Consider the following 115343-nt stretch of genomic DNA (forward strand, 5'->3'; position numbering starts at 1 on the left):
GTACGCCGTGCCACCGGACATGCCGGCACCGAGATTCCGGCCGGTCTCGCCGAGGATGAGCGCGAGCCCGCCCGTCATGTACTCGAGCGCATGGTCGCCCACGCCCTCGACGACGGCCGTGGCACCGGAGTTCCGCACCAGGAACCGCTCGCCCACGATGCCGCGGATGAACATGCTGCCCTGGGTGGCGCCGTACCCGATGACGTTGCCGGCGATGACGTTCTCGGCGGGGTCGAAGCCCGAACCGGCGTCGGGGCGGACGACTATCTGGCCGCCGGAGAGCCCCTTGCCGACGTAGTCGTTGCTGTCGCCGATCAGCCGCAGCGTGATGCCCGCCGGCAGGAACGCGCCGAGCGACTGCCCGGCGGAACCGCGCAGCGTCACGTCGATCGAACCGTTCGGCAGACCGTGCTCGCCGTGCCGCAGGGTCACCTGGTGGCCGAGCATGGTGCCGACGGCGCGCTCGGTGTTGCGGATGGGCAGGTCGAGCGCGATCGAACCGCCGTGGACGAGCACGTCCGCGGTCTGCTGGATGAGCTGCACGTCGAAGTGCTGGTCCAGCTCGTGGTCCTGCTCGCGGTGGTGGCGGCGCGGTTCGGCGTCGTCGAAGTGCGGTCCCTTGAGCACCGGCGCGAGGTCGAGCCCTGAGGCCTTCCAGTGCTCGACGGCACGGTCGACGTCGAGCGCGTCGGTCTGCCCGATGGCCTCGTCGAGGCTGCGGAAGCCGAGTTCGGCGAGGAGCTCGCGGACCTCTTGGGCGATGAACTCGAAGAAGTTCACGACGAACTCGGGCTTGCCGGAGAACCGCTTGCGGAGCTCGGGGTTCTGCGTGGCGACGCCGACCGGGCAGGTGTCCAGGTGGCAGACGCGCATCAGGATGCAGCCCTCGACCACGAGCGGTGCAGTCGCGAAGCCGTACTCCTCGGCACCGAGCAACGCGGCCACGACGACGTCGCGCCCGGTCTTCATCTGCCCGTCCACCTGCACGACGACGCGGTCGCGCATGCCGTTCAGCATGAGCGTCTGCTGGGTCTCGGCCAGGCCGATCTCCCACGGGGTGCCGGCGTGCTTGAGCGAGTTCAGCGGGCTCGCGCCGGTGCCGCCGTCGTGGCCGGACACGAGCACGACGTCGGCCAGGGCCTTCGTCACACCGGCCGCGACCGCACCGATGCCGGACTGGCTCACGAGCTTCACGTGGACGCGGGCGGCCGGGTTGGCGCGCTTGACGTCGAAGATCAGCTGCTTGAGGTCCTCGATGGAGTAGATGTCGTGGTGCGGCGGCGGCGAGATGAGGCCGACGCCCGCGGTGGCGTGCCGGGTGCGGGCCACCCACGGGTAGACCTTGGCCGGGGGCAGCTGACCGCCCTCGCCGGGCTTCGCGCCCTGCGCCATCTTGAGCTGGATGTCGGTGGCGTGCGTGAGGTACATGCTCGTCACGCCGAACCGGCCGGAGGCGACCTGCTTGATCGCGCTGCGGCGCTCGGGGTCGAGCAGGCGGTCGACGTCCTCGCCGCCCTCACCCGTGTTCGACCGGCCACCGAGTCGGTTCATCGCGATGGCGAGCGTCTCGTGGGCCTCCTTCGAGATGGACCCGTAGGACATCGCACCGGTGTTGAACCGCTTGACGATCGACTCGATCGACTCGACCTCGTCGAGCGCGATGGGCTTCCGAGCGCCCTGCTTGAACCGGAACAGCCCGCGGAGCGTCATGAGCTGTTCGGACTGGTCGTCCACGGCGCTCGAGTACTCGCGGAAGATGTCGTAGCGGCGGGCACGGGTGGCGTGCTGCAGGCGGAACACCGTGTCCGGGTTGAACAGGTGCGGCGGGCCCTGACGGCGCCACTGGTACTCGCCACCGATCTGCAGTCGCTCGTGCGAGAGCACCGCGCCGTCCTGCGGGTACGCCTGGGCGTGCCGCTCGGCGTTCTCCTTGGCGATGACGTCGATGTCGACGCCACCCAGGATCGACGAGGTGCCCGTGAAGTACTTGTCGACGAACTCCTGGCTGAGCCCGACGGCCTCGAACGCCTGCGCACCGGCGTAGCTGGACACCGTGGAGATGCCCATCTTCGACATGATCTTCAGCACGCCCTTGCCGAGCGCCTTGATGACGTTCTTGACCGCCTGCTCCGGGGTGATCCCGGGGATCATGCCGGCGCGGACCAGGTTCTCGCAGGTCTCCATCGCCAGGTACGGGTTGATCGCCGAGGCGCCGTACCCGATGAGGGTCGCCACGTGGTGGACCTCGCGCACGTCGCCGGCTTCGACGATCAGCCCGACCTTCATGCGCTGCTCGGTGCGGATCAGGTGGTGGTGGACCGCGGCGAGGAGCAGGAGGCTCGGCACCGGTGCCTGCTCGGAGTTGCCGTCGCGGTCGGACAGCACGATGAACTGCTTGCCGGACTCGATCGCGGCGTCGACCTCATCGCACACGGCGGCGATGCGCTTCTGCATCGCCTTCTTGCCGGCGTCGACGCGGTACAGGCCCTTGATCGTGACGGTCAGGTGGCGACCCGACTCGGTCTCGAAGTGCTGGACCTTGGCGAGCTGGTCGTTGTCGATCACCGGGAAGTCGAGCGTGATCTGCTTCGCGTGCTCGGGACCGGCGGAGAGCAGGTTGCGCTCCGGACCGAGTCCCATCCCCATCGAGGTGATGACCTGCTCGCGGATCGAGTCGAGCGGCGGGTTGGTCACCTGCGCGAACTGCTGCGTGAAGTAGTCGAAGAGCAGTCGCGGACGCTCCGACAGCACGGCGATCGGGGTGTCCGAGCCCATCGCGCCGAGGGGTTCGGCACCCGCTGCCGCCATCGGGCGCAGCAGGATCCGGACCTCTTCTTCGGTGTACCCGAACGCGCGCTGACGACGGGTGACCGACGCCGGGGTGTGCACGATGTGCTCGCGCTCCGGCAGGTCGTTGAGGTTGATGCGTCCGGCTTCGAGCCAGTCGCCCCACGGACCCGAGGCGGCGAGCTCGCGCTTGACCTCGTCGTCCTCGATGATGCGGCCGGCCTCGGTGTCCACCAGGAACATCCGGCCCGGACGCAGACGGCCCTTGCGCACGACCTTGGCGGCCGGCACGTCGATGACCCCGGTCTCGGAGCCCATCACGATGAGGCCGTCGTCGGTGACCAGGAAGCGTCCGGGGCGCAGGCCGTTGCGGTCGAGGGTGGCGCCGACGAGCGAGCCGTCGGTGAAGGTGATCGCGGCGGGGCCGTCCCACGGCTCCATGAGCATCGAGTGGTACTCGTAGAACGCGCGGAGGTCCGGGTCCATCCCGACCTGGTTCTCCCACGCCTCGGGCACCATCATCGACACGGCGTGCGGCAGGGTCCGGCCGGTCAGGGTCAGCAGCTCGAGGACCTCGTCGAACGAGGCCGAGTCGCTCGCCCCCGGGCTCACGATGGGCAGCAGCGGGGCCATGTCGCCGAGCAGTTCGCTCTCGAGCTGCGACTGGCGGGCGCGCATCCAGTTGCGGTTGCCGCGCACGGTGTTGATCTCACCGTTGTGGGCGATCGTCCGGAACGGCTGCGCGAGCGGCCACGACGGGAACGTGTTGGTGGAGTAGCGCGAGTGCACGATCGCGAGCTTCGACGCGAAGCGCGCGTCGCTGAGGTCCGGGTAGAACGGCTCGAGCTGCAGCGTCGTGACCATGCCCTTGTAGACCATGGTGCGGCTCGACAGCGACATGAAGTACAGGTCGTTGTCGTGCTCGGCGCGCTTGCGGAGCCGGAAGGCCTGGCGGTCGAGCGCGATGCCGCTCCACGAGGCACCGTGCACGTCGTGCCGGATGGAGGCGACGAACAGCTGCTCGAACGCCGGCATCGCGGCACGGGCGAGCGTGCCGAGGACCTCCGGACGCACCGGGACCTCGCGCCACCCGAGGACCTTCAGGCCCTCTTCGCGGGCGAGCCGCTCGACGGCGCCCTTCACCGCGTGGCGGGCGTCGTCGTCCAGGGGCAGGTAGGCGGTGCCGACGGCGTACTCCCCCGCTGCCGGCAACTCGAACGGCACGACGGCCCGCAGGAACTCGTCGGGCACCTGGCACAGGATGCCCGCGCCGTCACCGGTGCCAGCGTCGGACCCCACGGCACCGCGGTGCTCGAGATTCCGGAGCGCACCGAGGGCCGCGTCGACGATGTCGTGCCCGGGCGTGCCGCGCAGGGTCGCGACCATCGCGAGACCGCAGGCGTCCTTCTCGTTCGCCGGGTCGTACATGCCCGTCGCGTCCGGGATCGCGGAGAAGCGGCGGTGCGGCGGCACGAGGCTCGTCGGTGCCGAGGGCTGGGTTGGCTGGAGCGCCATGGGGAACCGTCCTCACGAGGAAGTGGAACAGGGACAGCGGTGGCCCGGTGGTGCGTTCCGCCCGAGCGGGCGGGACTGGTGCCCGTGCCCGCCGTCAGTGAGTTGCCCTGCCGGCCGGCGAGGTTGCTGGGCCCCGCTTGTGGCGGGGACCGTCTGGTGCTGCTGCTGCTGGTGTGCTGCACGTGACCGGTGGTCGTCGGGAGCGGGTGCTCCCACCACGGGATCAGCGAGTGGTCGTGACCGGTTCGTCGCTCGTGACGCCGTCTGCTGCGTCGTCATCGTGCTCCGAGAAGGTGTCCTCGGAGTCTACAACGGAGGTCGGACGGGGCCCGCGACCCGGCAGGTACGGGCTCGGCTCCTTGCCGGTGTGGCGACGGCTCTGCACCACGAAGATCAGGATGCCGATCACGACCGCGGCGAGGGCCACCCACACGTTGGTGCGAACGCCGAAGAAGGTCTCGCTCGTGTCGACGCGGATGGACTCGAGCACCGAGCGCCCGGCGCCGTACCAGATCAGGTACAGGCCGAGGACCTTGCCCCACTGCAGCGTGAACTTGCGCGCCAGGAAGAGGATGACGACCACACCGAGGACGTTCCAGATGATCTCGTACAGGAAGGTCGGGTGGAACAGCGTGCCCTCGGGCAGGCCCTTCGGGAACGCAGCGTTGCTCGAGTCGATCTCGAGGCCCCAGGGCAGGCTCGTCGGCATGCCGAAGAGCTCCTGGTTGAAGTAGTTGCCCAGGCGACCGAAGGCCTGTGCGAGCAGGACGCCCGGCACGACCGCGTCGATGAACGACGTGAACCGCAGGCCCACCTGACGGCAGCCGATCCACGCACCGACCGACCCGAGGATGAGCGCCCCGAAGATGGCGAGCCCGCCCTCCCAGATGTACAGGAAGGACAGCGGGTCGATGCCGGGGCCGAAGTAGTCGGACACGTGGGTGAACACGTGGAAGAGACGACCGCCGATGATGCCGGCGGGCACGGCCCAGATCGCGATGTCGATGATGATCCAGCGCTCGACGCCACGGGCGTTGAGTCGTCGGTTCGCCAGGACGACCGCGGCGACGATCCCGATCAGGATGCAGATCGCGTACGCGTGGATGCGGAAGTCGAGGGGCAGCGACCAGCCGAACGCGTCGCGCAGCCAGGCGGTCAGGTCGAAGTACTGCCAGGCGGTGCTCGGGCTCGGGATGCTCAGGAGGGGCATGGAGGTGCTGTCGCCTTTCGGAACTGACGGGGCGCGGTCGACGTGGCGTCGGCCTCGCTCACTGTAGCGCGGCTCGCGGGCCGGACAGGAACTGGACTAGCGGCGGCGGGCGCCGGTGGCAAGGTCGGCGGCACGGTCGGCCACGCCCTGCACACCGAGGTCGGCCAGCGCACGGACGAACGCGGACCCGACGATGGCACCGTCGGCGTACTCGAGCACCTCGCCGACCTGCTCGGCCGTCGAGATCCCGAGACCCACGCAGGTGCGCTCGACCCCGGCGTCGCGCAGGCGCGACACCACCGTGCGTGCGGCGACGTCGACCCCGGCCCGTGCACCGGTCACACCCATCGTGGAGACGGCGTAGACGAACCCACGGCTGGCCTCGACCGCCTGGCGCATGCGCTCGTCCGACGAGGACGGTGCGGCGAGGAAGACCCGGTCGAGCCCGGTCCGTTCCGAGGCCTCGGTCCACGCGGAGGCCTCGTCGGGGATGAGGTCGGGCGTGATGAGGCCGGCGGCTCCGGCGGCGACGAGGTCGTCTGCGAAGCGGTCCACGCCGTAGCGCAGCACCGGGTTCCAGTACGTCATGACGAGCACCGGCACGTCGGCCCGCTCGGTGATCTGCTGCACGGCGTCGAAGACCTGTGCGACCCGGAAGCCGTTCGCCAGGCTCTCCTCGGCCGCCCGCTGGATCACGGGGCCGTCCATCACGGGGTCCGAGTACGGCAGGCCGAACTCGATGACGTCCACGCCGTTCTCGGCGAGGGCGACGGCGGCGTCGACGCTGGTCTGCAGGTTCGGGTACCCGGCGGGCAGGTAGCCGACGACGGCTCCGGCGCGCTCGGCGTTGGCGGTGTCGATCGTCGTGGCGACGGTCCGGTTCGTGGTCACAGCTGCACCGCGTTCTCGTCGAGGATGCCGAAGTAGCGACTGGCGGACGCGACGTCCTTGTCGCCCCGGCCGGACAGGTTCACGAGCACGACGCCCTCGGGGCCGAGCTCCTTGCCGAGCTTCATGGCACCGGCGAGGGCGTGGGACGACTCGATCGCCGGGATGATGCCCTCGGTCTGGCTCAGCAGGCGGAACGCCTCCATCGCCTCGGTGTCGGTGATCGGCTGGTACTTCGCGCGGCCGATCGACGCCAGGTACGCGTGCTCCGGTCCGACGCTCGGGTAGTCGAGTCCGGCGGAGATGCTGTGGCTCTCGATCGTCTGGCCGTCCTCGTCCTGCATCAGGTACGACTTCGCGCCCTGCAGCACGCCCTCGCGACCGAGCGTGATGCTCGCCGCGTGCCGACCGGTCTCGACGCCGTCGCCCCCGGCCTCGAAGCCGTGCAGTGCGACGGACTCGTCGTCGAGGAACGCCTCGAAGATGCCCATCGCGTTCGAGCCGCCGCCGACGCACGCCGCGACGGCGTCCGGCAGGCGACCGACGCGGTCGAGGACCTGCTGGCGCGCTTCCTCGCCGATGACCTTGTGGAACTCGCGCACCATCTCGGGGAACGGGTGCGGACCGGCGACCGTGCCGAGCAGGTAGTGCGTCGACTCGACGTTGGCGACCCAGTCGCGCAGGGCGTCGTTGATGGCGTCCTTCAGGGTGCGCGAACCGGTCTCGACGGGGATCACCTCCGCGCCGAGCAGGCGCATCCGCGCCACGTTGAGGGCCTGTCGCTCGGTGTCCACGGCGCCCATGTAGACGACGCACTCCATGCCGAACAGGGCTGCGGCGGTCGCTGTCGCGACGCCGTGCTGGCCGGCACCGGTCTCCGCGATCAGGCGGGTCTTGCCGAGCCGACGGGCGACGAGGGCCTGGCCGAGGACGTTGTTGATCTTGTGGGACCCGGTGTGGTTCAGGTCCTCGCGCTTCAGGATGACCCGGGCACCACCGGCGTGCTTCGCGAACCGCGGCACCTCGGTGATGATCGAGGGGCGCCCGGTGTAGTCGCGCTGCAGCTCGTCGAGCTCCGCACGGAACGCCGGGTCCGCCCAGGCCTGGCGGAAGGCGGCCTCGAGCTCGTCGAGCGCGAGGACGAGGGACTCGGGGACGAAGCGTCCGCCGAAGTCACCGAAGTAGGGGCCGTGCAGGTCGCGGAGTGAGGTCACGATGTGTCTCCCGGGACGAGTCCGACGCGGCTGGTCGGCCGCGTCGGACGGGTGGAACGTGCGGCCGCGGTCGGCGGCCTCGATACGTGGGCGGAGCCGGTCAGGCCCGGTCGGCGGCGTCGACGAACGACGCCAGGGTCGCGGCGGGGTCGTCACCCGTCACGAGCGCTTCGCCGACCAGCACGACGTCGGCGCCGGCCGCCCGGTAGTGGGCGACGTCGGCCGGACCGGAGACCGCGGACTCGGCGACCCGCACGACCCCGGTGGGGATGCGGTCGGCGAGCGACCCGAACAGGTCGCGGTCGAGCGAGAAGTCGGTGAGGTCCCGCGCGTTGACGCCGAGGATGCGAGCACCGGCGTCGAGGCCACGCGTGACCTCGTCACCGGAGTGCGCCTCGACCAGCACGCGCATGCCGAGTTCTTCGGCCAGGGTGTGCAGCTCGACCAGGCGCGCCTGCTCGAGCGCCGCCACGATGAGCAGCACGACATCGGCTCCGGACGCCCGGGCCTCGATCACCTGGTACGGGTCCGCGATGAAGTCCTTGCGCAGCACGGGCACCCCGACGCGGGCCTTCACGGCCTCGAGGTCGGCGAGGCTGCCGAGGAACTTGCGGCCCTCGGTCAGGACGCTGATCGTCGAGGCCCCGCCACGCTCGTAGTCGGCGGCGAGGGCGGCCGGGTCGGCGATCGCGGCCATCGACCCGCGGGACGGGCTGGCGCGCTTGACCTCGGCGATGATCTTGACCCGGTCGCCCGGGCTGAGGAACGCGAGGGCGTCGAGCGGCGACGCCACCCGGTCGAGGTCGCGTTCGACGTCCGAGTACGGACGGTCGACACGACGGGCGGCGGCGTCCTCGAGCGCGCCCGCGACGAGGGTCTCGAGCACGTTCGGCATCGGGAGACCCCTACTCGCCGTGGTGCTTGGGGACGAACTTCGGACCGTCGACGCCGTAGCCGGCCTTCTTCATCACGCCACCGACGATGAGGCCGATGAGGACGACGCCAGCGGAGGCCCAGACGCCCCACGGCTGGTCGAACCAGAAGAACAGCGTGCCTGCCGCGAATCCGATCAGCATGATCACGACGGCGGTCCAGGCGGCCGGCGAGTGGCCTTCGCCGAGTTCTGCGGGCTCAGTGTTGCTCACGGTGCTCCTCGTTCTGCTCCGGCGTCGTCGGTCGAGCGACGCCCTGTCGATCCTACCGTGTCGTCACTCGGCGCCCCCGCGCCCGCGCCGTCGGCGGTGGTCGGGTCCACGCCCGCGCTCAGGTCGTCCCAGTCGACGACCGCGTCGCGCTGGACGGGAGCTGCTGCACGTGCTGCTGCGGCGGCTCCGGCGGTGGCGGCACCGTACTTCCGGCTCGGGCCGGGCCAGGCCCGCTGGACCACGATGACGACCACGCCGAGCAGCACGGCGAGCACGCCGCCCGCGATCCCGACGGCGGGCCACGGGCTCACGGAGACGCTCGACACGACACCGCGGACGGCACCGAGGTCACTGACCCCGGCGACCTCGCCAACGGCACCGCGTGCGGCGGCGATCGGGTCGCCGAGGGCGGTGATGCCGCTGACGACCACGCCGAGGCCGAGCAGGATCTCGACGGCGGCGAGCACGATGCGCAGCACCCGCCCCGCGATGGTCATCGCCAGGAAGAGCGCGAGGCTCGCGATCGCCAGCGCGGTGTACTGCGGCACGACCGCCGCCCCGTCGGCCGCGACCGTCGAGGTGACGGCGGCGCCGGCGTGCAGGCGGACGGTGAACCAGGTCTGGGTCCAGGCGAGCATGATGACGCCGGCGACCAGGAGCCCGGCGACGACGACGATCGGACGCGAGCGCTTCACGAGCGGACCTCGCGCATCCGGTTGGCGGTGGCGACGGCACGCAGCGGGGCGGCGGCCTTGTTGACCGCCTCGACGTGCTCGGTCTCCGGATCGGAGTCCGCGACGAGTCCGGCACCGGCCTGCACGCGGGCCACGCCGTCCTTGATCAGGGCGGTCCGGATCGCGATCGCCAGGTCGGCGTCACCCGCGAAGTCGAAGTACCCGACGACACCGGCGTACGCACCGCGCTTCGCCGGCTCGAGCTCGTCGATGATCTCGAGCGCACGCGGCTTCGGCGCGCCCGAGAGCGTGCCGGCCGGGAACGTCGCCCGGAACACGTCGATCGCCGAGGCGTCGGGGCGCACCCGCCCCTCGACGCTCGACACCAGGTGCATGATGTGACTGAACCGCTCGACGGTCATGAACTCGGTGACGCTGACGGTGCCCGGCTCGCACACCTTCTGCAGGTCGTTGCGTGCGAGGTCGACGAGCATCAGGTGCTCGGCGCGCTCCTTCGGGTCGCCGAGCAGGTCCTCGCCGAGGTGGACGTCCGCTTCCGGGGTCGCACCGCGCGGGCGGGACCCGGCGATCGGGTGCGTGATGGCGCGGTCGCCCTGCACCTTGACCAGCGCCTCTGGCGATGCGCCGACGATCCAGAACCGCTCGTCGGCGGTGTCCGCGAGGGCGAGGAAGTACATGTACGGACTGGGGTTCAGCGTCCGGAGCACCCGGTAGACGTCGAGCGGGTCGGCCGTGACCTCGTGGTCGAACCGCTGCGAGATGACGACCTGGAACACGTCACCGTCGCGGATGAAGCCCTTCGAGCGCTCGACGGCCGCCATGTAGTCGGCCGGACTCGTGCGGTGGGTGGGGGTCGGCTCGGCGATCTCGAAGGCCTCGGCCACGGTCGCGACGCTCGGCTGCACCAGGTCGCCCTGCATGCGGTCGAGGCGCTGCTGCGCGTCCGCCCAGAGCGTGTCCGCGTCGTCGGTGCCGTCGTTCAGCACGCTCGCGACGAGCAGCACGAGACCGGTGCGGTGGTCGAGCGCGGCGAGTTCGGAGACGAAGGACAGCGCCTGTCCGGGCACGTCGAAGTCGGCCGGCGGCACGTTCGGCAGGTGCTCGAGCTGGCGCACGGCCTCCCACCCGATGAAGCCAACGGTCCCGCCGACGAGCGGCGGCGATCCGGGCACGCGGGGCGTCGCCCAGCGCTCGTGCAACCGTGCCAGGACCTCGAGGGGCGCGCCGTCGAGCGACCCGACGGCGCGCTCGGCGTCGATGCCGGTGTCGATCCAGGCCGCGCGGTCGCCGTCCTGGGTCAGGACGCCGAAGCTCCGCACGCCGACGAACGACCAGCGCGACCACAGGCCGCCCTGGCCGGCGGACTCGAGCAGGAAGGACCCGGGGCGGCCGTCGGCGAGCTTGCGGTAGACGCCGACCGGCGTCTCGCTGTCGCCGTACAGCGCGCGGACGACCGGCAGGACACGGTGGTCGCCGAGCAGGCCGTCGAACTCCGGTCGGGAGGTCGTGTGCGGGGTCTCGGAGATCGTCGCGGTGGTCATCGGGTCGGCTCCACGGCCGTGTCCGCCGGGGCGGACATGGTCACGGGCGCGAGCGGGTCGACGTCGAAGCACCGGTGCGCACCGGTGTGGCACGCAGCCCCGACCTGCTGCACCGTGACGAGGAGCGTGTCGTCGTCGCAGTCCAGCGCGGCACCGCGGACGTACTGGGCGTGTCCCGACGTGTCGCCCTTCCGCCAGTACTCGTTCCGCGACCGCGACCAGAAGGTCACACGGCCTTCGGTGAGGGTGCGGCGGAGGGCTTCCCGGTCCATGTAGCCGAGCATGAGGACGTCCTTCGACGATTCCTCCTGCACGATGGCGGGGAGCAGGCCGTCCGCACCGAAGTGTGCGCGGTCGAGGACCGCCTCGGTGTCGGTGCTGGTGCTGTCGGTCATGAGGCTCCTAGCCTACGGCGGCGGATCAGCGGACGGCGTGGCCGGTCGCGCGGAGCGCGGCCTTGACGTCCCCCACGGTCATCTCGCCACGGTGGAAGACGCTGGCGGCGAGGACTGCATCCGCACCCGCGTCGACGGCCGGGGCGAAGTGCTCGACGCGACCCGCGCCTCCCGAGGCGATCACCGGGACCGACGAGACGGCGCGCACCGCGGCCACGAGTTCGAGGTCGAACCCGTTCTTCGTGCCGTCGGCGTCGATGGAGTTGACGAGCAGCTCCCCCGCGCCGCGCTCGACGGCCTCGCGTGCCCACGCGATGGCGTCGAGGTCGGACTCGGTCCGCCCGCCGTGGGTGGTGACCACGAAGCCCGAGGGCATCCGGTCGGACCGCTTGACGTCGAGCGACAGCACGACGGCCTGGGCACCGAACCGGTCGGCGATCTCGCCGATGAGCTCGTGCCGGGCGATCGCTGCGCTGTTCACGCCGATCTTGTCCGCGCCGCACTGCTGCAGCCGCGAGACGTCGTCGACGCTGCGGACTCCGCCGCCGACGGTGAGCGGGATGAAGACCTGCTCGGCCGTCCGGGTCACGGTGTCGTACATCGTCGCCCGGTTCTCGACCGTGGCGCCGACGTCCAGGAAGGTCAGCTCGTCGGCACCCTGCTCGTAGTACCGAGCCGCGAGCTCGACGGGGTCACCGGCGTCCTGCAGGTCGAGGAAGTTGACGCCCTTGACGACGCGGCCGCCCTTGACGTCGAGGCACGGGATGACCCGGACCGACACGCCTCCGGGGGTCACAGGCGTGCGGCGTGGATCGGGCTGACGAGGATCGCCCGGGCGCCGAGGTCGTAGAGCGCGTCCATGATGAGGTTCGCGTCGTCGCGCGGGATCATCACGCGGACCGCGGCCCAGTCGCGGTCGTGCAGCGGTGAGACCGTGGGCGACTCGATGCCGGACGCCACCGCGGTCGCCTGCTCGAGCAGGGCCGTGGGGACGTCGTAGTCGAGCATCACGTAGCCACGGGCGACGAGGACGCCCTGCAGCCGTCGGCGGAGCACGTCGATGCCCGGGATGGTCTCGTCGGTGGAGACGAGCACCGCGGTCGACTCGAGGATCACCGGGCCGAAGATCTCGAGGCCCGCCTGCCGGAGCGTGCTGCCCGTCGACACGACGTCGGCCACGGCGTCGGCGACCCCGAGCCGCACGGCGCTCTCGACGGCGCCGTCGAGCTTCACGAGCGTGGAGCTGACCCCGTGCTCGGCGAGGAACGCACCGACCAGTCCGGGGTAGCTCGTGGCCACACGCACGCCGTCGAGGTCCTGCAGCGAGGCGAACCGACCCGGGGTGCCGGCGAACCGGAAGGTGGAGTCGGCGAAGCCGAGCGCGTCGACCTCGTGCGCCTCGGACCCGGAGTCGAGCAGCAGGTCGCGGCCGGTGATGCCGACGTCGAGCGCGCCGGACCCCACGTACGTGGCGATGTCCCGCGGGCGGAGGAAGAAGAACTCGACGCCGTTGCGCTCGTCGAGCAGGTGCAGCGCCTTCGGGTCGCGGCGGCCGGCGTACCCGGCCTCCCGCAGCATGTCGGACGCGGTCTCGGACAGGGAGCCCTTGTTGGGCACGGCGATGCGGAGCATCAGTGGGTCTGCTTTCTGTGGGGTCGTCGGCGGTCGTCGGTGCGCCGGGCGGCGCTTCCTACAGATGTCGCCAGACGTCCGCCGGGGTGAGCCCCTTGGCGACCATGAGGACCTGGAGGTGGTAGATCAGCTGCGAGATCTCCTCCGAGGTGCGCTCGTCGCCCTCGTACTCGGCCGCCATCCAGACCTCGGCGGCTTCTTCCACGATCTTCTTGCCGATCTGGTGCACGCCGGCGTCCAGTTCGGCGACGGTGCCGGAGCCCTCGGGGCGCGTGCGCGCCTTCTCGGTGAGCTCCTGGAACAGGTCGTCGAACGTCTTCACGGGGTCCAGGCTACCGGTCTCCGCTGACGCTTCCGACGCACCGTCCGGACGGGAGGCAGTGGTCGCCTCGGTGAAGCCGGTGCGCTCCGGCGCTCCCCAGGTCACGAGCGAGCCCGAGCGGCGGCCTCGCGCAGGTCGGCGATGCGCGCAGCGGGTTCGCCGCCGTACACCGCGGAGCCCGCGACCAGCGTGTCAGCGCCGCTCCGCACGGCCTCGGGCACGGTGTCCACGGCGATCCCGCCGTCCACCTCGAGCCACACGTCGAGCCCGGAGGCGTCGACGGCGGCGCGGGCGTCGGCGAGCTTCGGCATCACGGACGGCATGAAGGACTGGCCGCCGAACCCGGGCTCGACCGTCATCAGCAGGATCATGTCGTAGGCGTCGAGGTGGTGCAGCACCTGCGTGATCGGGGTACCGGGCTTCACGGCGACGGCGGCCCGGGCACCGTTCGACCGGATCGCGGCGGCGGTCGCCACCGGGTCGTCGGCTGCCTCGAAGTGGAACGTGACGCTCGACGCACCCGTCTCGGCGTACTTCGGCGCGTTGCGGTCGGCGTCGGTGATCATCAGGTGCACGTCGAGCGGCACCGGCGACACCTGCTGCAGGCGCTGCACGATCGGCAGCCCGAGCGTCAGGTTCGGGACGAAGTGGTTGTCCATCACGTCGACGTGCACCAGGTCAGCGGTCTCGATGCGCTGGAGTTCGCGCTCGAGGTTCGCGAAGTCGGCGGACAGGATGCTCGGCGAGATGCGGATCGTCACCGGGCAAGCCTACCGGCGTGCCGTGGGCCGGGGCCTCAGTCGACGCGACGGAACAGCGCGATGAACATCGCGTCCGTCCCGATGCGGTGCGGCCACAGCTGCGCCGTGGCGCCGTCCGCGATCTCGGGGTCGCGTGCGGCGACACCCCGGACGATCGCGGCGGTGTCGAGCTGCTCGAGCCGGTCGCCGTGCCGCCCCATCAGCGCGTCAACCTGCCCGCGGGTCTCCGCCAGGTGCGGCGAGCACGTCACGTACGCCAGGGTCCCGCCCGGTGCGAGCACCCGGACGGCGGCGTCGAGCAGTTCGGTCTGCAGGGCAGCGAGCTCCTCGACGTCCTCGGGGAGCTTCCGCCAGCGGGCCTCCGGTCGGCGACGCAGCGCGCCGAGCCCGGTGCACGGGGCGTCGAGCAGGATGCGGTCGAAGGTCATCCCGGTGCCGTCGCGTCCGTACCGACGGGCGTCACCCTCGACGACCCGCACGTGGTCACCGAACACACCGAGCGCGTTCCGCACGAGTCCCGCGCGGGCGGGCACGAGTTCGTTGGCGACCAGGGTCGCCCCGCCCTGCTGCGCCTCGGCGGCGAGCAGCGCGGCCTTGCCGCCGGGCCCGGCGCACATGTCGAGCCACCGCTCGCCCGCACGCACGTCCGACGAGCGGCTCAGCGCCAGCGCGGCGAGCTGCGAACCCTCGTCCTGCACGCGCAGGCGTCCGGCGGCGACGCCCGGCACGCGCGCCGGGTCGCCGCTGATGCCGCGGATGCCGACGGGCGACACCGGCGCGGCGTCCGCCTGCACGACGGGCTCGTCGGCCCGGACGGGAGGCACGGTGCCCGTCGCGCCGTCGGCCTCCGGTTCGTCGTCGGCGGGCACCAGGGCCGCGGGCACGTCGTCCGCACCGGTCGCGTCGGCGAACGCGGCATCGGTGTCGTCGTCCGGAGCGGTGCGGGCGGTCGCGGTGGCGATGTCCTCGTCGGTGGCGAGGCCGGGCAGGGCCGCGAGCTGCACCCGGGGTGCGGCGTTGTCGGCGGCGAGCAGGGCGGCGAGCTCGTCGCGGGAACGTTCGGCGGCCAGGGCGTCGCGGAGCGCCGAGACGACCCAGACCGGGTGCGACCAACGGGTGGCGAGCAGGGCGTCCCCGGCGCGGCCCTCCGTGATCAGGGCGTCCCACTCCTGGTCGGTGCGGGCGGCGATCTTGCGCATCACGGCGTTCACGAACCCGGTCGCGCGGCGGGCACCGACCTCGCGGGCGAGCTCGACCGTGGCGTCGACGGCGGCGTGCGTCGGCGTGCGCATGGCGAGCAGCTGGTGCGCACCGAGACGCATCACGTCGAGGACGTCCGCCTCGATGTTCTCGGCCCGACGACCGGATGCCAGCGCGATGATCACGTCGTAGCGGCCGAGCATCCGGATCGACCCGTAGGTGAGCTCGGTCGCGAACCCGGCGTCGCGGGCGGTGAGCCCGGCGCGGCGGATGCGCGTCGGCAGCAGCAGGTTCGCGTAGGCGTCGTCGACCTGCACGGCGCGGAGCACGTCGAACGCCACGCGGCGGGCACTCGCCGGACGCGGGCCGCGGCGGGCACCCTGGGGCTTCGTCTGGGGGCTCATGCGAGGACCTTCCCGTCCAGTTCGCCGAGGCCACGGGCCCAGGCGGCGGCGTCCATCGCCTTCTTGCCCGCCGGCTGCACCTCGAGCAGCACGAGCGGGGTGTCGGCGGTCCCGACCAGCAGCCGGCCGCCGTGGAGTGCGAGCGCACCGGGCGCGAGCGACGGGGCGGGGTCCTGCGTGCCTCCTGGCTGGAGCGTGCTGCGGAGCAGCTTCAGGCGGGTCTCGCCCAGGTGGGCGTACGCGCCGGGCTCGGGCGTGACCCCGCGCAGCCGCGCGTGCACGGCGGCGGCGGGCGCGGCGAAGTCGATGCGGCCGTCGTCGATCGTGAGCTTCGGGGCGAGCGTGGGCTCGCCGGACTGCTCGGTCGCGACGGCGGTGCCGGCGGCGATGGCGTCCACGACGTCCGCCACCACGTCGGCGCCGACCTCGGCCATCGCCGCGAGGACCTCGCCCGAGGTCGCCTCGGGGTCGATCTCGAAGGGCAGGGCGGCGTAGACCGGGCCGGCGTCCAGCGCCTCGACCAGCTGGAAGACCGTCGCGGCGGTCCGGGTGTCGCCGGCCATCACCGCACGCTGCACGGGAGCCGCACCGCGGTACGCCGGCAGGTCGGAGAAGTGCAGGTTGATCCAGCCGTGCCGCGGGGCGTCGAGGGCCGGACGGCGGAGCAGTGCGCCGTAGGCGACGATCACGCCGAGGTCGACGTCGAGGTCCGCGATCCGGGCGGTGACGGCGTCGTCGACGCGCGAGGCCTCGATGACCGGCAGTCCGAGCTCCGCGGCGACGACGGCCACCGGGGTCGGGGTGAGGACACGCTTCCGGCCCTGCGGCGTGGCCGGCCGCGTGAGCACCGCGACGATCTCGTGGTCGGACGCCGCCAGACGGCGGAGGGTGGGGACGGCCGCAGCGGGGCTGCCGGCGACGACGAGACGCATGGGTTCGATCCTCCCACGCCGACGGGCCCACCCGACCCCGACCGCCTGTCCGGAGCACGCGGTGCTCGGCACTGCCTGTGCACCAGCAGAGCGTGGGCTGCGTAGGTTCTGGCTGCATCGACGGAAGGAGCACCATGACCGACCGAGACCTGCCCATCCCGGACTTCGACCACGTCCCGCTCGGCAACCTGACGGAGCACCTGACGGCCCTCGACCGCGAACAGCTCCAGGTGCTGCTCGACCACGAGCACGCCCACGGCGCGCGGTTGCCGGTGCTGGAGCGGATCCGTCACCGGATCGAGGCCCTGGACGGCGGTGCGGAGCCGACCGGTTCCGTTCCGGAGCACCTCCCCGAGACGTCTGCGGGGGCCTCGGCACCAGCGGACGTCACGCCGGCCACCGCCGGTCCGACGATCAACCCGCCGTCCCACGGCGTGCCCACCAACCCCGCGCAACCGCGCTGAGATCAGGAGACACCATGAGCGACGTCACCACCGCCACCAACCGCTACGCCGGTTCGTCCGTCCAGAAGGCCGCCCTCGTGGTCGGCATCGTGTTCCTGCTCGTCGGGATCGCCGGGTTCGTCCCGGGCATCACGACCGGTGACCTGGCCGGGGCCGGACACGAGTCGATGGGCATGCTGCTCGGCATCTTCCAGGTGTCCGTGCTGCACAACATCGTGCACCTGCTGTTCGGCGTCGTCGGACTGCTCGCCGCCAACCGCGCCTCCGGCTCGCGGATGTACCTGGTGATCGGCGGGATCGTCTACTTCGTGCTGTGGATCTACGGCCTGTTCACCGCCGGCCACAGCTCGGGTGCGAACTTCGTCCCGCTGAACAACGCCGACAACTGGCTGCACCTCGTGCTCGCCATCGGCATGGTCGCCCTCGGCGTCGTGCTGCCGCGCGAGCGTCGTCGGCCCGCCAACGCCTGACCCGCCAGCACCAGCCGGTCGCCGCACGGCGGCAGACCCCGAACGACACCGCCGACGTCCCACGACGTCGGCGGTGTCGTTCTGCGTCGTGCAGCGCCCGGGCCCACACGGACCCGGGCGCGGTCAGACCTCGGAGAACGGTTCCGCGTCGTCCAACCGCACCCGCAGCGTCGGAGCGGCCCGTCGGCGGTTGCCGCCCTTGAGCACCCGCCGGGTCGACGAGCGCCGGATCACCTCGGCCTTGAGCGTCGCGGCGACCTCGGCCCCGTGCGCGTACGGGAACCGCACGATGGCCCGGACCGTTCCCGGCAGGGCGTCGTCCTCGACCGGGACCGGGCCGAGCACCGGACCGACGACAGCGTCGCCGAGGGCCTCGACCGCAGCGGTGACGGCCTCGTCGGTGCCGGTCATCGTCGCCACCCGCACCGCCGGCGGGAAGTGCAGTTCGCGGCGGTCGGTGAGCTCGTCGTGCGCGGGACCGTCGAGCCGCCACAGGGCCATCGCCGACGCCAGCCGACCGCCGATCCCGACCAGGTACACCTCGGCACCGGGGGCCGACTTCGCGGCGGCGTTCGTCCAGAAGCGCAGCACGTCCTCCTGCACCCGCAGCCCTTCGCGGGCGAGCATCTTCTCGCCGTCGAGCAGCAGCACGCAGGCGTACCCGCCCGGCACCGACGGCTCGGCCCCACGGGTGGCGACGACGACCGATGGCTTGGCGGGAACCTCGTCGAGCGGGCGGGAGCCGTCCGCGACGATGATCCGGGTGCCGGGGAACGCCCGCCCGAGCTCCTCCGCGGTGCGCTGTGCCCCCTGGCCGACCGGCTTCACGGTGCCGTTGCCGCACGTCGGGCAGCGGAACCCGACGGCCAGGGCGCCGCAGAACCGGCACTGGGGCGTGGCGCCGCGATGCGGGCTGCCGAGCGGCCCGCCGCAGACCCGGCAGTGCGCGCGTTCGCCGCACTCGGCGCAGACCAGCCCCGTACCGAAGCCCGGGCTCGCGACCTGCACCAGGACGGCACCGTGCTGGCTGGCCTCGCGCGCGGCACGCCAGGCGGAACTCGGGATGCGCGCCTGTGCGGCGAACCCCTCGGCCCCGGTCTGCTGCACGGTGGGGATGACCTTCGGCGTCTTCACACGGTAGGGCACGACGTCCTGCAGCCAGTGCAGCTCCACCAGCCGTTGCACGTCGGTGCTGCGCGCGTGTGAGACGAACAGCAGCGCGGCCCCGGACTGGGCGGCCCGCACCAGGGCCACGTCACGCGTGTGCACGTAGGGGGCCCGCTGCTCGATGAACGAGGCGTCGCCGTCGTCCCACATCGCGATCAGGCCGAGCTCCGTCGCCGGCGCGTACATCGCCGTACGGTTGCCGATCGCGACCACCGGGTGCGTGCGGGCCTGCAGCAGGGCCTTCGCGCGCTGCCCGTTCGTCTGTTTGGCGTCGAACCGCACCACCCGTTCCGGCGGCAGCACGGCGAGCAGGGTGCGCTCGAGGTCGATGACGTCGCGGAAGTCCGGCACGGCGATCACCGCGGACTGCTCGGCCGCCACCGTGTGTGCGGCGGCCTGGGCGAGCGTCGCGGCCCACCCCGGGACCCAGACCGGTGCGTCCGCGTCACCCACCGCCACGGGCTGGGGCACGGCGGCGACCGCGGCGCGCCCGTGCTCCGTCACCACGGCCTCCAGGACGCCGTCGGCGTAGCCGGTGACGGGCGGGGCGGTCACCGGCGGCGGCGACCACGCGGTGTCACGGGCGAGCCAGGCCTTCTCGGCGCGCACCTGCCGCGGTGGCACGGCCAGGCGCAGGACGTCCGAGGCGACACCCGCGGCGCGGTCGGCGACGGCGCGCGCGAGGGTCCAGATCTCCGGCGCCAGCACGGGCACCGGGGACAGCACGGCCTCGATCTGGCTGAGCTCACCGGGGTACTCACCCTCGGTGACGATCTCGACCACGTAGCCGTCGGACATCCGGGCCCCGGTGCGCAGCGGCACCTTGACGCGGACCCCCGCGACGCAGTCGTCCTCGAGCTCGGCCGGCACCCGGTAGTCGAACAGACGGTCCAACTGCGGGAGCGGCGAGTCGAGGACGACGCGCGCGACGGTGGTCACGCGGTGCTTCAGACGGTCGCGGCGACGAGTCCTGCGGCGGCGCGGAGTTCCTCGACACGGTCGAGCTGCTCCCACGTGAACCCGGGGAGCTCGCGGCCGAAGTGGCCGTAGGTCGCGGTCTGCGCGTAGATCGGTCGGAGCAGGTCGAGGTCGCGGATGATCGCGGCCGGACGCAGGTCGAAGACCTGGCGGATGGCGGCCTCGATCGTGGCGTCGTCGACGTGTCCGGTGCCGAAGGTCTCGACGTACAGCCCGACGGGCTTCGCACGGCCGATCGCGTAGGCGACCTGCACCTCGAGCCGGTCGGCGAGCCCCGCGGCAACCGCGTTCTTGGCGACCCAGCGCAGCGCGTACGCCGCCGAACGGTCGACCTTCGACGGGTCCTTGCCGCTGAACGCGCCGCCACCGTGACGGGAGGCCCCGCCGTAGGTGTCGACGATCACCTTGCGGCCGGTGAGCCCGGCGTCGCCCTGGGGACCACCGATCTCGAAGCGACCGGTCGGGTTCACGATGACGTCGACGTGCGACGAGTCGAGGTCGACCAGGTCGAGGACCGGACGGATCACGTGCTCGGTGATCGCCGCGGTGAGCTCGTCGAGCGTGACGCTCGGCGAGTGCTGCGTGGAGAGCACGACGGTCTCGACGGTCTTCGGCACGACGCCGTCGTACCCGATGGTGACCTGGGTCTTGCCGTCCGGACGCAGGAACGACAGCTCGCCCGACTTCCGGACTGCGGCCAGGCGCTCGGCCAGCCGGTGCGCCAGCCAGATCGCGACCGGCATGTACTCGGGGGTCTCGTTCGTCGCGAAGCCGAACATGATGCCCTGGTCGCCGGCGCCCTGACGGTCGAGCGGGTCGACCGCACCGGTGCGGGAGTCGAGCGACTCGTCCACACCCTGCGCGATGTCGGGCGACTGCGCGCCGATCGAGACCTCGACACCGCAGGTGGCACCGTCGAACGAGACGTCCGACGAGTTGTAGCCGATGCCGGTGATGACGTCACGGACGAGCTTGGGGATCTCGACGTAGCCGGAGGTCGTGACCTCGCCGGCGACGTGCACGAGCCCGGTGGTCACCATCGTCTCGACGGCGACGCGCGCGTTCGGGTCGACCGTCAGCAGTGCGTCGAGGATGCTGTCCGAGATCTGGTCGCAGATCTTGTCGGGGTGCCCCTCGGTCACCGACTCGGACGTGAAGAGGCGGAGAGCAGCTGCAGTCACCGGGATCAGTCGGTGGGCTGCTGCTGCTTGGTGACGGTGAGCTTGTCCTCGTTGATCTCGTGGAGCGCGACGGACAGCGGCTTGTCGTCGATCGTCGAGTCGACGAGCGGTCCGACGTTGTCGAAGAGCGAGCCCTCGTGCAGGTCGGCGTAGTAGTCGTTGATCTGGCGGGCGCGCTTCGACGCGAAGATGACGAGCGCGTACTTCGACTCGACCTTGCTGAGCAGGTCGTCGATGGGCGGGTCGATGATGCCCTGGGGGTTGGCCATGGTGTCTCCTCGAAGTCAGTGCACCCGTCAGGGCGCAGAGAACAAGTCTACGACCTCACGTGCCGCGGTGCCGACATCGGAGTTCACGATCCGCACGTCGAACTCGTCCTGCGCGGCCAGCTCGACCTTCGCGGTCTCGAGGCGACGGGCCTGTTCCTCCGCGGATTCGGTCCCGCGGCCGATCAGCCGGCGCACCAGTTCCTCCCACGTCGGGGGCAGCAGGAACACGAGCACCGCCTCGGGCATGGCGTCGCGGACCTGCCGGGCGCCCTGCAGGTCGATCTCGAGCATGACCTTCTCGCCGGCGTCGAGCGCGCGGTCGATCGGCGGGCGCGGGGTGCCGTACCGGTACGAGTTGTGGACGGTCGCCCACTCGAGCAGCTCGCGGTCGCGGATCATGCGGTCGAACTCGTCGTCGTCCACGAAGTAGTAGTGCACGCCGTCGACCTCGCCGGGGCGCGGCTTCCGGGTGGTGGCGGAGACGCTGAGGTTGACGTCCGGGTAGTGCTGTCGGATGTGCGCGCTGACCGTGCCCTTGCCGACCGCGGTGGGTCCGGCGAGCACGACGAGCTTCGAGGCGCCACGCTTGCGACCGCGGGCGGCGAGCCAGTCCGCCAGGGCGGTCCGCTGCCGGGTCCCCAGGCCACCCAGGCGCTTCGAGGGGGCGATCCGCAGGGTCCCCATGATCGCCTCGGCTCGTGCGGGGCCGATCCCCGGCAGGCTGACGAGCAGGTCACGGACCCGGAGCGAGCGTTCCGCCGAGGTCGTCTCGACCAGCGAGTCGTCCCACGCGGCACGGGCGACGTCGAGTGCCGAGCGCTCCCCCGACGCGATCGCGGCCTTCACCGCGGCCCGGGCGCGTCGCGCGGCCACCGCGGCCTTCGCCGCGGCGACCCGGTCCACCTCTGGCGGGGTCCGGTGGGCGGGCAGGCCCTCGTGCTCGTCGGTCACGCTGCCGCCGCCAGTGCGGTGCGGATGCGGTGGGCGCGCTCGGTGACGAGCGCCGCGACGCCGTCCGGACCGTCGGTCAGCAGGCCGCGCGACTCGCTCACGAGCACCTGCTCGGCACGCGCGCCGTACAGCGCACGGAGGTCCTCGATGCGGGCGCCCTGGGCACCGAAGCCCGGTGCGAGGACCGGCGCGGTGCCGATCGCGTCCGCGTCGATGCCGAAGTCGTCGAGGTGAAGGGTCGCGCCGAGCACGAGCCCGACGTCGCCGAGGGCCTGATCGCCCACGGACCGGTTGTCGTCTGCCACGTCCAAGACGATACCGGCCGCGACCGTCCGGCCGGTACGCGGTCCTTCCGCGAGCACCGCGGTCTGCAGCACCCGCGCCTCGGGGTTGCTCGTCGCCGCGAGTACGAAGACCCCGGCACCGTTCCGGCGCGCGACGTCGATCGTGCCCCGGAGCGAGTCGTACCCGAGGTACGGCGACACCGTCATCGCGTCGGCCGCGAACGGCCCGGCGCGGTCGAGCCACGCCAGCGCGTAGTCGTCACCGGTGGTCCCGATGTCGCCCCGCTTCACGTCGGCGACGACCAGGAGGCCCGCGTCGCGTGCCCGACGGATCGTCGCGTCGAGCGCACGGTAGCCCGCCACCCCCGCCGCCTCGAAGAAGGCGACCTGCGGCTTCACGATCGCCGCGCGGCCGGCGGCCGCGTCGACCAGGGTCGCGCTGAATGCCGTCAGGCCCTGCTCGTCGCGGGCGAGCCCCCACGCCGCCAGGGTGGCGGCGTGGGGGTCGATGCCGACGCAGAGCGGTGAACGCTCCCCCATGGCGGACGCGAGGCGGTCGCCGAAGGAGGCCGGGCCTCCTGACCGGGTCGTTGCCACGCTGGCAGCCGTCACCAGGTCGCGCGCTCGAGCGCGTAGTCCTGCAGGCTGCGGACGTTGAGCGGCGAACCGATCGTCTCGATCGCCGCGACGGCCGCCCCGATCTGCGCGATCGTCGTGAACAGCGGCTTGTCCGCCGCGACCGTGGCCGCACGGATCTCGTACCCGTCCGCACGACCGGCGGCACCCGACGGCGTGTTGATCACGATGTCGACCTCGCCCCTGGCGAGCAGGTCGACGACGCTCTCGCCGCCCTGGCTGTACTTGCCGACGATCCCGACCTCGATGCCGTTGCGGCGGAGGATCTCCGCCGTGCCCTCGGTCGCGATGATCGTGAAGCCGAGCTGCTGCAGGCGGTGCACCGGCAGCACGATCGCGCGCTTGTCGGTGTCGGCGACGCTCACGAAGACCGTGCCGCTGGTCGGCAGGCCGCCGTACGCGGCGTCCTGCGACTTGAGGAACGCCCGCGGGAAGTCGCGGTCGATGCCCATGACCTCGCCGGTGGAGCGCATCTCGGGGCTGAGCACCGAGTCGACGACCTGGCCTTCGCGGGTGCGGAAGCGACGGAAGGGCAGCACGGCCTCCTTCACGGCGACCGGCGACTGTGCGGGGACGAACGCCCCGTCACGCTCGGGCAGCATGCCCTCGGCGACGAGCTCGGCGACCGTGGTGCCGGTCATGATGCGGGACGCGGCCTTGGCCAGCGGGATGCCGAGCGCCTTCGAGACGAAGGGCACGGTGCGGCTGGCGCGCGGGTTCGCCTCGAGGACGTAGAGCACGCCGGCGCCGATGGCGAACTGGACGTTGAGCAGGCCCTGCACGCCGATGCCGCGGGCGATCTTCTCGGTCGCGTCGACGACGCCCTGGATCTCCGCGCGGCCGAGGCCGACCGGGGGCAGGGTGCAGGCCGAGTCGCCGGAGTGGATGCCGGCCTCTTCGAGGTGCTCCATGATGCCGCCGATGTAGAGCCGCTCGCCGTCGAAGAGCGCGTCGACGTCGATCTCCACGGCGTCGTCCAGGAACCGGTCGACCAGCAGCGGGAGCTCCGGGCCGATGATCGCCTGGTCAGCCATCCGGTCGAAGTAGTCCGCGAGCGACGGGGAGTCGTAGAGGATCTCCATGCCGCGGCCGCCGAGCACGAACGACGGGCGGACGAGGACGGGGTACCCGATCTCCTCGGCCACCGTGGTCGCGCTCGCCAGGTCGTGGGCGGTGCCGTTCCGCGGTGCGAGCAGACCGGCGGCGTCGAGGATGGCGGAGAACTGCCCGCGCTCCTCGGCCGAGTCGATCGCGGTGGGGCTGGTGCCGAGGATCGGGATGCCCGCGGCCTCGAGCGGCTTCGCCAGGCCGAGGGCGGTCTGGCCACCGAGCTGCACGACGACGCCGACGAGTTCGCCGGACGCGGCCTCGGCCTCGATGACCTCGAGGACGTCCTCGGCGGTCAGCGGTTCGAAGTACAGGCGGTCGGAGGTGTCGTAGTCGGTCGACACGGTCTCGGGGTTGCAGTTGATCATGATCGTCTCGAACCCGGCGGCGCTCAGCGCGAAGGACGCGTGCACGCACGAGTAGTCGAACTCGACGCCCTGTCCGATGCGGTTCGGGCCGGAGCCGAGGATGACGACCTTCTTGCGGTCGCTCGGCGTGATCTCGGTCTCGGTGTCGTACGAGGAGTAGTGGTACGGCGTCAGGGCGGGGAACTCGCCGGCGCAGGTGTCGACGGTCTTGAAGACCGGTCGGATGCCCTGGGCGTGCCGCTCGTCACGGACCTGCTGCTCGGAGACCGGTGCCGCGTCCGTGCTGCGCAGGCTCGCGATCTGGGTGTCGCTGAAGCCGTGCTCCTTCGCCCAGCGCATCGTGTCCGCGTCGAGGGTCTCGGCGGCCCGGACCTCGTCCGCGACCTCGTTGATGAGCACGATCTGGTCGATGAACCAGGGGTCGATCTTGGTGGCCTCGAAGACCTCGTCCGCGGTGGCACCCGCGACCAGGGCCTGCTGGACCGTGACGATGCGGCCGTCGGTCGGGATCGACGACTTCGTCAGCAGGGCGTCCTTGTCGAGCTCGGCCGCCGGGGTGTCCCAGTGGAAGCTCGACCCGCGCTTCTCGAGCGAGCGCAGCGACTTCTGCAGTGCCGTCGCGTAGTTCCGGCCGATGGCCATCGCCTCGCCGACGCTCTTCATCGTCGTGGTGAGGGTGGCGTCGGCGGCCGGGAACTTCTCGAACGCGAACCGCGGGGTCTTCACGACCACGTAGTCGAGGGTCGGCTCGAAGCTCGCCGGGGTGACCTTCGTGATGTCGTTCTCGATCTCGTCGAGCCGGTAACCGATGGCGAGCTTCGCGGCGATCTTGGCGATCGGGAAGCCCGTGGCCTTCGACGCGAGGGCCGACGAGCGGGACACGCGGGGGTTCATCTCGATGACGATGACGCGGCCGTTGGACGGGTCGACGGCGAACTGGATGTTGCAGCCACCGGTGTCGACGCCGACGCGACGGATGATGTCGATGCCGATGTTCCGCATGTTCTGGTACTCGCGGTCGGTCAGGGTCAGCGCGGGGGCGACCGTGATCGAGTCACCGGTGTGGACGCCGACCGGGTCGACGTTCTCGATGGAGCAGATGACGACGGTGTTGTCGTAGTTGTCGCGCATCAGCTCGAGCTCGTACTCCTTCCAGCCGAGGATGGACTCCTCGAGCAGGACCTCGGTCGTCGGGCTGGACTGCAGCCCGTCGCCGACGAATCGGACGAGTTCGGCCTCGTTGTAGGCGAAGCCCGAGCCGAGGCCGCCCATGGTGAACGACGGGCGGACGACCAGCGGGTACCCGAGGTCCTTCGCGAACTCCTTCGCTTCCTCCAACGTGTGCGCGATGTGGCTGCGGGCGACGTCGGCACCGGACTCGAGCACGAGCTCCTTGAAGAGCTGGCGGTCCTCGCCGCGCTGGATCGCCTCGACCTTGGCGCCGATGAGCTCGACGCCGTGCTTGGCGAGGATGCCGGCCTCGTCGAGCGCGATGGCCGCGTTCAGGGCCGTCTGGCCGCCGAGGGTCGGCAGGACGGCGTCCGGCTTCTCGATGCGGATGATCTCCTCGAGCGACGCGTTCGTGATCGGCTCGATGTAGGTCGCGTCGGCGAAGTCGGGGTCGGTCATGATCGTCGCCGGGTTCGGGTTGACCAGGATGACCCGTACGCCCTCGGCCCGGAGGACGCGGCACGCCTGGGTGCCGGAGTAGTCGAACTCGGCGGCCTGACCGATGACGATCGGGCCGGAGCCGATGACGAGGACGGAGTTGATGTCTGCGCGCTTGGGCATCAGTTCGCTTCCTTGGTGATGTCTGCTGCGGGGGTCGTGGCATCGGCGGTGGCCGCGTCGAGCGGCTCCCCGTCGCGACGCTCGCGCACCATGTCCGCGAACCGGTCGAAGAGGTACATGCTGTCGTGCGGTCCGGCGGCGGCCTCGGGGTGGTACTGCACGCTGAACGCCGGCACGTCGAGCGCGCGGAGGCCCTCGACCACGTTGTCGTTCAGCGAGTAGTGCGAGACCTCGACCCGACCGAACCCGGCCGGGGACTCGAGGACCTCGCCGAGGGGCGCGTCGACCGCGAAGCCGTGGTTCTGGCTCGTGATCTCGACCTTGCCCGTGGTCGTGTCGAGCACCGGCTGGTTGATCCCGCGGTGGCCGAAGGGCAGCTTGTAGGTGCCGAAGCCGAGCGCGCGGCCGAGCAGCTGGTTGCCGAAGCAGATGCCGAAGAACGGGCGGCCGGTGCGCAGGCTGTCCTGCAACAGCTCCACCTGTGCGTCCGACGCGGCGGGGTCGCCGGGGCCGTTCGAGTAGAACAGGGCGTCCGGTGCGAGGGCTTCCAGCTCCGCAGCGGAGATGTCCTGCGGCACCACGTGCACCTCGAAGCCGCGGGCCGCGAGGTACCGGGTGGTCGAGGCCTTCACGCCGAGGTCGAGCACGGCCAGGGTGCCGATCTGCTCGCCGACGGCGGGGACGACGTAGGTCTTCGGGGTGGACACGACCGCCGAGAAGCTCGCGCCGGCCATCGTCGCCTGCGACACGACCGCGTCCAGCTGCGACTCGGCGGACAGCGCCGCGTCCGGACCGCTGAAGACGCCGCCCTTCATGGCGCCGGCGTCACGGATGCGGCGGGTGAGTGCGCGGGTGTCGATGCCGGAGATGCCGACGATGCCGTCGCGCACCAGGTGGTCGTCGAGCGTGGCGTTCGCGCGGTGGTTCGACACCACGCGGCTGGGGTCGCGCACCACGTACCCGGCGACCCAGATGCGACGGGACTCGGGGTCCTCGTCGTTCACCCCGGTGTTGCCGATGTGCGGCGCGGTCTGCACCACGATCTGTCCGGCGTAGGAGGGGTCGGTCAGCGTCTCCTGGTAGCCGGTCATGCCGGTCGCGAAGACCACCTCGCCGAGCGTGCGCCCACGGGCGCCGTAGGCCCAGCCGTCGTACCGGGTGCCGTCTTCGAGGACCAGGACGGCCCGTTCGCGTGTCATGCTTTCTTCCCTTCGCCCGCGGTTCGCGGAGCATCGGCCGCAGTCGCCTGCGGCCCGGTCTCGGTCAGTCCCTGCAGGGCGTGCAGCGCGGCTGCGTCGCCCTCCGGGAACCGGAAGTAGGTGTCCAGGTCCGTCGCACCTGCGGCGCCGGTCGCCGTCCATCGCAGACGGACCAGTCCCCCGGGTTCGACCACTCGGTCGATCGCCCACGTGGAGCGGTCGGCGCCGCGGACCGCGTCACGCGCGATCCAGCGGTCGTCGGTACCGGCGAGGCGCATCACCACGCCGGTCGCGTGGACCGTCACCCCGCCGCGGCCGCGGAACCCGAGGCCGCCTGCGGTGATGCGTTCCAACGGCTGGTCGGCGCGGGTCGTCGCGACGGTGAATCCGTCCCACGACCCGACCGCCGGTGCCAGGTCGGCCGGCACGCGGACTGGAGGCACGGCTTCCGCCTGCTTCCTGGTCCGCGTCCGCCAGGTGCGCGCCATCGCGACGAACAGGGCGGCGACCGCGAGCAGGATCACCGCGCCGAGGAGCCATCGCTGCGCGTCGCCGCTCATGCGCGCGCCCCTGTCCGGAGCGCCGCGGCGTGCGCCGCGATCGTGTCCGCGTCGACGACGCGGCCGTCGAGCACCGTCGCGTACCCCTGGTGGAAGGTCGCGACGACCCGGCCGGGCAGCGTCATGCCGAGGTACGGCGAGTTCTGCGACTGCCCGGCGAGGTCGGCGACCGCGAACTCACGGCGGGCCGACGGGTCGTAGAGCGTGATCTCGGCGGGTGCTCCCTCGGCGATGCGCTGCCCGTGCCCCTCGACCTGGCCGATCCGCGCCGGCGCCTCGGACAGCACCCGGGCGACGTCGGCCCAGTCGAGCCGGCCGTCGTCGACCACGGCGGACTGCACCACGCTCAGCGCGGATTCGAGGCCGACCATGCCGTTCGCGGCGGCGGGCCACTCGCAGCACTTCGCCTCGGCGGTGTGCGGCGCGTGGTCGGTCGCGACGATGTCGATGGTGCCGTCGGCCAGGGCCGCGCGGAGCGCCTCGACGTCCTCGCGGGCGCGGAGCGGCGGGTTCACCTTGTAGCGGGCGTCGTAGCCGGGCGCACCGTCGTGGCCGGCGATGAGGTCCTCGGTGAGCACCAGGTGGTGCGGGGTGACCTCGGCCGTGACGTCGATGCCGCGGGACTTCGCCCACCGGATCACCTCGACGCTGCCGGCCGTCGAGACGTGGCAGACGTGCAGACGTGCTCCGACGTGGTCGGCGAGCAGGACGTCGCGGGCGATGATCGCCTCTTCCGCGACGGCGGGCCATCCGGCGAGGCCGAGCTCCGAGGACAGCCGGCCCTCGTTCATCTGCGCACCGATGGTCAGCCGGGGCTCCTGGGCGTGCTGCGCGAGCACCCCGCCGAAGCCCTTGATGTACTCGAGTGCGCGGCGCATGAGCAGCGGGTCGGCCACGCAGGAGCCGTCGTCCGAGAACACCCGGACCTTCGCCCGCGAGGTCGCCATCGCGCCGATCTCGGACAGGTGCGTGCCCTGCAGCCCCTGCGACACGGCGCCGATCGGGCGGACCGTCACGTAGCCCGCGTCGTCGCCGAGTGCCTGGACCTGCTCGACGACCCCGGCGGTGTCGGCGACGGGGCTCGAGTTCGCCATGGCGTTCACGGCGGTGAAGCCACCGGCGGCCGCGGCACGCGAGCCGGTGAGGACGGTCTCGGACTCCTCGTGACCGGGCTCGCGCAGGTGCGTGTGGAGGTCCACGAGGCCGGGCAGGGCGATGAGGCCGTCCGCGTCCACGGTGGTGGCGCCAGCCGTGTCGAGACCGGACCCGACCGCGGTGATGCGCCCGGCCTCCAGGCGGATGTCGGCACGCGAGCCGTCGACCAGCTGCGCGCCACGGATCAGGTGAGCGGTCATGCGGCGGACTCCTTCGCGTCGGTGCCGGTTCCGGCACTGCCCGTCAGGGCGAGGTAGAGGACGGCCATCCGGACCGAGACGCCGTTCTCGACCTGCTCGACGACGGTCGAACGGGGGTCGTCGGCGGCGACGCCGGCGATCTCGAGCCCGCGGTTCATCGGGCCGGGGTGCATGATCAGCGTGCGCTCGGACAGCCGCCCGAAGCGCGCCGCCGTCAGGCCCCAGTGCCGCGTGTACTCGCGCGGGTTCGGGAAGAAGGCGTCGTTCATGCGCTCCTGCTGGATGCGGAGCGTCATGACGACGTCCGGGTCCTCGGCGAGGGCCGTGTCGAGGTCGTGGTGCACCGCGGCGCCGAACGGGGTCGGGGTGGCGGGCAGCAGCGTCGGCGGCGCGGCGAAGGTCACGCTCGCGCCGAGGGTGCGGAGCAGCCAGGCGTTCGACCGGGCGACCCGGCTGTGCAGCACGTCGCCGATGATCAGGACGCGCACGCCGTCGAGGCCCTGACCGCGCGAGCCGGCGCCGTGCAGGCGGCGGCGCATGGTGAAGGCGTCGAGCAGCGCCTGCGTCGGGTGTTCGTGGGTGCCGTCACCGGCGTTGACCACCGGCACGTCGATCCAGTCGGCGTCGGCGAGCACCCGCGGGGCGCCCGATGCACCGTGGCGCATGACGATGCCGTCGATGCCCATCGCACCAAGGGTCTGCACGGTGTCCTTCAGGGATTCGCCCTTCGAGACGCTCGAGCCCTTCGCGGCGAAGTTCAGGACGTCGGCGGACAGGCGTTTCGCGGCGGCCTCGAACGAGATGCGCGTGCGCGTGGAGTCCTCGAAGAACAGGTTCACCACGGTCTTGCCGCGCAGGGCCGGGAGCTTCCGGACCTCGCGCGTGTTGACCTCGGCCATCTCCTCGGCGACGTCGAGGATGTGGACGGCCTGGTCGCGGGACAGGTCGGCGGTGGAGAGCAGGTGCCGCATCACGCCACCCCCTGCTCGATGAACACGGTGTCGTCGCCGTCGGTCTCGGCCAGGTGCAGCGTGACCCGCTCGTCGGACGCGGTCGGCAGGTTCTTGCCCACGTGGTCCGCGCGGATCGGCAGCTCGCGGTGGCCGCGGTCGACGAGCACGGCGAGCCGGACGGCACGCGGCCGGCCGATGCCCTGCAGCGCGTCGAGCGCGGCTCGGACGGTGCGACCGGAGTACAGCACGTCGTCGACGAGCACGACGACCTTGCCGTCGATGCCGCCGGCGGGGATGACCGTCCGGTGCGGCGCGCGGCCGATGCCGTGGCCGAGGTCATCGCGGTGCATGGTGACGTCGAGCGTGCCGACACGCTCCGTCCCGATGCCACCGGCGGCCGAGGACCACTCCGGCTCGATGCCGGCCAGGATCCGGCCGAGGCGTTCCGCCAGGACGGCGCCGCGGGTCGGGATGCCGAGGAGCACGAGGTCCGAGCCCCCGTGGTTGGCTTCGAGGATCTCGTGCGCGATGCGTGTCAGGGCACGCGTGATGTCGGGCTGTTGCAGGACCGTTCTGGTTCCCACGTCGACCCCCTTCCCCGCCTCACTGGACGGCATTAAAGGATGCTGACGTGGTCAACCCTACCGGGACTCCTGGTCTCCTGCGACCGTCCGACCGGACGGTGCACGACCGCCGGCGACGGCCCCGAGCACGCCGTTGACGAAGCCGGCGGAGTCCTCGGTGGACAGCGACTGCGCGAGCTCCACCGCCTCGGCGATGGCGACGGCGTCGGGCACCTCCGGGTTGAACCGGAGCTCCCAGACGGCCATCCGCAGGATGCAGCGGTCGAGGACCGGCATCCGGGCGATCGACCAGCCCTGGGCGTGGTCGACGATGACGGAGTCGATCTCGTGACGGGCGTCGTCGACACCGGTGACGATCTGGCGGGCGTAGTCCCAGCTGGAGGCACGCTCCGGCTGGTCCAGGTGCCGGACCGTCTCGGTGGCGAGCACGTCCGCGATCGGCAGCTCGCGCACCTCGGCGACGTACAGCATGTCGAGGGCGCGCTTGCGGGCCTTCGAACGAGCACTCATACGGTCAGCGCCTAGGAGTTGACGCGGCCGAGGAAGCTGCCGTCGCGCGTGTCGATCTTCACCAGGGTGCCGCTCTCCAGGTACAGCGGGACCTGGATGCGGTGGCCGGTCGCGATGATGGTCGCGTCCTTGGTGCCGCCGGAGGAACGGTCACCCTGCAGGCCCGGCTCGGTCTCGACCTCGGTGACGATCGACGTCGGGAGCTCGACGTACAGCGGGTTGCCCTCGTTCATCGCGATGGTGACCATCGCGGACTCGAGCAGGTAGTTCTTGGCGTCGCCGACCACGGTCGCGGAGACCGGGATCTGGTCGTACGTGTCGGTGTCCATGAACACGTAGGAGTCGCCGTCCTCGTAGAGGAACTGGTAGTCACGACGGTCGACGACGGCGGTGTCGATCTTCGCGCCGGCGTTGAACGTGCGGTCGACGACCTTGCCGGAGACGACGTTCTTGAGCTTCGTGCGGACGAACGCGCCGCCCTTGCCCGGCTTGACGTGCTGGAACTCGACGACCGACCACAGCTGGCCGTCGATGATGAGAACGGCGCCGTTCTTGATGTCTGTGGTACTGGCCATGAGTCGTCGGTGTCCCGTTCGGTCGTGTTGTGAAGTGTCCTCGGGCCGCGGACGGCCCCGGACGAGTGTAGCGGACGCCCGCCCGGCGGCCGGAGCGGTGCGCGTGCGTGCCGGACGCGCCGGTCCGGGCGGGCGCCGGGCCCGCGGTCAGCGCCGCCGTCGGGCGAGCCAGGCGTCGATCGCCGCCCAGCCGAGCAGCACCACCGCCGCTCCCCCGAGCAACCCGCCCGCGACCCCCGTGGACAGGGCCGCCGTCGGTCGTGCCGGCAACGACAGGTAGACGATCGCCAGGATCCCCGCCCCCGCACCGAGCAGCACGAGCAGGATGCGCCGGATCATCCCGGACACGAGCTGCCGGTCGCGGCTGTCCGCGAAGAGCCGGATGTTCACCGTGAACCGGCCGGTCTCGATCGCCTCGCCGATGCGGTCCACCCGGCGGGGCAGGCGACGAGCGGCCGACACGACGCCGAGCAGCTCCTTCGCCGCCAGGTCGCGGAGCTTGCCCGGCCGGAGCTGGTCGGTGATCTGCTCCCGGGCGAGTCCGCGGGACTCCTCGAGCAGGTCGAACGACGGTGCGAGCGTGCGGAGCGTGCCCTCGAAGATGGCCAGCGCGCGGGCCGCGGCGACGAAGTCCGGCGGTGGCTTCAGCCGGTACCGCCCGAAGACCTCGACCGCGTCGTCCACGGTGTCGACGCCGATGCGCGCACCCGGGCCGAGCTCGTCCGCGACGAAGCGGGCGATGTCCCGACGGAAGTCGGGCTCGTCGTGCGCATCGCGCACGGGTGCCATCCGCAGGACCGCATCGGCGATCCGCGACGTGTCGTCCTGCAGGTACGCGGCCAACAGGTCCTGGACCGTGTCCCGGAGACCCGGGTCGAGCCTCCCGACCGATCCGAAGTCGATCAACGCGGGCCGCCCGTCGGGCAGCACCAGGACGTTCCCCGGGTGCAGGTCTGCGTGGTACAGGCCGTCGAAGACGACCTGGCGCAGGAAGGCGCGGAGGATGGCGCGCATCGGCGCGTCGAGGTCGCGCTCGGAACGCTCGGCGCGGATCGCGCTGAGCGTGTCGCCCTCCAGGAACTCCATCACGAGCACACGCCGGCCGGACAGGTCCGGGTAGGGGTCCGGGAACCGGACCTCGTCCGGACGCGCGCTGCGGGCATGGGCCGCACGCAGCGCGGTGAGGTTCCGGAGCTCGGAGACGAAGTCGACCTGCCGGATCAGGTCGTCCGCGTACTGGCCGGCGATGTCCTGCACGCCGACCTGCCGCGCCTCGGTCGACCACCGGGCCATGAACCGGACGACCCGCAGCGCGATGTCGACGTCGCGGCGCACCGCGGCGTCGATCCCCGGCCGCTGCACCTTCACGGCGACCGCGGTGCCGTCGGGCAGCCGGGCGCGGTGCACCTGCGCGATGGACGCCGCTGCGACGGGCACCGGGTCGAAGGTCGCGAAGACCTGGTCGACCGGGGCACCGAGCTCCTGCTCGAGGAGCGCACGGACCTCGTCCGCCGGTGCCGCCGTGACGTTCCGCTGCAGGTGGGCGAGTCCCTCGGTCCACTCCTCGGGCAGCAGGTCGTCACGGGTGGACAGCAGCTGGCCCATCTTCACGAATCCACCACCGGCTTCCTCGAGCGCCCGGCGTAGGTGCTCGGCCTGGTCGCGACGCAGGTCCGACGTTGCCGGGTCGTGCGAGAAGTCGAGACGACGGAACGGCACCAGGTGGTGGCGGCGGGCGATCGAGAGGAGTTCGGTGAAGCGGCGACCACGGGAGCGCAGGGTGCCGGTGTCGGCATCGCGCGGTCCGGAGAGGTCGCTCAGTCGGGGTGGGGTGGGCACGCCCGCCAGTTTGCTCCCCGGTGCTGGGTCCGCAGCGTGCGGGTCGCCCGGTCCGTCGCGTCGCCCCGTCCTCCTCCACAGCCTGGAGGCCCGGTGCGGCTTCCACAGGTCGGCGCGGGCCCGGCGCGGGGCTCGGTCCTGGAGCGAGACACTCGTGCCGTGGAGACAGCACTGATCGCGGCGTGCATCGCCGCCGGAGCGGCGATCGTCGCGGCCGTCGTCAGCTGGTTCGGGGCGTTCCAGAGTCGACGGACGTCCGATCGTGACCACGCCTGGCATCGGTTCACCTGGGCCGTCACGCAGCGGCCGGACATGAACAGATACGACATTTCGACAACGGTGCTCCGAGACTTGGAGACCGTACCGTGGTGGTCGAAGGCCGATCGCCGACTCGCGAGCCGAGCGCTCCGCAGGCGAGCCAGCGCCGACCAGGCACATGACGACGACGAACGAAGGGACCCCGACTGATGTCGATCCTGCGACCGCTCCCCGACGCGCCCGACCTCGACGAGGACGACGACGTCCTCTTCGCCTGGGACCACGGCGCCACCGTCGACGAATGGCGGGAATCCCAGCGCACGGGCGTGGTCACCGTCTCGACGCGTGTCACCTGGTGGTGGCGCAGGATGCGACGGGTCCTGCGCTGACCGGCGCGGCTAGACGCCGACCTCCTGGTAGGCGGTGAAGAGCAGATGGTCCTCGGGGCCCTCGAGCACGACGGGCTTGCCGACGCCGTCCAGGATGATGAACCGCAGCATGCCGGCACGGGCCTTCTTGTCGCGACGCATGGTGGCGAGCAGCCCCTGCCAGCGCCCGACGCCGTACGAGGTCGGCAGTTCGAGCGACTCGAGGATCGCCCGGTGCCGATCGACCGTGGCGTCGTCCAGGTGGCCGGTCAGTCGGGCGAGCTCGGCGGCGAACACCATGCCGACCGACACCGCTGCCCCGTGGCGCCACTGGTACCGCTCGGCGTGCTCGATCGCGTGCCCGAGGGTGTGCCCGTAGTTCAGGATCTCGCGTCGGCCCTGCTCCGTGAAGTCGTCCGAGACGACCTCGGCCTTGAGCGCGATGGCGAGCTCGACGACCCGGCGGAACTCCGGGGTCGTCGGGTCGGTGACCCGGTCGACGTCGGCCTCGACGATGTCCAGGATCTCGGGAACGGCGATGAACCCGGCCTTCACGATCTCGGCGAACCCGGTCAGGATCTCGTTGCGCGGCAGCGTGCGGGCGAGGTCGAGGTCCACGACGACGGCACGGGGCGCGGAGAAGGCGCCCACCAGGTTCTTGCCCTCGTTCGTGTTGATGCCCGTCTTGCCGCCGACGCTGGCGTCCACCATGCCGAGCACGCTGGTCGGGACGGCCACGTACGGCACACCGCGCAGCCAGGTCGCGGCGACGAAGCCGGCCAGGTCGGTGACGGCGCCGCCACCGAGGCCGATCACCGCGTCGGTGCGGGTGAAGTCGGCCTGCCCCATGATCTGCCAGCAGAACGCGGCGACCTCGACGCGCTTGGCGCCCTCGGCGTCGGGGACCTCGGCGATCAGGGCTTCGAGCCCGGCCTCGACCAGGAGCGCGCGGAGCTCGTTCGCCCGGGCACCGAGCGTCGGCGAGTGCACGATGAGGACCTTGGCGACACGCGGGCCCAGGATCGCGGGCAGGGCACCGAGCAGGTCCGTGCCGACGGCCACCGTGTAGCCGTCGTCACCGCCGACCCGGATCTCGGTGGTCCCGGCGGGCAGGGTCGACTCGGTCACGGTGCTCCTTCGGTGCTGGTGGTACTGCTGGTCGTGCTGCCGGGCGCGGCGGTGGTGCCGGCGTCGCTGCGCAGCCACGTGACGACCTCGTCGACCACGCGGGACATCGGCCGGCGCGACGTGTCGACCACGACGTGCGCGAGTTCGGCGTAGGTCGCCGCCCGCTCGTCCATGATCGTCTGCCAGGCGTCGATCCCGCCGTTCGCCAGCAATGGCCGGTCGGACCCGGCGATGCGGTCGGCGACGGCCTCGGGCGACACGGTGAGCAGGACGATGCGCGCCCCGCGCAGGGCCTGCCGGGTGTCCGCGTGGGTGATGGCTCCCCCGCCCACGGCGATCACGCCGCCGGTGGCCAGCGCTGCTCGGACCGCCTCGGCCTCGAGCGCGCGGAACGCCGGCTCGCCGCGGTCGGCGAAGATCCCGGGGATCGGCCCGTGCTCGCGCACGATGACCCGGTCGGTGTCCGTGAACGGGACGCCGAGGGCCTTCGCCACCCGCTTGCCGACGCTCGACTTGCCGGCACCCATCGGGCCGATGACGACCACGGGCGCGTCGGCGCGTCGGACGTCGGTGCTCACAGGTCGGTGGACGTCGCCGACGGCTCGGTCCGGCGTGTGCGCAGGGTCTCCGGGATCGCCGCGAGGTAGGCGTCGAGGTTGCGCTTCGTCTCGACGACGTTGTCGCCGCCGAACTTCTCGAGCACCGCGTCGGCGAGCACCAGGGCCACCATCGCCTCGGCGACGACACCCGCAGCCGGCACGGCGCAGACGTCCGAGCGCTGGTGGTGCGCCGAAGCGTCCTCACCGGAGACGACGTCCACCGTGTGCAGGGCGTGCGGGATGGTCGCGATCGGCTTCATCCCGGCGCGGACGCGCAGCACGGTGCCCGTGGACATCCCGCCCTCGGTCCCACCGGCGCGGTCGCTCGTGCGGTAGATCTCGCCGTCCTCGCGGTACAGCTCGTCGTGCGCGGCGGAGCCCCGGCGGCCGGCGGTCGCGAAGCCGTCACCGACCTCGACCCCCTTGATGGCCTGGATCCCCATGATCGCCGCTGCGAGGCGGGCATCGAGCCGGCGGTCCCAGTGCACGTGCGAGCCGAGGCCCGGCGGGACGCCGTAGAACAGCACCTCGACGACGCCGCCCAGGGTGTCGCCGTCCTTCTTCGCGGCCTCGACCTCGGTGACCATGCGGGCGGAGGTCTCGGCGTCGAAGCAGCGCAGCTGGTCCTCGTCGAGGCGGTCCACGTCGTCGGGCAGCGGCAGGTCCGTGCCGTCGGGGACCCGGACGGTCCCGACCTGCAGGGTGTGTGCCACCGAGCGGATGCCGAGTTCGGCCAGGAACGACTTGGCGACGGCACCGAGCGCCACGCGCGCGGCGGTCTCGCGGGCGCTCGCACGCTCCAGGATCGGGCGCGCTTCGTCGAAGCCGTACTTCTGCATGCCGACCAGGTCAGCGTGGCCCGGTCGCGGTCGGGTGAGCGGCGCGCTCCGCCCGCGGGACATCTCGGTGGACTCGATCGGCTCGGGGTTCATGACCTCGACCCACTTCGGCCACTCGGTGTTGCCGATGCGGATCGCGATGGGGCTGCCGAGCGAGTAGCCGTGCCGGACGCCGCCGGACACGTGCAGCTCGTCCTGCTCGAACTTCATCCGCGAGCCACGGCCGTAGCCGAGCTTGCGGCGCGCGAGATCGGCACGGATGGACTCGAACGACACCGGGACACCCGCGGGCAGGCCCTCGAGCATGGCGATCAGTTCGGGTCCGTGGGACTCACCAGCAGTCAACCAACGAAGCATGCCGCAATCCTCCCACAGCGATCGTCCGTGCGACGTCGTCGCCTACTGGTAGTCGGGGTGCGCCCGCAGCCACGCCTGGAACTGCTCGACCGCCACCAGGTGCTGGTCGTAGGTGTCCGAGAAGACGGTCTTGCCCGACTCCAGGTCGACCGTCACGAAGTACAGCCACTTGCCCGGGGCCTCGTTCGTCACGGCCTTGATCGCGATGTCACCCGGGTTGGAGATCGGTGCGGGCGGGAGCCCCTCGTGCACGTAGGTGTTGTACTCGTTCGAGGCGTCCGCACGCTCGGCGTCCGTGGTCGTCACGGTGTGCGTGTTGCCCGTGCCGTACGCGACCGTGGCGTCGGACTGCAGCTTCATCCCCTGGTCGAGGCGGTTCTGGAACACCCGGGCGACCTTGGGGTAGTCGGCCGCGAGGCCGGCTTCCTTCTGCACCAGCGACGCGAAGACGATGGTGCGCTCCTGGTCGGCCTCCTTGACGCCGGCGGCGGACAGGTGCTCCTTCATGGTGTCGACCATCGACTTGAAGTACTGCTCGGCGGTCCAGCCCGGGTTGATCGGGTAGGTCGCGGGGAAGAGCCAGCCCTCGAGCGTCGTGACGCCGGACGGCAGGTCGTAGGCCGACAGGTCCTTCGCGGCCGCGTCGACCTGCTTCTCGGTCAGGCCGGCCTTCGAGACCATCCCGGCCTTGATGTCGGCGAGTGCCGTGCCCTCCGGGATGATGATCGACGCCTGGACGCGGTTGTCCGTGTCCTGCAGGGCCGCCAGCGCCGACTTCGAGCTCATCCGCTTCTTCAGCGCGTACGAACCGGGCTGGAACTGCACGTCCGGCGATGCCAGCAGGAGCTTGTAGAACACCTTCGAGTCCTTGACGACGCCGCTGCGCTGCAGCGTCGCGGCGACGTTCTCGCCGATGTCGCCCTGCTTGATCGTGATGGTCACCTTCGAGGTGCCGTTGCCCGTGTAGTCGTCTGGCTCCTGCGCGCCGCTGATCGCCGCGATGAGCTGCTGGATCTTGGGTGCGGCGAACGTGTACGCCCCGACGCCGGCCGCGAGCACGACCGCGACGATGACGAGCCCCGCGACGAGCGGTCCGCGCCGGCGCTTCGGCCGTGGCTCGCGGGGCGGCCTGGAGGCGCGTCCTCCGCCGCCTCGTACCCCGCGTCCGCCGCCTCCCGCGGCACCACCGCCGCCGGTCGCGTCACCGTCGTCCGTCCCGTCGGCGCCGGACCCGCCGGCCGCGGCGGTCACCGCGGGCTCGGTCGGCAGCTCGCCGGTCAGCAGTGCGGCGACCTCGGGGTGCAGGTCTTCGGGGCGGGTGGCGATCGGTGCGTCGGCGGGGGACGCCGGGCGTTCGTCGCGTGCGGCTCGCGGGGCCTCGGTGGTCCGTTCGGCGGCCGAAGGCTCGTCGGTCGCTGCCACGCGGGCCCGCTCGGCCTCGAGGGCGCGGGCTTCACGTCGGGACATCGGAGGCGCCGGCGGTGGGGTCACCTGACCAGCGTCGTCGCGGTCATCGGTGCCTGTCGTGCGGTCGGAAGTCGCCTTCCGCCGCTCGGCGTCGTTGCCGGGCGCGATGATCGCGTTCCAGTCCAGATCGTCTGCCAACGTCCTCGGTCTCTCGGTCGGGAACTCCACCTGGGCACCGTCGTCTTCACAGCTGACGACGAGAGCACCCATGTGCGGTACCGGGCAGCCCTGTCAGGGAAGCGTGGTGCCCGGAGGGGCACCGGCACTGCGCTCGTGGTCGAGCGCGTGTTGCAGAATGATAACAGCGGCTGCTTGGTCGATCACGGCCCGGGACTTCTTCGTGTTCTTGCCGGCCTGGTGCAGCCCTCGCTGGGCGGTCACGGTCGACAGTCGTTCGTCGACCAGGCGCACCGGCCGACGCGCCGCGATCCGGGCCGCGAACACGCGGGCGTCCTCGGTCGAGGCCGTGTCCCCACCCGACATCGACAGCGGCAGTCCGACGACGACCTCGAGCACGTCGTACTCGTCCGCGAGCTCCAGGATGCGCCGGAGGTCCTTCGAGTCGTCGCGACGGACGGTCTCGACCGGCGTCGCCAGCAGGCCGTCGCGGTCGCACACGGCGACCCCGATCCGGGCGCGTCCGACGTCCACGCCGAGCCGCCGCCCGGACCGGATGCCCACGGTCAGCCCGCGAGCCGTGCGGTCACGGCACGCAGCGCCGCGGGGAGCGCTGCTGCGTCGGTCCCGCCGCCCTGCGCCAGGTCCGGCTTGCCGCCGCCACCGCCACCGAGCACGCCGGCGGCCTCCTTCGCGAGGGGGCCCGCCTGCACGCCCGCAGCACGGGCGGCGTCGTTGGTCGCGACGATCACGATCGGCTTTCCACCGACGACCGCCCCGAGCACGACGACCGCCGCGCCGTCACCGAGCTGGCCCCGCACGCCGGTGGCGAGCGAACGCAGGTCGTCGCCCGACTGCAGGCCGTCGACCGTCTCGGCGACCACGGTGGTGGCACCGACGGTGGTGGCGTTCCGGGCGATGGCGGGCACGCGCTGCTGCAGGTTCGCCGACTCGTACTCGGCGAGCTTCTTCTGGGCGGACCGGAGATCGTCCATCAGGTTCTGCACGCGGGCCGGCAGGTCGGCACGGGGAGCCTTGAGCGCGCTGGAGAGCTGCGACACGATCGTGCGCTCGACGGCGAGGTCGCGGAACCCCTCGAGCCCGACCAGCGCCTCGACGCGGCGGTTCGTCGAACCGACGCTCGACTCCCCCACCAGGTTGACGAGTCCGATCTGCGCGCTCGAGGCGACGTGCGTGCCACCGCAGAGCTCGCGGGACCACGGGCCGCCGATGTCGACCACGCGGACCTCTGCGCCGTACTTCTCACCGAACAGGGCCTGCGCCCCGAGGGCCTTCGCCTCGTCGATGGGCAGGATGCGCGTGGAGACCTCGAGGTCGGTGCGGATCGCGGTGTTCACGACCTCCTCGATCTCGGAGCGCGTCTCGAGCGAGACCGGCTGCGACCACGAGAAGTCGAGGCGCATGTAGCCGGACTTGTTGTACGAACCGGCCTGCAGCGCCTCCGGCCCGAGGATGTCGCGGAGCGCCGCGTTCACCAGGTGCGTCGCGGAGTGTGCCTGGGTCGCGCCGCGGCGGTACTCCGCGTCGACGACGGTGCTCGCGGCGTCACCGACGCCGACCTCGCCGGAGCGGACCTGCACGGTGTGGCTCCACAGCCCGGAGACCGGTCGCTGGACGTCGAGGACCTCGAGGTCGAACCCGTTGCCGACGATCGAGCCCTGGTCGGCGTCCTGGCCGCCCGACTCGGCGTACAGCGAGGTCTCGCCGAGGATGACCTCGGCGATGTCACCCGCGACCGCACGGTCGACGCTCACACCGCCGACGATGATGCCGAGCACACGCGTCTCGGCCTCGAGCGCGTCGTAGCCGAGGAACGTCGTCTCACCCTTGGCCCGGAACGCGCTGTACACGCTCAGGTCGGCGATCGCGGTCTTCTTGCTCTTCGCGTCGGCCTTCGCCCGGGCACGCTGCTCGGACATCAGGGTCTCGAACGCCGTGCGGTCGACGTGGACCCCGGCTTCCTCGGCCATCTCCATCGTCAGGTCGATGGGGAACCCGAAGGTGTCGTGCAGCAGGAACGCCGTGTCACCGCCGATCGACGGGGCGCCGTCCTGCTTCGCACGCTCGACGGCCACGTCGAGGATGGTCGTGCCCTGCGCCAGGGTGCGGAGGAAGGTCTCTTCTTCCGCGTAGGCGATGCGGGAGATCCGGTCGTAGTCGGACGCCACCTCGGGGTAGGCGTCGCGCATCGCGTCGCGGGACGCCGGGAAGAGCTCGGGGAACGTGGGCGCCTCGACACCGAGCAGGCGCATCGCGCGGACGGTGCGACGGAGCAGCCGACGGAGGATGTACCCGCGGCCCTCGTTCGACGGGCTCACGCCGTCGGCGATGAGCATCAGCGAGGAACGGACGTGGTCGGCGATGACGCGCATCCGCACGTCGTCCTCGTGCACCGCGCCGTAGCGTCGGCCGGAGATCTCGGCTGCGCGGTCGAGCACCGGCCGCACCTGGTCGATCTCGTACATGTTGTCGACGCCCTGCTTGATGAAGGCGACGCGCTCGAGCCCCATGCCGGTGTCGATGTTCTTGTTCGGCAGCTCGCCGGTGATCTCGAAGTCGTACTTCGACCGCACGTCGGCGATCTGGTACTGCATGAAGACGAGGTTCCAGATCTCCACGTAGCGGTCGTCGTCCGTCGCCGGGCCGCCGTCGATGCCGTACTCGGGGCCACGGTCGAAGAAGATCTCCGAGCAGGGACCCGCGGGTCCGGGCTGTCCGGTCGACCAGTAGTTGGTGTCCTTGCCGAGGCGCTGGATCCGCTCGTCGGGCAGCGACGAGTGCTGCTTCCAGAAGCCGATCGCCTCGTCGTCCTCTTCGTAGACGGTGACCCAGAGGTCGTCGGGCGAGAAGCCGAGCCCGCCGTCGGTCTCCGGCTTGGTCAGGAACTCCCAGGCGAACTGGATCGCCTGCTCCTTGAAGTAGTCGCCGAACGAGAAGTTGCCGTTCATCTGGAAGAACGTGCCGTGGCGAGGGGTCTTGCCGACCTCTTCGATGTCGTTCGTGCGGATGCACTTCTGCACGCTCGTCGCCCGCGGGAACGGCGCCGGGATGAGACCGGTCAGGTACGGGATGAACGGCACCATGCCGGCGACCGTGAAGAGGAGCGACGGGTCGTCGGAGACGAGGGACGCGGACGGGACGACGGTGTGGCCGCGGTCACCGAAGTACTGGAGCCAACGGCGGCGGATCTCTGCGGTCTGCATGGTGCTTCCTGGGTTCAGGTCGTGGGTGGAGGAGGGTCGAGGCTGCTCGGTCAGAGCGCTCAGACGTCGGTACGGAGCTCGGCCTCGCGCGACCGGTAGCCGTCCGCGACGGCACCCGTGAAGGCCTTCGTCTTGGCGTTCACCTCGGCGAAGAGCCGGGCGCCACCGGAGGTCTGGGCGACCCGGTGTGCGACGGCGAACCCGATGACGATGCCGACGGCGACGAAGAACAGCTGCTTCACGGTGCCTCTCCCTCTGTGCACCCGGGCGGTGCATGCCCGGACAAGCTTAGTCGCCGGGCACTTCCGCGCGTCCCCGTCCGCAAGACGCCGTCGTGTCGGCAGGTCGCCGCCGAAACCGGAGGCGTCTCGCGCACCCGGAGGCGCGTCGCCGAGACGACGGCGTGTTGCGAAGCGGAGGGCGGTGCCGGAACGCCGAACGGCGGGTCGCCCTCGAGAGGACGACCCGCCGTTCGGGTGTGATCAGTGGATCAGCGAGCTGCGTAGTACTCGACGACGAGCTGCACTTCACAGGTCACGGGGACCTCGGCGCGCTTCGGGCGACGCACGAGGCGGGCCTGGAGCTTCTCGATCTCGACCTCGAGGTAGCCCGGGACCTTCGGGAGGACTTCCTGGTGGCCACCGGCAGCGGCGACCTGGAAGGGCTCCATCGACTCGGACTTCGCCTTGACGTGGATCAGCTGGCCCTCCTTGACGCGGAAGGAGGGGCGGTCGACGAGCTTGCCGTCGACCAGGATGTGGCGGTGCACGATCAGCTGACGGGCCTGCGCGGTGGTGCGGGCGAAGCCGGCACGGACCACGAGGGCGTCGAGGCGCTGCTCGAGGAGCTCGACCAGGTTCTCACCGGTCAGGCCCTTCGTCTTGCGGGCCTCTTCGAAGACGATGCGGAGCTGCTTCTCGCGGATGCCGTACTGGGCGCGCAGACGCTGCTTCTCACGGAGGCGGACGGCGTAGTCGCTGTCCGCACGACGGCGCGTACGGCCGTGCTCACCGGGCCCGTAGGGGCGCTTCTCGAGGTAACGGGCGGCCTTCGGCGTCAGCGGGATGCCGAGTGCGCGCGACAGGCGGGTCTTGCTGCGGGTACGTGACTTGGTAGACACAGGGTCCTTTTCTCTGTTCGAACTGAATACTCACCGGAGGCCGGGCACGCGAGTGCCGGTGGCCCCGACGACGGGATCCAGAGGGATGAGCCTGTGGGATCGGACGGCTACAGTCCGAACCTCTGCCCCCGTACCACCGGAGTGGCACTCTGTCCTCGACGCAGCCGTGCTCGAGGACCAGGACGTAGGCCCGGCAATGTTAGCAGCATCGGGGCGAGCGCAGAAGCACCGCCACTAGTGCCCGCGTGTGATCTTCCGGAGTCGTTCGAGCCGCGGCCCGACCTCGCGCTCGTAGCCGTTGGCCGTCGGCGTGTAGTACTCGGTGCCCTCGAGTGCGTCCGGCAGGTACTGCTGCTCGGCGACCCCGTGCTCGGCGTCGTGGGAGTAGACGTAGCCCTTGCCGTGCCCGAGGCGCTTCGCCCCGGCGTAGTGCGCGTCGCGCAGGTGCATCGGGACCGTGCCCATGCGCCCCGCCTTGACGTCGGCCATCGCCTGGTTGATGCCGTTGTAGGCGGCGTTCGACTTCGGCGCCGTCGCCAGGTACACGACGGCCTCGGCCAGCGGGATCCGCCCCTCGGGCATCCCGATGAGCTGGACGGCCTGGGCCGCGGCGACCGCGATGGGGAGCGCCTGGGGATCGGCCATGCCGATGTCCTCGGACGCGGAGATGATGATCCGGCGCGCGATGAACCGGGAGTCCTCGCCGGCCTCGATCATCCGGGCGAGGTAGTGCAGGGCCGCGTCGACGTCGCTCCCCCGCACCGACTTGATGAACGCGCTGATGACGTCGTAGTGCTCGTCGCCCTGTCGGTCGTAACGCAGCAGGGCCCGGTCGACCGCGGCCGCGACGGTGTCGGCGTCGACGACGGGCACGGTGTCGTCGTCCTCGTCCTGCGCGGCGGTGGCCGACGCCGCCGCGGCCTCGAGCGCGGTCAGGGCACGTCGGGCGTCGCCGGACGCGAGGCGGATGATCGCACTGCGGGCTTCGTCACCGAGGACGACGGCACCGCCGAGCCCGCGGGGGTCCTCCACCGCGCGGTCGACGAGCATGCCGAGGTCGGGATCGGTGAGCGGTTTGAGCGTCAGGAGCAGCGAGCGGGACAACAGGGGCGAGATGACCGAGAACGACGGGTTCTCGGTGGTGGCGGCGATCAGGATGACCCACCCGTTCTCGACGCCGGGCAGCAGGGCGTCCTGCTGGGCCTTGCTGAACCGGTGGATCTCGTCGAGGAACAGCACCGTGGTCGACCCGTACAGGTCGCGGTGGGTCAGGGCCTTCTCCATGACTTCGCGCACGTCCTTCACGCCGGCGGTCACGGCGGAGAGCTCGACGAACTCGCGACCGGACTGCCGTGCGATGGCCTGCGCCAGCGTGGTCTTGCCGGTACCGGGCGGTCCCCACAGGATGACGGAGACCCCGCCGGGGTTCTCACGCGTGCCGGTGGCGAGCTGCACCAGGGGCGAACCCCGGCCGAGCAGGTGCTGCTGACCGGCGACCTCGTCGAGGCTGGTGGGGCGCATCCGGACGGCGAGCGGGACGGAACCCTGCGCGAGACCGGCGCGACCACCCGTGGTGGGCGCGTGCATTCCCGAACGATCCGCTGCCATCCTGCAATCGTAGGCCGGTCCACCGACGCAGGCCGCGCCTCCCGCCAGGTGGTGGTGGTGACCGTTCGGCTACGCTCGTTGCACACTGCGACGAGAGGGCAGACCAGCACCGTGGCACCGAAGAACCCAGCGCGTGACAACCGAGAGGCGCGCGAGCGCCTCCGCCTCTACCAGGCCCGCCAGGGCCTCCACGAGCGGCAGCGACGCCGCCGCGTGCGGGACAACCTGATCGGTGCCGGTGCCCTCGTCCTCGTCGCGGCCCTCGCCACCGGGTCGCAGCTCGCCTTCGCCGGATCGCGGGGGTCGGACGCCCCGGCCCCGAGCGCCTCCGCGTCGTCGACGGCCACGCCGTCGGCCAGCGCCACGGCCGCCAACACCGGCGACGTGCCGAGCAAGTCGATCGCGAAGGGCGCGACCTGGACCGGCACGCTCACGCTCAACAAGAGCATCGACCTCGGCATCGAGCTGGACGGTGCCAAGGCGCCGCAGGCCACGAGTGCCGAGATCTCGCTGATCCGGGAGCAGTTCTACAACGGCACCACCTGCCACCGGCTCGCCGACAGCGACGGCCTGAAGTTCCTGCAGTGCGGCTCCGCGAACGGCGACGGCACCGGCGACGCCGGCTTCGAGTACGGCCCGCTCGAGAACGTGCCGGAGGACGGCGTCTACGAGAAGGGCACCATCGCGATCGCGCGGTCGGACTCCCCGTACTCGCAGTCGACGCAGTTCTTCATCGTCTACGGGGACACCACGCTCGACGGCTCCACGGGCGGCTACACGGTCGTCGGCAAGGTCACGAGCGGTCTGTCCGAGCTCGAGTCGGAGATCGCCGCGAAGGGCATCGCGTCCCCCGGCAGCGACGGCACCGGTGAGCCGAAGGTGGCGACGAAGATCACCGACGCGACCATCGCGGAGCAGAAGTAGTCCACAACCCGTCGCACCGGCCGGGCGGCGGAGCCCGTCCGTGCAATAGGCTGACGACCTGACCGTGCCGACGGTGACGTCGGCGATGCACGACCACGATCGAGGCGAGACCTGTGGGATCTGACGAAGCAACGACCTGGGGGCGGGTCGACGAGAACGGGACCGTGTACGTCCGGTACGAAGAGACCGAACGTGCTGTCGGTGAGTACCCGGACGCCACCCCCGAAGAAGCCCTCGCCTACTTCGCGCGGAAGTACGCCGACCTCGAGGGGCAGGTGAAGATCGCCGAGCAGCGCGTCCAGCGCGGTGCGTCGGCGAACGACGTCGCCCGGACGGTCGAGCACCTGACGGCCCTGGTCGCCGACGCGCGGGTGGTGGGTGACATCAAGTCACTCGAGACCCGCGTCGGCGTCCTCGCCGAGCAGCTCGGCTCGCTCACCAAGGAGCAGGCGGAGCAGGCGCAGCAGGCCCTGCAGGACGCCCTGGCGCACCGCACCGCCCTGGTCGAGGAAGCCGAGGCACTCGCCGCGGTGGACCCCGCACGCGCGCAGTGGAAGCAGATCACGGCGCAGCTCGACGACGTGTTCGCGCGCTGGCAGCAGCACCAGCACGACGGGCCGCGGATCCCCAAGAACGAGGCCAACGACCTGTGGAAGCGGTTCCGCGCAGCGCGGTCCACCGTCGACCAGCACCGTCGTGCCTTCTACTCCGAGCTGGACGCACAGCACCGTGACGCCCGGACCCGCAAGCAGGAGCTCGTGGCGCAGGCCGAAGCCCTCGCGCCCCGCGGTTCCGACGCGATCCCGGACTACCGCCAGCTCCTCGACGACTGGAAGAACGCCGGACGTGCCGGCAAGCGCCACGACGACGCACTCTGGGCACGCTTCAAGGCCGCCGGAGACGTGCTGTTCGAGCAGCGCCACGCCGAGAGCGCAGCCGAGAACGAAGAGTTCTCCGCCAACCTCGAGGCGAAGCAGGCCCTGCTGACCGAGGCCGAGCCGCTCCTGCAGGCGACCGACCGGGTCGCCGCGCGCAAGACCCTCACCGGCATCCAGCGGCGCTGGGACGAGATCGGCAAGGTCCCCCGCGGTGACGTCCGTCGGGTCGAGGACCGCCTGCGTGCCATCGAGGACCACGTCCGTGGGCTCGAGGACGCGCACTGGAAGGAATCGAACCCGGAGCGCAAGGCCCGTCAGAACGGCCTCGCGAGCCAGCTGGAAGACGCGATCGGCAAGCTCCAGTCCGAGCTCGCCGCGGCGCAGGCCACCGGTGACGCCCGGAAGATCAAGGACGCGCAGGAAGCCCTCGATGCCCGCAAGATCTGGCTCGACGCCCTGGGCGGCTGAGCTTCCGAACCACGAACGACGCCCCCGTGACCGATCGGTCACGGGGGCGTCGTCGTGCGGGGGGAACCAGTGTGCTCGGCAGGTCAGACCGGCGCGGGCAGTCCGAGCAGCAGCCGGATGTCCAGGTCGTCCTGCCGCATCTGCGCGGCGAGCTCGTCCATCGACGAGAACTTCACCATGCCGCGCACGTACGACACGAAGAGCACCGAGATCCGATCGCCGTACAGGTCGATGTCGACGTCGAGCAGGTGCGCCTCGATCTGCTTCGCCGGCACACCCTCGAACGTCGGGTTGTTGCCGACCGACACCGCTGCCGGGTAGACGATGCCCTCGTGCAACACCCGGGCGGCGTAGACGCCGTCGGCGGGGACGAAGCCCTCGCACGCCGGGTCGAGGTTCGCGGTGGGGTACCCCATCGCCCGGCCGCGCTGGTTGCCGTGCACCACGACGCTCCGCACGGCGTGTTCCCGCCCGAGGAGTCGTGCGGCTTCGGCCACGCGGCCCTGGCCCAGGAGCTCCCGGATCCAGGTGGAGGACACCCGGCGCTCACCGTCGGGTCGGACGTCGTCGATCAGGTCCACGTCGTCGATGAGCTCGACGGTGAAGCCGTGCTGCTCCCCCAGGGTCCGCAGCAGCGCGACGTCACCGGCGCCCTTCGCACCGAAGCGGAAGTCGCTGCCGACGAAGACGAGCCGGGCGTGCAGGGTGTCGACGAGGATCTCGGACACGAACGCCTCGGGCGACTTCGACTGCAGTTCCTGGTCGAACCGGAGCAGCAGGGTGGCGTCGACCCCGGCGTCCTCGAGCAGTTCGCGGCGCTGCGCGGTGCTCGTCAGGGCCGGCGGGACGTGCGGCGGGTCGATGACGTTGAGCGGGTGGCGGTCGAACGTGACCACGGTGGCCACGAGGTCGTGCTCGCGGGCGGCACGCTCGAGGTGTGCGATGACGGCTCGGTGCCCGACGTGCACGCCGTCGAACTTGCCGATGGTGACGGCGCTCGGGCCGAACCCGTCCGCCACGTCGGCGGTGTCCTCGTAGAACTGCACGGTGGCTCCTACTCGCTCGCCGGGGCGGTGGACGAGGACGCAGCCGGTGCCGACGGCTCGGTGACCGCGGTGCGGTGGTGCTTGCGGAGCCACCAGAGCCCGGCGATCGGCAGCACGAGCGGCGCGAAGGCGTAGCCCAAGCCGTAGTACGACCAGATGGTGTCGTCGGGGAACAGCTGGCGGTCGAACAGCGACAGGGTGCCGATGACGAGCACGCCGGTCATCTCGAACACGATCGTGACGCAGGCGACCCGGTACCAGAACCGGCCGGGCACGATGAGGGCGATCATCGCGACGATGTAGACGACCGCAGCGACGGCACTGAGTGTGTACGCGAACGGTGCGAACGAGAACTTCTCGATGATCTGCACGACGCTGCGTCCGGTCGCCGCCAGCGCGAGGATGCCGTACACGGCGATGAGGACGCGGCCGATGCCGGTCGCGAGTGAGGATCTGGTCGCCATTGCACCGATTCTACCGACGCGCGGCTGCGCGCATGACCTCCGGCGTCAGTTCAGCGCGAACCAGATCTGGTACATCCGGTAGACCATCACCGCGACGGTGAAGGCCCCCGCGCCGAGCACCACGGTGCTCCACTTCGTGCGGTCGATCAGTGCCCACACGACCGCGGCCGGTGGGACGAGCAGCACCGACACGGCGTACACGCCGAACTCGAGCGCGTTGCCGTCGGGCGGGCTGCCCGTCGCCGGCAGCACGATCGAGATGACGCCCTGCGCAAGGAGCAGCAACTCGATGAGCACGAGGGCGCCGACGGTGTAGTCGTTCGGCTTCCAGCCGATGAACCCCACGACGACCGCGAAGAGCCCCACCACGACGGCGAGCACCAGCTGCACCCACATGTACCACTCGATCACGCGCGGGCTCCGGTCTGCGAGGAGGACGACGCTCCGGGCGTCGGGAAGTTCGTGATGACCCGGAGCAGCCCCCGGCGGACGGAGACGAGGCCGACCAGCCGGTCGTCGGGCCCGGTGACCGCTGCCACCGGTCCGTCCGAGTCGGGGTGCTCGGCCGCGACACGCTTGCCGTCGGTGAGGTCCTTCGCCGAGGCTGCGTCGAGCGTCACCGACGAGAAGAGTCGCCGGGCGATGTCCGCCGGACGTGCGAGCGCGGCGCGGACGTCGACGGCGTCGTCCTCGAGGTCGATGGCGTCCTGCACGTCGAACGGTCCGACGCGGGTCCGACGGAGGGCGACGAGGTGCGCCCCGGTGCCGAGGGCAGCGCCGACGTCACGGGCGAGCGCGCGGACGTAGGTGCCCGACGAGCAGGTCACGACGACGTCGAGGTCCACCACGGCGACGTCGGTGCCGTCGACGGCGACGGTCCGCTCGTTCCGCGTGGTGACGTCGAACTGCGAGACGGTCACCGTGCGGGACTTGAGCTCCACCGCCTCGCCCTTGCGCGCCAGGTCGTAGGCGCGGCGCCCGTCGACCTTGATCGCGCTGACCGTGGAAGGGACCTGGTCGATCACGCCCCGCTGTGCTGCGACGGCGGTCTCGACGGCGTCGTCCGAGACGTCGGCAGTTCCCACACCGACAGCAGCGGTCGGGGTGCCGTCGGCGTCGTCGGAGTCCGTGGAGACACCGAGCCGGATGGTCGCCGTGTAGGTCTTGTCAAGGCCCACCAGGTGCGTCAGCAACCGGGTGGACGGCCCGATGCCGAGCAGCAGCAGCCCCGTCGCCATGGGGTCGAGGGTGCCGGCGTGGCCGACCTTCTTCAGGCCGAGGCGCCGACGGGCGATGGAGACCACCCGGTGGCTGGAGATCCCCTGCGGTTTGTCGACGAGGAGGATGCCGTCCGGCGCGGTTTCGAGCACCAGGCGAGATTACCAGCGCCGGTCAGCAGGCGTCGTTCCACTCGCGGCGGGGGTGCTCGGGATCGGTGACGTCGAGCACGGCGGAGGCCGCGATCTTCACGTCGGCGCGGCGCTCGAGTCGGCCGGACTCCTGCTCGACCCACAGCGACCAGCGCCACAGGGTACGGACCCCGGGGGCCAGGATGCCCCGCCCGTGCACGATCAGGACACCGTCACCGGCTCCGGTCGTGCGGAAGGGCGTCACCAGGTCGGACCGGAGCGTGTCCTGGTCGGCGGACGGCGCGGCGGCGGCCATCGCGGAGACACCGTGCCGCTCGAAACCGGTGACGAGCGCGGCCGCGACCCGTTCGAGGTCGGTGCCGTCCTGCCCGTCGACGCCGATGACCGTGCGGTTCGTGCCGACCTGCGCGATCGCCTCTGCGGCGATCGCAGCCATCGTGTCGGTCTCTTCGGGTGCCCAGCGTGCCATGCGTCCACCGTAGGCTGTCGAGGTGAACGCGAGTCGGGCCTCCAGACCGGATGTGGACAAACCGACCGCGCGAGGCGGTGTGCAGGAGTCGACCACGCCGGAACGGCCCGACATCGCGACCCCGCTGATCGCGTGGTTCCGGCAGCAGGCTCGGGACCTGCCGTGGCGCCGCCCCGGCTTCCCCGCGTGGGGGACGCTCGTCAGCGAGATCATGCTGCAGCAGACGCAGGTCGCGCGCGTGGTCCCCCGACTGGAGGCGTGGCTCACCCGGTGGCCGACGCCTCGCGACCTCGCGGACTCGCCCCCGTCCGAGGCGGTGCGTGCCTGGGACCGGCTCGGCTACCCGAGACGCTCGCTCGCGCTGCACGCGGCGGCGACCGCCATCGCGACCCACCACGGCAACGTCGTGCCCCGCGACGTCGACGCCCTGCTCGCCCTGCCGGGCATCGGCGACTACACCGCCCGCGCCGTCGCGGTCTTCGCGTACGGCGACCGGCACCCGGTCGTGGACGTCAACGTGCGCCGCGTGCTCGCACGTGCGGTCCTCGGCCAGGGCGAACCCGGGCCGGCGAAGGCGAAGCAGGACCTCCCGCTGATGGAGTCCGTGCTGCCGGCGGACCGCGACGACGCAGCTGTCACGAACGCCGCCGTGATGGAGCTCGGCGCGCTCGTGTGCGTGTCCCGCTCCCCCGCGTGCGATGCGTGCCCGATCGCGGACCGCTGCGCGTGGCGTGCGGCCGGGTACCCGGAGCACGACGGGCCGAGGGCTCCGCGGCAGGCGAAGTTCGCCGGCAGTGACCGCCAGGTGCGCGGCCTGATCATGGCCGAGCTGCGCGCCAGCGACGTGCCGGTCACCCGGTCCGAGATCGAACCGGTGTGGCCGGACGCCGACCAACGGGACCGGGCGCTCGCGTCGCTCCTGCGTGACGGACTAGCCGTCGGGGACGACGCGAGCGGCTACCAGCTGCCCGGGGTCTAGGAACGCGGCTCGGCGGAGCCGTCGGTCTCGGCCGCGTCGTCGTCGGCGTCGTCCTCGTCGCGCTTGTACGGGTCGGCGTCCCCGGCGTACGTCGCACCGACCGAGGCTGCGCGGACCTGCTCGTCGCGCACCTGGGCCTGCACGAGCAGGTCCTCCATGTGCGCCGAGGTCTCGGGCAGGGCGTCGGCGATGAACTCGAGCGACGGCGTGAGCCGGGCGGTGATGTTCTTGCCGACCTCGGACCGGAGCATGCCGGTCGCGGCCTTGAGCGCCGCGGCGGAGTCCGCACGCTCCTCGTCGGTGCCGTAGACGGTGTAGAAGATCGACGCGTGCTGCAGGTCACCGGTCACACGGACGTCGGTGATCGTGACGAACCCGAGTCGCGGGTCCCGCAGACCCTTGTCGAGTCGACGTGCGACGACTTCCTTGATGCGGTCCGCCATCTTGCGTGCGCGCTGCGGATCGGCCATTGGGTGCCTCCTGAGGCAGTGGCGGGACGCTTCCCGCCGGTGGTCCTGCGTGGGAAAGGGGTCGGGCCCCGGCCTCCCGCGTGGGGAGGCCGGGGCCCAGAGGAGTCACGCGATCAGTCGCGCGGCTTCTCGACGAGTTCGGTCGTCTCGACCTCGTCGCCGATCTGGATGTCGTTGAACTTGCCCAGACCGATACCGGCTTCGAAGTCCGTGCGGACCTCGGTCACGTCGTCCTTGAAGCGACGCAGTGACTCGATGGCCAGGCCATCGGCGACCACCACACCCTCGCGGATGACGCGCGCCTTGGCGTTGCGCGTGATCGTGCCGGAGCGGACGATGACACCCGCGATGTTGCCAAACTTCGAGGAACGGAACACCTCGCGGATCTCGGCGACGCCCGACTGGACCTCTTCGTACTCGGGCTTGAGCATGCCCTTGAGGGACTGCTCGATGTCGTCGAGTGCGTTGTAGATGACCGAGTAGAAGCGCACGTCGATGCCTTCGCGCGCCGCACGCTCACGGGCCTTGACGTCCGGACGGACGTTGAAGCCGATGACGATGGCGTTGTCGATCGTGGCGAGGTCGATGTCCGACTCCGTGATCGCACCGACACCGCGGTGCAGGATGCGGAGCTGGACGCTGTCGTCGACCTCGATGTCCAGGAGCGACTGCTCGAGTGCCTCGACGGCACCGGAGACGTCACCCTTGATGATGAGGTTGAGCGACTCGACCTTGCCCTCTTCGAGCGCACGGGTGAAGTCCTCGAGCGAGATGCGCTTGCGCGACTTCGCCAGCAGGGCGTTGCGCTCGGCGGCTTCACGCTTCTCAGCGATCTGACGCGCCGTGCGGTCCTCTTCCGTGACGAGGAAGGTGTCACCGGCGCGGGGCACCGAGGACAGACCCTGCACCTGGACCGGACGGCTCGGCGTCGCGGCCTTGACCGCGACCCCGTTCTCGTCCGTCATCGCACGGACTCGACCGTAGGCCGTGCCCGCCACGATGGCGTCACCGACGTGGAGCGTGCCGGACTGGATGAGGACCGTGGCGACTGCACCGCGACCCTTGTCGAGCCGGGCCTCGATCGCGACACCACGGGCGTCCTTGTCGGGGTTCGCACGCAGGTCGAGACCGGCGTCCGCGGTGAGCAGCACGGCGTCCAGGAGCTCCTGGATGCCGATGTTCTGCCGCGCCGACACGTCGACGAACATGACGTCGCCGCCGTACTCCTCGGCCACCAGGTTGTACTCGGTGAGCTGCTGGCGGACCTTGGCGGGGTTCGCGCCTTCCTTGTCGATCTTGTTGACCGCGACGACGATCGGCACACCGGCCGACTGCGCGTGGTTCAACGCCTCGATGGTCTGCGGCATGATGCCGTCGTCCGCCGCGACCACGAGGATCGCGATGTCCGTCACCTGGGCACCACGGGCACGCATGGCCGTGAAGGCCTCGTGACCCGGGGTGTCGATGAAGGTGATCGGGCGGTCGATGCCCTCGTGCTGCGCGACGATCTGGTAGGCACCGATGTGCTGGGTGATGCCACCGGCCTCGCCCTCGACGACCTTCGAGTTGCGGATCGCGTCGAGGAGGCGGGTCTTGCCGTGGTCGACGTGACCCATGACGGTGACCACCGGCGGCCGCTGCTGCAGCACGTCGTCGTCTTCGTCCTCGAGTTCTGCGTCGAGGTCGATGTCGAAGCCCTCGAGGAGCTCCTTGTCCTCGTCCTCGGGCGAGACGATCTGGATCTTGTAGCCCAGCTCGTCACCGAGGACCTCGAACGTGGCCTCGTCCAGCGACTCGGTCGCGGTCGCCATCTCACCGAGGTGGAACAGCACCGTCACGAGGTTGCCGGGCATGGCGTCGATCTTGTCCGCGAAGTCCGAGATGCTCGCACCACGACGGAGTCGGACGACCGTGTTGCCGTCGCCACGAGGGACCTGCACACCGCCGAGCGACGGGGCCTGACGCATCTCGTACTCGGCGCGCTTCGTCCGCTTCGACTTGCGGGCACGGCTCTTGCCGCCACCGCGACCGAACGCACCGGCGGTACCACCACCGGGGCCACGACCACGGCCACCGCCACCGGCGGGACGCGGGCCGCTGAAGGCCGGACGCGGGAAGCCGCCACCGGCACCGCCACCGGCACCCGGACGGGCACCGGGGCCGCCACGGCCACCACCCTGGCCCGGGCGCTGCCCGAAGCCGTTGGGACGGTTGCCCTGACCGGGACCACCCGGACGCGGAGCACCCGGACGGGGCGTGCCCGGACGCGGGGGCTGCGGACGCGGGATGCCACCGCCACCGGCTGCGCCGGCGGCCGGGCGCTGGCCCATGCCCTGGTTGGACGAGTACGGGTTGTTGCCGGGGCGCGGCGGGCGCGAGCCCATGCCCTGGTTCGACGAGTACGGGTTGTTGCCCGGACGTGCACCGGGCTTGGGGCCACCCGGCTTCGGACCGGCTGCCGCGGGAGCCTTCGGGCTGGTGCCCGGCTTCACGGCGTCGGACTTCGGAGCAGCGTCGGTCGACCCGCCTGCCTGCTCGGCGGCCTGCTTCTCAGCGGCCTGCTTCTCGGCACGGGCCTTCTGCGCGGCCTCGGCCTCGGCCTGTCGCTGGGCGACGGACTTCGGTGCGGCCGGTGCGGGGACGTCGGCAGCGGGTGCTGCCGGGGCCTCGGGCTCGGGAGCCGGTGCCGGACGAGCCGGACCCGGACGGGGACCGCCGGGCTTGGGTGCACTCGACTTCGGCGCGCTGGCCTTGGCGGGTGCGCTCGGCGCGGAGGCCGCGGCGGCGGGCTTCGCCGCGGGGGCGCCGTCTGCCTGGAGGGCGGCACGGAGCTTCCGTGCCACGGGGGGCTCGATGCTCGAGCTGGCACCCCGGACGAACTCGCCGAGCTCCTTGAGCTTCTCGAGTGCGGTCTTGCTGTCGACGCCGAGTTCGCTTGCGATCTCGTGTACGCGTGGTTTAGCCACTGTTCTCCTTCACGGGTCCCACCCCGTGAAGGGGCAGGACTCAATGGATGACGGGTCTCATTTCGAGCCGCTCATCAGTTGTCCATAAGCCGTTCAGCCTGTTCTGTCATGTCCGGGCGCTCGGCCGGTTCCTGTGGGAGACCGACGATGTGGTCGAGCACCGCGGACGTGTCGGGATCGCGATCCAACCGGAGCGCACGGCGGAAAGCCCTGCGCTTGACGGCCAGATCGTAGGCATCGACGGTCGGTGTGAGCCACGCTCCCCGGCCCGGCATGACTGCCTTCGGATCCGCCACGACACGGCCATCGCTCAGGGCGACGACTCGGAGGAGGGAGGATCGGGAAGCGCGACGACGACTGCCGATGCACGTTCTGACGGGAACCACTCTACTCCTTGCCTCGGACGTGCGCGATCCGGCGCGCCCTCGCAGGGCGCGCCGGGAGCGAAATCGTCCTAGTCCTCGCCGTCCAGGATGGAGTCCGGCTGGATGTCGATGCGGGCGCCGGTGAGCTTCGCGGCGAGGCGGGCGTTCTGCCCTTCCTTGCCGATCGCGAGCGACAGCTGGTAGTCCGGCACGAGCGCGCGGACGGCCTTCGTCGAGGCGTCGAGCACGAACGCGCTCGTCACCTTGGCCGGCGACAGGGCGCTCGCGACGAACGATGCGAGGTCGGACGAGTAGTCGACGATGTCGATCTTCTCGGCACCGAGCTCGTTCGTGACCGCACGGACACGTGCGCCGAGCTCGCCGATGCAGGCACCCTTCGCGTTCACGCCGGGCTCGTTCGCCTTGACGGCGATCTTCGTGCGGTGGCCGGCCTCGCGGGCGAGCGAGGTGATCTCGACGACGCCGGACGCGATCTCCGGGACCTCGAGTGCGAAGAGCTTCCGGACGAGGCCCGGGTGGGTGCGCGACACGATGATCTGCGGGCCCTTGTTGCCACGGGCGACGCTCGTCACGTAGACGCGGATGCGGGAGCCGTGCTTGTACGACTCCCCCGGCACCTGCTCTTCGGGCGGCAGGATCGCCTCGATCGTGCCGAGGTCGACGTGCACCATCTTCGGGTTCGGGCCCTGCTGGACCACGCCCGCGACGATGTCGCCTTCCTTGCCGCGGAACTCGCCGAGGATCTTGTCGTCGCCGATGTCGCGCAGGCGCTGGTTGATGACCTGCTTCGCCGCGAAGGCCGCGATGCGTCCGAAGTCGCTCGGCTGGTCGACGGCTTCACCGATGACGGTGCCCTCGTCGTCGAGCTCGGGGACGTAGACGCTGACCTCGCCGGACTTGCGGTCGAGCTCCACACGCGACTGCGCGTGGGCCGGCTCGCCGTTCTCGTCGGCGTGCTTCTGGTAGGCGGTCAGGATGGCAGATTCGATGATCTGGACGAGCTCGTCGAACGGGATCTCCCGCTCGCGCTCCATGAGTCGCAGGACTGCGAGATCGATCTTCACCGAGATGCCTCCGTATTCAGATGAGTCGCTCCTGCGGGGTGGAACTGCGCAGAAGTCGGCCACAAGCGTACCCCAGAACCAGGAGACGGACAGGAGGCCCGTGGCGACGTCGCACCCCTCCCTCGCAGGCTCGGTCGGCGCGCCCCGCGTGACGCTGGCGCGTCACCGCTGAGCGGGGCACGCCCGTCCGTCAGGGGTCGCGTCTAGATCACGCGGACCGCGTCGAGCAGCTCGGCCACCGGCACGTCGCGGCGGTCGCCGGTCGCGCGGTCCCACAGCTCGACGACGCCCTCGGCGGCGCCGCGACCGGCGACGACGACGATCGGCATGCCGAGCAGTTCGGCGTCACGGAGCTTCACGCCGGGCGAGACCTTGGGGCGGTCGTCGTACAGCACGTCGAACCGCTCGCCCTCGAGCTCGGCGACGACGGACGCCGCCAGCTCGTAGGCGACCTGGTCACGGCCGGTGGCGACGATGTGCACGTCGAACGGCGCGACGTTCTTCGGCCAGACCAGGCCCTTCTCGTCGTTGTGGGACTCGGCCAGGATCGCGAGGATGCGGGTCACGCCGATGCCGTACGAGCCCATCGTGACCGTCGCGAGCTTGCCGTTCTCGTCCTGCACCTTGAGACCGAGCGCCTCGGCGTACTTCCGGCCGAGCTGGAAGACGTGCCCGATCTCCATGCCGCGCGCGGTCTCGAGCGGGCCGGAGCCGTCCGGGGACGGGTCACCGGCACGGACGTCGGAGACCTCGACGACACCGTCGGCCACGAAGTCACGGCCGGCGACGAGGCCGGAGACGTGCACGCCGCGCTCGTTGGCGCCGGTGATCCAGCTCGTGCCGTCGACCACACGGGGGTCGACGAAGTAGCGCAGGCCGGTGGCGCTGTCGGCGCCGAGGACCTGCGGGCCGATGTAGCCCTTCACCAGGCCCCGGTGCTTCTTGAAGTCGTCGTCGCCGGCGGCCTCGACCTCGGCCGGGGCGAACGACACCTCGGCGCGCTTCAGGTCGACGTCACGGTCACCGGGCAGGCCGACGACCACGACCTCGCGCGTGCCGTCGAGGTGGGTGAGCGCGAGGACGACGTTCTTCAGCGTGTCCGCCGCGGTCCACGGCGCACCCTCGCGCGGCGCGACCTGGTTCGCGTGGGCGACGAGCGTGTCGATCGTCGGGGTGTCCGACGCCGGCAGCAGCACGGGCTCCGGCTGGCCCTCGATCGGCAGCGACTCGGGGACGGGGGTGACGTACGCCTCGACGTTGGCCGCGTAGCCGCCGGCGCTGCGGACGAAGGTGTCCTCGCCGACGCCGATCGGGTGCAGGAACTCCTCGGACTTGGAGCCGCCCATCGCGCCGGCGTCGGCCTTGACGATGACGTAGTCGAGGCCGAGGCGGGCGAAGATCTTCTCGTACGCGTCCCGCATGACCTGGTAGCTGCGCTCGAGGCCCTCGTCGGTGAGGTCGAACGAGTACGCGTCCTTCATGGTGAACTCGCGGCCGCGCAGGAGTCCGGCGCGGGGCCGGGCCTCGTCGCGGTACTTGTCCTGGATCTGGAACAGCGTGACCGGCAGGTCCTTGTAGGACGAGTACAGGTCCTTCACCAGGAGCGCGAACATCTCCTCGTGCGTGGGGGCGAGCAGGTAGTCGGACCCCTTGCGGTCCTGCAGGCGGAACATGCCGTCGCCGTACTCGGTCCAGCGGTTCGTCGCCTCGTACGGCTCACGGGGCAGGAGCGCGGGCAGCAGGACCTCCTGCGCACCGGCTGCGACCATCTCGTCGCGGATGATCGCCTCGATCTTGGCGCGCACCCGGAGGCCGAGCGGCAGCCAGGCGAAGATCCCCGGGGACTGGCGACGGACGTACCCGGCGCGGACGAGCAGCTTGTGGCTCGTCACCTCGGCGTCGGAGGGGTCGTCGCGGAGCGTACGGAGGAACAGATGCGAAAGCCGTGTGACCACGGGGCAAGCCTAGTGGCGACGGGCCGACGGCGCGGGTTCGCTGCGGTGTCCCCGCCGCTGGGCGCGAGCGGCGCGGTTCGGCACGGTGCGCGGTTCGCTGGCCGGTGCGCCACCAGCCGCTGCGTGCGCGCCTGCAGGCTCGCACGGGGCGATCAACGCGGCGGCCGCTCGCGAAGTCCGCACTGTGCGGAGGGGACGCGCGTCGAGCAGCCGCAGCGGGCCTCCGAGCCGGTCCGCGGTGCGTCGCCCGCGTCGGCCGCGCCGCGGGCGCCGTCGGCGACGCGGAGCAGAGCCGCACGGTGCGAGGTTCGTCGGCCGGTGCGGCGGCAGCCGCTGCGTGCGCGCCTGCAGCCTCGCACGGGGCGGTCAATCCGGCGGCCGCTCGCGAAGTCCGCACCGTGCGGAGGGGACGCGCGTCGAGCAGCCGCAGCGAGCCTCCGCGGCGTTCCCCGGTCCGGCACGCGCGTCGCGGGCGCCGCCGGCGACGCGGAGCGGAGCCGCACCGTGCGAGGTTCATCGGCCGGTGCGGCGGCGGCCGCTGCGTGCGCGCCGGCAGGCTCGCACGGGGCGATCAACGCGGCACGGAAGCGCGAAGCGCGCACCGTACCGACCGGCGATGGCACCAGTGCCGGTACCGCACGACGACGGACCGGAGGCCCGGTGCCAGCTGGCACCGGGCCTCCGGTCGGAGGGTGGTCGCGCCTACGGCGCCATGATCACCTGGGGCGTGCCGGTGGCGGCGGCCGGACCCATCTCGTCCGCGATGCGGTTCGCCTCGTCGATGAGCGTCTGGACGATCTCGGCCTCGGGCACGGTCTTGACGACCTGGCCCTTGACGAAGATCTGCCCCTTGCCGTTGCCCGAAGCGACGCCGAGGTCGGCCTCGCGCGCCTCGCCCGGGCCGTTCACGACGCAGCCCATGACGGCGACGCGGAGCGGGACGGTCATGCCCTCGAGCCCCTTGGTGACGTCGTTCGCGAGCTGGTAGACGTCGACCTGCGCGCGACCGCAGCTCGGGCAGGAGACGATCTCGAGCTTGCGCTCGCGCAGGTTGAGCGACTGCAGGATCTGCAGGCCGACCTTGACCTCTTGCGCGGGCGGGGCGGAGAGCGACACGCGGATGGTGTCGCCGATGCCCTCGGCCAGCAGGATGCCGAACGCGGTGGCGCTCTTGATCGTGCCCTGGAACTCCGGGCCGGCCTCGGTCACGCCGAGGTGCAGCGGCCAGTCACCGGCGGCGGCGAGCTGCCGGTAGGCCTTGACCATCACGATCGGGTCGTTGTGCTTGACCGAGATCTTGAAGTCGTGGAAGTCGTGCTCCTCGAACAGGGAGGCTTCCCACACCGCGGACTCGACGAGCGCCTCGGGGGTGGCCTTGCCGTACTTCTGCAGCAGGCTCGGCTCGAGCGACCCCGCGTTCACGCCGATGCGGAGCGAGACGCCTGCGTCCTTGGCGGCCTTGGCGATCGCGCCGACCTGGTCGTCGAACTTGCGGATGTTGCCCGGGTTGACGCGGACGGCGGCACAGCCGGCGTCGATCGCCTGGAAGACGTACTTCGGCTGGAAGTGGATGTCGGCGATCACGGGGATCTGCGACTTCTTCGCGATGATCGCCAGCGCGTCGGCGTCGTCCTGCGTGGGCACGGCGACCCGGACGATGTCGCAGCCCGAGGCCGTGAGTTCAGCGATCTGCTGCAGCGTCGCGTTGATGTTGGTGGTCTGCGTCGTGGTCATCGACTGAACGGACACCGGGGCGTCGCCGCCCACGAGCACCTTGCCGACCCGGATCTGCCGCGACTTGCGACGCGGAGCGAGGGTTTCGGGGGACTTGGGCATACCGAGGTTGACTGCGGGCACGTGAGCACTCTACGCGCTCGGTCTGACCGTGCCGGGTCCGGTCCCCGTGCGTCTGTTCAGAGCTCCCGGACCGAGTCGACGACCGTGATCAGCGGGGCGTAGAGCCGCATCACCGCGAGCGCTCGGTCGTGGTCCTCGTCGCTGGCGCCGGCACAGGCGTCCGCCACGACGGTCACCGACGCACCGGCGTCGGCCGCGGCCAGCGCGGTCGACAGCACGCAACAGTCGGTCGACACTCCCGTGAGCACCAGGTGCGGGTGGTCGCCGACGACGGACTGGAGGCTCGTCCCCCACTTGCCGAAGGTCGGTTCCGTCACGACGGGGTCGTTCCGGTCCGCGGCGGCCGACGCGAAGGGCTCGGTGAGCGCGTACAGGGGGTCGGCCTCCGGCACCAGTGCGAAGGGCCAGTCGCGGTAGTACGGCACCCACGCACCCTCGGGCTCCGCCGGAGCCACGAAGCGGGTGAAGACCGTGCGGCCCGTGAACCGCGGGAGGAGCCGCTCGATGCCGGCGCCGGCGTGGTCGTAGCGCGGGGCGGCCCACGGGTTCTCGCCCGTGAAGACCTGCTGCATGTCGATGACCACGAGCCAGGCGTCGTCGGGGATCTCCGCGCTCATCGCAGGTCGTCCGGGGTGGCGAGTGCTTCCTGGCGGCGGATCGAGCCGCGAGCGAACAGCAGCGTGCCGAGGAACCCGACGACCAAGGCGACGAGGACGCCGAGGTTCGCGTAGGCCCACGGCCCCTCGCGGCCACCGAGGCCGAACGGGCCGAGCAGGTAGCCCTGCCAGTTGAGCCAGGCCGGGACGCCGTAGGTGTTCGTCACCAGGCCCCACCCGAGCACGGTACCGAGCACGACGAGCGCGATGGGCAGCCACCGGACGTCGCCGTAGCGCCCGCGGCGGTCGTCGAGCTCGGCTTCCGCGTAGGCGCGTCGACGGAGCAGGACGTCGGCGACGAAGATCCCGGCCCACGCCGCGATCGGGACGCCGAGGGTCACGAGGAAGGCCTGGAACGGCGAGATGAAGTCCTGCGCGAAGAAGGCGACGTAGACCGCACCGGCGACCATGATCACACCGTCGACGCCCGCGGCCGCCGGACGCGAGATCTTCACGCCGACGCTCAGCAGTGCGAGGCCCGACGAGTAGATGTCGAGGACGGCTCCCCCGACGAGCCCGAGGATCGCCACGATCGCGAACGGGATGAGGAACCAGACCGGGAGCAGCGTCGTGAGCGCGCCGATCGGGTCGGCTCCGATCGCGTCGTTCAGGTCCGGTGACGACCCTGCAAGCATCACGCCGATCACCACGAGGACCGCCGGTGCGAGGGCACCGCCGAACGTCGTCCAGCCGACGACCCCGCCCGTCGAGGCATTCCGTGGCAGGTACCGCGAGTAGTCAGCGGCGGCGTTCACCCAGCCGAGTCCGAACCCGGTCATCACGAGGACGAGCGCCCCGATGACGTTCTGCCCGCTGCCGGACGGCAGGGCACCGAGCGCTGCGAAGTCGATGGTCGGCGCGGCGAGCACGATGTAGACGACGGTCAACACGGCGGTGACGACGGTGATCACGGTCTGCAGGCGCATGATGACGTCGAACCCGGCGATGCCGGCTCCGACGATCAGTGCGGCGACCACGATGAGCGCGACGATCTTCGTCAGCACCCCGCCGTCCCAGCCGAGCTCGGTGAACACCGTCGAGGTCGCCAGGACCGCCAGGGCGGCGAGCGACGTCTCCCACCCGACGGTGAGGACCCAGCTGAGGAACGACGGCACCCGGTTGCCGCGGACCCCGAAGGCCGCGCGGCTCAGCACCATCGTCGGCGCGGACCCGCGTTTGCCGGCGATCGCGACGACGCCGCACAGCAGGAACGAGAACACCACCCCGATCACCGAGACGATCGTCGCCTGGGCCAGCGAGATGCCGAAACCGAGGACGAAGGAGCCGTAGCTCAGGCCGAGCACGGAGATGTTGGCGGCGAACCACGGCCAGAACAGTCCACGTGGGGTGCCCTTCCGATCGGACTCGGCGATGACGTCGAGGCCCTGGCGCTCGACGGTGCGAACCTCGGGAGGGTTCGGGGCGGCTGTGGTCATCCGCTGAGCGTAGCGCCGGAGCGACTACCCGAACAGGTTCACCGGCCGCACGATGTCGGCGTAGATGAGCAGCGCGCTCATGCCCGCCAACAGCACCACGACGACCATCGTCAGCGGCATCGTCTTCGCCAGGTCGATGGGCCCCGGGTCCGCCTTGCCGACGAGCTTGAACGACCGTCGCTTGATCGCTTCCCAGAGCGCACCCGCGATGTGTCCGCCGTCGAGCGGCAGCAGCGGCACCATGTTCAGCACGAACAGGCCGATGTTGAGCGAGGCCAGCAGCCCGAGGATCGTGTACGCCTTGTCGACGACGGGGACGCCGCTCATCGACGAGACCTCGCCGATCGCGCGGCCCACGCCCACCACCGACACGGGGCTGTCCTGCGACCGCTCCTGGGCACCGAACGCGGCGTTCCACACGGCGACCAGACGCTGCGGCAGGTCGATGATCAGGTGCGCCGACGCCGCGATCTGGGCGCCGGTCGCGGGCAACACCTCGGCCGGGGACTGCCGCACCAGGGACTGCCCGATGCTGACGCCGACCACGCCGACGCGCTGGGTCTTCGTGGTGCCGTCGTCGTTCTTAACGACCTTGCCCTCGGCGTCGTAGACGTCGCGGGTGGCGGTCGTCGGGGTGATCTCGAGGGTCTTCCGGGCACCGTCGCGCTCGACGACCACGGTGACCTGCTCACCGGCGGACTCCTGGAAGACCTCGGAGACGCGGGTGATCGTGGGGTCCTGCTCGCCGTTCACCGAGAGCACGACGTCGCCGGACTCGATGCCGGCCTGCTTCGCCGGGGACACCGCGTCGCCGGGCGAGCACTCGGTCGTCTGGCTGTTCGGCAGCACGCACCCGACGCTCGACGTGAAGGTCGTCGTCGGCGCCCCGAACCCGCACAGCAGCACACCGAACAGCACGATGCCGATGACCAGGTTCATCGCCGGGCCCGCGACCATCACGATGATCCGCTTCCACGGCGTCAGGCGGTAGAAGGCACGGGAGTCGTCACCGCCGGAGTCCGCGATCTGCTCGGCGCTGGCCTGGCGGGCGTCCTGCACGAACGCGCCGTACATGCCGGTGTTCGTGATGGCGTTCGCCCGGCCCGAGGCGCGCGGCTTGAGCATGCCGACCATCGAGATGTACCCACCGAGCAGGATCGGGCGGATCCCATACTCGGTCTCACCCCGCTTGAACGACCACATCGCCTTGCCGAAGCCCAGTGAGTACTGCGTCACCTTGACGTTGAAGAGCTTCGCGAAGGACAGGTGCCCCAGCTCGTGGAGTCCGATCGAGACCAGCAGGCCGATGATGAAGACGACCACGCCGAGGACGAAGAGCAGGACGGATTCGACGGTCACCGGGAAAGAGTACGGGACTGATTCCATGACGGAGCCGAGCGCCGTCTGAGAGGTGATCTGGGCCTCCAGGCCGGTGCGTCACGTCCGCGGTCTGCCGCCTCCGCGTCGGACGGGAGGCGCGACTCGCGTCAGCGGGTCAGCGCGCGGTCCGCAGCGGTGCGGGCCCACTGCTCCGCCGCGAGCACGCCGTCGAGGGACGGCTCCCCCGCGGTGTGCTCCTCGACGACGCGCTCGACCGTGTCGACGATGTCCAGGAAACCGATCGCGCCAGCGTGGAACGCGGCGACGGCCTGCTCGTTCGCGGCGTTGAACACGGCCGGGAACGTCCCGCCCAGCTCGCCCACCCGCTTGGCGAGGGCGACGGCGCCGAAGGCGTCCTGGTCGAGCGGCTCGAACGTCCACGTGCTCGCGGCCGTCCAGTCGAGCGGCACGCCGACGCCGGGCACCCGGTCCGGCCAGGCCAGGCCGAGCGCGATCGGCAGACGCATGTCCGGCGGCGACGCCTGGGCGATGGTGGAGCCGTCGACGAACTCGACCATGGAGTGCACGATCGACTGCGCGTGCACGGTGACGTCGATGCGGTCGTACGGCACGTCGAAGAGCAGGTGGGCCTCGATGACCTCGAGCCCCTTGTTGACCAGGGTCGCGGAGTTCGTCGTGACGACGAGACCCATGTCCCAGGTCGGGTGCGCCAGTGCCTGGGTGGGGGTGACGTCACGGAGCTGCTCGCGGGTGCGCCCACGGAACGGACCGCCACTCGCCGTCAGGACGAGCCGCTGCACCTCGGCGTCGGCGCCGGAGCGCAGCGCCTGCGCGATCGCGGAGTGCTCGCTGTCCACGGGCACGATCTGCCCGGGCGCCGCGGCCTGCTGCACGAGGGAGCCGCCGACGATCAGGCTCTCCTTGTTCGCGAGGGCGAGCACGGCACCGCTCTCGAGCGCCGCGAGCGTCGGGCCGAGGCCGACCGAGCCGGTGATGCCGTTCAGGACGACGTCGGCCTCGACGCTCCGGACGAGCTGCTCCGAGTCGGCCGCGCCAAACGCCGTGTCGTGGACGCCGAACCGGGCGGCCTGTTCCGCGACCAGGTCGCGGTTGCTGCCGGCGGTGAGCCCGACGACCTCGAACCGGTCGGGGTTGCGGGCGACGACGTCGAGCGCCTGGGTGCCGATCGAGCCGGTGCTGCCGAGGACGACGATCCGCCGACGGTCCGGACCGGTGGTGCCGAGGCGGCCGTCCGTCACGGTCAGCCCTTGGCGAGGATGTCGACCACGAAGACGAGCGTGGCGTTCTTCGGGATGCCCGAGCCCTCCTGCGGGTTCGCGCCGTAGGCGTCCTCCGGCGTGGCGACGATCAGGACCTGCGAGCCGACCTTCTGCCCGACGAGCCCGGTGACGAAGCCCTTGATGAGCGCGCTCTCCGACACGGTGAAGGTGGTGGGGACACCCTTCGACCACGAGGAGTCGAACTCCTTGCCGGTGTCGTAGACGACGCCCTTGTACTGCACGAGTGCGGTGTCGCCGTCGGCGATCTCGGTGCCGTCGCCCTGCTTGAGCACCTCGACCGTGGTCTTCGTGGGCGCCTTGACGCCGTCGGGGACCGTGATCTCCGGCTCGCCCGAGGCCTTGTCCTTGACCGTGGGCAGGCCCGGGTCCTGGTCCTGCGGGGTACCGGTCGCCTTGGTCGGGGTCTGCGCGACGACGTCGGCGACCACGACGATCTCACCGCCGGTGTTGAAGCCGAGTGCCGAGGACTGTCCGACCGCGGCAACCCGGTCGCCCACCTTCGAGCAGGCGAGGAGCGCGCCGAAGCCCGATCCGCCGACGGAGAGCACCTGCGGGTTGCCCTCGTCGAAGCCGACGGTGCCGAGCTTCTTGGCGTCCGATGCCTCGTACACGCTGTAGGAGACCTGCGCGTAGTCGCCCTCGTCGAGCGCCGCGCCCTTGCCCTTCACGAGGCGGGTGGCCTGCGGCGTCTTCGCGGACAGGCCGGACGAGAACTTCACGGTCGGGGCCTTCGGACCACCGAACGACCCGGTCGCCTTGATGGCGTCTGACGACTTGCCCGGGTCGGGGCAGGAGGTGATCGCCGAGGCCGTGGCACTGGCCGACGGGGTCGGCGAGGCCGAGGACCCGTTCGAACCGGAGCCGGAGCAGGCGGCGAGTCCCAGCACGACGGCGGGGACGATGGCGATCGGGAGCAGGCGGAGACGCTTCACGAGGACCTAGTCTGCCCCACCTGTCGAAGAGTCCCCTGCCAATGACGCAGGTCGGACGACCAGCTGCGGCTCGTGGTGCACCGGGAACGCCACGGACCGCGCGATGAAGCAGAGCTCGTTCGCGGTGACGTGTGCGGCTTCGGCGTCCGCGGCCCGGTCGGCTTCGAGGATGGTGACGACCGGGTGCAGGGTCGCCTCGGTCAGTTCACCCGAACCGTCGCGGTTCAGGCGGAGCGACGCGGTCGCGGTGTCCTGGTAGTCGACGACGGTGAAGCCCTTCGTCACCGCGACGTGCAGGTAGCTGAGCATGTGGCACTGGGCCAGCGCCGCGACCACCATCTCCTCGGGGTTCCAGCGGTCACGGTCCCCGCGGAACGTCGGGTCGGCGGAGCCGGGGACGTCGGGCTTGCCGGTCGCCGAGACCACGTGTTCGCGTCCGTAGTCGCGGTACCCGGAGGTGCCGGTCCCGCGGTCGCCGGTCCAGCTGACGGAGACCTCGTAGGAGTGGTCGTGCACGGGTGCGCCCCTTCGCCTTGGCTAGCATGGCGGCATGACGGAGAGCCCCGAAGTCCGCAGTGATCGCCATCCTCTCACCGCCGACGGTTCCGTCGAGCTGGCGGTGCTCGAACGCTCAGGGTTCGACGAGAGCCGGCACGTCGGCGCCGGAGTCGTCGTCGACGCGAGCGGCACCGTGATCGACTCCGTCGGCGACGTGACCGCGAGCATCTACCCGCGTTCCACCATGAAGCCGTTCCAGGCCCTGGCCGTCCGACGTGCCGGTGCGCTGTTCTCCGACGAGGAACTCGTCCTCACCACCGCGAGTCACGCCGGCACCGCGGCGCACCAGGCGCTCGCCCTGCACATGCTCGAGTCCTTCGACCACGTCGAATCCGACCTCGGCTGCCCGCCCGACATGCCCTTCGACCGCGGGACCGCCCGGACGATGGACGGCCCCCGCCGCCTGGCGATGAACTGCTCCGGCAAGCACGCCGGCATGCTCGCGGCCTGCCGGGTGAACGGGTGGGACGAAGCCACGTACCTCGACATCGAGCACCCGCTGCAGCAGCGGGTGCGTTCCGTCGTCGAGGAGTACACGCACGAGACCGTCGACCTGGTCGGCACGGACGGCTGCGGTGCCCCCGTGTTCCCGCTCACCCTGACGGGGTTGGCACGCGGGTTCGCCGGTGTGGTGGCACGGGCCGACGACGACTCCGCCGCGCTGACCGACGCGGTCCTGGCGCACCCGTGGGCGATCGACGGCGTCGGACGCGCGAACACGGTCACCATCGAGCGATTGCAGGTGCTGGCGAAGCTCGGTGCCGAGGGCGTGATGGTCATGGGGTTGCCCGGAGGCGCGGCCGTGGCCGTGAAGGTGCTCGACGGCTCGCAGCGGGCCGGCACCCTGGCGGCCCTGGCGCTGCTCGAGCGGAACGGGCTCGTGGCGCCGGACGGGGTGGCCGAGGTGCTCGAGGCGACGGGTGAGCGGGTGCTCGGTGGTGGCGTGCCCGTCGGCGCGGTGCGGGTCGGCGCCGGGTTGCGCTGATCGTTGGTCGGCGCTGGTCAAGGGTCAGCGCTGGTCAAGAGTCGGCGGTGGTCATCGATCGGCGCTCACGGGGTCGGGGACGAGGACCGGCAGCGCCGGGGACACCCGGACGACCGCGTGGTCGTCGGGTCGACGAACGGAGCAGCCGTACCGCGAGACCTCGACGGTGACGTCCCGCTGACGAGGCGCCGATCCGAGTCCGGCCACGAGCACCACGGACCCGTGCGGTCGGCCGTCGGCCCCCATCCGCACCACGACCGAGGTCCCCCATGGCAGGGCGTGCACTGACAGGCTGCTCGCTGCCCGGATGCTCGCTGACCGGGCGCTCGGGGCTGGATCGGCGCTGCTGGTCCCCACGGCGTCGAGGACCTCGGGAGCAGCGGCCCAGCGCAGGTCCTCGTCGGTGTGGACGGCAGCGGCTCGGAGCTGCTCGGCGAGCCCGCGGAACACCGCGACGGCGAGTGCTCCGGCACCGACGACCACGACGTGGGACACGGCGTCGACCCGGAGCACACGGTCGCCCGGACCGTGCCCGAGGACGAGTGCCGGCGTGCCGTCGCCGTCCCCGGGAACGGTGCCCGTCAGCGTTTCCGGCGCACCGAGCGGTCCGGGCTCGGCGGGCTGGTCAGGTCCGCGCGGAGCGACGACCGCGACCGGGTCTGGCGAGGCCGAACGGTGCAGCACCACGTCGACCAGCGCGCAGCACGCACCCGCGCCGAGCAGGACGCCCTGCCCCGCGCCGCTGATCGGCGCGAGGACCCCGGCCACGACGAGCGCGACCGCGGCCCCCACGATCACGCAACGTGCGGTGAACCGGGACATGACCCCATCGCACCAGGAACGAGCAGCTCAGCGCTGGCCCGGGACCCGATCTGTGGAGAAGTCGCCTACTGCACCAGGAAGAACTGCTCACCGATGTCGACGCGGGCACCACGCTCGACGCGGTACCGACGACCGGGCTCGCAGCGGCGGATCGATCCGTCGATGTGCCGGACGACCGTGCCGTTGCCGGAGAACCGGTCGGAGACCCACAGGTCGTCGCCGTCGCGGCCGAGCTCGAGGTGCGTCTTCGACACGGACTTGCCCGGGTCGTGCACGGTCAGCAGGTCGTCGTAGCGCTCCCCCGGCTGCGGTCGCGGCAGTCGGCCGAGCAGGCCCGTGCCGTGGACGCCGAGCCGCTCACCCGTGCTGAAGTGCAGCACGAACGGTGCCCGCGTCGGGGTCTTCGCGACGATGCGGGTCTCGTCGACGTCCTCGTCGAGGTCGTCGAGCGCGTCGGCCGCTGCGGGCGACTCCGACCGGTCGACGGGCGGGAGCGGCAGCGCGGGTCCGGTCGCTCCCGGGATCGGGGGCAGCGGTGCAGCGGAAGGCACGCCCGCGGTGTCGGCGGACGGTACCGAGGAGGGGACGGTGGCGGAACCGGGCACCGGCGGGATCGGCGTGCGCGGCACGGCGGACGCCTCGGTCGGCGGATCAGGCTCGGTCACCGGGACAGCGTGCGCCCCGCGGGGACGTCGGCCGGCATCGGACTGCTCGACCTCGGCGCGGAGGGACTCGTCGTCCACCGGGATCTCGTCGTCCGGATCGTCGCCTGCAGCGCGCTCGTCGGACCCGTTCGGACCCGCGGGCACGGCCGGATCCGCGTCGGGCTCGTCCAGCACGTCCGGCTCGTCCGCAGCATTGCCCGCGTCGGCGGCCTGCGGCCCGTCGGACTCCTCGGCTGCCCAGTCGGGTCGGGTCATCGGCAGCGGCATGACCGGGCCGGTGAAGGCCGCGGTGACCGCCGGACGGACGGCTCCGCACTCGCCGCAGAAGATGTCGTCGGGTTCGAGCCGGTTGCCGCAGACGTGGCAGATGGTCGTCTCGTGCATGCCCGGGGTGACGAGCGGGGCCGGACGGGGCGGTCGACGGTCGATCAGTGGCTCGACCACGGCCGTGTCCCCGGGCTGCGGGGGCGACACGACGGCCGGCTGGTCGTCGGTGGCGCTGGTCTCCGACGCCGCCACGATCGTTTCGTCGGGCTCCGGCTCGGAGGCGTCCCGGGCACCCTGTGCGTCCCGGGGTTCCTGGGCATCCTGTGCGTTCTGGGGTTCCTGTGCGCCGTGTTCGTCGGGCGCAGGAGCCGCAGCGTCATGCTCGCCAGCAGGTTCGGCGGGTGCTCCCGGCATCGGCGGGACGACCGGATCGGCCGGCGCCTCGGCAGCCGGGGTACCGCGACCGACCCACCAGGACGGACCGGCGGGTGCCGCCGGGGGTGCGGTGGCAGCGGGCGGCGCCCACACCGGAACGGAGGGCTCGACAGCGGGCGGCGGCTCGACGGGCTGGGGCTCGACGGGCTGGGACTCGACGGGCTGTCGCACCGCCTGGTCCGACACCGACGACGGAGCATCGCGGATCGGGTCCTCGGGTGTCTCGGGGCGACCGGGAGCCGGGGCGATCCGCGTGCGTTCGGGGTCGTCCGCATCGAGGGGTTCGGACGGGTATGCGTCGGGGTCGAGGGGAGGCTCGGACTCGCCCGGCGCACCCGACCAGTCCTCGAGCCCGGAGCCGGCACCGTGCACATGGGAGGGGGCCTGGCGCGGCGCGAAGTCGTCAGGACGCTGCACCGGCACGGGTGCCGGCGGTTCGGTCCCGCGACGGTCGGCACCGGTGAGCCAGGCACGGGTGGCGGGATCGAGCGTGGCTTCGGGCAACCAGGCGTCGGAAGCCGGGTCGGACCGTCGGCCGTGTGCGTCGGGCTGCTGCAACGGTGGCGGCGGCGCCTGTTCGACGGGGGTCGGCGCGACCGGGCGACGGCTCGCGGCGGCGGTGACCGCGCGACCGCACTCACCGCAGAAGATCGCTCCGTCCGGGAGCATCGATCCGCAGTGTTCGCATCTGATCACGTGGTGCCTCTGTCCTCACTCGGCCGTCCACGACGCTCGTCCGGCCTCTGGACATCGTAGTCGCCGCGCCCCGACGCAGCCTGGCCGCCGGTCCGCCGACGGGACCGTGCCGTCGGACGGCGTCCCGTTCCCCGCAGGGACCGGAGCGAGACGGCGGTGCGGAACCGCTCCCGCCTGGTCCGCCCTGTCCGGAGCGAACCGATCGCGTCGTCGGTCGCCGCCCACATGCGGTCGGCGGTGGTCTGGTCGGCGTCACTCGGACCGAACACCGCACGGTCGGCCAGCGCGGCGAGTCCGGTGCCACCGTCGCCCGGTGCACCGACCACGGCTTCGCGTCGGGTTGCTGCCTGCCGCACGTCGTGCCCGCGGTCGAGCAGTGCGTCGCGGTACTCGTCCCAGGCGCCGACGATGCGGCCGCGCGGCGTGGTGGCGTTCCGTCGTCGGCGGCGCCGCAGTCGCTTCAGCAGCACGATGACGGCGAACGGCAGCAGGACGAGCGCGACCACGCCGAGGGTCCCGAGGGCCCAGGGCAGCACCGCGAGCAGGATCTGGAGCCAGAGCGGCTGCACCGGCGGCGTGTTCCGGTCGCTCTCGGGGGGCGTCTGCTGGTCCTGGTCCTGCCGGTCGACCGGGGGCGGCGGCACCACCGTCTCGGGTCGGGTGACCGGCTGCGGGGTCTGCTGCTGCTCGTTCGGGATCTCGCGCACCTCGGGGTTGGGGTTGAGCATCACCCATCCCCACTGCGCGGTGTCCACCTCGATGCGGGCCGTGACGTCGGACCCACGGAAGGTCGTCGTCCCGCCACGCGCTGCGGTGCCGTCGCGGCCCGAGTCTCCCCCGGCCGTGAAGCCCATCACGACCCGTGCCGGGAACCCGATCTCGTCCGCCATCAGTGCGGCCGCCGCGGCGTACTGCTCCTGGTCCCCGATCATCAGGGGTGCGGTGAGGAGCTCCTGGACACGGTCGGCACCGTGACCGGACCGACTCATCCGGTCGTCGCCGACACCGTGGCTGACGTACCCGTTCCGCTGCAGCGACTGCACCGCGGCGAGGAGCTTCGCACCGGGTGCCGACACGTCCTTCGTCGCGGACTCCACGGTGTCGCGCACGGCGTCGGGGACGTCCCGTGCGGTGGGCACGGCGGCGCTCCCCGGGCGCGCGGTGGCCAGCTGCCGTTCCGTCGGCTGGTCGGGCAGCACCGCCGTCAGGTCGTAGGACGTGCCGTCTCCCACTCCGCCGACCACGGCGCCGGTGCCGGTCGACCCGTTGTAGAAGAAGGCGCCGCGCTCGTCGTCGGCGTCCTGCCCGGTGAACTCCACGCGCTCCAGGTCACCGACCGTCGGCAGCCACACACCGCGGTACCCGTCGACCGTCACGCCGACGTCGACCGTGGTGCCCCGGACTCCACGGACGTCGACCGCGGTCGGTACCCGTTCGAAGGTGCCCGAGCCGGCGGAGCCATCGGTCCCGCCGACGCGGTAGACGACGCCGTCGTAAGTGTCGAGCGTCGCGATGCGGACGAACCCGCCCTCGGGCAGACCGGTCACCCGGAACTGGGTCGCGTCCGAGGCGGTGGACTCCTCGTAGGCGCGGAACCCGCTGAGCGGACTGACGTAGTCGCGTGGGTCGAAGGGCTTCACGACGTCGGTGCGTGCGACGGTGCGCTCACCCGACGGAGGTGCCACCAGGCCGAGTCCGGTCGCGACGACCGCCGCGGCCACGATGGTGCCGGTTCCCACGAGGGCGGGGCGGACGATCGACCGCGCGACCGGCACGCGTGCACCGATGGTGGTCGCCACCGCGACGGCGCGACGCGCGTGCCGCACGGTCAGCGCCCAGACGAGGGCGAGGCCCACCAGGACGACCGCCGTCACGATCGACGTGTCGAGCCGGCTCGGCCCGACGACCACCCCCACCGCGAAGAGCACCAGTGCCGGGATGCTCGCGAGTTCCTGCCTGGAGGCGCGGGTCGCCACGCTCACGGCGGTCACCGTGGCCACGAGCAACGTCACGAAGTACGGCACGAGGAGCGCCTCGTAGGAGCCCACCGGCAGGCTGATGGTCACCAGCTGCTTCCAACCGAGGGCGACGCCGGCGAAGAGGTCGAGGAGGCCGCGTCCGGTGGGCAGCAGGCCGTTCGCTTGGCTCGGCACGGCGGCGGGGACGCCCGTGAGCGTGAAGGCGGCGACGGTCGCGACCGCCACGACGGCCATCGGGAGCCGGAACAGGGTGCCGAGGAGCGCGACGACCGTCCCGATGACGATCGCCGTGACGGCGGCGGTGATCATCGCGCCGTCCCGGTACACCGGCCACCAGGACGTGCTCGCGACGGCCAGCAACAGCCAGACCGCCAGCGTGCCGCCGGCGAGCCGGAACGGCACGAGCCGCCGTGCGTCGCGACGGTCGGACCGCCGGGTCGAGCGCCTCGCCCGGTCCGGTGCCCCGGCCGGGGTGGTCACGGGTGCGGCGCTCATGCTGCCGAGGCCGATCGGTGCAGAGCGTGCCGGAGGTCGTCCAGGTAGCCGATGGTCATCACCGTCAGACCCGCGACGCGCAGGAACCGCGGCTGGGCCTCGGGCTCGCAGATCACCGCGACGACCTCTACCCCGACGGGGAACCGCGTGGCGGCGAGTCGGAGCGCGGGTAGGCCGACGGTCGACCCCACCACGAGGAACGCGACGGAGATGCCCTCGGTGTCGCTGCCGACGATCCGGGAGACCTCGGCGATCGGCAGGCACGCGTCAGCGAGGCCGACCGAGGCGAAGTCGTCGAGCAGGCGCGTCGGCGTGACGGTGGGGAGCGTCCGCACGGCGTACACGGCACGCTTCGCGAACTCGGGCGTGCGCTGCGACACCACGACCGAGACCTCACGGCCGTCGCGGATCGCCCGCGCGCCGAGGGACGCGGCCGCGCTGACCGCGAGCTCGAACTCCTCGTCGTCGGCGAACTCACCGCGGGCGATGCCGAGCGCGACGACGAGGTGCGAGCGACGGGTGTCCTCGAACTGCCGGACCATGAGCGCGCCGGACTTGGCGGTCGACTTCCAGTGGATGGTGCGCGGGTCGTCGCCGGGCATGTACTCGCGGATGGCGTGGAAGGCGATGTCCGCGGGTGACAGGTCCGTCGTCGCCTGCCCCTCGAGGTCGCGCACCAGGCCGGTGCTCGTCGACGGGATCGCGATGGTGCGCGGGTGCACGATGACCTGCTCACGGGCGGTCCAGACGAGCTCGCGGCGCACGAGTCCCACCGGGTCGGCGCGGACGCCCGTCACGGGACCGACGTCGAGCACCCCGCGGCGGAGCGTCGAGACGGGGACCTCCCGCTCGAAGGTGCCGTGCGGCCCGATGGCCGGGATGGCGACGTCGACGAGGCCGGATCCGACCGGGACCTCGACGGTGGTCGGCACCGACGGCAGACGCGTGGGATTCTCGGCCGTGATGATCACGCCGGCGTCGTCGCCGACCGCCACACGGTGCTGCGGCAGCCGCATCCGGATCGCCAGCCGCGACCGGCCGATCAACGCCACCGCGGCGACCACCGCGAGCACGGCGCCGGCGAACCCGACGACGACGATCTCCCGCAGGCCGAACCGGTAGCCGGTCACGAACGCGACGAGCGTCAGGGCGGCGACCGTCCACCCGAGCCCCGTGACGACGGAGGAAACCTCGCCCCAGAGACGCAGGACGAGCCTCCAGGCCGTTGCCCAGAGCCGGACGATCCCGATGACCGCATCCGCTGCGACGCCCTCGCGGTCACCGACGATGCGCGTCCGCACGTTGGTCATGCCGGTGACCGTCCCCGTGCGCTCGTACGCCGTCGTGCCACGACGCGACCGCGTCGAGGACGGACGGCGCGAGCGCGTGGAGACGGGCCGGCGGTCCGTCACGTCGTGACTCGGTCGGCAGGCGGCGGGGTCTCCACCAGGAGCTGCGCGATGACGCTCGGCGCGCTGACGCCGTCGAACTCGGCCTCGGCGTCGAGCACCAGGCGGTGCGCGAGGACCGGGACGGCCAGTGCCTTCACGTCGTCCGGCGTGACGTAGTGGCGACCGCTCAGCGCCGCGAGGACACGGGAGGCACGGATCAGGCCCATCGCCCCACGGACACTGACGCCGAGCCGGACCTCGCTCGCCGAGCGGGTCGCGTCCACCAGACGGGCGACGTAGTCGGCGATCACGGCGTCGACGTGCACGGTGCGCGCCAGGGCGGCCATCTCGGTGATGGTCGCGGCGGGCACGACGCTCGCCAGCGGGACCGACGCCGACGGAGCCGACGAGGTCTCGAGGATCTTCACCGTCGCGGCGTGGTCGGGGTAGCCGATGGACGTCTTCATGAGGAAGCGGTCGAGCTGCGCCTCGGGCAGACGGTAGGTGCCGGCCTGCTCGATCGGGTTCTGGGTCGCGATGACCATGAACGGCGCGGCGAGACGGTGGTTGACGCCGTCGACCGTGATCGCGGACTCCTCCATCGCTTCGAGCAGCGCGGACTGCGTCTTCGGGCTCGCACGGTTGATCTCGTCGGCGAGCACGATGTTCGCGAAGACCGGCCCGCGGTGGAAGTCGAACTCCTGCGTCCGCTGGTCGTAGACGCTGATGCCGGTGATGTCGCCCGGCAGCAGGTCGGGGGTGAACTGGATGCGGTTCGTGGTGCCCTGCACGCTCTGCGCCATTGCCCGGGCGAGGCTCGTCTTGCCCGTTCCGGGGACGTCCTCGAGGAGCAGGTGCCCCTCGCTGAGCATCGCCGTGACCGCGAGGCGGATCACGAACGTCTTCCCGAGGAGCACCTGCTCGACGTTGGTCACGATGCGGCCTGCGACGTCGGCGAACCAGGTGGCCTGCTCCGGGGTCATGCTCATGCGGGGTGGTCCTTCGGTCGTGGCGGGAGGTGTGCGGCGGCGGGAGGGTCGGGGCAGGTCCGGCGGGCGTCAGCCGCCTGGAGCGGGTTCCGGGGCGGGCTGCTCGGGGGCGGGCTGCTCGGATTCGGGTGCCGCATCGATCGACGCGCTCGGCGGGTTCGGGTCCTCGTGGCCGTCGACGATCGCCGCGACGTACACGTACCGCGAGAGCGGTGTGTCCTCGACCGTCGGCAGGGCGTCCGGCGCGTAGACCGTGCCCTCTCCGCAGAGCTGGTAGTACCGCGAGGCGCAGAAGACGACCCGGTATCCGGTCGGCTGGAGCCCGGCGTTCTGCGGAGGCGCAGTCACCGTCAGTTGTGTCCCGGCCGTCACGGAGTCCGGCAGCGTGGCACGGGTCTGCACCGGGCGCAGCCCGCCCACCGTGGAGCCGTCCCCGCAGAAGTTGGACGTGCTGTCCGCGCAGGCCACCACGGTCACGCTCACCGTCGAGCCGAACGCGGCACCGGTGACCCAGGAGCCGTTCCCGCCGAAGGACACGAGGCCGCCGCCGTTGACCGAGTAGGCGTAGTGGTCGATCGATCCGTTGGGGCTCGGCTGGGCGCGCGGGTTCCGGATGCGGATCGCGTACGTGCCGTCGTCCTCGCTGAACCGCTCGACGCCGATGTCGGCCGACGCGGTCCCCGGAGCGGAGTACCCCTGCACGGACGCCGCACGGCTCGGCGTGCAGAACAGACCGTTGTCGGCAAGCGCGACGTACTGGAAGTTGCCGTTCGAGTTCAGCGTGTCGTTGGCGCTCCCGCCGTCCCAGCGCTTGTCCGAGCCGGTGGTCGAGCAACCGCTCGGAATGTTCACCCCGGGCGGGTACCGCACGATCGTGAGCGTTCGACCGCCCCCGGCCCAGTCGTTCTCGGCCGCACTGAGCGACACGTTGGTCCGCCCGGGCGACACGTCGCGCGACGCGTTCAGCGTCGGGACGCCCGGTGTCCCGACGGCACTGCCGGTGGCGGACGCGGAGTTCCACTGCACGACGGTGCCGTTGCGGTCGGCGTCGTTGCGAGCGGACACGGTGACCTTGTACTGGGCAGCGCTCTGGGCGCCGGTGAACGAGGTGTTCGTGGCGGTGCCGGTGTGCCGCGTGGTCGACAGGCCGGGGCCCTCGATCGTGACGATGTAGTCGTCGACCGCGCTGCCGTTGTTCGGCGCGGACACCTTGCCCCACTTGACGTCGAGCTGGTTCGGTGTCGCCTTGCTCGGCGTGACCGTGATGCCCTTCGGGGGCGCCGGCACGAAGTCCGCACTCATCGGACCCGAACGGGACGAAGGCTTCGAGTCACCGATCGCGTTGGTCGCCACGACCTGGAACCGGTACGACGCCTTCGGGTCGAGTCCGGTCAGCGTGCACACCGTCGCGGTCCCGCAGTTCTTCGAGACGCCGTTTGTCCCGACGACCCGGTAGCCCGTGATGGGCGAGTTGTTGCCCTGCGGGGTCGACCACGTCAGCGTGACCTGACCGCCGTCGTAGGAGCCGGTGCGGGTGGGTGCACCCGGAGCGTCCGGGACGTCCTGCACCGAGATCGTGACGTCGCCCCAGACGTACCGGTCGGGGTCGTTCGTCGCATCCGCCACCTGGTACTGCAGGTGGGCGTCGCCGGGCTTCGCAGTGTCGGCGACCGAGACCTGCAGGCGCGTGCGGTCACCGCTCGGCGTGACGGTGACACCGCTCGGCAGCCCGCCGGACAGCCCGCGGATGTTCACGACGCGCAACCGCTCACCCGGGAACGGGTTGGTCGGCTGGTCGTTCGTGAGCACGTCGATGGTGGTGGTCGCCCCGCGCTTCGTCACCGACCGGTCCGCACCGGGCTGGACCACCGGACGGGTGGAGGCGACGACGCCGACGGTGACGGTGCCGGCGCGACCGGTGTTGGCGTCGTCCGCGACACCGATCCCGATCGACGCGGTGGTGTTCTTCTTCGCGGTGTCGGCGACCGAGATCGTGAGCTGCTGCTTCGCGATCGAGGCGGTCGTCCCCGCGGCGGGCCGGCCGACGATCGAGTACCGGAGCTCGGGCAGGTCCCGGGGGTACGGGTAGTCGGTCAGCTTCGTCAGGTCGATCTTGCGCGTCTCGCCCGGCTGCATCTCGACCGAGGAGCCCGTGAACGCCGGCGGCTGGTTCGACCGGGGCGTGACCGTGATCGGGAGCACGAGCGTGGCGACGCGCCCCTTGCCGCCGTTCGCCGACGAGCCGTCGGTCACCTCGAACGAGATCGACGCCTTGCCGTAGTAGAGCTTCGACGACGTGAACTGCAGCGTCGACGAGTCCACCACCAGACTCTGCCCGTTGGCGTGGGTGGCCTTGACCGTGCCTCGGTCGGTGATCTTCGCGGTCTCGCCGTTCGCCGTCACGACGAAGTCCTGCAGCGGGATGCGGACGGTGGCCTCGCTCTTCACCGTGACCGCACCGGCGCTGCGGTTGATCTGGGGCAGGGCGTCGTCGAAGCCCGGCACGTTGATGAAGCCGTAGGAGACGATGTCCGGGTGGTCGGCCCGGGCGACCGAGAACGGGATCACCTGCGAGTCGTCGGTCAACCGGACGGTGATGCGGCCGTCGTCGGTGGGCGTCGCGGTGTCGCCGTAGCCGGGGACGACCCCGACCCGGAGGTCGGCCGCGGTGCCCTCGGCGAAGAAGACGTTGTCGAGCACGTCGACGGTCACGCTCTGCCGGTGCAGGATGTCCTGCAGGTCGAGGGTCGTGTCGTCGACCTCGGGCCGGAGCGGCTGGGCGTCGGGGTCGACGGTCACCGTGAGGAAGGCCGTGCTCGACCCCCCGCTGCTGTTCGCGACGGTGTAGAGCACCGCGAAGTCACCGCTCTTCGCCGACTCCGGAGGCGTGACGCGGATCTGCTGCTTCCGGAGGACCTTGGCGGTGACGTCCTCTGCCGTCGGCTCGGCCTGCGCGACGGTCAGCTGCCCGCCTTCGGGGTCGGAGTCGTTCTGCAGGACGCGCACCGTCACCGACCCACCGGGGCGGATCGTGACGTGGTCGGCCTCGGCCACGGGGTTCGAGGCCTGCTCGGCGCGGGGAGCGATGCCGACCCGCACGGTGCCGGTGGCGCGGGCCCCGAGGGCGTCGACGACGGTGTAGGTGAACTCGTCGGTGCCGGCCGAGTAGTCGCCCGCCTCGTAGGTCAGGGCGTCCGAGGCGACGTCCGAGACGGACCCCTTGTCGGGGTTGGAGCCCACGCCGACCAGCTGGACGGAGTCGCCGTCCGGGTCGATCCCGTTCAACGGCACGCTGACACGCACCGATGACCCGGCGACGACACGCGCGGTGACGGTCTGCGGGACGGGCGGGTTGTTCGTGGCGGCGTCGCGTTCGCGCACCGAGATCGACACCGCGGCGTCGGCGTACTGGCCGTCCGGGCCGGCGACCCGGTAGACGGCGGTGTAGTTGCCCGGCGTCTTCGGGGCGAGGTACCGCAGGTGGTCGCCGGAGACGAACAGCAGACCGCCGTCGCCGGGGACGTTCTGCACCAGTTCGGGCTGCAGCGTCAACGGCTCGCCCTCGGGCTGGGTGTCGTTGTCGAGCACGTCGACGTTCGCGACGTCGCCGACACGCACGGTGGCGCTGTCCGGCTGGGCGACCGGTGGCTGGATGCGGTCGGGCTTCGGGATCTCGACGACCGTGATCGTGCCGGGTGACGACGCCAGGCCGTTCGTCTCCGTGTACCCGAACGAGACCGGGCCGTCGAGGGGCGCCGTGAGCGTGACACGGACCGTGTGCTGGTCGAGGATGCTCGCCTGCACACCGCTGCCCCGTGGAGGTCCGTCGAGCCCCGTCACGAGCAGCACGCCGCCCGCCGGGTCGATGTCGGTCGCGGTGACGTCCGTGTCCTTGGTGGACAGGGTGTTCACGAACACCGTCTTCGGCGTGGTGATCGGCGCCGTCGAGGCGTCCGGTGGCGCGAGGACGGTCACCCGGACGATGCCGCTCGAGGTCTTCACGCCGTCGGTCACCGTGTACTCGAGCTGGTGGTCGCCCGCCCGCTCCCCCTGCACCCGGAATGTCCCGGCGTCGTAGCTCGGGGTGACGGTGAGCCCGGACGCCGACGACACGCTCGTCAGCGTCACGGTGCCGTTGCCACCGCGCACGTGGTCGAGCGGCTCGACCGTGAAGGCCTTGCCGGCGTACCCGGACACCGGGAACGGATCGGCGCGCAGCGGGACGGTGCCCTGCTTGGCGACCCGGACCGTCACGGCACCCCGACCGTCGGCGCGACCGTCGCTCACGACCAGCTGCACGGAGCGCTCACCGGTCCGGCCGCTGTCGTTCCGGAAGTCGAGCAGGCCGTCCGGTGTGGTGGACACCCGGTCACCGTTCGACGCGGTCGCCGACTCCAGGTACACCGGGTCGCCGTCCGGGTCGACCCAGTCGCCGAGGACGTTCGAGACGACGTGCCCGTTCTGGACGACGTCGGCCGAGGTGTCACGGACCTGCCGCGGCGCCTCGTTCTGACTGTCGGGGCGCACGCTGATCCGGACGGTCGCGGTGTCCGATCCGCCGTTGCCGTCGGTGATCGTGTACGGGAACGTCACGGTCCCGGTGGCGCGCGACGACAGCGTGACCTGCAGGCGTTGACCGTCGCCGACGATCGCGACGCGGCCGGCGGACTTCGAGATGGTGCCGACCTCGCTCACGATGATCGGGTCACCGTTCGGGTCGTAGTCGTTCAGCAGGACCGGGAGGCTCGTGGTGCGTCCCGGACGAGCGCCCAGTTCGTCGTCCACCGCCACCGGCGGCTTCTGGTCCTTGTCGACCTCGGGGTCGTCGTCGGAGACCTGCTCCTGCTGCTGCTCGTCGTCCTGCTTGATCAGGTCGGCCCAGTTGTCGATGAGCTGCCCGCTCCGGTCGATCGCCCAGGAACGGCCGCTCGTCGGGTCGTTGGCGACGACGGTGTCTCCGTTGTGCAGGATCTGCAGTTCGCTCGTGCCGCCGGTGCTCGCCAGCCGCTGCAGCGCGTTGCCGTCACACGTGTCGATCGCCTGCCCGCCCGCCCACGCCGCGTACGTGCAGGAGCCGTCGACGTAGGGCCGCGCGGCTCGTCCGGCCACCTGGAGCGCGGTGGCGTCCACGGTGCCGGAGGCGCTGACACGGACCAGGCCCGCCGTGCCCGCGACCGTGACCTGGGCCGTGCTGTCGGAGGACCGCTGGAGGGCCGGCGACGACCCGACCCGGTCGCCGAGTTCGACGGTGCGGCCGTCGACCGACAGGGCACCGCTCGTGCGGTCGAGCACGGCGAGGTGCCCGTCGAACGTGGCGACCTGGAAGTCGTCGCCCCGGTCCATGTCGACCTTCCACCGTTCGGCGACGGTGAGTGTCGTGCCGACGTCGACCAGCGACGCCGTCCCGGTCTTCGCGGAGTAGACCGCGACGTGGCCGTCGGAGGCGTCGAAGACGGTGTCGGCGCCCAGGGTCAGGTCTGCCTTGGCCGACGCGTCGAACTCGGCGAGGTCGTTCGCGGGGGTCGCCCAGAGCTCGCCCGTGTCGGCGTTGCCGATGACCGCGGTGTCGCCCGCGAAGAAGACCTGCGGCGTCCCCGCCGGCAGCGTGATCGCATCACCCACGGTGGCGTCGGCGACGTCGACCCGGGCGACCGTGCCCTTCGTCTCGTCCACGCTGTAGACGGTGTAGCCGCGCTGCAGCACGGACAGGTCGTCACTGGCCGTCTCGACGGCGGTGTTGAGTTGCAGGATGCCGGTGTTCGCCCGGCCGACCGCGCCGTACTCGGCCGAGGGCACCCAGACCGTGCCGTCGCCGAGGTCGACGCGTTGCGTGTGGTACCCGGTGGAGACGATGGCGGTGGTCGCGACGACGGCGGCGACGAGCACCGAGGCACCGGTCGTCACGGCGGCGGAGCGGTGCTTCGCGAGGAGGGCGCGGATCACCCGGCACTCCCGATCGTCGCGCACTTCTGCGCGCTCGCGGCACCCGTCTTGCCGTCGCGGTTCACGGCGACGGCGATGCACTCCTCGTCGCCGCGCTCGCCCGAGACGACGAACGTCGTGCCGGTCTGCTGGCTCGACGACCCGTTGGACGAGATGACGTAGGTGTCGCCGCTGCGCAACCCGGGGTCGGTCCAGCTGAAGGACACGGACTGCGGCGACGGCTCGGCTCGGACCTCGGCCACGACCGGGATCGCCCCGGCGCCGAGCCGACCGACGACGACGACCGTGGCGATCGCGAGGGCGGCGACCACGACGACGGCGAGGGACGTCGCCCAGACCAGGGTCGAACGGGTTCGGCGCCGGGCACGGGTCACGGACCCGGTGCGGTGCACGGTGCCGACGCTGTGCGAACCCCCGGCCACGACCCCACCCTGCACCGCACGGCGGGTCCGACGACGCCCGCCGACCCGGGTGGGTGGCTGCAGCTCACGGATCACGGTGCGCTCACCGTGCGGGGTCGGCGTCGAGATCGCCCAGGCCTCGACCGCGACGTCGGCGGACGTCTGCGGGATGCCGAGCTCGGCCTCGACCTGCTGGAACCCGCGGACGAGTTCGATCACCGTCGCGGGGCGTCCCTGCGGCTTGCGGGACAGCGCCGAGGCGAGCAGGCGCTCCAGCGAGGGCGGCACGTCGGTGCGACCGGTGGGCTTCACGCCGCCCTTGTCGATCCGGTGCATCAGGTCGTTCGCACCGTTCTTGCCGCCGCGGATCTCGAACGGGCTGCGCCCGGCGAGGAGCGAGTACACGGTCGCCGCGAGGGAGTACACCTCGGACTGGATCGTGCCGCGCGACTCGTCGATCAGGACCTCGGGCGCGGACCACGGGATCGACATGCCGATCGGCTCGTCGGGGTCGGTACCCCCGATCGTCGCGGCGATGCCGAAGTCGGAGAGCACGGGGTTGCCGTAGGCCGTCAGCAGGATGTTCGACGGCTTGATGTCGCGGTGCAGCACGCCCTCGCGGTGTGCGGTCTCGAGCGCCGACCCGATGCGGATGCCGATCGACAGCACCTCGGACACCGGGATCGGTTCGCGGCGGTAGCGCTCACTGAGGGACGAGGAGCAGAGCTCCATGACCAGGTAGGGCCGGCCGTCGGCGGCGACGCTGGCCTGGAGGACGGTGAGGATCGACGGGTGCGTGCTGAGCCGGGCCATCAGGTTGGCCTCGGCCTGGAACATCTGCCGGACGCGGTCGTCGACGACCTCGTCCAGCAGCACCTTCACCGCGACCTGTCGTCGGGGCATGTCCTGCTCGTAGAGGAAGACGTCGGCGAAGCCACCGGACCCGAGGACGTGCACGGGACTGAAACCGCCGATCACGGGCGGGTTGGACGGCAGGCGTCTCGCCATGGTCCTCTCCTCCCCCGGCCGAGCGGCCAGCTCTCTCGACGTGGCCATGTCATTGTACGAAGCGTGGGTGACCGACATTCCGCACGCCGATCCCCCACAGCTCGACGTGTTCCCCCAGTTCGGGGGCCAGCTAGTGGCGCGGCAGCGTGTCCTCGAGGTCGCCGTCGTCCGGTGCGGCATCGACCTGCAGCACCACCACGGTCACGTTGTCACGACCGCCGGCCACGACGGCGTCGCCGACGAGGCGCTCTGCCAGGTCCTGCGCGCCCGGCTCACGTGCCGCGATGCGCGCGATCCCGGCGTCGCCGAGCTCCTTGGTGAGCCCGTCGGAACAGACGATGTAGCGGTCGCCGGCCCGCAGGGGCAGGGTCCACCAGTCCGGCGCCGGCGGTTCGCCGAAGCCGACCGCACGCGTGATGACGTTGCTGTCCGGGTGCTGCTCGGCGTCCTCGGCACGAAGCAGGCCGGCGTCCACCATCTCCTGCACCACCGAGTGGTCGACGGTGACCCGGCGGAGCACACCGTCCTCGATGCGGTAGGTGCGGGAGTCGCCGACGTTGAACACGAGCGCCGCGGGCTGTCCGAGCGACGCCACGAGCGCGATCCCGGTGACGGTGGTGCCCGCGCCGATGGCGTTGCCGCCGGCTGCACGCTCGATGTCCGCGGTCGCGAGGAGCAGTGCACGCTGGATGCCCTGACGCGTGGTGAACGGTTCGGCCGTCACCTGCTCGAGCCGACGCACGACCGCGTCGCTGGCACGGTCGCCCGCGAGGTGCCCGCCCATGCCGTCGGCGACGACGAAGAACGGCGCGCCCACGATGTAGCTGTCCTCGTTGTGGTCACGCCGCCGACCGACGTCGGTCGCGGCTCCCCACGAGAGTGTCAGGGTGGCGCCGTCGGCACCGGGGACATCGATGGCGTGCGCAGTGGCTGCTCGGCCGAGTTCGGTCACGTGTCAGGATCGCTCTCTGGTGGGTCGGGGCGTGCCGTGTGCTGTCTGATCGGAGGGCCACGGGGGAACCGGAGGCAGCCCCTCTGCCGTCGGTGCGACCCGGAGGTACGGCGAGAGGACCTCGATGGCGTTGCCGTCACCGATCTCGACTACCGTACCCGTCAGCGCGACGATCGACGCACCCGACGCCATGCGGTAGGCGGGTGCCCCGGCCGGGCGGACGACGGTCCCGTTGGTGGACCGGAGGTCCTGCACGACGACGGCTTCGCCCTCGGCGTGCATCCGGACGTGGGACGACGACACCTGCCCGTACGTCGACCGCACGGTCACGAGTTCGGGCTGCGGGCCACGGGTGACCCGCGGCAGCGACGGCCGTCGCCCGATGACCACCGGGTGGTCGAGCCGGAAGGTGCGGTCGCCGATGCGGATCGAGGGCACGCGTGCCGTGGGGGCGGCGGGCACCGCCGGGACGGCCGGGAGGCCCGGGGCGGCACCCAGGAACGGGCTCGGCCCGGCACCGGGTTGCGCCGGCACCCGGACGACGGTGTCCTCCGGATCGACGTCATCCACCGCTGCGGGTGGCTGGTCGGTTGCCCCGGCCGCGGGCCGGATGACCGTGTCACCGAGGACCCCGTCGTCGGAACCGGGGTCGGAGTCGGAGTCGGGACCGGCTCCCGGGACGACGGGACCTGCGCGCCGGATGACGGTGTCGTCGACGGCGTCCGCCGTTCGGTCGCCCAGCGATCGTCGGGGTCGCCGGATGACGGTGTCCTCGATGTCGTCGTCGTACAACCGGAGCCCTCCCAGTGTGGTCTCCCCCACCGTAGACGATCCGGTCGAGCCCACGTCATCGACGCTCCCACGACGGCCCGCTGCCCGCGACGACCGAGCGCAGGACGAGCCCCGCGAGCGGGTCGTCCGCGCGGGTCTCGAGGGCGTACCGGGCACGCGTCTCCGCCCGGGCCCACGACCCGAGCGCCCACGCACACCAGGCGCCGAGCGACAGGGCGCCGGCAGCGCCCGACGATCCGTCGAACGGGCCGTCCTGCGCCCGCCACACGCGCCACGCATCGGCACACCGGTCACCGGCGAGCCGCACGCGGGCCCGATCGGGAGCCGGGCCGAAACCGTGGAGCGCCGGCGGTGTCGGGTCCGCGAAGGGGTCGAACACCCGGATCGACCGGGGATCGGGCGTGCCCTGCGCCGCGATGAACGGCACCAGGGCCATCCGGGGCGCGAGTGCGCCGCACGCGGTCACCACGGCCGTCGCAGCGGCCGTCGACAGGTCGGCGCGACCGGGCGCGACCAGCGCGGCCGCCGCAGCGGGGAGGGTGACCGCCGCGGCGATCTCGCGAGGGAAACGGACTGCGGAGCCGGGGCCGGACTGTGCCATGAGAGGGATCATGCACGCCATCGAAACGTGCTGGGAGCCTCCAGGCAGGGTCGCCCCGACCATCTGTGGACCGGAGCGAGCCCGCTCACGCCTGTGGAGGACGAGCCGACCCGGCACCCGCTCAGGCGACGACGGGCTCCAGGCTCTCGGCGACCAGGTCCCAGCCACCCTCGTTGCGCTCGACGACCACGCCGTTCGCGGCCGCCCAACCGACCAGGTCGTCCATGCTGCCGATGCTCGCGCCGGTGCGGGCGAGCAGCGCCACCAGGCGACCCTTCGCGGTCTTGTTCCAGTGGTTCAGCGCACGACGACGACCGGAGCCGTCGACGCTCACCACCCGTGGTGCCACTGCTCCGGACACGGGACCGAGCTGCCGGTACCCCTCGGACCGCAGGTCGAGCACCAGGCCGTCCGCACGGGACAGCAGGGAACGGGTCGACACCGCGGGCCAGTGCGCGGCCAACCGGATCGAGCCGAGCCGGGAGTCGTGTGAGAGCCGGTACGCCGGGATCGGGTCACCGGCACCGATCGGACCGAACATCGCGGACTGCACGATCACGTGTTCCGCCCACCACGCACGGGTCGCCGCATCCGCGTCCTGCGCGCCCAACGGGTCGTAGAGGACCCCGGTGTACCGCTCGATCGCGGGCATGGTGCCCGAGGTGTCGAGCTCGAGGTTCCGGAGCCGCTCGGCGATCGACTTCGGACCGAGCTTGAGCGCCGTCCTGGCCGAGGACTCCTCGGAACTGACGAAGCGGGCCGCGGTGATCACCGCGGCCCGCTCATCGGCCAGTTCCGGGAACGAGAGTGCACGCAGATCGAGCGTGCGGCTCGTGTCCCCACCCTCCCGCTTCGTCTCCGAAGGCGGGAGCAGGACGGTCAGTCCGGTCAGGACGCCAGCGCGGCCTGCCGCGCGACGATCGTCACCGTGTCGTGCTCGACCGACAGGAAGCCGTCCTCGGCGTCGACCGCGACGGTCGACCCATCGGCCCGCGTGATGCGGACCTGACCCTGCGCCAGGATCGCGAGCATCGGCTCGTGTCCGGCGAGGATGCCGATCTGGCCCTCTGTCGTCCGTGCGACGACCATGGTGGTGTCGCCCGACCAGACCTCACGGTCGGCCGAGACGACGCTCACGCTGAGACCCGCCATGTCAGCGGTTCTCCTTCTGGATCTGAGCCCACTTCTCTTCCACGTCGTTGATGCCACCGACGTTGAAGAACGCCTGGGTCGCAACGTGGTCGAACTCGCCGTCGGCGATGGCGCGGAAGGACTCGATGGTGTCCTTGAGCGGCACCGTGGAGCCCTCGACACCCGTGAACTTCTTCGCCATGTAGGTGTTCTGCGAGAGGAACTGCTGGATACGACGAGCGCGCTCGACCGTGATCTTGTCCTCTTCGGAGAGCTCGTCGACACCGAGGATGGCGATGATCTCCTGCAGTTCCTTGTTCTTCTGGAGGATCTGCTTGACGCGCGTGGCCGTCTCGTAGTGGTCGGCACCCAGGTAGCGCGGGTCCATGATGCGCGACGTCGAGGCCAGCGGGTCGATCGCGGGGTACAGACCCTGCGATGCGATCTCACGGGAGAGCTCGGTCGTCGCGTCGAGGTGCGCGAACGTGGTGGCCGGAGCCGGGTCGGTGTAGTCGTCAGCCGGCACGTAGATCGCCTGCAGCGAGGTGATCGAGTGACCACGCGTCGAGGTGATGCGCTCCTGGAGCACACCCATCTCGTCGGCGAGGTTGGGCTGGTAACCCACGGCGGACGGCATGCGGCCGAGCAGCGTCGAGACCTCGGAGCCGGCCTGCGTGAAGCGGAAGATGTTGTCGATGAAGAGGAGCACGTCCTGCTTCTGGACATCGCGGAAGTACTCCGCCATCGTCAGCGCCGACAGGGCCACGCGGAGACGCGTTCCCGGCGGCTCGTCCATCTGGCCGAACACGAGGGCCGTCTTGTCGAAGACACCCGCCTCTTCCATCTCACCGATGAGGTCGTTGCCCTCACGGGTGCGCTCCCCGACACCGGCGAACACCGAGACACCACCGTGGTCCTGCGCGACGCGCTGGATCATCTCCTGGATGAGGACGGTCTTGCCGACGCCCGCACCACCGAAGAGGCCGATCTTGCCACCCTGCACGTACGGGGTGAGGAGGTCGATGGACTTGATGCCGGTCTCGAACATCGAGGTCTTGGACTCGAGCTGGTCGAAGGCCGGGGCCTTGCGGTGGATCGGCCAGCGCTCGGTGATCTCGAGCTTCTCGTCCGTGTTGAGCACGTTCCCGAGGACGTCGAAGACCTTGCCCTTGGTGACGTCGCCGACGGGGACCGAGATCGGAGCGCCCGAGTCACGGACCTCCTGGCCACGGACCAGGCCGTCGGTCGGCTTCAGGGAGATGGCACGGACGAGGTCGTCGCCGAGGTGCTGCGCGACCTCGAGGCCGATCTCCTGCGACGAGTCACCGATGGTGATGGTCGTGAACAGGAGGTTGTACATCTCCGGGATTGCGTCGTGGGGGAACTCGATGTCGACGACGGGGCCCGTGACACGGGCGATCCGGCCGACACCGGGCGCCGACGACGTCTCGACCGCGGTGGTTGCGGTGTCGGTCATGGCTGGTGCCTTCCTGAGGGTGGGTATCTGTCCGCGAACGACGCGGACTACTTCTTCTTCGACGAGAGGGCGTCGGCGCCGCCGACGATCTCGGAGATCTGCTGGGTGATCTCCGCCTGACGCGCGTTGTTCGCGAGTCGGGTGAAGTCACGGATCAGCGAGTCGGCGTTGTCGCTGGCCGCCTTCATCGCCTTCTGACGCGCGGCGTGCTCGGAAGCAGCCGACTGCAGCATGGCGTTGAAGATGCGGCTCTCGATGTAGACCGGGAGCAGCGAGTCGAGCACCGCATCGGCGTCCGGCTCGAACTCGTAGAGCGGCAGGGGCTCGTTGCCCTCGGGCTCGTCGATGCCCTCGACGACCTCGAGGGGCAGCAGGCGAACGACCTGCGGCTCCTGGGTCGCCAGGCTGATGAACCGGTTGAACACGATGTGGATCTCGTCCACGCCGCCGTCAGCGGTGTCCTGGAGGAACTTCGCCACGACGGCGTCGCCGATCTCCTTGGCCGTCGAGAACTCCGGCTGGTCGGTGTTGCCGACCCACTGCTGCTCGGACGGACGCTCACGGAACGCGAAGTACCCGACGGACTTGCGGCCGACCAGGTAGTAGACGACGTCCTTGCCCTCGCTGCGGAGCAGGGAGGCGAGCTCCTCGCCCTGCTTGAGGACGTTCGTGCTGAACGCGCCGTTCAGGCCGCGGTCCGAGGTGAAGAGCACGACGGCTGCACGGGTCGACGACTCCGGCTCTGTGGTCAGCACGTGGTCGACGTTCGAGAACGTCGCCACGGCCGACACCGCACGCGTGACGGCCCGCGAGTACGGACCGGACGCAGCCATGCGGGCCTGCGCCTTCTGGATCCGCGACGCCGAGATCAACTCCATGGCGCGGGTGACCTTCTTCGTGGTCTTCGCCGACTTGATCCGCTGGCGGTAGACCCGGACCTGCGCTGCCATCTAGCGACGACCCTTGACGATCTGCTCCTGGTCGACGTCCTCGGCGTCAGCCGCGTCGAACTGCTCGGAGCCGAGGGTCTTGCCGTCGCTCGTCTGGAAGCTCTTCGTGAACTCGTCGATCTGCTTGTCCATCTCGGCGACGGTCTCGTCGCTGAGCTGGTTCGTCTCGCGCAGCGTCGTGAGGACGTCGGAGTTGCGACGCAGGTGGTCGAGCAGTTCGGACTCGAAGCGGAGCACGTCCGGCACCGGGACGGTGTCGAGCTTGCCGTTCGTGCCGGCCCAGATCGAGACGACCTGCTCCTCGACCGGGTACGGCGAGTACTGCGGCTGCTTGAGGAGCTCGGTCAGACGCGCACCGCGCTCCAGCTGACGACGCGAAGCCTGGTCGAGGTCGGACGCGAACATCGCGAACGCCTCGAGCGAGCGGTACTGCGCCAGCTCGAGCTTCAGCGTGCCGGAGACCTTCTTGATCGACTTCACCTGGGCGTCACCACCGACGCGGGACACCGAGATGCCCACGTCGACGGCCGGACGCTGGTTCGCGTTGAAGAGGTCCGACTGCAGGAAGATCTGGCCGTCGGTGATGGAGATGACGTTGGTCGGGATGTACGCCGAGACGTCGTTCGCCTTGGTCTCGATGATCGGGAGACCCGTCATCGAACCGGCGCCGAGCTCGTCGGACAGCTTCGCGCAACGCTCCAGCAGACGGGAGTGCAGGTAGAAGACGTCACCCGGGTAGGCCTCGCGGCCCGGCGGACGACGCAGGAGGAGCGACACCGCACGGTAGGCCTCGGCCTGCTTCGACAGGTCATCGAAGATGATGAGGACGTGCTTGCCCTGGTACATCCAGTGCTGGCCGATGGCCGAGCCGGTGTACGGGGCGAGGTACTTGAAGCCGGCCGGGTCGGAGGCCGGAGCGGCGACGATGGTGGTGTACTCCATCGCACCGGCGTCCTCGAGCGCACCCTTGACGGAGGCGATCGTGGAGCCCTTCTGACCGATGGCGACGTAGATGCAGCGAACCTGCTTCTCCTCGTCGCCGGACTCCCAGTTGGCCTTCTGGTTGATGATCGTGTCGATCGCGATGGCCGTCTTGCCGGTCTGGCGGTCGCCGATGATCAGCTGACGCTGACCACGGCCGACGGGGATCATCGCGTCGATGGCCTTGATGCCGGTCTGCAGCGGCTGGTGGACCGACTTGCGAGCCATGACGCCGGGAGCCTGGAGCTCGAGGGCACGACGGCCCTCGGCGGCGATCTCGCCGAGGCCGTCGATCGGGGCGCCGAGCGGGTCGACGACGCGACCGAGGAAGGCGTCGCCGACGGGGGCGGAGAGGACCTCACCCGTGCGGGTGACCTCCATGCCCTCCTCGATGCCGCCGAACTCGCCGAGCACGATGGCGCCGATCTCGTCTTCATCGAGGTTCTGCGCCAGGCCGAGCGTGCCGTCCGCGAAGCGGATGAGCTCGTTCGCCATGACGCCGGGGAGACCCTCGACGTGGGCGATGCCGTCACCGGCGTCGGTGACGTGCCCGACCTCGGCCGTGGAGGCCTTCGTCGGCTCGTAGTTCGAGACGAAGTCCTTCAGGGCATCACGGATCTCATCGGGGCTGATGGTGATGTCTGCCATGGGATTTTCCTTGTGGTTTTCCGGGGCCCTTCGGCTCCGAGAGGGTGACGCTGCCGGACTCGGCAGTTCCCGTTGTGGACTTGGGGAGGAGCGGCTTCGACCGTACGCCTAGCCGGCGAGCTGGAGCCGGAGCTCCGAGAGTCGCGTGGACACGGTGCCGTCGATGACGTCGCCGCCGATCTGCACCCGGACCCCGCCGACGACCGTGGGGTCGACGACCTGGTTGATGCTGATGTCCTTGCCGTACCGCTCGGACAGACCGCGCGTGACGCGGGCCGACTGGGCGGGGGTCAGTGGCGTCGCCGTGACGACGGTCGCGACGAGCTTGCCGGCCTGCTCGGCCACGATGCGCGAGGCATCACGGACGATCTCACCGATGCGGCGGCCGCGGGGCTGCTGCACCAGGGCCGACACGATCGTGATCGTCTGCTCCGAGGCCTTGGCACCGAGGAGCCGCTCGACGAGCGCGCCCTTCTGCTCGGGGCTGCCGAGCTTGGTGCCGAGCGCCAGCTCGAGGCCGGCGTCCGAGCGGACGGCGGTCTCGAAGGCGAACAGCTCCGACTCGATCGACGAGTCCGGACCCGCGGTGGCGGCGACGGCGCGGATGCCCGCGTCCTCGATGCCCGCGAGCAGGTCCTGCTGCGAGGACCAGCGCGAGCCGGCCACCGCGGTCAGGACCGCACGCGTCGCGTCCGACTGTCCGGCGAAGACACGGTCGATGAGGACCTTCTTGCCGGCCGCGTCGGCCGTGGGGTCGGACAGCAGCCCGAGCAGCTGCGGCGCACCGGCGATCGCACGCCCGGAGGCGAGGATCTCGGCACCCGCGGCCAGGCCGGCGCTCGGACCGAGGTCCGACAGCACCGCCCTGGTGGACGCGAGTGCTTCTCTGGTAGCGCTGCGCATGCTCAGTGCTCCCCCGTCTTCGTGGCCTGCGAGGCCTCGAGGTCGGCGAGGAAGCGGTCGACCACTGCGGTCGACTTGGCGTCGTCCTTGAGGGATTCACCGATCACACCGGACGCGAGGTCCAGCGCGAGGGTGCCCACTTCGGACCGGAGTGCCTGGACGGCGCTCTGGCGCTCGGCCTCGATCTGCGCCTGGGCGTTGGCCGTGATGCGTGCTGCATCGGCGGCCGCCTGCTCGCGGACCTCGTTGCCGATCGCCGTGGCGTCGGCGCGGGCCTGCTCACGGATGCGCGAAGCCTCGGCACGTGCGTCAGCGAGCTGCTTGTTGTACTCGTCGAGCGCAGCAGCGGCCTGCTCCTGAGCGGCCTCGGCCTTCTTGATGCCGCCCTCGATGGCCTCGGTGCGCTCATCGAGCATCTTCGTGATGCGCGGCGTGACGACACGCCACATCACCAGGAAGATGATGACGAAGGCAAGCGCCGACCAGACGACGTCGTACAACGGCGGGATCAGCGGGTTGTGCGTCTCCTCCGCCGCGATGATGAGTGCGTTGTGCATCGAGGAGCCTTAGTTGGTGCCGGTGAAGATGAAGTACGTGGCGATACCGATGAAGGCCAGGGCCTCGGTGAAGGCGATACCGATGTACATGAGGGTCGTCAGGCGGCCCTGGAGCTCGGGCTGGCGAGCGACGGACTCGATCGTCTTACCGACGACGATGCCGACACCGATGGCCGGGCCGATCGCTGCGAGGCCGTAGCCAACCGTCGCGATGTTGCCGTTGATCTCCGCGAGAACGGTCGTTGCGTCCACGTGTTTTCCTTTCGAGGTGCGGGTCCGACGGTCGCCGGTCCCGTAGGGGGTCAGTGAGGAATCAGTGCTCGTCAGCCAGCGCCAGCTGGATGTAGACGGCGGTGAGGAGCATGAAGACGTAGGCCTGCAGCAGCGCGACGAGGACCTCGAAGAAGCTGAACGCGATGCCGAACGCGATGGTCCCGACGCCGAAGGCCTTGAAGCCGAGCGAAGCGTCGAAGAAGAAGAACTGCGTGGCCGAGAAGAACAGCACGAGGAGCAGGTGCCCCACGACCATGTTCATCAGGAGTCGCAGCGTCAGGGTGACGGGACGGAGCACGAAGGTGGAGACGAGCTCGATCGGCGTCACGATGATGTACAGCGGCCACGGCACCCCGGGCGGGAAGAGCGAGTTCTTGAGGAACGTGCCCGGGTGCTTGCGGAGGCCGGCGTAGATGAAGGCGAGGTACGCGACGATCGCCAGGATCATCGGCATCGCGATGCGGCTGGTGCCGGCGAGGTTCATGAACGGGACCAGACCGGTCAGGTTCATGAAGAGCACGCCGAAGAAGATCGTCGCCAGGAGCGGCAGGAAGCGCTTGCCGTCCTTCTCTCCGAGGTTGTCGAAGGTGTTGCGACGGACGACGTCGAACGCGTACTCGATGAACGCCTGACCGCGGTTCGGCACGAGCTTCAGTGCACGGGTGCCCACGAACGCGAACACCAGGAGCACGGCGACGGCGAAGAAACGGATGAGGACGAGCCGATCGATCTCGAACGGCGTCCCGGCGAAGAAGATCGCATCCGGGAAGAACTCGTTGATCGACGGACCATGGAACTCGGCGGCCTTGCTGCTCCCCGCCGCGACGGTGTCAACCGCAGCGGAGAGGGACAGGGGAAGAGCGTGGGATAGCAGCGCTGTCTCCTGTGTCGGCGCGCGCACATCATGGCACGCGATGGTGGACGTTGTGGAGGCTCGTCCGCCCCGAGCGAAAGGCTCCGGTAGCGGACTTGAAGAAGCCTATCAGGTGCGAGAGGCTTCCCGGCTTCTCAGACGCGGGGGGTCGGGTTCCCAGCGTCCGCGGAGTCGTCGAGGCCGTCGCCCGGCAGCCGGACGCCGATCGGGGTGCGGGCCTTCGCGACGGCGACGACGTCGATCACCAGGGAGCCGATGACCCCTGCGATGATCACGATCGCCAGCACCGGGAAGTCGACCCAGTCGCGGTCCTTGAGCAGGACCAGCAGCACGATGAATACGATGAACTTGAGCAGCCAGGTGCCCATCACGATGCCGAAGAAGGCGCCGGAGATCATCTGGCCCTTCGAGACGCGCAGCGCGACGAGGACACTGACCGCGGTGAGCCCGAGGAACACGACGCTCAGCACGGCGCCGAGCAGTCCCCCGACCAGCCCGGGGCCGTCCGCGACGAGGAACCCGATGAGCCCGCCGACCACCGCCAGGGCGACGGCGAGGACCGCGCCCCAGGTGATGATGCGGCGGAACACCGGCCGGACGTGGTCGAGCGCGTTCGGTGCGGTCACGTGATGTCTCCAGGGATCGTGCGGTCGTTGGCGGCCCGGTCGAGCGGGTCGAGGCTGGCGTCCACCACGGCGGCGGAGCGGTTGGCGGTCTGGGCGGCGATCTCGGTGCGTTTCCGGCCGAGCGGCGCGAAGGTCGCGACGGCGCAGACGGTGAAGCCGACGGACACGAAGACGACGACCCAGTACCAGTCCACGAAGAGGAACAGCAGGCACCCGAAGGCGACGGTCGCGGTCCACGCGTAGAAGATCAGCACCGCGTGGAAGTGCGAGTGCCCCATGTCGAGCAGGCGGTGGTGCAGGTGCTTCCGGTCGGCCGAGAACGGCGACTTGCCCGCGCTGAGCCGTCGGGTAACCGCGAGACCGAAGTCCAGGATCGGGACGATCAGGATCGCGAACGGCAGCAGGATCGGGATGAACGCCGGCAGCAGCGCCTGGCGTGTCTGCACCGCCGCCGGGTCGATGTTGCCCGTGACCGAGACCGCGCTCGTGGCCATCAGGAACCCGACGAGCAGCGCACCGGCGTCGCCCATGAAGAGCTTGGCGGGGTGCCAGTTCAGGATGAGGAAGCCGAAGCAGGCCCCGACGAGGACCGCGGTGAGCAGCGAGGGCAGGTTGAAGAAGAACTCGGTCTGGACGACCACGCGGTTGATGAAGAACGTGTAGAGGAAGAAGACCCCGCCGGCGATGATCGCGACGCCGGCCACCAGGCCGTCGAGCCCGTCGATGAAGTTCACCGCGTTCATCACGAGCACCACCGCCAGCACGGTGAAGATCAGGCTCATGTACGACGAGCCGACGCCCAGCGTGTTGCCGATGGGCAGCGAGACGATCGCGACGCCCTGCCAGGCGAGGATGCCCGCCGCGATGATCTGCCCGGCGAGCTTCGTCATCCAGTCGAGGTCCCAGATGTCGTCCGCGACACCGAGGACCACGATGATGGTCGCTCCCCCGAGCACCGCGAGGACGCGGCCGGGTTCGGAGAACACGAGCCGGAAGTAGTCGGTCCCCGCGATCGACGGGAACAGGAACCAGGCCGCGAGCAGCGAGACGATGACGCCGATGTACATCGCGATGCCACCGAGCCGCGGCGTCGGGGTGCGGTGCACGTCCCGCTCGCGGACCTGCGGGTACCACTTGTACTTCAGCCCGAGCTTCCAGACGATCAGGCTCATCACGAAGCTCACGACCGCGGCGATGGCCCCGGCGAGCAGGTAGTACTTCATGTGACGAGGTCGGCTCCGACGACCCGGATGATCTCCTCGTCGGGGATCACCCCGTGCCGGACGATGCGGAGCTTCCCGCCGTCCGACAGCCCGGTGGCGTCGACGATCGTCGAGCCGGTGCTGGCCTCGAAGCCGTCGTGCACCTCGACGGGTCCGCCGTCCAGGTAGATCGCGACGCTGTCACCGAGCATCCGCTCGGCGGCGTCGACGTCCATCGCGGCCGGGTCACCCGTGGAGTTCGCGGACGAGACCGCGAGGGGCCCGACCTCCTGCAGGAGCTCGAGGGCGATCCGCGAGTCCGGCATCCGGAGCGCGACCGTGCCGCGCGTCTCGCCGAGGTCCCAGTCGAGCGACGGCTGTGCGTGCAGGATGACGGTCAGCCCGCCCGGCCAGAACTCGGCAACCAGGTCGCGAACCGGCTGCGGGACCTCGCTGGCGAGGGCGTCGAGCGTGGGCGGACCGGGGATGAGCACGGGCGGCGGCGACTGCCGCGTGCGGCCCTTCGCGTCGAGCAGCCGCTGCACGGCCGTCGCGCTGAAGGCGTCCGCGGCCAGGCCGTAGACGGTGTCGGTGGGGACCACGACGAGCTCTCCGCGTCCGAGGGCGGCACGTGCGAGCCGCATCCCGGTCAGGAGCCCGTCGGAGTCGGTGCAGTCGTATCGGGATGCCATGACTCGACGATGATAGTGCGACACAATGGTGGACATCGTGAACGAGACGCCCGCACCCCCGCTCCTGTTCCTCTTCGACATGGACGACGTCCTGGTCCGGTACGACTGGCAGGTGCGCATGGCCGCACTCTCCGAGTTCACCGGACACGAGTTCCAGGAGCTCCGCCGTCGCTGGTGGGACTGCGGTCACGAGATGCGTGCCGAGGCCGGTGGGTTCGCCGACGGCGACGAGTACCTCGCCGCGTTCGAGCGCGCCATGGAGTGCGACGTCCCCGAGGCCGACTGGGCCCGGATCCGCGGATCCGCCATGACCGAGCTGCCGGAACGCATCGAGGCGGTCCGGATCGCGAGCGAGCACGGGCGTGTCGGACTGCTCACGAACAACGGTCCGCTCGCCGGCCGCTGGATCCCCGAGTGGGCGCCGTCCCTGCCCGAGGTCTTCGGCGAACACCTGGACACGTCGAGCAACTTCGGTGCGCGGAAGCCCGAGCCCGAGGTCTTCCAGCGCGCGGTCGCGCACCACGGCGTCCCCGCGGAGCGCACGTTCTTCGCCGATGACATGCCCGAGAACGTCGCGGGTGCGCGGAGCGTCGGCATCCACGCGGTCCTGGTCGAGCACGACACCGACCTGCGGGAGCATGTCCGCGCCTTCGTCGCGGCGCAGCAGCGCGAGGCCTCCCCCGTCGCGTAGCCCGCCACGCCCGTTCCTTCCCATCGCGGTCGCGCTGGAAAGCAAGAACGGGCACACCTGGTCATCCCGAACGACCCGGTACGCCCGATCCCACCCGGTACGCCCGTATTCTCCCGGCACACGCAGCACGGCCGAGCGACGGGAGGCCCGCCCCGCGCCCGCAACGCCCGTTCCTTCCCATCGCGGTTGCGCTGGAAAGCAAGAACGGGCACACCTGGTCATTTCGAACGACCCGGTACGCCCGATCTCACCAGGTACGCCCGGATTCTCCCGGCACCGCAGCACGGCCGAGCGACGGGAGGCGCGGCTCGGCTCCGGCTAGCGCGTCGCGGTGGTCGTGCGGTCGCGCCCCGTCAGGTCGACGTGCGTCTCCGGGGTGCGGAACCCCCGGCGCGCCAGGACCTCCCGGACTCCGGCGCCCTGCGGCTCGGCGTGCTCGATGACCAGGACTCCCCCGGGCACCAGTAACCGCCAGGCCGTCTCGGCGAGAGCCCGGACGGCGTCGAGGCCGTCCGGCCCGCCGTAGAGGGCCATCGCCGGGTCGTGGTCACGGACCTCGGGGTCGATCGGGATCGCGTCGTCCGGCACGTACGGCGGGTTCGACACGACGACGGACACGGTGCCGTCGAGTTCCGGCAGCGCGTCGGCGAGGTCGCCCTCGACGAGCCGGACGGTCCCACCGTGGGCGTCGACGTTCCGCCGGGTCCAGGGCAGGGCCTCGGCCGACCGCTCGACGGCGTAGACCACGGCGTTCGGCACCTCGGTGTCCATCGCGATCGCGATCGCACCGCTGCCGGAGCCCAGGTCCACGGCGATCGGCTCGGGGACCGCGGTCGCCCGCAGCGCGTCGATGCCGAACTGCACGACGCCCTCGGTCTCCGGACGAGGCACGAACACGCCCGGTCCGACGGCCAGGGTGAGCGCGCGGAAGTACGCCTGCCCGGTGATGTGCTGCAGCGGCTCACGGGTGGCCCGACGGGCGACGGCGTGCCGGAAGCGCTCGACGTGCTCCGGGGCGATGCCGCCGCCGATCAGCGCACGGGCTTGGACAGCTCCGCGCGAGGTGTCGGTCGCCCACGCGAGCAGCAGCTCCGCGTCGACCCGGGGCGTCGGCACGCCGACGGCGACGAGCGCCGCGCTCGCCTGCTCGAGCAGGCGATCCGCGGCGTACGTGAGGGGCGTGTCGGCGGTGATCCGGGCCTCCAGGCTGGGTGTGCGCTTACGCGTCCTGGTCGCCGATGGCGGCCAGACGTGCCTCTTCGTCCGCCTGGATGGCGGACTGGATGACGGGCTCGAGGGCACCGTTCATCACGCGGTCGAGGTCGTACGCCTTGTAGCCGGTGCGGTGGTCCGCGATCCGGTTCTCCGGGAAGTTGTACGTGCGGATGCGCTCCGAACGGTCCATCCCGCGGATCTGCGACTTGCGCGCGTCCGAGGCGATCGCGTCGAGCTCCTCCTGCTGGCGCGCGAGGATGCGTGCGCGGAGCACGCGCATGCCGGCCTCGCGGTTCTGCAGCTGCGACTTCTCGTTCTGCATCGCCACCGTGATGCCCGTGGGCAGGTGGGTGATGCGGACCGCGGAGTCCGTCGTGTTGACGGACTGCCCGCCGGGGCCGGAGGACCGGTAGACGTCGATCTTGAGGTCGTTCTGGTTGATCTGGACCTCTTCGGGCTCGTCCACCTCGGGGAACACCAGCACGCCGGTGGTCGAGGTGTGGATGCGCCCCTGCGACTCGGTCTGCGGCACACGCTGGACGCGGTGCACACCGCCCTCGTACTTCAGGTGCGCCCAGACGCCCTGGGACGGATCGGTCGTGTTCGACTTGATCGCGACCTGGACGTCCTTGTAGCCACCCAGGTCGGACTCGGTGCGCTCGAGGAGCTCGACCTTCCAGCCCTTGGTCTCGGCGTAGTGCGAGTACATGCGCAGGAGGTCGGCCGCGAACAGCGCCGATTCCTCGCCGCCCTCGCCGCCCTTGATCTCCATGATGACGTCACGGCCGTCGTCGGGGTCGCGCGGGATGAGCAGCCGGCGGAGACGCTCCTGGCGCTCCGACAGCTGCTCCTCGAGCCCGGGGACCTCGTCCGCGAACGCCGCGTCTTCACGCGCGAGTTCCTGGGCGGCGGCGAGGTCGTCCCCCGCCGCCTGCCAGGCCTCGTACGCGGACTTGATCTGGTTGAGCTCGGCGTACCGCCGGTTCACCTTCTTCGCCCGGGCCGCATCGGCGTGGAGCGCGGGGTCCGACAGCTGCTGTGTCAGGTCCTCGTGTTCCGCCAGCAGCCCCGCTACCGACTCGAACACGCGTTACTCCTGGTGGCCGTTGTGGTGGGCGCCGGTCGAGGGGACCGACTTCTGCACCTGCACCAGGAACTCGACGTTCGACTGCGTCTCCTTGAGGTTCCGCAGCACGATCTCGAGGGCCTGCTGCGGGTCGAGCCCGGCGAGGGCCCGGCGCAGACGCCAGGTGATCTTGACCTCGTCGGCGGAGAGCAGCTGCTCCTCGCGACGGGTACCAGAGGCGTTCACGTCGACGGCGGGGAAGATCCGCTTGTCGGCGAGGTGACGGTTCAGGCGGAGCTCCATGTTGCCGGTGCCCTTGAACTCCTCGAAGATGACCTCGTCCATCTTGGAGCCGGTCTCGACGAGCGCGGTCGCGAGGATGGTCAGCGAGCCGCCGTCCTCGATGTTGCGCGCGGCACCGAAGAAGCGCTTCGGCGGGTAGAGCGCCGCCGAGTCGACGCCACCGGAGAGCACGCGGCCCGACGGCGGGGTCGACAGGTTGTACGCACGGCCCAGGCGGGTGATCGAGTCGAGCAGCAGCACGACGTCGTGGCCCAGCTCCACCAGGCGCTTCGCACGCTCGATGGCGAGCTCCGCGACGGTGGTGTGGTCCTCGGCGGGACGGTCGAAGGTCGAGGCGATGACCTCACCCTTCACCGTGCGCTGCATGTCGGTGACCTCTTCGGGCCGCTCGTCGACGAGGACGACCATCAGGTGCGCCTCGGGGTTGTTCTTGGCGACGGCGTTCGCGATGGCCTGCAGCACGACGGTCTTGCCGGCCTTCGGCGGGGACACGATGAGACCGCGCTGGCCCTTGCCGATCGGCGACACGAGGTCGATGATGCGGGTCGACAGCTTGCCCGGCTCCGTCTCGAGGCGCAGGCGCTCGTTCGGGTACAGCGGGGTGAGGTCGTTGAAGTCGACGCGGGCCGCGGCCTCGTCGGCGGACTGGCCGTTGATCGACTCGACGGCCACGAGCGCGTTGTACTTCTGACGGCTCTGCTGCTCGCCGTCACGCGGCTGCTTGATCGAACCGACGACGGCGTCGCCCTTGCGCAGGTGGTACTTCTTCACCTGGCCGAGGGAGACGTAGACGTCGCTCGGGCCCGGCAGGTACCCGGTGGTGCGGACGAAGGCGTAGTTGTCGAGGACGTCGAGGATGCCCGCGATCGGGATCAGGACGTCGTCCTCGGTGACCTCGGGCTCGAAGTCGTCGTTCTGGCCGCCGCGGCCGCGCTTGCGGTCGCGCTGGCGACGGCTGCGGCCACTCTCGGCCTCGTCGGCGTGCTGTTGCTGCTGCTGCTTCTGCTGACCGCTGGTCTGCTGCTTCTGCTGACCGGCGTTCTGCTGCTGCTTCTGGTCGGCCTTGTCGTCCTGCTTGGCCTCGGCCTGCTTCGGCTGGTCGTTCTGCTTCTGGCCGCCGTTCTGCTGGCCGTTCTGCTGCTCGGCGCCGTTCTGCTTCTGCTGGCCGCCGTTCTGCTGGCCGCCGTTCTGCTGGTCGGCACCGTTCTGCTTCTGCTGGCCGGCGTTCTGGCCGCCGTTCTGCTGCTCGGCGCCGTTCTGCGGCTCGCCGTTCTCGGCGTTCTGGCCACGGCCACGACCGCGACCACGGCTGCGACGACCGCGACGCGAGCCGCCCTCGCCCTGCTCGGAGTTCTGGTCGCCCTGGTCGTTCTGGTCGCCGGACTCGTTCTGGTCCTGGTCGGCCTGCACGGCGGACGTCGGAGCCTGCTGGCCCTGCTGGCCCGCCTGGCTCGGCTGCTCGGCCTCGGCGGGTGCGGACGCCTGCTGGCCCTGGTCGGCGGCGCGCTGCTCGCCGCCACGCTGCTCGGTGCCACGCTGGTCGGTGCCACGCTGCTCGGCGTTCCGCTGGCCACGGCCGCGACGCTGCGAGCCGGACTGCGCGGCTTCCTGGGCGTCCTTCTCGGCGCGGACCTGGTCGAGCCCGGCGAGGAGGTCCTCGGTGCCGGTCTGGCCGTGGTTGGTGTGCTCGGCCGCCGAGGTCGGCGCGGCGTTCACGGTGCCGCCGGACGATGCGCGGCGCGAACGACGGGCACGGCTCGGGGCTGCCGACTCGGCGGGTGCCTCGGAGTCGGCGACGGGTGCCTCGGCAGCGGGCTGCGCGGGGGTCTCGGCGGGCTCCGGCAGGGTCGGCTGCTCGGTGGCGGTCGGCTCGGCGGGGGTCTCGGCGACGACGGCGGCGGCCGGGGCGGCCGGCGTCTCGTCGACGGGACGCTTGTCCTCGATGGAGGCGATCAGGTCGCCCTTGCGGAGCTTGGAGAGCCCGGTGATGCCGAGCGAAGAGGCGATGCGCTGGAGCTCCGGGAGACGGAGGGCACGCAGATCGCTGGGGATCTCCACCTGGGCGGAGTTGTTGTCGGTCAAGGTCGGTGTTTCCTTTCGAACCGCAGAACGCGGAGAGTTTCCACCGTCCCGGATGCAGGGTGAGCATCGACCGCCGTTCAGACGACGGATCGGGATTCGGTGATCAGAAAGAGATGCACACTCGCGCACCGGACCCTGCGACGTCGCAGGAGCTGTCCTGAGGACGAGCGATCCGTACGGTTACGCGGGTTCGGCTTCGAGCGCCGAGTGCGCTGCCACTGTAGCACCACCGAGATCGACGGCCAGCATGAGCGGCCGCCAGTCGGATTCGGCGTGTCGCTGCACCAGTTCGGCGGCGGTCAGGCGCTGTGCCGGGTCGCTGCCGAGGACGAGCAGGCTCGGCCCGGCACCGGAGACCACCGCGGCGAGGCCGTGCTGCCGGAGCAACCGGATCAGGGCGTCGGTCTCGGGCATGGCGCTGGCGCGGTACGCCTGGTGCAGCCGGTCCTCGGTCGCGGCGAGCAGCAGCTCGGGGCTCTGGATGAGTGCCGCCACGAGCAGCGCCGAACGGGAGACGTTGAACGCGGCGTCGGCGTGCGGGACCTGCTCGGGCTGCAGGGAGCGCGCGAGCTTGGTCGAGAGCGTCGAGGTCGGCACGAACACCACCGGGGCGACACCGCGGTGCACCAGGAGCCGCTTGTAGGCCGGGCCCTCGGCGGTCATCCACGCGATCGTGAGCCCGCCGAAGAGCGCTGGCGCGACGTTGTCCGGGTGGCCCTCCATCTCGGTGGCCAGGGTCAGGAGCGTCGAGGCGTCCAGGTCCACGATGCCCTCGAGCAGACCACGGGCAGCCATCAGCCCGGCGACGATCGCCGCGGCGGAGGAACCGAGACCGCGGCCGTGCGGGATCGCGTTCGTGGCGTGCAGCTCGAGACCGGGCTGGTCGACACCGGCGTGCTCCAGGCCACGGCGGACCGCACGGACGACGAGGTTCGTGTCGTCCGTGGCGACCTCACCGGCACCGACGCCCTCGACCGTGACGGTCGCACCGGGTTGGGAGCGCACGCGCACCACGACCTCGTCGTAGAGCGAGAGCGCGAGGCCGAGCGAGTCGAAGCCGGGGCCGAGGTTCGCCGACGTGGCCGGCACCCGGACGCGGACCGCCGATCCGGTCGGCAGCGCACGGACCGCCCGTCCGGCCGGTACAGCACTGCGGGCGGTCATGCCCTCTCCCGGTCCGGACGAGCGGTCGGAGATCACTGCTCGCTGACCAGACCGAGCACGTCGGCGATCGACTTCGTGTCGACCGGCACGCTCGTCGGGGTGACCTCGCCGCCGTCGGGCGTGCGGAGCGCCCACTGCGGGTCCTTCAGGCCGTGGCCCGTGACCGTGATGACGACCTTCGCGCCCTTCGGCACGACACCGGCGTCGGCACGCTCGAGGAGCCCGGCGACACCGATGGCCGATGCGGGCTCGACGAAGACGCCGACCTCGGCAGACAGGATGCGGTGTGCGGCGAGGATGGCCTCGTCGGTGATGGCACCGAAGTAGCCGTCGGTCTCCTCCCGCGCCTCGAGCGCGAACTGCCACGAGGCCGGGTTGCCGATGCGGATCGCCGACGCGATGGTGTCCGGGTGCCGGACGACCTCGCCGTGCACGATCGGGGCGGAACCGGCGGCCTGGAACCCGAACATGCGGGGCAGCTTGGTGCTGCGGCCGGCGGCGACGTCCTCGCGGTAGCCGCGCGAGTACGCGGTGTAGTTGCCCGCGTTGCCGACGGGCAGGAAGTGGAAGTCCGGTGCGTCACCGAGGACGTCGACGACCTCGAACGCGGCGGTCTTCTGCCCCTCGATGCGGTCGTTGTTGACGGAGTTGACGAGGTGCACCGGGTAGTTCGCCGCCAGGTCGCGGGCGATGTCGAGGCAGTCGTCGAAGTTGCCCTGCACCTGCAGCAGCTGGGCGTCGTGGGCGACGGCCTGGCTGAGCTTGCCCATGGCGATCTTGCCCTCGGGCACGAGCACCGCAGCGGTGATGCCGGCATGCGTCGCGTACGCGGCGGCCGAGGCGCTGGTGTTGCCGGTCGAGGCGCAGATGACGGCCTTCGCGCCGTGCTCGACGGCCTTCGAGATCGCCATCGTCATGCCGCGGTCCTTGAACGAACCCGTCGGGTTCATGCCCTCGAACTTCACGTAGACCTCGGCGCCGGTGCGCTCGGAGAGCCGACGAGCCGGGATGAGCGGCGTGCCGCCCTCACCGAGCGTGACGATGGGCGTCGCCTCGGTCACGTCGAGTCGGTCGGCGTACTCGCGCAGGACTCCCTGCCACTGGTGGGCCATCAGGCTTCTCTCTCTGTCCGGTGGGGTGGATCTGGTGGTGGTGCGGCTCGGTGGGCCTGCAGGTCGGCCTGGAGGCCCGTGGTCGCGTCAGCGACCGACGACGCGCAGGACGCTGGTGACGTCCAGGACGACGTCCTCGCCACGGAGGGCGACGACGGTGTCCGCCAGGTCGGCCTCGCGCGCCAGGTGGGTGCCGATGACGAGCGTCGCGGTCCCCTCGGCTGCGCCGGTGGTGGTCTGTTCGACCGTCTCGACGCTGACGCCGTGCTTCGCCAACACGCCGGCGACCGTCGACAGCACGCCGGGGGCGTCCGTGACGTGCAGGGTGATCTGGTAGCTCGTGCGGACGGTGCCGATCGGGAACACCGGCAGCTCGGACTGCGTCGACTCGGCGACACCCGGGCCGCCGATGACGTGCCGGCGGGCCGCGGAGACCAGGTCGCCGAGGACCGCCGAGGCCGTCTCGACGCCACCGGCACCCGCGCCGTAGAACATCAGGTCGCCGGCGGCCTCGGCCTCGACGAACACGGCGTTCTTCGCACCGTGCACGCTCGCGAGCGGGTGCGACTCGGGCACGAGGGCCGGGTAGACGCGGGCGCTGACGCCCTCGCGGCCGTCCTCGTCGGTGAGTCGCTCGGCGGTCGCCAGGATCTTCACGACGTAGCCGGCCTTGCGGGCGGCGCGGACCTGGTCGATCGTGACGTGGGTGATGCCCTCGCGGTGCACGGCGGCGAGCGGCACCGAGGTGTGGAACGCCAGCGAGGCCAGGATCGCGGCCTTCTGCGCGGCGTCGTAGCCCTCGACGTCGGCGGTCGGGTCGGCCTCGGCGTACCCGAGCTCCGTCGCGGTGGCCAGGGCATCCTCGAACGTGGAACCCTTGCGGTCCATCAGGTCGAGGATGAAGTTCGTGGTGCCGTTGACGATGCCCATGATCCGGACGATGCGGTCACCGGCGAGCGAGTCGTGCAGCGGACGGATGATCGGGATCGCCCCGGCCACGGCGGCCTCGTAGTAGAGCTGCGCGCCGACCTGCTCGGCCGCGGCGAAGAGTTCCGGGCCGTGGGTCGCGAGCAGCGCCTTGTTGCCGGTGACGACGTCCGCGCCCGACTGCAGGGCCTGGAGCACGAGGGTGCGCGCCGGCTCGATGCCGCCGATGAGCTCGACGACGATGTCCGCGCCGAGGATGAGCGATGCCGCGTCCGTGGTGAAGAGCTCCGCCGGCAGGTCGACGTCGCGCTGCGCGTCCACGTCGCGCACGGCGATCCCGACCAGCTCCAGCCCGGCACCGGCGCGCGAGGCCAGCTCGTCGCCGTGCTCGAGGAGCAGTCGCGCGACCTGGGAACCGACCGAGCCGGCCCCGAGCAGCGCGACACGGACGTTGCGGTATTCGATCATCTGGTAGCGGTTCCTGTCGGTGGGGGTGCGCCCTGCGGGGTGGGCGGACCCGGTCGGGTCGGGGGTCAGCGGCCGGTGCCCTCGGCGGGCACGGCGGCGACCCCGGTGTCACGGGCGAGGAGGTCGTCGATCGTCTCGCCCCGCACGAGGATACGGGCTGTGCCGTCCGCGACGGCGACGACCGGCGGGCGGCCCACGTGGTTGTAGTTGCTCGACAGCGCCCAGCAGTAGGCACCGGTGGCCGCGACGGCCAGCAGGTCACCGCGCTGCACGTCGCCGGGCAGGTACTCGTCGTTCACCACGACGTCGCCGCTCTCGCAGTGCTTGCCGACGACGCGGCTCAGCACCGCGGGGGCGTCCGAGGTGCGGGCGAGCCGGGCCGTGTAGTCGGCGCCGTACAGGGCGGGACGGATGTTGTCGCTCATCCCGCCGTCGACCGAGACGTACGTGCGGGTCGCGCTGCCGCCGTCCTCGGTCTCGAGCGTGACGGGCTTGATCGTGCCGACGCGGTAGAGCGTCACCCCGGGCGGGCCGATGATGTAGCGGCCCGGCTCGACGGCGATGTCCGGCACCGGGATGCCGCGCTCGGCGCAGGCCTCGCCGATGATCGTGGCCAGTGCCTCGGCGACGTCCTCGGGGGCGAAGGCCGAATCGGCCTCGGTGTAGTCGATGCCCCAGCCGCCGCCGAGGTTCAGCTCGGGCACCGGCCCGGAGGCCACGAGCGTCGCGTGCACGTCCATGAGTCGACGTGCGGCCTCGCGGAAGCCGGCGTCGTCGAAGATCTGCGAGCCGATGTGCGAGTGCAGCCCGACGAAGGCGAGCGAGGGCTCGGCGCGGGCGGCTGCTGCGGCCTCGACGGCCTCGGACAGCGGGATGCCGAACTTCTGGTCCTCGCGGGCGGTCGCCAGGTACTCGTGGGTGGACGCGTGCACACCGGTGTTGATCCGGATGCGCACGCGCTGCACGACCCCGGCGTCGGCGGCGGCACGGGCGACGCGCTGCACCTCTTCGTGGCTGTCGAGCACGATCGTGCCGATGCCGACCTCGACCGCGCGGGCGATCTCGGCGTCGGACTTGTCGTTGCCGTGGAAGCCGAGCCGGCCGGGGTCGATGCCGCCGGCCAGGGCGACCGCGAGCTCACCGGCGGTGCAGACGTCCACGCGCAGGTCGGCCTCGGCCATCCACGCGACGACCTGCGTCGTCAGGAAGGCCTTGCCGGCGTAGTAGACGTGCGCGTGGCTGCCGATGCGCTCGAACGCCTCGGCGAACGCGTTCCGCACGCGGACGGCGCGGGACTGGACGTCACGCTCGTCGACGACGTACAGGGGCGTGCCGAACTGCGCGACCAGGTCCGTCGCGCTGATGCCGCCGATCGCCAGGGTGCCGTCGTCGGTCCGCGTCGCGGACGCGGGCCAGATGCGGTCCACCAGTTCGGAGGCGTCCGTCGGGAACCGCAGCCGCGGCGGTGCAAGGGGGTTCTCGCTCACGGGACCCGATCCTACCGACGCGAGCCGTTCCTCCAGGCCGCGTTACGCACCCGTCCGCTCAGCCGCAGCTGCCGACCGTCCGCAGGCCGTCCTCGTTGAGCGGCAGCGCATCCGCGGTGATGCGGACCGTCGCGTCCGACTTCGACACGTCGAGCGAGCGCACGCGCAGCGCCTCGGGTAGGAACTGCGCGGTGCAGACCTGCACCGGGACACCGGTGACGCCCGGGATCGAGTCGACCTTCAGGCCGAGGTCGGAGTTCGTGATCCTGACGCTCTCCGGGGTGATCGAGATGCCGCGGCCGTCGTCCTGCGCGACGACGGCACCCTTGGCCGCGTAGGTGATGTCGTAGCCGAGCACCGACGACGACCCCGTCAGTTCGACGCCGCCGTCGACCAGGTTCAGCCGGTCGAACAGCGGGCTGTACTTCGCCAGGTCCTTGACGCTCGACGACGCCAGGGTGACCGTGCCGTCGACGTCGCGCACGTCGCCCTCGCCGTCCACCGGGACGTCCTGCGCGGTGACGTCGGCGGCGAGCGGGATGCCGTCGACCGTGAGCTTCGCCGAGGAGATCTCGACGCGGTCGAGCGTGCCGCTGATGAGCTGCGGGATGACGATGCCCTCGGCGTGGGCGTCGACCTCGCCGGTCGTGCCGTCGGGCAGCGACTGCTCGACCTGCTGGGCGATGATCCGGTCGACGACGCCGCGCAGCACGAACTCGGCGATCACGACGAGGGCGGCGAGCACGACGACGACCACGAGCAGGACGACGGGCCAGCGGCGGCGCGTGGTGGGGCGTTCGGTGGCTGCGGGCATGCGTCCTACCCTGCCAGCCCGTCCCGGCAGCCTGCCTGGAGGCCCGGTGCGCGTCCGGCGCAGCGGCTTGCTGTGACACCGTGGAACGGACACAGCACCGCGGATCTCCGCGGTGCTGTGTCCGGAACCTGGTTCCGGGGCGACGGGGCGACCGCTACATGCGGGACGGCGCCGACACGCCGAGCAGGCCGAGGCCGTTGCGGACGACCTGGCCGGTGGCGTCGTTCAGCCACAGGCGCGTGCGGTGCAGGTCGGTCACGGGTTCGTCGCCGAGGGGCGTGACACGGCAGGAGTCGTACCAGCGGTGGTAGAGGCCGGCGAGCTGCTCGATGTACCGCGCGATGCGGTGCGGCTCGCGCAGTTCGGCGGCGTGCCGGACCACCCGCGGGTACTCGGCGAGGGCTCCGAGGAGCGCGCTCTCCGACTCGTGGGTCAGCAGCGAGGCGTCGAACACCGACCGGTCGACCCCGGCCGCCGCGGCGTTCCGGGCCACCGACTGCGTGCGGGCGTGGGCGTACTGCACGTAGAAGACGGGGTTGTCGTTCGTGCGCTTCGTGAGCAGGTCGAGGTCGATGTCGATCGCGGTGTCGCTGGCGAACCGGACCAGGGCGTACCGGCCGGCGTCGACACCGACGGCGTCGACGAGGTCCTCCATCGTGACGATGGTGCCGTTGCGCTTCGACATGCGCATCGGTTCGCCGTGCTTGAGCAGGTTGACCATCTGCCCGATCAGGATCTCGAGGTTCTTGCCCGGCTCGTCCCCGAACGCGGCGCACATCGCCATCATCCGGCCGACGTAGCCGTGGTGGTCGGCGCCGAGCATGATCAGGTTCCGCTCGAACCCGCGCTCGCGCTTGTCGAGGTAGTACGCCAGGTCGCCGGCGATGTACGCGGGCTCGCCGTCCGACTTGATGACGACGCGGTCGCGGTCGTCGCCGAAGTCGGTCGTGCGGAGCCACTCGGCGCCCTCGGCCTCGTACATCACGCCGGCCGACCGCAGTCGGGCGATGGCACGCTCGACGGCCTTCGACTCGTGCAGGGCGTTCTCGTGGAAGTAGACGTCGAAGTCGACGCCGAAGTCGTGCAGTGACGACTTGATGTCGGCGAACATGAAGTCGACGCCCTCGCGACGGAAGAGCTCCTGCGCCTCGTCGCGCGGCAGGTCGCGGACATCGATGCCCGGCTCGAGGGTCGCGATGACCCGTGCCGCGATCTCGGCGATGTAGGCGCCGCCGTAGCCGTCCTCGGGCGTGGGCTCACCGAGCGCGCTGGCGACGAGGGAGCGGGCGAACCGGTCGATCTGCGCGCCGTGGTCGTTGAAGTAGTACTCGCGGGTGACGAGCCCGCCCTGCGCCTGGAACACGCGGGCCAGGCTGTCGCCGACCGCGGCCCAGCGGACGCCGCCCATGTGGATCGGGCCGGTGGGGTTGGCGGAGACGAACTCCAGGTTGATCCGGACGCCGTCGTACAGGTCGCCGGTGCCGAAGGACTCGCCGCCGTCCACGATGGTGCGCGCGATCTCACCCGCGGCGGCGGCCTCGAGCGTGATGTTGATGAAGCCGGGGCCGGCGACGTCGACCGAGTCCACGCCGTCGAGCTCGGTCAGCTCGCCGGCGATCTCGGTCGCGAGCTCGCGCGGGTTCGTGCCGAGCCGCTTCGCGAGCTGCATGGCGGCGTTCGAGGCCCAGTCGCCGTGGGCGCGGTTCTTCGGACGCTCGAGCACCACGTGGGACTCCTCGATCGTCACGGTCTCGGACGCGCCTCGGCGCTCGACGATCCCGGTCAGGATCGACAGGTACGCGGCGGAGAGTTCGGCAGGAGTCACGAGGATCGATCCTACCGGGACGCCCAGGTCCGCACCGGTCGATGCAGCATCATGTCGGGATGACCCCCCGCAGCCGTGCCCGGGCGCTCACCGTCGCCACCCTCACCACCGCAGCAGCCGTCGTGCTCGCCGGGTGCTCGGGCGGCGGGGACAACACCCCGTCGGCCAGCGCGACCCCGGCGGGCAAGCCGGTGTCGCAGACCTGCGCGGAGCTCCTGCCGACCAGCGCACTGTCGGTGTACGGGCAGACCTTCGAGCTCGACGACTCCTTCACCCCGGCGAAGGGCTCCCCCGCCGCGACCATCGCGAAGCAGCAGGGTCGCGTGTGCCGTTTCGTCAGCACCGACGCGGACGCCACGGCGATCACGCTCGCGGTCGCCGACCTGCCTGAGAAGTCGCTCACCAACCTGAAGGACGCCCTGTACGAACGGGGCGGGTCCGTCCCCACCTACCGCGTGGAGGGCTACTTCGCCCTGAGCGGCGACGTCGGCCGCGCCGACGCCTTCGCCGACCCGTACTGGATCACCGCGCAGTCGACGCTGTTCACCGAGCCGGGTGGGGCGCAGCCCGTCGTGGACGCGGTGCGGGCCGCGCTGCAGCCGTCTGCGTCGGCGACGGCGACGCCCGCGGGCTGACGGGCGCGGCCCCGCGCACCGTGCGAGGCCGCCGCCGTCTGGTGCGAGGTTGCGCACGTGGTGCGCTGCTCGCAGCGCTGCACGGAACGCGGAACCTCGCACCGGATCGCAACGGACGCACGGTGCGGACGGGAGGGCCGTGGCGGGCCCGCACCGCGCCTCCCGGCCGGCGGCGGCCACGCACGGTGCCGGGTCCGCCGTCTGGTGCGAGGTTGCGCACGTGGTGCGCTGCTCGCAGCGCTGCACGGAACGCGGAACCTCGCACCGGATCGCAACGGACGCACGGTGCGGACGGGAGGGTCGTGGCGGGCCCGCACCGCGCCTCCCGGCCGGCGGCGGCCACGCACGGTGCCGGGTCCGCCGTCTGGTGCGAGGTTGCGCACGTGGTGCGCGCTTGCAGCGCTGCACGGAACGCGGAACCTCGCACGGGATCGCGACGGACACACCGTGCGGACGTGAGGCCCGTGGCGGGCCCGCACCGCGCCTCCCGGCCGGCGGCGACCACGCACGGTGCCGGGTCCGCCATCTGGTGCGAGGTTCCGTGCGTGGTGCGCGCCTGCTGCGCCGCACGGAACACGGGACGTCGCACGGGATCGCGACGGACGCACGGTGCGGACGGGAGGCCTGGGGCGGGCCCGCACCGCGCCTCCAGGTCGACGGCGGCCACGCACGGTGCCGGGTCCGCCATCCGGTGCGAGGTTCCGTGCGTGGTGCGCGCTTGCAGCGCTGCACGGGACACGGAACCTCGCACGGGAACGCGACGAACGCATCGTGCGGACGGGAGGCCCGTGGCGGGCCCGCACCGGGCCTCCCGGCCGTCCGACGGCACGTCCACAGCGCGACACGCGCTGTCCAGGACCACCCGCCGGACCTGCTACGGTTGTTGACACCCCTTGGCCCCCATAGCTCAGGGGATAGAGCACTGCCCTCCGGAGGCAGGGGCGGAGGTTCGAATCCTCCTGGGGGCACTGGAAAGTACGCCGAAGAGGTTCCCGAAGGGATCGAGCAGCTGGCAGAGCCGCTCTCCCGTGAACACCGTCTTCGGGCCCCGGTGCGCAACGGCGCCGTTGGCGACCCAGTCCTCGACGACGGCATCCACGTCGGCCACCGTCCAGTACGGGACCGTGCCGGACGGCCCTGGCGTGTTGAGTTCGTCGGTCCGGTGCAGCGTGAGACGGACGCCCTCGATGTCGAACGCGACGAGCGCGCCACCACGCACGACCGGTTCGCGGCGGAGCCTGGCCGCGTACCAGGCGACCGCGGCCTCGAGGTCGTCGACGAACAGGAAGACGTTGCCGACCGGGCCGATCGGGAGCGGAGCTGTGGAGTCGTCGGGCACGGGGGTCCTCCTTCGTCGCGCGCCGCTCAGCGGTGCTCGACCCCGAGCGTCTGCGCGAGGAACGCGAGCGATCCGGGCAGCGCGTGGTCGGTGTAGCCCTCGGCGTGCCGGAGACCGGGGATCAGCTGCAGCGTGTTCGGGACGCCGACCGCGGCGAGCGCCGCCTGCAGCGCGATCGGGTCCGACCGCGGGACCCACTCGTCCAGCGAGTTGGCGAGGTAGACGGGGCCCGTCGACGCCGTCACGTGCTCGATCGTGGACGCCGCGGCGAGCGCCGACCGGTCGCCGCCGACCTCCTGCAGGATCACCCAGCGGAGGAACGGGTCGTCCCGCCCGGTCTGGTCGATGTCGGCGCTCCGCATCGCGTCGAGGTCCTGCGTCGTCGGCGCCGCGGAGACCGTGCCGTCCGTCGCCCGGATGATCTCGGCGAGGCCGAAGATCCCGGACCAGCTCACGGAGGGACGGCCGGTCGCGATGCCACCCTCGACGGCGAGGTTCCCCCCGGCTGACCCGCCGAAGAAGGCGACCTTGCTCCGGTCGAAGGGGACGTCGGACTGCAGCGCCCACTCGTAGGCGGTGAGCACGTCGTCCCTGCTCGCGGGGAACACGTCCGTCGGTGCCAGGCGGTAGTTCGGGACGAAGACCGTGTACCCGGCGTCGACGAGTCGGGCGGACAGGCCGTCCTCCTTGGACTTGTCCCCGCGGAACCAGCCGCCACCGTGCACGAGCACGACGGCGCCGGTGCTCGGGGGCGATCCGGGGGCCGGACGGTGGACGTCGAGGACCAGGGCGTCGTGCTGGTCCGAGTACCGCACGTCGCGGTCGATGTGGGGAGGTGGCTGGGCGGGCATCGGTGACGACCTTCCTCGGGTTCCCGACGCCGCGACCGGCGGCGGTTCGTGGAATCCGATTCTCATCGACCGTGTCACGGGGCGATTGGGTCGGATGACTCGATGCGGTTCGGTTCCGGGGCGAGGAGCGGCACAACCGGGTCCGGAGCATCCCGGTAGCGTTCCGGCATGACGATGACGTTCCCGGTGCCCGGAGTCCACGCACTGCGGGGCGGCCCCGTGCTCCGGTGGGGTGTGATCGGCCCCGGGGAGATCGCGAACGACTTCACCGCGACGCTGCACGCGAACTCCGACCAGCGCGTGGTCGCCGTGGGGTCCCGCTCCCCCGAGCGTGCCGCGGCCTTCGCCACCCGCCACGGCGTGTCCGGTGTGCACGGGTCGTACGAGGCCCTCGTGGCGGACCCGTCCGTCGACGTGGTCTACGTCGCCTCGCCGCACCCGCAGCACCTCGGGCATGCACTGCTCGCTATCGCCGCCGGCAAGCACGTGCTCGTCGAGAAGCCGATGACGACCTCGGCGGCGGACACGCGCACCCTCGCCGACGCCGCCCGGGCCGCGGGCGTCCTCGCGATGGAGGCGATGTGGACCCGGTACCTGCCGGGCACCACGGTCATCGCCCGTCTGCTCGCGGACGGGGTCCTCGGCGACGTCCGCCTCGCGACGGTCGACGTCGGGTGGCCGCACGACCCGGACCCGGCGGACCGGATGTTCAACCCCGCCGCAGGTGGGGGTGCCCTCCTCGACGCCGGCGTCTACGGGCACTGGTTCGCACGGTTCGCCACCGGCGCCCCGGTGACCAGCAGCACGACGGGGGCGGTCTCGGACCGCGGGGTGGACCTCCAGTCCGTCACCGTGTCGACGGCAGAGGGTGGCGCGCAGGCGGTGGTGACCACGTCGATGACGGCGTGGACGCCGGGGCTGGCGGTGATCGCCGGGAGCCGGGCCACGGTCCGGTACACCGACCACTTCGTGTTCCCCGCGTCGTTCGCGGTGCACCACCGGGGTGGGGAGGACCACTGGGCGGAGCCGACGGAGCTGCGGGGCCGTCAGGGACTCGTGTGGCAGGCGGCGGCGCTCGCGCAGTACGTGGCGGAGGGTCGCACGGAGTCCCCGGTGCACTCGCTGGACGACTCGATCGGGATCGCCACGGCGCTCGACGCGGCACGCGCGGCGCTCGAGGCGAGCGCTGCGGCAGTCGAGCCGACCGGTGCGGCACCGTCCGTTCCCGGGCAGGACACCTCGACCCTCTAGGATCACGGGCCGGTCGTCCCGCACGCGACCGGGAAGAGGCCTCGATGACCATCGGCACCGGGAACGCGCAGCTCGAACTCGCCCGCGGCGGCGACGCACCCGCCCCACGGACCCTGTTCGACGTCCTGGCGGCGACCGCGGCGACCCACCCGGACGCGACGGCGCTCGAGGACCCCGCCGGCAGCGTCGACTACACCGCCCTGCTCGACCTCGTGCGCGCGCAGGCCGACGACCTGGCCCGCCGCGGTGTCCGACGGGGCGACCGGGTCGGGGTGCGGATCCCCTCCGGCGGGCGTGACCTGTACCTGTCGATCCTCGCCGTGCTCGCCGCCGGGGCGGCCTACGTGCCGGTCGACGCGGACGACCCCGAGGAGCGCGCCACCCTGGTGTTCGGCGAGGCCGGTGTCGTCGGGGTGATCGGCGCGGGCGGTGTCCTGCGCGACCGCGACGGCACGGAGCTGCCGGTGACGGACCCTACGGCGAGCGCCGAACTCCCCCGTGAGACCGACGACGCGTGGATCATCTTCACGTCCGGGTCGACCGGGGTGCCGAAGGGTGTGGCGGTCACCCACCGCAGTGCTGCGGCGTTCGTGGACGCCGAGGCGCGGATGTTCCTGCAGGCGGCGCCGATCGGTCCGGGTGACCGGGTGCTGGCGGGGCTGAGCGTGGCGTTCGACGCGTCGTGCGAGGAGATGTGGTTGGCGTGGGGGCACGGTGCCGCGCTGGTGCCGGCGCCCCGGTCGTTGGTGCGGACGGGGGTGGACCTGGGGCCGTGGCTCATCGCGCACACGATCACGGTGGTGTCGACGGTGCCGACGCTGGCGGCGTTGTGGCCCGACGATGCGCTGGAGCAGGTGCGGCTGGTGATCTTCGGTGGTGAGGCGTGCCCGCCGGAGCTGGCGGCGCGCATCGCGAGTCGTGACCGTGAGGTGTGGAACACCTACGGGCCGACCGAGGCGACGGTGGTGGCGTGCGGGTCCCTGCTCGACGGGAGCCAGCCCATCCGGATCGGGTTGCCGCTGGACGGGTGGGACCTGGCGGTGGTGGACGGTGCCGGGCAGCGGGTGGAGCCGGGCGGTGTCGGTGAGCTCGTGATCGGCGGGGTCGGGCTGGGGCGGTACCTGGACCCGACGAAGGACGCGGAGAAGTACGCGCCGTTCCCGGAGCTCGGGTGGGAGCGGGCGTACCGGAGCGGGGACCTGGTGCGGTACGAGCCCGAGGGGCTGGTGTTCCAGGGGCGTGCGGACGACCAGGTGAAGCTCGGCGGCCGGCGGATCGAGCTCGGGGAGATCGATGCGGCGCTGCAGGCCCTGGACGACGTGGCGGGTGGGGCCGCGGTGGTGCAGCGGACCCCGGCGGGCAACCAGGTGCTGGTCGGGTACGTGGCCCCGGTAGCGGGGGCGACGGTGGACGTGGCCGCGGCGAACGCCCGGTTGCGGCAGGAGCTGCCGGCGGCGCTGGTGCCGTTGGTGGCCGTGGTGGAGTCGCTGCCGACGCGGACGTCGGGCAAGGTCGACCGCGCGGCGCTGCCGTGGCCGTTGCCCGGTGCCTCGGACGCAGCGATGCTGCCGGACACGGTGGCGTGGATCGCCGAGCGGTGGTCGGCGATCCTCGGGGTGCCGGTGGCGAGCGTCGACGACGACTTCTTCGCCCACGGCGGTGGGTCGTTGACGGCGGCGCAGCTGGTGTCGGCCATCCGGGAGCGGTTCCCGACGACGACGGTGGCGGACGTGTACGACCACCCGCGGATCGGGGCGTTGGCGGCGGCGCTGGACGAGTCCGGCCCGGTCGAGGCGTCGTCGCGTGACGTCACGCCGGTGCCTCCGACGACGGGGTTGCTGATGACGCTGCTCGGGCTGCCGGTGCAGGTGCTCCGGGGGTTGCGGGTGCTGACGTGGACGGCCCTGGTGGCCGCGGTGCTGCACGCGACGACGCTGCCGTTCCTGCCGGTGCTGCCCTGGCCGGTGCTGGTGCTGGCGCTCCTGGTGTTCGTGACGCCGATCGGCAAGATGGCGCTGACGGTGGTGCTGGCGCGGCTGCTGCTCGCCGGGGTCCGGCCGGGGTCGTACCCCCGTGGCGGTTCGGTGCACCTGCGGGTCTGGCTGGCCGAGCGCATCGCCGAGGCGGTCGACGGCCCCTCGACGGCGGGGGCCCCGTGGATCAGCTACTACGCCCGGGCGCTCGGTGCGCGGATCGGCAGGGACGTCGACCTGCACACGCTGCCGCCGGTGACCGGGATGCTCACGATCGGCAAGCGTGCCTCGATCGAGCCCGAGGTCGACCTGGCCGGGCACTGGCTCGACGGCGACGTGTTCCACCTGGGGCACGTCCGCGTCGACGAGGACGCCGTGGTGCGCAGCCGGACGACGCTGCTGCCGGGGGCGCACGTCGGTGCGGGTGCCGAGATCACGGCGGGTTCCGCCGTCGGCGGCCCGGTGCCCGCGGGCGAACGCTGGGCAGGGGCACCTGCGGAGCGCACCGGGTCGGCTCGTGACGACCGGGAGGCCCGCCCCGCGACCCGACGACGCTGGCTGCTCGCGTACGGGGCCGGGTCCCTGGCCGTGGCCGGGTTGCCGGTGGTCGGTGTCGCGGTCGGACTGCTGGTCGCCCTCGCCCTGGTCGGGCGGGCGTCGACCCTGGGCGACGCGGTGCTCCGTGCGCTGCTGACGGTCCCCCTGGCGACGGTCGTCGCCGGTGCGGTGTACGCGCTGCTGGTGGTGGTCGCGGTGCGGCTGCTCGGCATCGGCCTGCACGAGGGCCGGCACCCGGTGCGCTCCAGGATCGGCTGGCAGGTGTGGTCGACCGAGCGGGTGCTCGACGCGGCGCGCACCCTGCTGTTCCCGCTGTACGCCTCGCTCGTGACGCCGGTGTGGCTGCGGCTGCTCGGCGCC

The 115343-nt window shown here is 71.4% G+C and carries 99 protein-coding genes, 1 tRNA gene and 1 pseudogene (2 of these 101 only partly in view); 13 read left to right on the forward strand and 88 right to left on the reverse strand.

What is annotated here, in order from left to right; all coding sequences use genetic code 11:
* The 15 genes from gltB to fmt form a co-directional block, all read right to left on the reverse strand.
* On the reverse strand, positions 1 to 4302 hold the 5' portion of the coding sequence (gene gltB / locus DEJ19_RS10285) for a glutamate synthase large subunit (RefSeq protein WP_502869776.1). It extends 303 nt beyond the left edge of the window; only the first 4302 of its 4605 coding nucleotides appear in the window; its start codon is at positions 4300 to 4302; the stop codon falls past the left edge of the window.
* A 223-nt stretch (positions 4303 to 4525) separates the two neighbouring features.
* Positions 4526 to 5512: a prolipoprotein diacylglyceryl transferase gene (gene lgt / locus DEJ19_RS10290; protein ID WP_071244753.1), complete on the reverse strand. Its 987-nt coding sequence runs from the start codon at positions 5510 to 5512 to the stop codon at positions 4526 to 4528.
* 96 nt (positions 5513 to 5608) lie between these two features.
* The gene (gene trpA, locus DEJ19_RS10295) at positions 5609 to 6403 is read right to left on the reverse strand and encodes a tryptophan synthase subunit alpha (RefSeq protein ID WP_027465720.1); all 795 of its coding nucleotides are present in this window, start codon (positions 6401 to 6403) and stop codon (positions 5609 to 5611) included.
* On the reverse strand, positions 6400 to 7614 hold the full coding sequence (gene trpB / locus DEJ19_RS10300) for a tryptophan synthase subunit beta (RefSeq protein ID WP_071244754.1): 1215 nt from the start codon (positions 7612 to 7614) through the stop codon (positions 6400 to 6402). Before trpB ends, trpA begins: the two co-directional genes overlap by 4 nt.
* A gap of 100 nt (positions 7615 to 7714) precedes the next feature.
* Positions 7715 to 8500, reverse strand: a complete 786-nt coding sequence (gene trpC, locus DEJ19_RS10305; protein ID WP_071403979.1) for an indole-3-glycerol phosphate synthase TrpC — start codon at positions 8498 to 8500, stop codon at positions 7715 to 7717.
* Between the two features lie 19 nt (positions 8501 to 8519).
* Positions 8520 to 8759: an HGxxPAAW family protein gene (locus DEJ19_RS10310; RefSeq protein ID WP_017887200.1), complete on the reverse strand. Its 240-nt coding sequence runs from the start codon at positions 8757 to 8759 to the stop codon at positions 8520 to 8522.
* Entirely contained in the window at positions 8756 to 9454 is a 699-nt protein-coding gene (locus tag DEJ19_RS10315) for a Trp biosynthesis-associated membrane protein (protein WP_111232990.1), read from the reverse strand. Before DEJ19_RS10315 ends, DEJ19_RS10310 begins: the two co-directional genes overlap by 4 nt.
* Positions 9451 to 10995: an anthranilate synthase component I gene (locus tag DEJ19_RS10320; RefSeq protein ID WP_071403728.1), complete on the reverse strand. Its 1545-nt coding sequence runs from the start codon at positions 10993 to 10995 to the stop codon at positions 9451 to 9453. Before DEJ19_RS10320 ends, DEJ19_RS10315 begins: the two co-directional genes overlap by 4 nt.
* A complete protein-coding gene (gene hisI / locus DEJ19_RS10325) occupies positions 10992 to 11390 on the reverse strand; it encodes a phosphoribosyl-AMP cyclohydrolase (protein WP_110864563.1) in 399 nt (132 codons plus the stop codon). The genes DEJ19_RS10320 and hisI overlap by 4 nt, the downstream gene beginning before the upstream one ends.
* Before the next feature lie 25 nt (positions 11391 to 11415).
* Complete coding sequence (gene hisF, locus DEJ19_RS10330) at positions 11416 to 12171, reverse strand: imidazole glycerol phosphate synthase subunit HisF (protein WP_232536485.1); 756 nt, start codon at positions 12169 to 12171, stop codon at positions 11416 to 11418.
* Positions 12172 to 12182: 11 nt separating this feature from the next.
* On the reverse strand, positions 12183 to 13022 hold the full coding sequence (hisG, locus tag DEJ19_RS10335; protein WP_027465727.1) for an ATP phosphoribosyltransferase: 840 nt from the start codon (positions 13020 to 13022) through the stop codon (positions 12183 to 12185).
* Between the two features lie 58 nt (positions 13023 to 13080).
* Positions 13081 to 13344, reverse strand: a complete 264-nt coding sequence (locus tag DEJ19_RS10340; protein WP_027465728.1) for a phosphoribosyl-ATP diphosphatase — start codon at positions 13342 to 13344, stop codon at positions 13081 to 13083.
* Between the two features lie 101 nt (positions 13345 to 13445).
* Positions 13446 to 14105: a ribulose-phosphate 3-epimerase gene (rpe, locus tag DEJ19_RS10345; protein ID WP_110864565.1), complete on the reverse strand. Its 660-nt coding sequence runs from the start codon at positions 14103 to 14105 to the stop codon at positions 13446 to 13448.
* Between the two features lie 35 nt (positions 14106 to 14140).
* Positions 14141 to 15709, reverse strand: a complete 1569-nt coding sequence (locus tag DEJ19_RS10350; protein ID WP_258370742.1) for an RsmB/NOP family class I SAM-dependent RNA methyltransferase — start codon at positions 15707 to 15709, stop codon at positions 14141 to 14143.
* Positions 15706 to 16641, reverse strand: a complete 936-nt coding sequence (fmt, locus tag DEJ19_RS10355; RefSeq protein WP_111232991.1) for a methionyl-tRNA formyltransferase — start codon at positions 16639 to 16641, stop codon at positions 15706 to 15708. Before fmt ends, DEJ19_RS10350 begins: the two co-directional genes overlap by 4 nt.
* A 134-nt stretch (positions 16642 to 16775) precedes the next feature.
* Here fmt and DEJ19_RS10360 point away from each other — a divergent pair, with 134 nt between their 5' ends.
* Positions 16776 to 17105 (forward strand): DUF8129 domain-containing protein, encoded by a 330-nt coding sequence (locus tag DEJ19_RS10360; RefSeq protein WP_111029259.1) that lies wholly within the window; start codon positions 16776 to 16778, stop codon positions 17103 to 17105.
* A 14-nt stretch (positions 17106 to 17119) separates the two neighbouring features.
* On the forward strand, positions 17120 to 17575 hold the full coding sequence (locus DEJ19_RS10365; RefSeq protein ID WP_071403720.1) for a DUF4383 domain-containing protein: 456 nt from the start codon (positions 17120 to 17122) through the stop codon (positions 17573 to 17575).
* A 123-nt stretch (positions 17576 to 17698) separates the two neighbouring features.
* Here DEJ19_RS10365 and DEJ19_RS10370 read toward each other — a convergent pair whose 3' ends face one another.
* The 14 genes from DEJ19_RS10370 to DEJ19_RS10435 form a co-directional block, all read right to left on the reverse strand.
* Positions 17699 to 19681 (reverse strand): primosomal protein N' family DNA-binding protein, encoded by a 1983-nt coding sequence (locus DEJ19_RS10370; RefSeq protein ID WP_111232992.1) that lies wholly within the window; start codon positions 19679 to 19681, stop codon positions 17699 to 17701.
* Between the two features lie 8 nt (positions 19682 to 19689).
* Positions 19690 to 20901: a methionine adenosyltransferase gene (gene metK / locus DEJ19_RS10375; RefSeq protein WP_110858970.1), complete on the reverse strand. Its 1212-nt coding sequence runs from the start codon at positions 20899 to 20901 to the stop codon at positions 19690 to 19692.
* A gap of 5 nt (positions 20902 to 20906) precedes the next feature.
* Positions 20907 to 21170, reverse strand: coding sequence for a DNA-directed RNA polymerase subunit omega (gene rpoZ, locus DEJ19_RS10380; RefSeq protein WP_017887186.1), 264 nt, complete (start codon positions 21168 to 21170; stop codon positions 20907 to 20909).
* 27 nt (positions 21171 to 21197) lie between these two features.
* On the reverse strand, positions 21198 to 22121 hold the full coding sequence (gene gmk / locus DEJ19_RS10385; protein WP_239001435.1) for a guanylate kinase: 924 nt from the start codon (positions 22119 to 22121) through the stop codon (positions 21198 to 21200).
* A complete protein-coding gene (pyrF, locus tag DEJ19_RS10390) occupies positions 22118 to 23002 on the reverse strand; it encodes an orotidine-5'-phosphate decarboxylase (protein ID WP_258377378.1) in 885 nt (294 codons plus the stop codon). Before pyrF ends, gmk begins: the two co-directional genes overlap by 4 nt.
* 11 nt (positions 23003 to 23013) lie before the next feature.
* Positions 23014 to 26307, reverse strand: coding sequence for a carbamoyl-phosphate synthase large subunit (gene carB, locus DEJ19_RS10395; RefSeq protein WP_111232994.1), 3294 nt, complete (start codon positions 26305 to 26307; stop codon positions 23014 to 23016).
* Complete coding sequence (gene carA, locus DEJ19_RS10400) at positions 26307 to 27506, reverse strand: glutamine-hydrolyzing carbamoyl-phosphate synthase small subunit (RefSeq protein WP_111232995.1); 1200 nt, start codon at positions 27504 to 27506, stop codon at positions 26307 to 26309. The genes carB and carA overlap by 1 nt, the downstream gene beginning before the upstream one ends.
* Positions 27503 to 28066: a PH-like domain-containing protein gene (locus tag DEJ19_RS10405; RefSeq protein ID WP_051596738.1), complete on the reverse strand. Its 564-nt coding sequence runs from the start codon at positions 28064 to 28066 to the stop codon at positions 27503 to 27505. Before DEJ19_RS10405 ends, carA begins: the two co-directional genes overlap by 4 nt.
* Positions 28063 to 29421 (reverse strand): dihydroorotase, encoded by a 1359-nt coding sequence (locus DEJ19_RS10410; protein WP_111232996.1) that lies wholly within the window; start codon positions 29419 to 29421, stop codon positions 28063 to 28065. The genes DEJ19_RS10405 and DEJ19_RS10410 overlap by 4 nt, the downstream gene beginning before the upstream one ends.
* Complete coding sequence (locus DEJ19_RS10415) at positions 29418 to 30392, reverse strand: aspartate carbamoyltransferase catalytic subunit (RefSeq protein ID WP_110864574.1); 975 nt, start codon at positions 30390 to 30392, stop codon at positions 29418 to 29420. Before DEJ19_RS10415 ends, DEJ19_RS10410 begins: the two co-directional genes overlap by 4 nt.
* Entirely contained in the window at positions 30392 to 30991 is a 600-nt protein-coding gene (gene pyrR / locus DEJ19_RS10420; protein ID WP_017887177.1) for a bifunctional pyr operon transcriptional regulator/uracil phosphoribosyltransferase PyrR, read from the reverse strand. The genes DEJ19_RS10415 and pyrR overlap by 1 nt, the downstream gene beginning before the upstream one ends.
* A 24-nt stretch (positions 30992 to 31015) precedes the next feature.
* Complete coding sequence (nusB, locus tag DEJ19_RS10425) at positions 31016 to 31468, reverse strand: transcription antitermination factor NusB (protein WP_027465744.1); 453 nt, start codon at positions 31466 to 31468, stop codon at positions 31016 to 31018.
* A gap of 11 nt (positions 31469 to 31479) precedes the next feature.
* The gene (gene efp, locus DEJ19_RS10430) at positions 31480 to 32043 is read right to left on the reverse strand and encodes an elongation factor P (protein WP_017887175.1); all 564 of its coding nucleotides are present in this window, start codon (positions 32041 to 32043) and stop codon (positions 31480 to 31482) included.
* A 147-nt stretch (positions 32044 to 32190) separates the two neighbouring features.
* Positions 32191 to 33882, reverse strand: a complete 1692-nt coding sequence (locus DEJ19_RS10435) for an ABC1 kinase family protein (protein WP_181441503.1) — start codon at positions 33880 to 33882, stop codon at positions 32191 to 32193.
* A gap of 159 nt (positions 33883 to 34041) precedes the next feature.
* Between DEJ19_RS10435 and DEJ19_RS10440 the strand changes: the two genes are divergently transcribed.
* Entirely contained in the window at positions 34042 to 34350 is a 309-nt protein-coding gene (locus tag DEJ19_RS10440; RefSeq protein ID WP_284176446.1) for a hypothetical protein, read from the forward strand.
* Complete coding sequence (locus DEJ19_RS10445) at positions 34350 to 34529, forward strand: hypothetical protein (RefSeq protein WP_110864577.1); 180 nt, start codon at positions 34350 to 34352, stop codon at positions 34527 to 34529. The genes DEJ19_RS10440 and DEJ19_RS10445 overlap by 1 nt, the downstream gene beginning before the upstream one ends.
* 9 nt (positions 34530 to 34538) lie before the next feature.
* On the opposite strand, the gene aroB is transcribed toward DEJ19_RS10445, so the two are convergent.
* From aroB to DEJ19_RS10490, 9 genes are all read right to left on the reverse strand, one after another.
* Positions 34539 to 35636 (reverse strand): 3-dehydroquinate synthase, encoded by a 1098-nt coding sequence (gene aroB / locus DEJ19_RS10450; protein WP_111232998.1) that lies wholly within the window; start codon positions 35634 to 35636, stop codon positions 34539 to 34541.
* Positions 35633 to 36214: a shikimate kinase gene (locus DEJ19_RS10455; RefSeq protein ID WP_111232999.1), complete on the reverse strand. Its 582-nt coding sequence runs from the start codon at positions 36212 to 36214 to the stop codon at positions 35633 to 35635. Before DEJ19_RS10455 ends, aroB begins: the two co-directional genes overlap by 4 nt.
* On the reverse strand, positions 36211 to 37431 hold the full coding sequence (gene aroC, locus DEJ19_RS10460) for a chorismate synthase (protein ID WP_110858979.1): 1221 nt from the start codon (positions 37429 to 37431) through the stop codon (positions 36211 to 36213). Before aroC ends, DEJ19_RS10455 begins: the two co-directional genes overlap by 4 nt.
* Before the next feature lie 42 nt (positions 37432 to 37473).
* Positions 37474 to 39036: an endolytic transglycosylase MltG gene (gene mltG, locus DEJ19_RS10465; RefSeq protein ID WP_146250641.1), complete on the reverse strand. Its 1563-nt coding sequence runs from the start codon at positions 39034 to 39036 to the stop codon at positions 37474 to 37476.
* A gap of 93 nt (positions 39037 to 39129) precedes the next feature.
* Positions 39130 to 39573, reverse strand: a complete 444-nt coding sequence (ruvX, locus tag DEJ19_RS10470) for a Holliday junction resolvase RuvX (protein ID WP_171907752.1) — start codon at positions 39571 to 39573, stop codon at positions 39130 to 39132.
* An 8-nt stretch (positions 39574 to 39581) separates the two neighbouring features.
* Positions 39582 to 42239 carry an alanine--tRNA ligase gene (gene alaS / locus DEJ19_RS10475; protein WP_111233001.1) on the reverse strand — a complete coding sequence of 886 codons (2658 nt, stop codon included), beginning with the start codon at positions 42237 to 42239 and terminating at the stop codon, positions 39582 to 39584.
* 59 nt (positions 42240 to 42298) lie between these two features.
* A complete protein-coding gene (locus DEJ19_RS10480) occupies positions 42299 to 42481 on the reverse strand; it encodes a hypothetical protein (RefSeq protein WP_027465751.1) in 183 nt (60 codons plus the stop codon).
* 248 nt (positions 42482 to 42729) lie between these two features.
* A complete protein-coding gene (rpsD, locus tag DEJ19_RS10485) occupies positions 42730 to 43359 on the reverse strand; it encodes a 30S ribosomal protein S4 (RefSeq protein WP_017887166.1) in 630 nt (209 codons plus the stop codon).
* 234 nt (positions 43360 to 43593) lie between these two features.
* Positions 43594 to 44946 carry a replication-associated recombination protein A gene (locus tag DEJ19_RS10490; protein ID WP_084740335.1) on the reverse strand — a complete coding sequence of 451 codons (1353 nt, stop codon included), beginning with the start codon at positions 44944 to 44946 and terminating at the stop codon, positions 43594 to 43596.
* Positions 44947 to 45078: 132 nt separating this feature from the next.
* Between DEJ19_RS10490 and DEJ19_RS10495 the strand changes: the two genes are divergently transcribed.
* Together DEJ19_RS10495 and DEJ19_RS10500 are read left to right on the forward strand one after the other, a co-directional pair.
* Complete coding sequence (locus DEJ19_RS10495; protein WP_111100521.1) at positions 45079 to 45891, forward strand: peptidylprolyl isomerase; 813 nt, start codon at positions 45079 to 45081, stop codon at positions 45889 to 45891.
* A 113-nt stretch (positions 45892 to 46004) separates the two neighbouring features.
* Complete coding sequence (locus DEJ19_RS10500; protein ID WP_110864584.1) at positions 46005 to 47237, forward strand: DUF349 domain-containing protein; 1233 nt, start codon at positions 46005 to 46007, stop codon at positions 47235 to 47237.
* Between the two features lie 83 nt (positions 47238 to 47320).
* On the opposite strand, the gene DEJ19_RS10505 is transcribed toward DEJ19_RS10500, so the two are convergent.
* Genes DEJ19_RS10505 through DEJ19_RS10525 form a run of 5 tightly spaced genes read right to left on the reverse strand, consistent with a single transcriptional unit; the run spans position 47321 to position 50586 of the window.
* Complete coding sequence (locus tag DEJ19_RS10505) at positions 47321 to 48283, reverse strand: bifunctional riboflavin kinase/FAD synthetase (protein ID WP_111100522.1); 963 nt, start codon at positions 48281 to 48283, stop codon at positions 47321 to 47323.
* Positions 48284 to 48291: 8 nt separating this feature from the next.
* Positions 48292 to 48747 (reverse strand): hypothetical protein, encoded by a 456-nt coding sequence (locus DEJ19_RS10510; protein WP_110891558.1) that lies wholly within the window; start codon positions 48745 to 48747, stop codon positions 48292 to 48294.
* A 45-nt stretch (positions 48748 to 48792) separates the two neighbouring features.
* Entirely contained in the window at positions 48793 to 49158 is a 366-nt protein-coding gene (locus DEJ19_RS10515) for a hypothetical protein (RefSeq protein WP_071403707.1), read from the reverse strand.
* A complete protein-coding gene (gene truB, locus DEJ19_RS10520; RefSeq protein WP_111100524.1) occupies positions 49155 to 50117 on the reverse strand; it encodes a tRNA pseudouridine(55) synthase TruB in 963 nt (320 codons plus the stop codon). Before truB ends, DEJ19_RS10515 begins: the two co-directional genes overlap by 4 nt.
* Before the next feature lie 22 nt (positions 50118 to 50139).
* Complete coding sequence (locus DEJ19_RS10525; protein WP_111100525.1) at positions 50140 to 50586, reverse strand: hypothetical protein; 447 nt, start codon at positions 50584 to 50586, stop codon at positions 50140 to 50142.
* A gap of 52 nt (positions 50587 to 50638) precedes the next feature.
* Here DEJ19_RS10525 and DEJ19_RS10530 point away from each other — a divergent pair, with 52 nt between their 5' ends.
* Positions 50639 to 51565, forward strand: coding sequence for an iron-sulfur binding domain-containing protein (locus DEJ19_RS10530; protein WP_502869777.1), 927 nt, complete (start codon positions 50639 to 50641; stop codon positions 51563 to 51565).
* On the opposite strand, the gene rbfA is transcribed toward DEJ19_RS10530, so the two are convergent.
* From rbfA to DEJ19_RS10590, 12 genes are all read right to left on the reverse strand, one after another.
* Positions 51562 to 52035: a 30S ribosome-binding factor RbfA gene (gene rbfA / locus DEJ19_RS10535; RefSeq protein WP_111233002.1), complete on the reverse strand. Its 474-nt coding sequence runs from the start codon at positions 52033 to 52035 to the stop codon at positions 51562 to 51564. The genes DEJ19_RS10530 and rbfA overlap by 4 nt on opposite strands.
* 113 nt (positions 52036 to 52148) lie before the next feature.
* Positions 52149 to 55001, reverse strand: coding sequence for a translation initiation factor IF-2 (gene infB, locus DEJ19_RS10540; RefSeq protein WP_111233003.1), 2853 nt, complete (start codon positions 54999 to 55001; stop codon positions 52149 to 52151).
* Positions 55002 to 55075: 74 nt separating this feature from the next.
* Complete coding sequence (locus DEJ19_RS10545) at positions 55076 to 55387, reverse strand: YlxR family protein (RefSeq protein ID WP_031259737.1); 312 nt, start codon at positions 55385 to 55387, stop codon at positions 55076 to 55078.
* 68 nt (positions 55388 to 55455) lie between these two features.
* Complete coding sequence (nusA, locus tag DEJ19_RS10550) at positions 55456 to 56451, reverse strand: transcription termination factor NusA (protein ID WP_071414715.1); 996 nt, start codon at positions 56449 to 56451, stop codon at positions 55456 to 55458.
* Between the two features lie 203 nt (positions 56452 to 56654).
* Positions 56655 to 58406, reverse strand: coding sequence for a proline--tRNA ligase (locus DEJ19_RS10555; RefSeq protein ID WP_111233004.1), 1752 nt, complete (start codon positions 58404 to 58406; stop codon positions 56655 to 56657).
* 702 nt (positions 58407 to 59108) lie between these two features.
* Complete coding sequence (gene ispG / locus DEJ19_RS10560) at positions 59109 to 60263, reverse strand: flavodoxin-dependent (E)-4-hydroxy-3-methylbut-2-enyl-diphosphate synthase (protein WP_173034028.1); 1155 nt, start codon at positions 60261 to 60263, stop codon at positions 59109 to 59111.
* Between the two features lie 56 nt (positions 60264 to 60319).
* Positions 60320 to 60880, reverse strand: coding sequence for a cysteine hydrolase family protein (locus DEJ19_RS10565; protein WP_110864592.1), 561 nt, complete (start codon positions 60878 to 60880; stop codon positions 60320 to 60322).
* Positions 60877 to 62355: a purine-cytosine permease family protein gene (locus DEJ19_RS10570; RefSeq protein ID WP_111094227.1), complete on the reverse strand. Its 1479-nt coding sequence runs from the start codon at positions 62353 to 62355 to the stop codon at positions 60877 to 60879. Before DEJ19_RS10570 ends, DEJ19_RS10565 begins: the two co-directional genes overlap by 4 nt.
* 24 nt (positions 62356 to 62379) lie before the next feature.
* Positions 62380 to 63714, reverse strand: coding sequence for a M50 family metallopeptidase (locus DEJ19_RS10575; RefSeq protein WP_173034034.1), 1335 nt, complete (start codon positions 63712 to 63714; stop codon positions 62380 to 62382).
* A gap of 128 nt (positions 63715 to 63842) precedes the next feature.
* A complete protein-coding gene (dxr, locus tag DEJ19_RS10580; RefSeq protein WP_111233005.1) occupies positions 63843 to 64955 on the reverse strand; it encodes a 1-deoxy-D-xylulose-5-phosphate reductoisomerase in 1113 nt (370 codons plus the stop codon).
* A 2-nt stretch (positions 64956 to 64957) separates the two neighbouring features.
* Positions 64958 to 65929, reverse strand: coding sequence for an FKBP-type peptidyl-prolyl cis-trans isomerase (locus DEJ19_RS10585; RefSeq protein WP_071404621.1), 972 nt, complete (start codon positions 65927 to 65929; stop codon positions 64958 to 64960).
* 6 nt (positions 65930 to 65935) lie between these two features.
* The gene (locus DEJ19_RS10590) at positions 65936 to 66445 is read right to left on the reverse strand and encodes an OsmC family protein (protein ID WP_111053976.1); all 510 of its coding nucleotides are present in this window, start codon (positions 66443 to 66445) and stop codon (positions 65936 to 65938) included.
* Positions 66446 to 66479: 34 nt separating this feature from the next.
* Between DEJ19_RS10590 and DEJ19_RS10595 the strand changes: the two genes are divergently transcribed.
* The gene (locus DEJ19_RS10595; protein WP_111233006.1) at positions 66480 to 67472 is read left to right on the forward strand and encodes an asparaginase; all 993 of its coding nucleotides are present in this window, start codon (positions 66480 to 66482) and stop codon (positions 67470 to 67472) included.
* 51 nt (positions 67473 to 67523) lie between these two features.
* On the opposite strand, the gene DEJ19_RS10600 is transcribed toward DEJ19_RS10595, so the two are convergent.
* From DEJ19_RS10600 to DEJ19_RS10705, 22 genes are all read right to left on the reverse strand, one after another.
* Positions 67524 to 68294, reverse strand: coding sequence for a hypothetical protein (locus DEJ19_RS10600; RefSeq protein ID WP_111233007.1), 771 nt, complete (start codon positions 68292 to 68294; stop codon positions 67524 to 67526).
* Positions 68295 to 68359: 65 nt separating this feature from the next.
* Positions 68360 to 70357 (reverse strand): zinc-ribbon domain-containing protein, encoded by a 1998-nt coding sequence (locus DEJ19_RS10605; protein ID WP_111233008.1) that lies wholly within the window; start codon positions 70355 to 70357, stop codon positions 68360 to 68362.
* Positions 70354 to 72831, reverse strand: a complete 2478-nt coding sequence (locus DEJ19_RS10610) for a TgpA N-terminal domain-containing protein (protein ID WP_111233009.1) — start codon at positions 72829 to 72831, stop codon at positions 70354 to 70356. Before DEJ19_RS10610 ends, DEJ19_RS10605 begins: the two co-directional genes overlap by 4 nt.
* Entirely contained in the window at positions 72828 to 74141 is a 1314-nt protein-coding gene (locus DEJ19_RS10615; protein ID WP_258377379.1) for a DUF58 domain-containing protein, read from the reverse strand. Before DEJ19_RS10615 ends, DEJ19_RS10610 begins: the two co-directional genes overlap by 4 nt.
* Positions 74142 to 74239: 98 nt before the next feature.
* Positions 74240 to 75211: an AAA family ATPase gene (locus tag DEJ19_RS10620; protein ID WP_027465773.1), complete on the reverse strand. Its 972-nt coding sequence runs from the start codon at positions 75209 to 75211 to the stop codon at positions 74240 to 74242.
* Positions 75212 to 75280: 69 nt separating this feature from the next.
* The gene (locus tag DEJ19_RS10625) at positions 75281 to 81154 is read right to left on the reverse strand and encodes an Ig-like domain-containing protein (protein ID WP_111234087.1); all 5874 of its coding nucleotides are present in this window, start codon (positions 81152 to 81154) and stop codon (positions 75281 to 75283) included.
* The gene (locus tag DEJ19_RS10630; protein ID WP_111029234.1) at positions 81151 to 82563 is read right to left on the reverse strand and encodes a serine/threonine-protein kinase; all 1413 of its coding nucleotides are present in this window, start codon (positions 82561 to 82563) and stop codon (positions 81151 to 81153) included. The genes DEJ19_RS10625 and DEJ19_RS10630 overlap by 4 nt, the downstream gene beginning before the upstream one ends.
* A 130-nt stretch (positions 82564 to 82693) precedes the next feature.
* Entirely contained in the window at positions 82694 to 83515 is an 822-nt protein-coding gene (locus DEJ19_RS10635) for a PP2C family protein-serine/threonine phosphatase (RefSeq protein WP_017885739.1), read from the reverse strand.
* 3 nt (positions 83516 to 83518) lie between these two features.
* Complete coding sequence (locus DEJ19_RS10640; RefSeq protein ID WP_181441624.1) at positions 83519 to 84337, reverse strand: FHA domain-containing protein; 819 nt, start codon at positions 84335 to 84337, stop codon at positions 83519 to 83521.
* 25 nt (positions 84338 to 84362) lie between these two features.
* The gene (locus DEJ19_RS10645) at positions 84363 to 84908 is read right to left on the reverse strand and encodes a hypothetical protein (protein WP_111234088.1); all 546 of its coding nucleotides are present in this window, start codon (positions 84906 to 84908) and stop codon (positions 84363 to 84365) included.
* Between the two features lie 121 nt (positions 84909 to 85029).
* Complete coding sequence (locus DEJ19_RS10650) at positions 85030 to 85800, reverse strand: YaaA family protein (RefSeq protein ID WP_349775282.1); 771 nt, start codon at positions 85798 to 85800, stop codon at positions 85030 to 85032.
* On the reverse strand, positions 85797 to 86060 hold the full coding sequence (locus DEJ19_RS10655; protein WP_027465776.1) for a F0F1 ATP synthase subunit epsilon: 264 nt from the start codon (positions 86058 to 86060) through the stop codon (positions 85797 to 85799). Before DEJ19_RS10655 ends, DEJ19_RS10650 begins: the two co-directional genes overlap by 4 nt.
* A 1-nt stretch (position 86061) precedes the next feature.
* Complete coding sequence (atpD, locus tag DEJ19_RS10660) at positions 86062 to 87516, reverse strand: F0F1 ATP synthase subunit beta (protein WP_017885744.1); 1455 nt, start codon at positions 87514 to 87516, stop codon at positions 86062 to 86064.
* Positions 87517 to 87563: 47 nt separating this feature from the next.
* Complete coding sequence (locus DEJ19_RS10665) at positions 87564 to 88466, reverse strand: F0F1 ATP synthase subunit gamma (protein ID WP_027465777.1); 903 nt, start codon at positions 88464 to 88466, stop codon at positions 87564 to 87566.
* Positions 88467 to 90095, reverse strand: a complete 1629-nt coding sequence (gene atpA / locus DEJ19_RS10670) for a F0F1 ATP synthase subunit alpha (protein WP_027465778.1) — start codon at positions 90093 to 90095, stop codon at positions 88467 to 88469.
* Between the two features lie 108 nt (positions 90096 to 90203).
* A complete protein-coding gene (locus DEJ19_RS10675; protein WP_027465779.1) occupies positions 90204 to 90998 on the reverse strand; it encodes a F0F1 ATP synthase subunit delta in 795 nt (264 codons plus the stop codon).
* Between the two features lie 2 nt (positions 90999 to 91000).
* Positions 91001 to 91555: a F0F1 ATP synthase subunit B gene (locus DEJ19_RS10680; RefSeq protein WP_071404610.1), complete on the reverse strand. Its 555-nt coding sequence runs from the start codon at positions 91553 to 91555 to the stop codon at positions 91001 to 91003.
* 9 nt (positions 91556 to 91564) lie between these two features.
* Positions 91565 to 91807, reverse strand: a complete 243-nt coding sequence (gene atpE / locus DEJ19_RS10685; protein WP_017885749.1) for an ATP synthase F0 subunit C — start codon at positions 91805 to 91807, stop codon at positions 91565 to 91567.
* Between the two features lie 61 nt (positions 91808 to 91868).
* Entirely contained in the window at positions 91869 to 92729 is an 861-nt protein-coding gene (atpB, locus tag DEJ19_RS10690) for a F0F1 ATP synthase subunit A (RefSeq protein WP_241660362.1), read from the reverse strand.
* Between the two features lie 107 nt (positions 92730 to 92836).
* Positions 92837 to 93328, reverse strand: a complete 492-nt coding sequence (locus tag DEJ19_RS10695; protein ID WP_258377473.1) for a Cg1360 family ATP-synthase-associated protein — start codon at positions 93326 to 93328, stop codon at positions 92837 to 92839.
* Positions 93325 to 94551 carry an MraY family glycosyltransferase gene (locus DEJ19_RS10700; RefSeq protein ID WP_027465783.1) on the reverse strand — a complete coding sequence of 409 codons (1227 nt, stop codon included), beginning with the start codon at positions 94549 to 94551 and terminating at the stop codon, positions 93325 to 93327. The genes DEJ19_RS10695 and DEJ19_RS10700 overlap by 4 nt, the downstream gene beginning before the upstream one ends.
* The gene (locus DEJ19_RS10705; RefSeq protein ID WP_027465784.1) at positions 94548 to 95222 is read right to left on the reverse strand and encodes an L-threonylcarbamoyladenylate synthase; all 675 of its coding nucleotides are present in this window, start codon (positions 95220 to 95222) and stop codon (positions 94548 to 94550) included. The genes DEJ19_RS10700 and DEJ19_RS10705 overlap by 4 nt, the downstream gene beginning before the upstream one ends.
* Positions 95223 to 95259: 37 nt before the next feature.
* Here DEJ19_RS10705 and DEJ19_RS10710 point away from each other — a divergent pair, with 37 nt between their 5' ends.
* The gene (locus DEJ19_RS10710) at positions 95260 to 95913 is read left to right on the forward strand and encodes an HAD family hydrolase (RefSeq protein ID WP_181441625.1); all 654 of its coding nucleotides are present in this window, start codon (positions 95260 to 95262) and stop codon (positions 95911 to 95913) included.
* 318 nt (positions 95914 to 96231) lie between these two features.
* Here the strand turns inward: DEJ19_RS10710 and prmC are convergent, their stop codons facing one another.
* The 9 genes from prmC to argS all read right to left on the reverse strand — a co-directional run bounded on the left by prmC (position 96232) and on the right by argS (position 108376).
* A complete protein-coding gene (prmC, locus tag DEJ19_RS10715) occupies positions 96232 to 97107 on the reverse strand; it encodes a peptide chain release factor N(5)-glutamine methyltransferase (RefSeq protein WP_111234103.1) in 876 nt (291 codons plus the stop codon).
* Between the two features lie 25 nt (positions 97108 to 97132).
* Complete coding sequence (gene prfA, locus DEJ19_RS10720; RefSeq protein WP_017885756.1) at positions 97133 to 98215, reverse strand: peptide chain release factor 1; 1083 nt, start codon at positions 98213 to 98215, stop codon at positions 97133 to 97135.
* 3 nt (positions 98216 to 98218) lie between these two features.
* Positions 98219 to 100579, reverse strand: coding sequence for a transcription termination factor Rho (gene rho, locus DEJ19_RS10725; RefSeq protein WP_111234091.1), 2361 nt, complete (start codon positions 100577 to 100579; stop codon positions 98219 to 98221).
* Positions 100580 to 100759: 180 nt separating this feature from the next.
* Complete coding sequence (gene thrB / locus DEJ19_RS10730; RefSeq protein WP_111094288.1) at positions 100760 to 101743, reverse strand: homoserine kinase; 984 nt, start codon at positions 101741 to 101743, stop codon at positions 100760 to 100762.
* A 32-nt stretch (positions 101744 to 101775) separates the two neighbouring features.
* Positions 101776 to 102855 (reverse strand): threonine synthase, encoded by a 1080-nt coding sequence (thrC, locus tag DEJ19_RS10735; RefSeq protein ID WP_071404606.1) that lies wholly within the window; start codon positions 102853 to 102855, stop codon positions 101776 to 101778.
* Between the two features lie 87 nt (positions 102856 to 102942).
* Entirely contained in the window at positions 102943 to 104250 is a 1308-nt protein-coding gene (locus tag DEJ19_RS10740; protein WP_027465790.1) for a homoserine dehydrogenase, read from the reverse strand.
* A gap of 65 nt (positions 104251 to 104315) precedes the next feature.
* Complete coding sequence (gene lysA, locus DEJ19_RS10745) at positions 104316 to 105737, reverse strand: diaminopimelate decarboxylase (RefSeq protein ID WP_111234092.1); 1422 nt, start codon at positions 105735 to 105737, stop codon at positions 104316 to 104318.
* Positions 105738 to 105795: 58 nt separating this feature from the next.
* Entirely contained in the window at positions 105796 to 106551 is a 756-nt protein-coding gene (locus DEJ19_RS10750) for an LmeA family phospholipid-binding protein (RefSeq protein WP_111234093.1), read from the reverse strand.
* 154 nt (positions 106552 to 106705) lie between these two features.
* Positions 106706 to 108376 (reverse strand): arginine--tRNA ligase, encoded by a 1671-nt coding sequence (argS, locus tag DEJ19_RS10755; RefSeq protein WP_111234094.1) that lies wholly within the window; start codon positions 108374 to 108376, stop codon positions 106706 to 106708.
* 59 nt (positions 108377 to 108435) lie between these two features.
* Here argS and DEJ19_RS10760 point away from each other — a divergent pair, with 59 nt between their 5' ends.
* Both DEJ19_RS10760 and DEJ19_RS10765 read left to right on the forward strand, forming a co-directional pair.
* Positions 108436 to 109011: a hypothetical protein gene (locus tag DEJ19_RS10760; protein WP_111234095.1), complete on the forward strand. Its 576-nt coding sequence runs from the start codon at positions 108436 to 108438 to the stop codon at positions 109009 to 109011.
* An 896-nt stretch (positions 109012 to 109907) separates the two neighbouring features.
* Positions 109908 to 109979: transfer RNA gene (locus tag DEJ19_RS10765), tRNA-Arg, on the forward strand.
* Positions 109980 to 110005: 26 nt separating this feature from the next.
* On the opposite strand, the pseudogene DEJ19_RS22020 reads toward DEJ19_RS10765, so the two are convergent.
* Positions 110006 to 110350: pseudogene (locus tag DEJ19_RS22020) on the reverse strand (VOC family protein); the annotation flags it as partial.
* Between the two features lie 26 nt (positions 110351 to 110376).
* On the reverse strand, positions 110377 to 111201 hold the full coding sequence (locus DEJ19_RS10770) for an alpha/beta hydrolase (protein WP_181438478.1): 825 nt from the start codon (positions 111199 to 111201) through the stop codon (positions 110377 to 110379).
* Between the two features lie 168 nt (positions 111202 to 111369).
* On the opposite strand from DEJ19_RS10770, the gene DEJ19_RS10775 reads away from it, so the two are divergent.
* Together DEJ19_RS10775 and DEJ19_RS10780 are read left to right on the forward strand one after the other, a co-directional pair.
* Positions 111370 to 112452 (forward strand): Gfo/Idh/MocA family protein, encoded by a 1083-nt coding sequence (locus DEJ19_RS10775; protein WP_258377474.1) that lies wholly within the window; start codon positions 111370 to 111372, stop codon positions 112450 to 112452.
* A 44-nt stretch (positions 112453 to 112496) separates the two neighbouring features.
* On the forward strand, positions 112497 to 115343 hold the 5' portion of the coding sequence (locus tag DEJ19_RS10780; protein ID WP_111234097.1) for a Pls/PosA family non-ribosomal peptide synthetase. Its footprint extends 1050 nt past the window's final position; 2847 of the gene's 3897 nt are visible here — the first part of the coding sequence; its start codon is at positions 112497 to 112499; its stop codon lies beyond the right edge, outside the window.

Origin of the sequence: Curtobacterium sp. MCSS17_016 (assembly GCF_003234255.2) — a bacterium.
Lineage (GTDB): Bacteria > Actinomycetota > Actinomycetes > Actinomycetales > Microbacteriaceae > Curtobacterium > Curtobacterium flaccumfaciens.

What these genes read in the sequence shown, in the direction of transcription:
- lgt (WP_071244753.1), bottom strand. Translation starts at nt 5,512, where the DNA reads ATGCCCCTCCTGAGCATCCCGAGCCCGAGCACCGCCTGGCAGTACTTC.
- DEJ19_RS10320 (WP_071403728.1), bottom strand. Translation starts at nt 10,995, where the DNA reads ATGACCACCGCGACGATCTCCGAGACCCCGCACACGACCTCCCGACCG.
- hisI (WP_110864563.1), bottom strand. Translation starts at nt 11,390, where the DNA reads ATGACCGACAGCACCAGCACCGACACCGAGGCGGTCCTCGACCGCGCA.
- hisG (WP_027465727.1), bottom strand. Translation starts at nt 13,022, where the DNA reads ATGCTCCGCATCGCCGTGCCCAACAAGGGCTCCCTGTCCGAGACCGCG.
- DEJ19_RS10350 (WP_258370742.1), bottom strand. Translation starts at nt 15,709, where the DNA reads ATGAGCCCCCAGACGAAGCCCCAGGGTGCCCGCCGCGGCCCGCGTCCG.
- fmt (WP_111232991.1), bottom strand. Translation starts at nt 16,641, where the DNA reads ATGCGTCTCGTCGTCGCCGGCAGCCCCGCTGCGGCCGTCCCCACCCTC.
- DEJ19_RS10360 (WP_111029259.1), top strand. Translation starts at nt 16,776, where the DNA reads ATGACCGACCGAGACCTGCCCATCCCGGACTTCGACCACGTCCCGCTC.
- DEJ19_RS10365 (WP_071403720.1), top strand. Translation starts at nt 17,120, where the DNA reads ATGAGCGACGTCACCACCGCCACCAACCGCTACGCCGGTTCGTCCGTC.
- rpoZ (WP_017887186.1), bottom strand. Translation starts at nt 21,170, where the DNA reads ATGGCCAACCCCCAGGGCATCATCGACCCGCCCATCGACGACCTGCTC.
- carB (WP_111232994.1), bottom strand. Translation starts at nt 26,307, where the DNA reads ATGCCCAAGCGCGCAGACATCAACTCCGTCCTCGTCATCGGCTCCGGC.
- carA (WP_111232995.1), bottom strand. Translation starts at nt 27,506, where the DNA reads ATGACACGCGAACGGGCCGTCCTGGTCCTCGAAGACGGCACCCGGTAC.
- DEJ19_RS10405 (WP_051596738.1), bottom strand. Translation starts at nt 28,066, where the DNA reads ATGAGCGGCGACGCGCAGCGATGGCTCCTCGGCGCGGTGATCCTGCTC.
- DEJ19_RS10410 (WP_111232996.1), bottom strand. Translation starts at nt 29,421, where the DNA reads ATGACCGCTCACCTGATCCGTGGCGCGCAGCTGGTCGACGGCTCGCGT.
- DEJ19_RS10415 (WP_110864574.1), bottom strand. Translation starts at nt 30,392, where the DNA reads ATGCGGCACCTGCTCTCCACCGCCGACCTGTCCCGCGACCAGGCCGTC.
- pyrR (WP_017887177.1), bottom strand. Translation starts at nt 30,991, where the DNA reads ATGCCGTCCAGTGAGGCGGGGAAGGGGGTCGACGTGGGAACCAGAACG.
- nusB (WP_027465744.1), bottom strand. Translation starts at nt 31,468, where the DNA reads ATGAGTGCTCGTTCGAAGGCCCGCAAGCGCGCCCTCGACATGCTGTAC.
- efp (WP_017887175.1), bottom strand. Translation starts at nt 32,043, where the DNA reads ATGGCCAGTACCACAGACATCAAGAACGGCGCCGTTCTCATCATCGAC.
- DEJ19_RS10445 (WP_110864577.1), top strand. Translation starts at nt 34,350, where the DNA reads ATGTCGATCCTGCGACCGCTCCCCGACGCGCCCGACCTCGACGAGGAC.
- aroC (WP_110858979.1), bottom strand. Translation starts at nt 37,431, where the DNA reads ATGCTTCGTTGGTTGACTGCTGGTGAGTCCCACGGACCCGAACTGATC.
- alaS (WP_111233001.1), bottom strand. Translation starts at nt 42,239, where the DNA reads ATGCAGACCGCAGAGATCCGCCGCCGTTGGCTCCAGTACTTCGGTGAC.
- DEJ19_RS10490 (WP_084740335.1), bottom strand. Translation starts at nt 44,946, where the DNA reads ATGCACGCGCCCACCACGGGTGGTCGCGCCGGTCTCGCGCAGGGTTCC.
- DEJ19_RS10510 (WP_110891558.1), bottom strand. Translation starts at nt 48,747, where the DNA reads ATGGCGACCAGATCCTCACTCGCGACCGGCATCGGCCGCGTCCTCATC.
- DEJ19_RS10525 (WP_111100525.1), bottom strand. Translation starts at nt 50,586, where the DNA reads ATGGCACGCTGGGCACCCGAAGAGACCGACACGATGGCTGCGATCGCC.
- rbfA (WP_111233002.1), bottom strand. Translation starts at nt 52,035, where the DNA reads ATGGCCGATCCGCAGCGCGCACGCAAGATGGCGGACCGCATCAAGGAA.
- DEJ19_RS10565 (WP_110864592.1), bottom strand. Translation starts at nt 60,880, where the DNA reads ATGAGCGCGGAGATCCCCGACGACGCCTGGCTCGTGGTCATCGACATG.
- DEJ19_RS10570 (WP_111094227.1), bottom strand. Translation starts at nt 62,355, where the DNA reads ATGACCACAGCCGCCCCGAACCCTCCCGAGGTTCGCACCGTCGAGCGC.
- DEJ19_RS10595 (WP_111233006.1), top strand. Translation starts at nt 66,480, where the DNA reads ATGACGGAGAGCCCCGAAGTCCGCAGTGATCGCCATCCTCTCACCGCC.
- DEJ19_RS10600 (WP_111233007.1), bottom strand. Translation starts at nt 68,294, where the DNA reads ATGTCCCGGTTCACCGCACGTTGCGTGATCGTGGGGGCCGCGGTCGCG.
- DEJ19_RS10610 (WP_111233009.1), bottom strand. Translation starts at nt 72,831, where the DNA reads ATGAGCGCCGCACCCGTGACCACCCCGGCCGGGGCACCGGACCGGGCG.
- DEJ19_RS10615 (WP_258377379.1), bottom strand. Translation starts at nt 74,141, where the DNA reads ATGACCAACGTGCGGACGCGCATCGTCGGTGACCGCGAGGGCGTCGCA.
- DEJ19_RS10620 (WP_027465773.1), bottom strand. Translation starts at nt 75,211, where the DNA reads ATGAGCATGACCCCGGAGCAGGCCACCTGGTTCGCCGACGTCGCAGGC.
- DEJ19_RS10630 (WP_111029234.1), bottom strand. Translation starts at nt 82,563, where the DNA reads ATGGCGAGACGCCTGCCGTCCAACCCGCCCGTGATCGGCGGTTTCAGT.
- DEJ19_RS10645 (WP_111234088.1), bottom strand. Translation starts at nt 84,908, where the DNA reads ATGGCACAGTCCGGCCCCGGCTCCGCAGTCCGTTTCCCTCGCGAGATC.
- DEJ19_RS10655 (WP_027465776.1), bottom strand. Translation starts at nt 86,060, where the DNA reads ATGGCGGGTCTCAGCGTGAGCGTCGTCTCGGCCGACCGTGAGGTCTGG.
- atpD (WP_017885744.1), bottom strand. Translation starts at nt 87,516, where the DNA reads ATGACCGACACCGCAACCACCGCGGTCGAGACGTCGTCGGCGCCCGGT.
- DEJ19_RS10665 (WP_027465777.1), bottom strand. Translation starts at nt 88,466, where the DNA reads ATGGCAGCGCAGGTCCGGGTCTACCGCCAGCGGATCAAGTCGGCGAAG.
- atpA (WP_027465778.1), bottom strand. Translation starts at nt 90,095, where the DNA reads ATGGCAGACATCACCATCAGCCCCGATGAGATCCGTGATGCCCTGAAG.
- DEJ19_RS10675 (WP_027465779.1), bottom strand. Translation starts at nt 90,998, where the DNA reads ATGCGCAGCGCTACCAGAGAAGCACTCGCGTCCACCAGGGCGGTGCTG.
- DEJ19_RS10680 (WP_071404610.1), bottom strand. Translation starts at nt 91,555, where the DNA reads ATGCACAACGCACTCATCATCGCGGCGGAGGAGACGCACAACCCGCTG.
- DEJ19_RS10700 (WP_027465783.1), bottom strand. Translation starts at nt 94,551, where the DNA reads ATGAAGTACTACCTGCTCGCCGGGGCCATCGCCGCGGTCGTGAGCTTC.
- DEJ19_RS10705 (WP_027465784.1), bottom strand. Translation starts at nt 95,222, where the DNA reads ATGGCATCCCGATACGACTGCACCGACTCCGACGGGCTCCTGACCGGG.
- thrB (WP_111094288.1), bottom strand. Translation starts at nt 101,743, where the DNA reads ATGACCGCCCGCAGTGCTGTACCGGCCGGACGGGCGGTCCGTGCGCTG.
- thrC (WP_071404606.1), bottom strand. Translation starts at nt 102,855, where the DNA reads ATGGCCCACCAGTGGCAGGGAGTCCTGCGCGAGTACGCCGACCGACTC.
- DEJ19_RS10740 (WP_027465790.1), bottom strand. Translation starts at nt 104,250, where the DNA reads ATGATCGAATACCGCAACGTCCGTGTCGCGCTGCTCGGGGCCGGCTCG.
- DEJ19_RS10750 (WP_111234093.1), bottom strand. Translation starts at nt 106,551, where the DNA reads ATGCCCGCAGCCACCGAACGCCCCACCACGCGCCGCCGCTGGCCCGTC.
- DEJ19_RS10760 (WP_111234095.1), top strand. Translation starts at nt 108,436, where the DNA reads ATGACCCCCCGCAGCCGTGCCCGGGCGCTCACCGTCGCCACCCTCACC.
- DEJ19_RS10770 (WP_181438478.1), bottom strand. Translation starts at nt 111,201, where the DNA reads ATGCCCGCCCAGCCACCTCCCCACATCGACCGCGACGTGCGGTACTCG.
- DEJ19_RS10775 (WP_258377474.1), top strand. Translation starts at nt 111,370, where the DNA reads ATGACGATGACGTTCCCGGTGCCCGGAGTCCACGCACTGCGGGGCGGC.